This window comes from Geobacter sp., from assembly GCA_009684525.1.
Classification (GTDB): Bacteria; Desulfobacterota; Desulfuromonadia; order Geobacterales; family DSM-12255; genus Geoanaerobacter.
Genome location: WKKR01000001.1, coordinates 749727 through 865069, shown reverse-complemented (window position 1 = coordinate 865069; position 115343 = coordinate 749727). Strand labels below are relative to the sequence as shown.

Here is a 115343-nt window from a genome sequence, read left to right as displayed (position 1 = left end):
ACACGGATATTGGGGCCGCGAATTGTGCGGAGTATCCCATGATTGCGGCAGTAGATGTCTCTTTTGTCATCCTTACTTGGAACTCGGAAAGCTACATCTCTAGATGTCTTGATTCACTTTTGGTAAGTTTGGAGGGGACTGGACTTTCATTCGAGATTTTTGTCGTCGACAATGGTTCCCGCGATACTACAGCCGATATTTTGAAGGTATACGAGAAGACAATGCAAGGGGTAGTCATTCCAATTTTCTTCAAAACGAATCTTGGAACGACAGTTTCTCGCAACGCTGCCCTGCGGATGGTTCGGGGTGTGTATATATGTGTTATGGATTCGGATGTTGAGGCAATTCCTGGGGTGTTCCCAAAGCTGATAGAAGTTCTATGCGAGGAACCTAAGGTTGGGATGGTTGTCCCGCAAATTCTCTATCCGAGCGGTCGCTGGCAAAAATCTACGGATCGTTTTCCAACCTTGATGCATAAGATCAACCGATATTTTCGCCTTCGGCAGATTGAGGCAGCTGAGGAGAGTGCGGCCATAGATAACACGGAAAAACGCGATGTTGATTACGCAATATCTGCACTTTGGCTGTTTCGGAGTGAGGTGTTGGAAACAGTGGGATTACTCGATGAAAAGATCTTCTATGCTCCTGAGGATGTAGATTATTGTCTGCGAATTTGGGAAAAAGGATACCGTATTCTTTACTTTCCTGCAGTACATGTTATCCATCATACGCAAGAAATTTCACGTGGTTTTAAGTTTAATAAAGCAAAAATTGAACATGTAAAAGGGCTTATATATTTATTCATTAAACATCGCTATGTGTTCGTTGGACCAAAGTTTAAAGCTCCATAAGGTTTTGATGCAAATGGATTTTACAATAATTATACCAGCCAAAAATGAAGAGAAATATATTAGCATGTGTCTTGATTCCATAAATGCTATGGATACTGAAGGTTTAACTTTTGAAGTTATTGTTGTTGATAATGGTTCAACTGATAAGACAGTCTCTATTGCAAAAGCCAAAGGTGCCACAGTTTTTGAGAAGCCTGATTTAACCATTTCGGCTCTTCGAAATTTTGGAGCTACTCAAGCTGCTGGAGATATTCTCGCCTTTTTGGATGCGGATTGCACAGTTGACAATAAATGGCTCAAAAACGCCTTAGTTTATAAAGATCAAAATGAAGTTGTATCTTTTGGCAGTCCTGCAGTTATTCCCGAAAATGCAACATGGGTGCAAACAAGTTGGTTTGCGATAAGAGAGAAAAAGTGCCAGATTCAAGAGGTAAATTGGCATGAATCTGCGAATGTTTTTGTGTTAAAGAAGGCTTTTGAAGAGGTAGGAGGGTTTGACGAGACGTTGATTACTTGTGAAGATTATGACCTTTCTGCAAGACTAAAAAAGATAGGTCGATTGCTCTGTGATAATAGGATAGTTGCTGTTCACCACCGAGAACCTGCGACTGTAGGAGATTTTTTTAGGAAAGAAAAATGGCGTGGCAAAAGCAATTTATCAGGTGTGATGAGCCACGGACTTCAATGGAATGAAATGCCAAGTTTAATCTTGCCTTTTATTCACTGTCTTTTTGCATTATCTTTTATGTTATGTGTCATTGCATTATTTGTTAATGGTAAAGAATGCCTGCATTATGCAATTATTATATTCTTGATATGGCAATCACCTTTTATGGTGCTTGCTTGCTATAAGAATAGGAGTGTCAGGCCTGTTTATGTATTTCAATTGTATTTATTGATTAATGTGTACTTCTTTGCCCGTGGATTGGCTGTTTTTCGATTATAATAGTCTTGAGAGTGTATTTTTGTTCTATTACAGAAACATTCCTCATGCAGGAATTTTTATCGCTATCATCAGTGCGTGAAGTGACTGAATAGAATAAGTTGATCGCAATTGATACTGATTCCAGTGGATAAGCAGGCTATTAAAGTGAAACAGATTAAAGTCCTTCAGCTGGGAGCTTCAACGGGGCTATATGGCGCTGAGCGATGGATCTTAGCTCTAATAAGAAGTTTGCCCCTTGATCATCTTGACTTATGGGTTGGTGCGATTAAGGATTCACCTCTGCAGCAAGTAGATCTTTGCCAAGAGGCTGAGGTGTCGGGATTTAAAACCGTCATTTTTGAAGGTTTTGGCAGGTTTAATTTGCATGCAGTTGGACTTGTCAGGCAGTTTATCAAAAGTAACAGTATTGATATTCTTCATACCCATGGATATAAATCTGATCTTATAGGTATTATTGCGACCAAGGGAACAGCCTGTAAGGTAATATCCACCCCGCATGGCTGGACAAAAAAACCGGATTTAAAGTTGTTCTGCTATGAAATCATTGATCGATTAATATTTCCGTTCTGCGATGCGGTTGTCCCCTTATCAAAGACAATGGCGGAGCCACTTCGTAAAATTCCTAGATTAGCAAAAAAGCTTTACTTGATTCCCAATGGTGTTGATATTCTTGAAATCGAAACCATCGATTCGGTTGCCGAAGAAATGAGACGTTGGAAAGAAGAAGGGACTTTAATTGCTGGATATATTGGACGACTTATCTCTGGAAAGGGAATCGAAACTCTTTTGACGTCTCTTTTAGAGCCGGGTATGGACAATTGGCGCCTTGCTATAATCGGCGATGGTGAGCAAGGTGATGAATTTAAGTCACTGTCTCAACGCTTGGGGCTTTGTGAAAGGGTTAAATTTTTTGGGTTTCGCCCTGATCGGTTAAACTTTTTAAGAGGGTTTGATGCGTTTGTTCTCCCCTCAGAATCAGAGGGGATACCGAGGTGTCTAATGGAGGCTATGGCGGCAAGGGTGCCGGTAGTGGCCTCCGATATTCCGGGGTGTCGTTATTTGGTAGATCACAAATGTACTGGTTTGCTATTTGAGACCAATAATGCCAGTGACCTAGCTCAGGCGCTACTTAGTTTGGTATCTGAACCGCAATTGACTCAAAAGTTAGTTAATGCCGCATATGATCATGTGAATACTTATTATTCTGCAAGCAGGATGGCCAGGGAGTATGGTCTTCTCTATGAGCGTTTATTGACGGATTCCATAATTTAATAAGGGTGAGGCAAAAATGGTAATTCTAACATGCGCGAATGCTGCCAAGGAAACCCATGAAGGTAAAGCTTTTAAAAATTTCAGTTTCAGAAGACTCATTGAAGACACCATCAAAAGGTCAGAATATTTTGGGTACAAGATGGATGTTTACGATCTAGGGAATTTAGGTATCGGTGAGTTGTATAGTATTGAAGACGAGAGTTTTGTAGCGACAGGTTATTATGAAAAAGAAGTGAAAAGCGGTTATAAGACTAAATCTCTTTTTAAACCAGAAATTGTAAAACTGTCAATGGCAAAGCATGATGAACTGATAGTCTATCTTGACGGTGACGCCCAACTTTGTGGATGCATCGACGAGGTCGACACAGATGATTATGACATTGGTGTTACCCTTCGGGATGTCGAGGAATTGGATAATGATTGGCATCGGGAGCATATGGATATTGTAAAATATGTCAATGCGGGTGTGATCTTTTTTCGACCCACTCCGAAGGCTCGCGAGTTTGTTGAGAATTGGGCTTGTATGACAGAGCAGTTGGGGAATGACCAGATGGCACTCAATAGGCTGTCGTGTCCTGATGAATACCCGAAGGCTTGGACTGTACATATCTTGAATGGAGTTAGAGTTAAGTATTTTCCTGGGAAGGTCTATAATTTCTACTACTTTATGGAAGCGACAGCTCTTGGTGCTAAGATTTATCATTTTAAAGGATCAGTACGACATTTTTATCCCTTCGACTTGAAGAAACGGCTGTTTTGCTTATGTATCGTACCAATTATCAATTTGGTATCAAAGGTGAGAAAAAAGCCCGTTGCTCGGTAATTGACAGCACTTGGGGTCTCAAGTCTACGAATAAAGTTAGGTGCTATGCTTAAAATTTGTAAAAATTTTTTCGGATACCTAAACAGTAATGGAGTTCAATACTGTCACTGGAAGAGCAATCTGAACTTAGATAAGTCTCTGACTGGTACTACCGATTTGGACATCCTCGTAGCACTTTCATCTCAGAAACTATTTAATCAGGCAATTGATATTTTTGGTTTTAAAAAAATCCTCTCTCCTCCAGGAAAGCAATTCCCTAATCTGGAAGATTATCTTGGGTTTGATCTGACGACCGGAACCTTGATCCATTTGCATGTGCACTATGCCCTTGTTTTGGGTGAGAAGTTTATAAAAAACCACCATCTTCCCTTGGAATCTCTTTTTTTCCGACACTTGATTCCTTCTTCGCAGGGGTTATGGATCCCCTGTCCTGAGTTGGAGCTTATTGTTCTCGTTTTGCGTGCCCATATGAAAACCGATCTGGTTTCACTTGCCAAGCATCAAATTAAAGATTTTCTTGGGCATAGCTATATCCCGTTTCCCGACAATATCAAGGAAGAGTTTGATGAACTGATAAAATGCTCCGACTTGGATAAGGCAAGATTAATCTACCGTGAAAGTAGGTTGCCTCTCCATGAAGATATAGTTTTCGGTTTTATTCGTGAACTGTCTGAGGGTAGTTTGAGAGCGAGATCAGTTGCTTTAAGAAAAATACAGATTTTGCACGGCTTAAGGGGTTACCAGAGACAAAACAATTTTGCCGCGTATGGAAAATACATTGGTCAATATATTCAGCGGCTTCCACTGCTAGCTAGATTTATCGTCTCAAAGAAAAAAACTTTTTGTGATGGGGGAAAGGTATTTGCTGTAGTAGGTGCGGATGGGGCGGGGAAGTCTACACTCATAGGTGACTTGGAGGCGTGGCTCTCATGGAAGGTCATTGTTAAGCGAACATATTATGGTATCCCCAAGTCATCAGTTATTCAAATGGGATTTTGGATCGTGCAGAAGCTTGAGAAGCTAAGCCTCAATCACCTTTCCAAAGAACTAAATGCACTTTTATGGTTAATCATTGCTCACAAAAGGTTCGTAACTGCTGTTAAGGCTCAAGCGCTTGCCGCAAAAGGAATATTGGTTCTGTCGGACAGATTCCCCATGAAGGATTTTCATAAAATGACTAATCCTATGGATGGTCCTCGCTTGTTTGGATCCAATAGTTGGTTTTCTCAAAGAGAATCCCTTTATTACCAAAATCTTGTCTATCCTAATCGCATCTTTGTTCTCAAGGTAGCTTTTGATGAATTGAGGAAGCGAAAGACCGACCTCCCTCTTGATATTCACATGCTGAAGGCTGAGGCGGTCAATAGCATTACTGAACGAGAAGGTATAATTATTGTTGACGCTAACCGCAGTTATGAAGAAGTTTTACTCCAGATCAAGACTTTGATATGGCAAGAATTAGTTAAGGCGACATACGAGAGAGGAAAGTAATTGTGCGATTTGAAATGCCCAATGATCTTATTGCTTTTCCCGAAATTGGTATTTCTGCCATTTGGGCGAAAACACATTTGATATAATGATGGCTTTCCTTTTTATATTCATAAACTGCCTGGGGTACTTTCTTGCTTTAACCCGCGGACCATTTTGGGGGCTCCTTGTTTACGCGCATATCTATTTTAATGCGCCTGACCCTTCCATAAATTGGTGGGCAGATATGCTTCCGTTTCAAAACTGGAGTTATGTCACTACATTAGTACTGTTCACGTCAATGTTGCTTCATAAAGATCGTCTTTCATCCAGGCCCATCAAAACAATTTATCTAGTTTTTTTCTTTTTGGGACTCACTTCAATTATCACGTTTACAATTTCTGGGTTTCAAGATGTTTCGCGTACATTTCTTGTGCAATTAGCTTCTTACACCATAATCTGCATAGCAATAATAAAAATTATTAAGTATGAATGGCAATTAAGGCTATTGTGGTTATGGATCATATTGCTTTCAACCTATCTTTCAATCAACGCATATTTAAATGGCAAAAGAATTCACGGACGGCTTGAAAATATTGGAGCTGCAGATTCTATAAGTTCAAATTTATTTGGACTATTGCTTGCTGGTATTATTCCATTACTGATACCTTTTCTTTGTAATGGTAAAAGATATGAACGCATACTATGTTTAATATGTATACCTTTCATATTCAATGCGATAGTTCTTTGTAACAGTCGTGGATCATTTGTTGCTCTTGCTGGTGGATTTGTAGCTGCATTTTTATTTCTTGCTGATAATAAGTTGAGAAAACGGATGATGATTGTCGGTGTTGGGCTTATCGGTATTTTCATTTACTTGGCCGATCAGGAAATGATTGATCGTATATCAAGTTTGTTACAGGCTAAAGAAGCTGTAGAAGATGACCAGCAGGCGAACACTTTATCTAGCGGAAGGCTTGAGATTTGGCGTTATGGTCTTCAAATGGTTGGTGATCACCCATTTGGGGCAGGTCCAGGAGGCTTCAAGCAATTGGCTAAGGATTATCTACCGGCTGAAATATTGACTGTCCATGCTGAGGGGGAATCCGGAGTACGGGGAGCCCATAATTCCTATCTTCTTGTATTGGTGGAGCAAGGGCCACTTGGATTGCTGCTTTGGTTATGTTTATGTCTTAGTACTTGGCTGAAAGTCTATAAATCATCAGTAGTATTAAAAGGTAGTGCTGATTGTAACTCCTTTCTGAGTTATGCGGTTTTAGCAATGGGGATTTCATTTTCCGCATCAGTACTCGGAGGTTTGTTTACTTCCAGGGTTTATTATGAGTTCTTTTGGTGGCAAATTGCGATGGTTATTGTACTTTTTCATTTCGTCCACTTCGGTGATGGACGCGAGTTTTCAATCACCGAGCCGGTTTCTGGCTTAAAGTGAGCTCATGTCAAAAGATCATGTCTTCAAAAAACTGTTGAAAAACTCCGGAACCATTTTTTTGGGAAACTCGGCAGCATCAGCGTTGAACATGGTCTCGTTTTCTCTGATGGCGAAAGCGGTTGGTGCTGAGTTTCTTGCAGTTTACGCTCTTTCTCAAACATATGCCAATTTGGTAAACGACATCTTCAACGTTCAGACATGGGAAGGGCTAATAAAATTCGGGTCGACAAAATTAAGCGATGACGAGATGGCGAGTTTGATTAAAACCAATATTGTGATCGATTCCATAAGCGCCTTGGTAGCCTTTGTTTTTGCACTGCTCTTGGCCCTGCCAGTAACGATTCTCGCAGGATGGGATCGCGCTAATATCCCAATAATCTCTTTGTACTCTATTTCAATCCTGTTTAACAGTACAACTTTGACGATCGGAATTCCCAGGCTTATGAGGGAATTCTCAGGTGTTGCAAAAATCCAAATAGGTGTTTCCGTTATCAGGCTGCTATCTGTAGGACTCTGTTATTTCTTGGGGGGGGCCTCCCGCTTGTTCATAAGTATTTACCTTTGTATGGATATACTCACCAATATTGGGTTAATATGCTTCAGTGTGCATCTCGTTAAGCAGAAGCTTGGCAGTGGATGGTGGTCGAAAAAGCTAATATTTAATAGAGAGCAAATAAGCTTCATTTGGTGGTCCAACCTTAGGACTATAATCAGGATACCTGTCAGGCACTTCGATGTAATTGTAATTAGCTCGGTTATATCAATGGAAGCATTGGGAGCCTATAAGGTCTATAAGGAAATTACCAAGGTGATATCTAACGTTTCAGATCCCGTAAGTCAAGCTATTTTCCCAGAGTTTACCAAGTTGATAGGTACTGAAAATCACAATGAGTCTGTAGCTCTTGCAAGAAAGTCAATGTTTGCTATGTCTATAGTTGCTATTGCACTTTCAGTGTTCCTTTGTCTTATCTCTGAAATAGTTGTAAAAACATTTTTTGGACATGAGTTTTTAATACATATGAATATACTGTATTTAATGATAGTTATTACCGCATTCGCATTTTCTACAACACCTATAAATTCATTGTTTATCGCAGCTGGTTTTGCTAAGGCAAGTTTTTATGTAGTCCTTATTACAAACAGTGTGTACCTTTTGATGGCATTTTGGTGTGGTTCTGTATGGGGACTTTTGGGGATAGTATTAGCCAATGCAGTTCAGTTTGTACTAAACAAAGAGTTAAAGGTATTTATTCTAAAAAGGGCTGGGAGGTGGACGGTTAAAGCTTAACGCTAAGCCGGAACCGACTGCTCATTATGAATCGGTAGCGTATCAATGGTTTCTATAGTAAAAACCATGGATTGAATGCTTTAGGTTTAGTTGAAATGTGCTTGTTTATGATGTTTTTATTTAGTATGTACAAGGGTGAGTTGATAAATGAATAATGTACAAAATATAAAACAGATCATAAAGAAGAGTATTTCTATGATCTGTTTGAAGGATAATGGGGATAAGCAATTATTGCTAACATTCGATGATGGGCCGGCGGATGAAATAACTTTACATGTATTAAATAAATTATCACATTACGATGTAAAAGCTGTATTTTTTCTAGTGGGGAAGTATATCGAAAATAGACAAGATATTTTAAAATCAATAATTAATAATGGGCACGAAATTGGTAATCATAGCTATTATCATCACAATGATATAGAACCTCCTTTTGTGGAGTACTTTAAAGAAGTTAGAAAATGCCAAAATATTGTAAAATCGATAACTGGGCACAGCCCAAGATATTTCAGGCCACCGAGGGGCATTTTATCATATAAATCCATTATCATAGCTAGAATGCTCAGGCTTAAGATATTATTGTGGTCACTAGATTTCGATGATTGGAAATGTAATGATGTTTGCGATGCTGATTTAGTTGCTAGTCAAATCATAAATAACATTAGTAATAATGATATATTGCTTTTGCATGATAACAATAAAAATATACTTCATATATTAGATGTTATTTTGCCGATACTTTCAGAATATAGTATGATGCCAGATATAAATAGTGTGTAATATTGTGAAATTCAGTCAAATTAGCATATTTAAAATATAATTGCTGTTATTGGGTGTAGTATGGAAGAGAAAACAAATACACTATTTAAAATTTTCATGAATATGGCTATTAGCATTTTACACCATTTACCTGGTCAACCTATAAAAGTTTATTTCTATTACGCTCTAAGGGCATCAGCTATTGACTTTAGTCTTTCAAAAAAAGATATGACTGTTGTCATACGTGAAGGTAGTAAAGACGATATCGATGCTCTAGTGAGTTGCACTGACAAAAGAGGCCGATTTCTGGATCGTTTTACTATGGGCGATCATTGCCTTATTGCTATGGACATGGATGTAGTGGTTGGGTATTTGTGGTTCAGTGATCGTGATGTTTTTAGAGAAGAACAATCAAAGTACACCTTTCGGATTCAGAATGATACGGTGTATTCTTATGATGTATATGTAAGGCCGCAATATCGCCAGCATGGGGTTCTCAGTCAGTTCTTTGCTGTTATTTATGACTGGATGAAGCAATATTCTAAAAACACAATTACTATATTGATCGACTTTAATAACGATATATCTATAAAGGCTCATGTTAAGAAGGGGTTTGTGCCATTCAAGAAAATATTGTGCATAAGCATTTATGGGAAAAGTTTATTTATAGAGCAAAAGATACCTGAAAGTTAGGTCATGACAATGCTGTTACAACAAATAAAAACTTATATCAAACAATATACTTCGATACTGATGTTGAAATCAGGCTTCATTACTATGCAACTCAATGGCAATGGCGGGCGTATTGTTCTTCTTATGTATCACAGGGTCACTCATGAGCGAGATGCCCTTGGGTTGTCAATATCACCAGTGTTTTTTGAGCAACAATTGAAATTCTTGAAATCACGCTTCAAAATGATCAGTCTTACTGAAGTTGTCTCAATGCTGGCCAGCGGCACACTCTCCGGAGAATATGCATGTCTGACGTTTGACGATGGGTACCGGGACAATTATGACCACGCATACCAGCTACTCAGGAAATATAACGTTCCGGCCACAATCTTCGTCACGGTTGATAGCCTCGAAACTGGTAATTTCGGTTGGCATACATTTGATAAAGCAATTCTTGGCTCCGAGTGTGAAACCATAGATCTGACGGAATTCGCTCTTGGTATTATTGATTTAAGGACAAGTGACAAGAAGAAGCAAGCGATCTGCCATTTCCACCATGTATTGAAAAAATGCGCCCACGAGAAGCGTGAAGCGGTGGTACGGAAAGTCATTACTGAATTGGCTGCTGACGCAAACTTCGACCGTATCATGCTTACGTGGCATGAGGCAAAGGAGATGCAAGCTAGCGGTCTTGTTACAATTGGAGCTCACACTTTGACTCATCCGATTCTAACGCGGGTGAATCATGCCAGAGCCTGTTTTGAAATCACCAAGAGCAAGACAATTATTGAGGAAAAACTCGGCTCTCCCGTAGAATTCTTTGCATATCCGAATGGGCGGGAAGAGGACTTTGATGACGGAATTGTATGTATGCTAAAAAATGCCGGGTATTTAGCTGCCTGTACAACTATACCAGGTTCGATAATGGGTGTGCAGAATCTCTACAGGCTGCCACGAATTGCTGTTAATTACAGTATGTGCGAAGGGACCAGGGGTAGGTTTTCATCTGAAATGTTTGAGGTAGCTGTAACCGGTCCATTTTCCCTTGAAAGGTAGCTGATCAGGATGAAAATTCAGGCAATATCAAATATTAAAGACCTTGCTGCCTTGAAAAATCAATGGAATGATCTCCTTGCTGCTTCTGCATCTGATAGTGTCTTTCTTACCCATGAGTGGCTTTACACATGGTGGGAGGTCTTTGGTAATGAATATGAGCTCTTTGTCTTGACATGCAGAAATGAGCCGGAAGGCCATCTTGTTGGGATTTTCCCGGCCTATCTAAAGACGGCGGGATTCCCTATTAGAACAAGATCAGTCAGATTGCTTGGTAGTGAGCATGTGACGTCTGATTTTCTTGAGTGTATTGCCTTGAAAGGTTTGGAAGAGGAGGTCTATGGAGCACTTTTTGTGTATCTGGTGCAAAAAAGCGATTTGTGGGATTTGATCGAAATTACTGATGTACCTGAACAATCTGTTTTTGCGGGATTTTTGAGAAGACAGGGTATTCTTCCGGCATTCACTCAACTCGACAATGAAAAGTTTTGCCCATATTTGCCACTACCTTCAAATTGGGATGAATTCCTATCAGGTCTTTCGTCTAAGACACGACGTAATGTTAGATATTATCGGAACAACCTGGGGAGACACGCAATTGTTGACATTGAGGAAGTGACAACGCTGAAACAACTGCATGAGGTGATGCCGGACATGGTTAGGTTGCATCAGGAGCGGAAGCAACAGGTTGGATATTCTGGCCGATTTTCATCGCAGAGTTACAAAAGGTTTCATGACGCGATTTGTGAGAGTTTTCTAAATGTCGGAAGGCTTTTATTGGTTTTCCTAAAAGTTGATGGTAAGCGAGTGGCCTTTTATTATAATTTCACTTTCCAGGGCAGAGTCAATGTTTATCAATCCGGTTTCGACATTGAGTGGAGTAAGTTTAGTGTTGGCGCACTGCTTTTAGGGCATATTATTGAAATGTCTATAACTGGTGGGAATAAATATATTGACTTCCTTCGGGGGCATGAACAGTATAAGTATCATTGGACCGAACAAGAACGAAAATTAATGGATTATGTTTCATACAACAATTCGCTTCGTGGAAGCATTTTGAAAATTACTAATCGATCTTTGTCCGCTGCCAAAAGTGGGTTGAAAAAAGTATTGCCTGAAATAATTCAGAATAACGCTCGTAGAGTTATGGCATTACTCAAATGATAGAAATATTTATTATCAGTATTATTCTTGCGAGGTATTATGAGCCTTATTTGTGACGATCAGTATAACATTGGCCATATTTGTACCCGGCAGCAATGTGATTTAGGGTTTGGCAATAAGGTGGCCTTTCGTTGGATTTCAGCCCGCATGGAAAAATCCAACTATACCTTCAATGATCTTGACCGCGAATCAAATTGTTTTGCAAATGCACTGAAATCTCTTGGTTTTAATTCTGGTGAAATACTGTTTACTTTTTTACCTAAATCTCCTGAGCAATTCTTCGCATTTCTTGGTGCTTTAAAGCTCCAAGTAATTTGCGGTACCCTCTTTTCAAATTTTGGTGATGACGCAATACTCGATCGATTAGGTGACGCCAAAGCAAAAGGTGTAGTAACAACAAAAAGCCTCCTGAAGAAAATCATGCGTGTACGTGATCAGTTGCCTGCTTTGGAATATATCATAGTTACTGATATTGATGAACATACAACTGACGACATATTAAGTTACACAGCATTAATGCGGATGTCTTTAAATACGTTCGAAACGCCAATAACACAACCTGATACTCCATCTGTTGTGCATTATACCTCCGGATCAACAGGTAAGCCAAAAGGTGTGTTACATGTTCATAAGAGTATTATTCATCATCATAGAACTTCAAGTGAGGTTTTGAACCTCACTAACACAGATATATTTTGGTGTACTGCTGATCAAGGGTGGGTAACAGGTACTTCTTACGGCATAATTGGTCCTTGGAGCCTGGGGATTACACAAATTCATTATGGTGGAGGTTATAATGCTAAGATTTGGTTTGATCTTTTACAAAATGAGGCAGTGACAGTATGGTACTCTGCACCTACAGCTCTACGTATGCTATTAAGAGAGGATGCAACTCTCTATAATTATTATGACTTATGTAACCTTAGATATATATTTAGTGTTGGTGAGCCACTTAATCCAGAAGTAATAAATTGGTCACGGACTGTATTAAAGAAAGATATATACGATACGTGGTTTCAAACAGAAACTGGCGGTATTATGATAACGAACCGACCAGGTATCGAGATTAGACCTGGTTCCATGGGAAAACCATTGGACGGTATTGTGCCAGCTATTTTGGCTGATAATGGAGAGCTGCTTCCCAATAATAATCAAGGCAACCTCTGTCTCAAAAGTGATTGGCCTTCGATGTTTGTAACATATTTGAATAATGATTCAGCCTATCAATCGAAATTCAAGAATGGATGGTATTATACTGGGGATACGGCTCTTTCCGACGACGATGGATACTATTGGTTTAAGGGACGAAGCGATGATGTTATCAACACTGCTGGTCATTTGATTAGCCCTTTTGAGGTTGAAAGTGCCTTACTCGAAATTGAAGAGGTTGCTGAATCTGGAGTGATTGGTGTTCCAGACGATTTGTTGTATGAAAAGGTTGTTGCATTTGTTCAATTACACAAGCAGTTTAGTTGGTCCCAAGATTTAGAATTAAAGATCAGGATTCATGTTAGCAACAGGGCATCATCCATTGCGACACCTCAAGAAATATTTATTGTTGACAACGTTCCCAAAAATAAGAGTGGTAAAATAATGCGCAGAGTACTTAAAGCTCGCTATCTAGGAATGGATGCTGGCGATATCTCAACATTGGAGGATTGAATGGAGTTACAAAATAAATTAAATCGAATTTTTTGCGAGGTTTTTGATGACGAGGATATAAAAATTAGTCGAGAGATGACAGCTAATGATATTGATGGGTGGGATTCCTTATCGCATGTCAATCTAATAGTGGCAATTGAGGCTAATTTTAAGATAAGGTTTTCTCAAAAAGAACTCCTAACATTTAAAAATATTGGAAATTTGATAGATAATATAAGTGATAAAATAACAAAAGCATAAAATAATGCAATTTAATTCAGTAAAATATCTGATTTATTTAGGTATCGTATATCTAGTATTTAATTTAGTGAGTGAGCGCATGCGTTGGTGCGTTCTTCTCTTTGCAAGCCTATTGTTTTATGCTGAATTAAATGCACCATATTTGTTAGTAGTTTTAATATTGGTTGCATTTATAACCTATGGGTTTGGTATATGGTTGGATCAAGTAGAAACTGAAAAAGCTAGGAAGAATATATTATGGATTGGAATTGCATCTAACTTAGTAATATTAATTGTAATGAAGTATCAGACATTAGTTGTGGAAAGTATAATACAGCTAATTACATTCAACTCTATAAAATACCAGATTCAACCAATAAAAACTCTAGTAACTATTGGAATATCCTATTATGTTTTTCAAGCCATATCTTACCTTATAGATGTTTATCTCGAGATAGAAAAACCAGAGCGCCACATTGGCTATTTTGTGCTCTATCTATCATTTTTCCCCAAATTACTTCAAGGCCCTATAGAGCGATCTAGTGAGCTACTGCCTCAACTTAGAGAGAAATATAAGTTTGATTATAATAATACAAGATATGGTATGTTGTTATTTGCTTGGGGGCTATTCAAAAAGATCGTAATTGCTGATAGGGTTGGTATATATGTAGATACAGTATATAACAATATCACTTATTTCAGTGGCACTCCATTGCTATATGCTACATACTTGTATGCTATACAGATATATATGGACTTCTCTGGTTATACTGATATGGCATTGGGGTCTGCCTATCTATTTAACATTAAGTTAACACAGAACTTCAATTCCCCATATTTTGCTACGTCAGTTGCAGATTTCTGGCGTCGTTGGCATATTTCATTCTCTCGATGGATACTTGATTATATTTTTAAACCACTTCAGATGAAATGGCGATATTTAAATAAATTTGGAACTGCATCTGCGCTTATTGTAACCTTTCTGATTTCCGGAATTTGGCATGGCGCAAGTGCAGGTTTCATTATATGGGGTGTATTACACGGCATTTTTTTGGCAAGTTCTGTTTATTACAAACCCTTTCAGAAAAAAATTCATAAAGCATTAGGTCTTGAGCGAACTAATACACTCAAATATTGGCAAATGTTTGCCACATTTAACTTTATATGTTTCGCATGGATCTTTTTTAGATCTAATACAACTTCTGATGCGCTTTATTTGATTACGCACGTAGCTGATAACTCGAAGGGTCTGGGTGAGCTATTGAGTGCCCAAGGGAGCACAGAACTTATATTAACTTTTGTTTTTGTAGCTGCAGCAATTATTGTTGAGTCTATTGGGAGCATATCTACTGTTGCTGAAAAAATTTATGAAAAACCAATTTGGGTTAGGTGGACAGTATATTATACGCTGATGATTATAATTATTCTGTTTCATGTAGAGACTGGTAAATCATTTGCTTATTTTCAATTTTGAATTGATATAACGCTTTGGGAAGCTGATGAAAAGGCTCATTTTTAAAATAGTCATTTTTTGCATAATATTTATCGTGGTCGATAATGGGATAGCATTTCTCTTAAAAATCGGACTAAATCGCTATTATGGATTTGACCGTAATGCAAGTATATTAATTGTCGGTCACTCACGTGCTGCCCATGGAATTGATGGGGCTATGTTGCAAAAAATTACTAATAGATCAGTTGCAAAATATTCAGTTCAGGGGACTACACTTGCCGATCATATAATGATGTATAAACATTACATCAGTGAACATCCTGGTTCAGTAAAAACTGCCGTTTATATTGTTGACGATTATTTATTCTGTAAGGGTTTTGGATCTAATCAGTATCGACTATTTTATCCATTTATGGACAACAAGATAGTTGATAGATATATATACGAATATGCTGGATCATCTGAAGATTATATCACTCACAAGCTGATAAAGCTATATCGGTACTGTGAGGGCTCTGTTCAAGGTACAGTCAGGATGGGATTTGCTGGACGTACTGAGAAGTCTATAAACGATAGAATTGATATCAACAAAATAAAGAAAAATATTGCTAAAGTAAATATATCTGAAAGAAGCAAAGTATCGGATGTAAACATAGTGCATTTCAAGAACTTAATAACTTATTTACGAAGCAATAATATACAAGTATATTTGTTTTATATGCCATTTGTTGATTTATTGAGCGAAGTTAATTCTGAAAGCCAGAAACTAACAATGGGATTATTGAGGGAATTGGCAAAGCGAGATAGTGGCATAATACTTATTGATGATTGTGTGTCAGGCTCATCAAGATATGACCTTTTTATTGATGCTACGCATCCAAATAGAGCAGGTCAAAAACTGTATACTAATATAATTGCGCAAAAAATATTATCTAATAGTTATTGAGTGAAATATATCATAAATAATAATCACTAACTGTCATGAGTGAAAAATCACAATTATGTTTATTGGCATTTTAAACAAATAAGGGTACAGAGTTATTTATGCATTCTATTGAATTTGTGGGAATACCTGGTGTCGGGAAATCTACACTTTCTCAGGGGGTTGTGAAATATATTTATGGGAAGTCCCGCAATTCGATACTTACTTCTGAAAAGGCTTTATTTTATGCAGCTAAAGAAAATTGTGATATATCATTGAGAAGAATACTTCGAATATTACCTCAAGCTATTGGTTATCGTTTATTTAATACTGTGGGAGGCCGGACTTATTGGCAGCAAGAATACATTCTTGACTTCATATTAGAGAATCATTGTTTGTTGAAAACTATATTGGATTCATCGATAAAAAATATCCTTTCTTATGCAGAGCAAAAAGCCGTTATTAATGCTTTTTTACATGCTGGTGGTCTTCAGTTATGTTTAGAAAAGAGTTCTAGGCTTGATGATTGGATACTATTTGATGAGGGTATTTTACAAAAATCAATGATGTTTGTTTCTCCAAATGGATTAGTAAATAAAGAAGAACTCGTTCAATATCTCTCGTTGCTTACATTACCAGATGTAGTAGTCTGTCTACATATTGATAGCGATAAATGTCTACAGCGAATGAATGGGAGGACTAAAGGGTATACCAGTCGGCTGAAAAATCAATCGAAGGAACAAGTCGATGCTTTTTTGAATTATTCATTAGACCATTGGGAATTTGTTACCTCATGGTTAATGAAAAATACTAATAAACATATTCTTGTTGTTAACACAGACCAAGAACAGTCATATTTAATATCAAAGTTAGGCGATGATCTGAACGCAATTATCAAAGATATTTGCGGTAGTATCTAAGGGGTATATATAAAATTTAGTACTATAGAGCTCAAAACATTATTAAACATTTTGATACCATGAATAAAAAGGGGACTAGATAGTCCCCTTTCAATTTTATATAAATAATAAATTAATTTGTTCTTTTAGGGTTTTGTGGCGCTGCTGGTCTTGCAATCTGTAAGTTATCAGCAAGGGAATTGATATATTCCTCGATATTGGTATAGCCATCTCCATCACGGTCAGCTGCTGAATCATTAATACTGTTATTTAGCCCGTGGGCTGTCTCCCATGTATCAGGCATACCATCATTATCACTATCTACGGGTGCTGCTATCTGTTGATAGGTCGGCCAATCATTTGGGTAGGATGCCGTATCTTTGAGAAGTGATGTCCCCGCATTGAAAGAGTTTACAATTGCCGTGTCCACAGAGTCTCTTATTGGTACTGTAGCTCCTGATGCTGCTACAATTGATGAGGCAAGAGAATCAGTCATAGTGTCGTATGGTAATGGATTGGTCATAACCCAACGAGTAGATTTTTGATACGCAGTTGAGAGTAGATTAACAGTGTAATATTGCGATACTCGCCAGTCGCTTGTGGATGTCGTCCCAGAATCTTTGTTGCCGGATACATATAGTAATTGCTCTGGTGTAGCTAATGCTCCTCCGTCTTCTTGCTGCATGAAATACGTTGACGCTGTAGAGTAAGGTCCTTCTTTTGCGTAATTTGCTATCCAGTTAACATGGGCATCACCACCAAATGATGGCCTTAATCCGCCTTTCCAATTATAACTGACATTGTTTGTCCCATCGACATAGAAATTTGTGTTGTCTGCAGCAGGATTATACATTAATGGGTTTCTGTCGGTATTATGAGCAATATAGTTTCGATACAAGGAAACCTCTGTATCGTAGTCATTTTTGCCACTTACCATAAGTCCCTTGCTATGGTCTGATGACCCTCCCAGTTTTGCATATCTGAGGCCTTGAGCAATTAGGTTATTTTGCAGTGTAGTCTTGGTTACTCCTCCGGTAATAGAGAAGGTTTCATCAACACCCCACGTCATAGAGCAATGATCGATCATGACATTATAAACATCGTTGCCACCCCATTTTTTTCCCCAAAGGCTAAAGCTGTCACCGTCACTATCATCGCCAGTGTATAGATGTCCTCCAGCGCGAAAACGCATATGACGGATAATAACATCATGTGTAGCGACATTAAATTGCTTGCCGGATACCGATATGCCACCAGGAGAGGTTTGACCAGCTATTGTTACATAAGGCTGTGTAATATATAGTAATGAAGTTAGGTTTATATTTCCTGAAACCGTAAAAACAATAATGCGTGGACCAGATGTGGCAAGTGCTTCTCGAAGACTGCCAGCACCACTGTCATTTAAATTTGTAACTTTTATTACCTTTCCGCCTCTGCCACCTAGAGTATTTGCTCCCACCCCCACTGCTCCAGGAAATGCAGTAATGCCGAAAGCAACGGAGTGAATTGATACAATGGCTATGAATGTAATAATAGAAACTTTCATGCGCTGCCTCTCTTTGTTGGGCAGATAATTTCTGCCCGGCTTAACCTATCCACAGGTTTACTGGCAATAGGTCGTAATGAAACTAACTAACGTCATGATCCAATTTAACAATTCCTTTCCCATCAACAAAAAATATAGACTGAAGGATTTATTATAAATTAATCATTTGATGTAAGGGGGGAGGGGGCAACACGAATCACCATATTCTCCAAATCAATAGATGTATCATCATATTCATTTAAGTATCGTAATTGGGATTGTAATGGTTCCTCTTTTGAGAAATTATATCATGTGATGATGGTTTTAATTTCGCCTAAACTGGATTGTATGTTTGTGATTATGGTCACTATATGTTTATAGAACTATAAAATATTGACGATACGAAGGAGTGAAATGAAATTGGCAAGTCAAAGTAATCTGTGGGCTACTTAAATTATAGATATTAAAAAATATAGAAACTGTTAGTCTCGCTTGGTAATAATTGAAAATAAGTTATAGTGATCATGTATAGACATATGTTAACTCATTATAAAAACACTATGATTATAAATAAAATAAAAAGTAAAGAACTATAGATTGAGGATTCCTGGATAGTGATAAACTGATTATAAATAAAATATAGATTACAAAATCAATGGTTAGATATCTTGTTAGCTATGCTGCCCTTTGGAATAGCATATTCCGCAAAGGGTGTATGTATCCAATAATAGAAAGAGTCTGTTGATTTAAAGCCAATTTTTAATGCCGTTTTGACCATGGGTAAATTGTGTGTTGCAATGTCAGTTAGGCATGAGGTAACCCCTTCTGTTTGCAGTATGGGAAATAGATAATTTACACCGAATATGAAAAAACCATGACCGCGATATTCTTTTCTTGTAAATCCTATTTCGATAGCAACTTGATTTACCTCTAAATCAAGAGTTTTGTTCATTAGTCCTTTCTTGCCTGCAACTGCCCATAAATAGAAGACGATTTCGTCATTATGTTTACCCAGTAATAACTTGTGTCCAGCTTGTAGTTTTTTGTGGAAAGCTGTTTCATTATTTAATGCTTCATGCAAATGAGGGTTAGTGGTTAAGTTGGATATATCATTTTCGTCACCAAGCACGAATGTAGCATTCAAGCGCATTTTAGGTAAGGTAGGTGGTTCCCAATTTGTCAGGTCGAGTGTGTGAAATATTACTTTTTGCACCCAAAATATCCTAGATATCTGTTTCAAGAATATAGCGCCATTTTTTGATTTATGTCGGTTTAAGCTATTGATCAAATCCACTTGTGGTCATCCTCTCATTAAAAAAGCCGATTTCTTAAGCAGATAAAATGAGCATTCTTTGTGGGTCTAAGTTGCCGATACCTTCTTTATGGCATGCTGCTAAAAATTTAAAAAATGGGCCATGTTTCTCTGTGACGTCATTTATTTCATTGAGCCATTTATTATTTGGTTCTTTAAGCTTGGTTAGTGGGGATAGAACATCTCTACCAGCGATATAATCTAGCGCAACAGGGTCTCTGCTTGCTAGCAAAGTCCTTGGATATCCACTCATATTTTTATCTGTTCTAGACCCATAACCGACCCAATCTGCGGTAATAAAATTAAAATCTGCCATTCTGACATCCCGCATGAATGAGCCAATTACGCTGGCAGTATGGTAAACATATTTATATTTGTATAAGCTGTCTATTTTAGCTCGAACTCTCCATGGCATATATTTCATCATAGGTACAGTAAGATCGTTTCGGATTCCAATATAATGAGTGTTCCAGTATCCTTTAGGTGTTGTCCCTTGAAAACCGCAGGTCATATCAAGTATTCCCATATAATTTTTAATCGATGCAGTAACTCCACAAAAGTTACTATGGTGGTTCAATGCTGAAAAATTTATGAATTTTACTGGCTGACCAGTATATTTGTGTTTTTCCCACGCACCATTTTTGAAATCAATTGTTACTCCACTGTAGGCTGAAGTGAAAATTGGATAAGAAAGGATGCATTTACGACCTAAGGAGCTTGTGTAGGAAAGGTCGTGATTCCAAACATATCCATCTCCGTCCCATGGTCCAGAGACTATTTTTGAGCCTGAAGATTCGTTGCCCTGTAAAGGAGTTGGATTTGGTCCCGCACATCGCCAGTGATATTTGGTGATGTTGCCAAGTCCTATAGAATTAAAATAAGCAACGAGTTCATTGAGATTAAAGCGGCCATTTCGCTTATCAGTATTCCATCCGCGGGAGTTTGGATCAGCATATTGATGGTTTTCAGCAATGATTACCTCGCCTCGAAAAGCAGGAATGCTAAAAATTGCCTTGATGAATGCATACATGGCGTCGGTATTTGTTGTCCCTTGGTTCCACCACTGGGCATTAGGTTTAAGGACTACAATGTCATCTTTGCCGACGATAGAAGAAATACCTCCATGCATATTGATGATGTTATTGATATTCTGTTCTGGGGATCCACCTCGAGATAAGTAGACATCAGATAGTCCTTTGTTTGATACCCCTAGATTTATTTTGGCTAATGGCGGCTTCTTGGGGAAGCCAGAACTCACTGCGTCTAAAGGGCAGCTTTCTTTGCGAGGAATAATTTTATCAGGCACATGTTGCTCCTTGCTATGGCTATGTCGTTTGAACGTAGCCAATAATACAACAGAGAACATAAATGCTAAAAAATTACGCCTATTTTTGTCGGTGTGATTTAATAACTGATTAAAACGATATTTATGACTGATCATGTCAAATACCTATTGACTAAACAGTAATTGCCTATCTATTTTACCGCTACTATTTTTGGGAAGCATATTAACGAAAGTAATTTCACTAGGTACTTTGTAACGTGGAAGAAACATAATACATTTAGCAATTACATCCATCTCAGTTATTTCATTATTGATTGGAACAGCGATAGCAACGAGTTTCTGTCCATAAAGGTGGTCTGTAATCCCCATCACAGCTACTTCAATTAATAGTCCTGTAGCGATGAGAGCATCTTCTACTTCTTGAGGATTAATTCTGTGACCGCCAACCTTCAGTTGATTATCTTTGCGTCCAACCAAATAAAAATATCCATCAGCATCTTTGTATCCTAGGTCTCCGGTATGGTATCCTATATGTGATATGGCTGCTAATGTACTTTCTGGGTCATTCCAGTAACCTTTCATGATATTGGCGCCTGAGGCAATGAGTTCACCGGTTTTCCCGACTGGGAGTTCATTGCCATATGGGTCGACAATCCTCATTGTCACGCCAGGGATTGGGACCCCAATAGAATCTATCTTCAAGCGTAAACGGGCTGGTTCAACATAGGATAGTCTAGCGGATGCCTCTGTCGCTCCGTACATAACATATAATTTAGTATGATCAGGTAGAGCTTCTAATAGCTCTTCTTTTATTTTCCGGGCCATATGGCCACCAGCCTGGGAACAATATCGAAGAAATGGAAGTTTGTTTTTGTAGGATTTAAGCGGAGAGCGGTGAAGCAGATACGCATAGGTTGAGGGGACTCCTGAGAATCCGGTGACATTTTCATCAACCATCTGCTTCAAAACCGATGCTGGATAGGCGAAGGTGTTATTTATTACAAGGCTGCCAGATACTGCAATATGGGTGTTAAGTAGTGATTTCCCCATAACGTAAAAAAGGGGAAGCACAACCATCTGTCGATCGCCTTCGGTCAGATTGAGATACTGAATAATTGAGTGTGTGTTTGCCACAATATTGGCGTGAGTTAACATTACACCTTTTGGCTTGCCTGTTGAGCCTGAAGTAAATATTATGCTAGCAAGCGATGAGTTATCAAATGCCAACTTTGGCGAGCTAACCTCTCCGTCAAGAAGCGAATTGAATAGAAGGGTTGAAAAGGGTCTATGTTGCCAGGAAAGCTTCGGGTTGATGAAAATGACTGTTTTGAGTGATGAAATGGGATCGGTGATTTCATGAAATGCCTTCTCTGCCTTTGGTGATACAATAACAACCTTCGGATTTATTGTGGATAAAATATTATATAAAGCATCAGAGCGAGTCTCGGTACTTATCGGGGCTACAACTAATCCTGCTTTAAGAGCCGCATAATAAGATATCACATACTCTTCGCCATTTTCGAGAAGAAAAAGTACTCGGTCTCCTAGCTGCATCCCTGATTTGATAAACCAGTTTGCAAAGATGTCCGCAGATCTATTTAGTTGGGAATATGTTATTTTTTTCCCACTCAATATGAGTGCGACTTTTTCAGGAAATCGCGTGGCAGAGTTTTCAAGAAAATTATGGATAAGCATCGGGTTTCTTATCTTGTTGACATCGCTCCAGTTTTTATCGATATGAATCTTAAAAGATTAGTGATTGAGTCGAGATTTTCAGGAATAAGTTCGTCATCGTTGACCCTCAATGAAAAAGCATCTTCTATAAACGCTATCAACTCAAGGATGCCGGTCGAATCGATAATGCCGGATTCAAGGAATGAAGTGGAGTCATTCAATCCTTTATCATCTCCGAAAAGGAAATTTTCTACAATATATTCTTTAATTTTATCACGTATTTCTGACATTGAGTAACCTCTCTATCAATTAATGATTATGCCTGAATCTCAGGGATCTTTTCAATGGTAAGGGCGTTGAGATGGAGGTATCGCGTTGTAGATCTCTTGGTATCTATATCATCGAATACTCTTTGTACTTGTGCAGAAGAAATATTTAGTAATGATGCTACTGAAGATATTGGGACTCCATTGTTTTTGGCATATAGGCAAAGATCCATTTGTTGGTAGGGGAGTGAAAAATAGAATTCGTCTTGCCCTTGCGGTAGCGAGTAAGTGTCGGTTGTTGGTGGGCGTTTACATATTTCTGCGGGAACTCCAAGGAATTGCGCCATTTGATAAACTTGTGATTTGTAAAGGTGGGCAATCGGTTTTATGTCAGCAGCACCGTCTCCCAACTTGACGAAAAACCCCTGGTCGTATTCGAGACGGTTCGGTGTGCCTGCAACTGCGTAGTTATGCCGATCAGCATAGTAATATTCCAGCATCTTGCGGGTTCTCTGCTTGCAGTTGGTGGCAGCTACAATTTCGAGATACGGTTTCAGGGGGAGGCGCTCCTTGTGAATCGTCCCGTCAGGTTCCTGGACAACGATGGAGTTGAGGCTGAACCCCTTGTTGTCGAAGATGCTGGAGATGACAATTTTTGATTTCCACTCGGTCCCGTAGTCAGGAATTACCATTCTGATGGCATTATCATAATTGGCATAAAAACCGACCGCTCGAAGGATGGGGGAGATATCTATCCGCTCTGATTCAATGCCGAGGTGTCGTATCAGAGCGCTGCTCAATTCCGGTGTCTCCTTGGATGAGTGAAGTTCCGGCATTTCCAGACCGAATACCCGCTCCTTGCCAATCGCCTTCACCACTAAAGCTGCAGTTACACTGCTGTCGATCCCGCCTGAGAGACCGATGACGATTCCTCGCCGTTTGAGATCTTTTTTCAGTATCTCTCGTATCCCGGCAGTGATTTTATCTGCTTCCTTCTCGCAATCGATGGAAAGAACAGCGGGGGAGAAATTGGTCATGTATGCCTCCTGGAAGTTCAGGTTACTTGACTATCCGTTTTGTAATGGCTATCGGCAGGTAGTGTCGGTGGCTGAAGTTATCGATGAACTGCTGATGTAGAATTTGTGTAGTAAGAATCCCAATGATCGCCATGTTCTGTGTTTCACTTGCGATAAATCGCTCAGTTTTCCTGTACTTGTCGATCAGGTTGCATGTCTTTGATACATTGAAATAGCCGGTTTTTTCAAGATAATTCTTCGAGAGAAGATCCTTGGCATAGTCAGAGGTACCAGAAAGGAAGAGTTCCCGGATGGGAGCACGGTATGGCTGTTTTGGCCTTTTGATTATCTGGTCGGGGATCAGGTTCCCGAACGTCCTTTTTAATATGTATTTTTCGTTCAACCCCCGGATTTTCCACTGTGGTGGTAACTTCATTCCGAAATCAATCACGCGGTAATCAAGAAACGGCACTCGCAGTTCAATAGAGTTTCCCATTGCAACGCGGTCTCCTTGTGAGGAGAGAAGGTAGTTTGTTAGGAAAATATCTATCTCTAGGAATTGCGATCTGGCCAACTGGTCTCGCGTGTCAAACTTTGAAGGAAAGCTGGCGGCAAGTTCGTCCTCAGGGGTGTAGCCAGCAAGTTGGTTCAACATATCGTCCGAAAAAAACATCATGTTCTTGCTGGTGTTGTTCCATCTGATCCTGTGGGAAAAACAAGGGTCATTCAGGTTAGCGTCTGACACACCATAAAACTTTTGCAGAATCATCCTGCTACGGGCAGGGTCCTTGAATATGTAAGGGTGAAGTTTTTCAAGCAGTCGCGGTCGTGAAGCCGATTCGGGGAACCTGCTCCAGAAATGGCGGATCTTTGCCTCCTTGAAGATATCGTATCCTCCGAACACTTCATCAGCCCCTTCACCAGTGAGGACGACCTTGAAGTTATTTTCTCTCACCAGTCTGGCTAAGAGGAACATTGGTACTGGTGCAGTGCGAAGCAGAGGCTTCTCTGCATGCCACACCACCTTAGGAAGCGTATCTCTGATATCTTGGTTGGAAATAAGGAGCTCGCTGTGGTCCGTTCCGAGGTGTTTTACGAGGTCGCGTTGGTATGGTGTTTCATCGAAATCCGCCTCTTGGAAGCCGATGGAAAAGGTTCGTAACTTGTTGTTAAAATTTTTTGTTATCAAGGAGGTGATGATAGAGGAGTCGAGGCCGCCGCTGAGATATGCGCCAACGGGGACATCAGCCCGTAACCTGATTTTAATGGCGTCGTTCAGCAAGGAGCTGGTTTCATCGACGGCGTCATCCAGTGACCCTTGGAAACGAGACTCCGGTGGGTAATAAGGGAGTTCCCAGAATGGTGACTGCTCGATTATTCGACCATCCCTGACAATCTGATAGTGGCCAGGCGGGAGCTCAAAAATATCCTTGAAAGCAGTCCTTGGTGTCAGTGTGGTCCAATAGGTAAAAATCTGCTGGAGGGCAGGGGGGGCGATTGTGCGCGGGACGGAACTGTCGGTGAATAATGCCTTGATCTCCGACGCAAATATATATCTGTCCGCGCATTGGTAATATAATAATGGGCGAATGCCGACCCTATCACGTGCCAGGAACAGTTCCTTCTTGACCGAGTCCCAGATGGCAAAGGCGAACTGCCCATTCAGTAATGCCAGGAACTCCTTGCCGTATTCTTCATAAAGGTGAACAAGGACTTCAGTGTCTGTAGTCGTTGAGAAAATGTGACCTTTTTGCTGGAGTTCTGTTTTTAATTCTGGATAGTTGAAGACTTCACCGTTGTAAACAACCCATATTGTTCCATTTTCGTTAGAAATTGGTTGCGCCCCGTCGTTTAAGCCAACTATGCTAAGACGACAATGTCCCAATGCGACAGAGGAATCAACATAGATCCCAGCTTCATCGGGACCTCTGTATTGGATCGATGACAACATTCCAGTTATTAAATTTTCCGGAGCAGAACGATAATTATAAACACCGACTATTCCACACATAGCGATCCTTACACTAAAATATTATACAAATATCTAATATGTAATTAAAATTTGTCAACAAAAATGCGCGATTGTATTTCTTAATCCTCAGTTTAACGATGTTATTGTAACGTATCCGGTGCGTTGGACAACATGCGGCAATCTTCCCAGGCGCAACAGACGCAGGGTGAGCACGCCTCGCTTTCTCCAGAGGCAACTCATTTTCATGGTGATTTCGCCGATGCCTTTAATGGCTGCATTGAGTTCAGCAGTGAGAGGATCCCTTTCATGAGCTTTGAAGGCCGATTTTTCCCCTGGAACGCTTTCTGAATCACCCATCCAGGTGATAGGCCCAGGTGCCCAACTCACAGGACAATGCATCGACAGATTCACCGCATATCAGTACACACATCAACTGCAGAACAACTCCTATCTTGCGGTTGGCGCTCCAACGTTTGATTTTCAGTACAGCGCAAATATCGCTACGCTCTTCTTCCGCTGCAACGGGCTGGTTATCTTCTTAACTATTTACGGCCTCATTGAACACGAGTTTTATATCATTTCCGCCATTTTCGCGTCAAAAAATCGGGGATTACATAAAATCTGCATTGTTTTTATGGTTGAGTCGAGCCGTTTAACTGTAATGAGTTCTGTTTCGGATTTTTATTTATTAATAAATACAGGTTGTTGAGCGAGGCGTTCGTTTTCGTGATACCAATCACCAAGATTCATACCTGTTCGTGCGATAAAGCAAATAACTTAATTTAGAAGCTGTTTCCGAAGGGGTAAACCCAGGGTAACCTGGGGGCACAAAGCTACGGGTCCTGATAATCAGGATAGCCGGGTTGGCGAGAAACAGATCCTCCAATGAACTACAAACTTGGCGGACTGTTTCTTTTTTTTTGGGGCAAAAAGTAAGTGAAGCAAGAGATGACAAAGAGATGGGGAAAGGAGCACGGCATGAAGACTAAGTTGCTCTCGACAGTCGTGATATTTGTGGTGTTGATGTTGGGGGCGTTTAGTCCCAGTTGGGCTCTGGATGTTGATTTGCAGTGGGATGCAAATACAGAAGCTGATTTGGCAGGATATAAGGTCTACTATAAAACCGATTCATCGACACTATCATATGATGGGGTAGGAGCAGTCGAGGGGGTTTCTCCCATTGATGTGCACAACCTGACAACTGCAACCATCAGCGGGCTGGATCCGAGCCTAAGTTATACCTTTGCAGTGACCGCTTACAATACCAACGGGGTTGAGAGCGTCTATTCGGATACGGTTTATGTGCCTGAATCACAGGCCCCAACAGTATCCATAACCTCACCGACGAATAGCAGCAACGTAAGTGGAACGATCTCTGTCAGTATTAGCGCTGCCGATAATGTAGGCGTAACACGGGTAGAGTATTACGTAAATAACGTATTGCAGGCAACCGACACAGTAAGCCCTTATGTATTTTCCTGGGACACCCTATCGGTATCTCCTGGCGTCTACACGTTATCTGCCAGGGCTTATGACACCGCGGGCAACATAGGTCAATCGGGGAATATATCTGTAACGGTTATGAATGATGTGACGGCACCGGCGGTAGCGATCAGTTCACCGTCAACCGGTGCAACCGTCAGTGGGGCGGTGACGGTAACAGCTAGTGCAACGGATAATGTTGGAGTGAGCCGAGTAGAATTTTACGAAAGTGGCATATTGCGAGCCGCCGTGAACAGCGCACCATACAGCTATAGTTGGAATACGACGGCAGTGAGCAACGGCACTTATACTCTGTATGCCAAGGCGTATGATAATACGGGGAATAGTGCTCAGTCAGCCAACGTCAGCGTAACGGTCAACAATGCCGACACCACCGTACCGACGGTAGCGATCAGCTCACCGTCCGCCAGTGCGACGGTCAGCGGCACGGTAGCCGTATCCGCCACCGCCGCCGACAACATCGGCGTCAGCCGGGTCGAATTCTACGTCAACAACGTGCTGCAGGCGACCGATACGAGCTCGCCGTACAGCTTCAGCTGGAACACCACGGCAGTAACCAACGGCAGCTATACTCTGTCCGCCAGAGCCTATGACGCCGCCGGCAACGTCGGCCAGTCAGCCAACGTCAGCGTAACGGTCAACAATGCCGACACCACCGTACCGACGGTAGCGATCAGCTCACCGTCCGCCAGTGCGACGGTCAGCGGCACGGTAGCCGTATCCGCCACAGCCGCCGACAACATCGGCGTCAGCCGGGTCGAATTCTACGTCAACAACGTGCTGCAGACGACTGATACGAGTTCGCCGTACAGCTTCAGCTGGAACACCACGGCAGTAACCAACGGCAGCTATACCCTGTCCGCCAGAGCCTATGACGCCGCCGGGAATTCATCTCAATTCACTGTAATAGTTACCGTGTTTAATGATACAGTAGCTCCAATACTTACCGTGAACCAAGTTAGCACTCCTACTACGTCTACGACACAATTGCTTTCTGGTACTGTAAGTGATAACAATGCCGTTGCCAGTGTGACTGTGCAGGTTGGTACAAAAGTGCCCGTATCTGCTGTAATGTCAGGCAATACATGGAGTTATACGTTAACTGGCTTGGTTACTGGCACGAATACCATAATAATTCGAGCCACAGATCCCGTAGGCAATAGTACTGCCATAACCAAAAATATTATTGTGGAGACCACAAGTGCAGCACTGACCATAGCCGATGCAATGCTTGCACTCCAAAATGCTGTTGGAAAAGTAACTCTCAGCAGTGATCAATTGATAAGGCTTGATGTGGCACCGATTATAAATGGCGTTTCAGTGCCGAATGGGAAAGTTGATACTGGTGATGCCATCGTGATTCTTTCGAAAGTTGTAGGTAAGATCGCTCTGTAGAACACGGACAAATTAAGGGGAACTTACTAATATTTAACAGAATATCATTTGAAGCCGTGCACCAAGGTCCATGTAAATATCTTGGTGCCCGGCTTTTTCTATTGGTATTGTGATTGTAATCACAAACGTTGGGCCTGAAATGGGCGATTTTCCAAACAAAAGTAAATATGTCCTGTTTCCGAAGGGGTAAACCCAGGGTAACCTGGGGGCACAAAGCTACGGGTCCTGATAATCAGGATAGCCGGGTTGGCGAGAAACAGATCCTCCAATGAACTACAAACTTGGCGGACTGTTTCTTTTTTTTTGCGGTGAAACAACAAAGGAAGAATGTGATGGCAAAGGAATGGAGAAAGGAGCACGGTATGAATACCAAACTACTTTCGACAGTCGTGATATTGATTGCGGTGATGTTGGGTGTGCATGGTTCCAGCTGGGCATTGAACGTTGGTTTGCAGTGGGATGCAAATACAGAAGCTGATTTGGCAGGATATAAGGTCTACTATAAAACCGATTCATCGACACTATCATATGATGGGGTAGGAGCAGTCGAGGGGGTTTCTCCCATTGATGTGCACAACCTGACAACTGCAACCATCAGCGGGCTGGATCCGAGCCTAAGTTATACCTTTGCAGTGACCGCTTACAATACCAACGGGGTTGAGAGCGTCTATTCGGATACGGTTTATGTGCCTGAATCACAGGCCCCAACAGTATCCATAACCTCACCGACGAATAGCAGCAACGTAAGTGGAACGATCTCTGTCAGTATTAGCGCTGCCGATAATGTAGGCGTAACACGGGTAGAGTATTACGTAAATAACGTATTGCAGGCAACCGACACAGTAAGCCCTTATGTATTTTCCTGGGACACCCTATCGGTATCTCCTGGCGTCTACACGTTATCTGCCAGGGCTTATGACACCGCGGGCAACATAGGTCAATCGGGGAATATATCTGTAACGGTTATGAATGATGTGACGGCACCGGCGGTAGCGATCAGTTCACCGTCAACCGGTGCAACCGTCAGTGGGGCGGTGACGGTAACAGCTAGTGCAACGGATAATGTTGGAGTGAGCCGAGTAGAATTTTACGAAAGTGGCATATTGCGAGCCGCCGTGAACAGCGCACCATACAGCTATAGTTGGAATACGACGGCAGTGAGCAACGGCACTTATACTCTGTATGCCAAGGCGTATGATAATACGGGGAATAGTGCTCAGTCAGCCAACGTCAGCGTAACGGTCAACAATGCCGACACCACTGTACCGACGGTGACCATTAATCCGGTGACGAGTCCAACTACCGCTACATCCCAGATTCTTTCTGGGACTGCGAACGACAACACTGCACTTGCAAGTGTCACTGTGCAGATAGGAACAGGCACTCCTGTTGCCGCTGAACGTTATGGAACTGTCTGGAGTTACACGGTAAGTGGTTTGGTTATGGGAACAAATAACATTACGATTAAGGCAACTGACTCTTCAGGCAACAGTTCAACGACAACAACGGCAATAATTGTCGAAAATATTCAGTCTACTTCACTTACGGTCAGTGATGCCCTGCTGGCGCTTCAGATCGCAGTTGGAACGGTTACGATGACAAACGACCAGAAATCTCGACTTGATGTGGCACCAGTGATCAATGGGGTATCCGTTCCTAATGGCAAGGTTGATACGGGAGATGCGATCGTAATTCTCTCGAATGTTGTAGGAAAGATTGCCTTGTAAATTGGTGCAGTTGTTGTATTATTAGCACAAAATGAGAAGGCGACGTTCATGTACGTCGCCTTTTTTTCAATTGATTTAGGGAAATAGAGATTATTCTTTGGGAGGGGAGATTATGCAATTTATCAATAGATCTTGGATAATATTGGCGATAATTGCATTTTTTATATCTGGATGTGGAGGTGGTGGAGGAAGTAGTACTCCACCACCAACTACTAAACAAGCAACGATTGTGTTATCATCTCAGGGTACGCCATCACAGATCGGTGGGTTTGAACTGTCCTTGACATTACCTCCAGGAGCAACAATGCTGACGGACGTCGGGGGGACTCCTCTGTCGTCAGAAGTGTTTTTGTCCGGTCAATTTGCTGCATATACTTTGCTACCAGGTACAGTTTCTTATGACGTTGCCACGAGAACTTTGACTGTAGCATTTGCAACTTCAAACAGTGTTCCGCTGGGTGAATTTCTGACAGTCAGGTGTACTGTTCCTATTGCATATACTCCTGACCCAAATGATCTCAGTTATACGACATTATTTTTTGCACCAATCACTGCAGCTGAATTACCTTCAGTTACCGCTACTGTAACTTTTAATTAATACGTATGATTTACACTTTGGTCAAGTAGAGAGGTTTTGATTGACTGTAGCTGAATTCTTACGTTCATACCGGCTCCAATTCATTGGAGTCTTGCTGTCTTTGGCCGTCCTCTATTCACCCATCGTTCCTTCCATGGTCCAGTGGTGGTACCAGGATGACAACTATTCCCATGGTTTCATCGTTCCACTGATTGCCGGCTATTTTCTCTATTGCCGCCGTGAAGAGCTTCTGAATGCCAAGGTGGAACCGTGGTGGCCAGGTCTACTTGTCTTGCTGGCCGGGCTTTTCCAACTCCTTGCCGGGTGGTTGGCGTGGGAATACTTTACCATGCGTTCCTCCCTCATCACGGTAATTGCTGGGATTCTACTGTTCGTGCTGGGCCGTCGTCCGTTTTTGATTTTGCTGCTGCCGGTGGCCTATCTCCTGTTCATGGTGCCGATTCCCTACATTGTGTATGATGCATTTGCCTTTCCTTTAAAGATGTTCGTCACAAAGGTATCCGTTGATTTTTTGCAATCCATCGGCGTGATTGTGATGCGGGAAGGGAATATCCTGATGTTTCCTTCAACAACACTTGAGGTCGCCGATGCCTGTAGCGGTATCAGATCGATCATGTCGCTTCTGGCGCTCTCTGTCGCTTACGGCTTCTTCCTCAAGGTTTCTCCACTGAAACGATTGATCATCGCACTTTCTGCGTTGCCCATTGCCATAGTTACCAATGCGCTAAGGGTCATCATCACCGGAATCTTGGCCCAGTGGTGGGGGGCTAAGGCCGCTGAAGGGTTCTTTCATGAGTTTGCCGGGCTTGCCGTGTTCGGTGTGGCGATCGTGCTCCTGGTGGGTCTCGGTGCCCTGCTTGGTAGAGAAAGAAAGGAGTCGTAATGTCCGGTAATAATGGCATGAATCAGCGGCTCATTGTTGTTTCTCTGCTGCTGCTGCTTGTAGCTTCTTATCTTTACCTGCATCGAGACATGGCGGTAGCCATGAACCGTCCGTTCTCGACATTCCCTGCGCAACTCGGTACGTGGAGGATGAGCGGTGAATCCTTCATGACGGAAACGGTGCTGGATAAACTGCGACCAACGGATTACCTTTCCAGAAACTATGTCAATCAGGATGGCAAACGTGTAACCCTGTATATCGGGTACCATGGGGGAGGGGAGCAAAGCGGGGAAATCCATTCTCCCAAGCACTGTCTTCCTGGCAGTGGCTGGCATGAAATCTACAGCGGCAAGCATCGGCTTGAATCTGATGGGAAGGCGTTTAATATGGTCAAGTCGGTTTATCAGAAGGATGATAGCAAGGAGCTTTTCCTCTACTGGTTCCAGGTGAAAGGCAAGACGTTGAACAACGAGTACTCTTTGAAGCTTGCCGAAATCGTCAATTCATTATTGTATAAACGTAGAGACGCAGCATTCATAAGGATTTCGGTACCGTTCGAGGGGGATGAAAAAGAGGCAGCCCGCCTGGGTGAGGCATTTGCAAAGGATGTCTGCCCCGTAATCAAGGAGTATTTACCAGGATAGCCGAAGAATCGGTATCTATCTCATTGCGGTATCATCTTCACCTCCTGACTCCATCCAGTAAATCCAGGCAAGGATCTCGGCTACGGCCCTGTAAAGTTCGGGAGGGATATCCCTGTCGATGTCGACCCGCAGAAGGAGGTCGACGAGTTCGGGTGATTCGTGGACATAGACCCCTGATTCCCGTGCTAGGGCAATGATCGCCTCTGCTACGACCCCTTTCCCCTTTGCTACAACCTTTGGTGCATAGTCTCCGCGTTTATAGGAGAGCGCCGCAGCCTTTTTGTCGTCGTCATGCCGATTCGTCACTGCGTATCTCCAGGCCGGTAACCAGTAGTCCCGCCTTGTTCAACCCATCCCTCAGACGATCTTCTTCTTTGTGCATCAGCTCTTTGGATTCGTCCCGATTGGTCTTGAATGCTATCTGTACCTGGGTCCCTAGCAGCCGCACATCTGCCGAAATTGCTCCCATTCGTGGGAGATCCAGGCGCAGGCTTGTTTCCCAACTGTTCGGCGCGTGCGCTTCCTGTCGAGACCCTTCCTTGTTGATTGACCATTTGAACTGTTGCCCCTGCCAGGCTTCACCCTGAATGACAAACTGACCGCTGTAGAGTGTTGTCAATTGCTGCCTGAGCAGGGGGAGCGTTTGCGATTCGGGAGTCTCGAAACGCGGCGTTGCTGATTCGCTGCCAGCGGCGGCGGTGTTCCCACCCGCTTCGTTGACAGTGCCAATCGCATACGATTCCTGGAGGAGGGCGGTGAGAGACGGCATCGGAACCTTGCCTGCTGGCTGCTGTGTACTTTTTGCCGCCAGATTCTGAAGGGCTGGCTCTTCCCGGAACAGGGCGAGGTCATTTTTTTCAGGCACTTTTTGTGGATTGGCTTGTGAGGCTTTTGACTGGCTTGATTTATCATGCGCCAACGGAAGAGGTCTTGAGAGTTCCTCGGGGATGATCGGGAAGGAAGAAATGATTTTCGAAAGAGCTGGTTGTGCTTTGTTCGGTTGGATCAGTTCTGGATGCGGTTGTTCAACCTGGGCACGTTCCTGCTGATCGGTTCTGGTGCCAGCAGATGTCTGTGGATGTGTCCGGGGGGCCTGATCTCCGTCAGACTGGGAAGCAGACGGCATAGTGACATGTGGGGTCGTAGGGGATTTACCTGCCTCTTCCGCGTGGGAGTTGGCGGAGGGGGTTTGAGCGAAATCTGATTCCCGGGTTGTTTGAGGCCGACCTGATGCGCCGGGGGGCGAAGGTGCCGGAGGGGCATTTGCCTCCTGGTCGGCTTTCTCCGGAATGGGAGTGGAAGGGGCGCTTGTCTTCTGCCCAGATTCCAGGGCAGGTTGCATATTCTGAGTATTGGCAGCTGGAAAAGTCTGGCCGGGTACCTGTTTTGGGGTCTGGGGAGAAGTCGCAGGAGTGGGGGGCGGATCGGAACGCTTTGTGCTGTCAGGAGAAGTCCCGGAATTTTCCCCATCTGCTGTTTGTCCAACTGTCGGCGGGAGAACTCCTGGGTGTTTCTGTTGTGGTGGCGTGGATGGCGCGGGAGCATTCTCTTGTAACCGCGGAGAAAGCTGCCCTTGGGGTTCGCTGAGAACCTCGTCCAAACCGAGCGAGCCCTCAGACCACTTTGCCAGATGAGACTCATAAAAGATGCCGCTCTTCACGACAGCCTCGCGAAGCTTTTCGGCGATGACCTTCGTGTCGGTGGGAAGGGCCGTAAAGAGGCGCACCGGACGACTGTTGATCATTGAAGTCGAGGCTGATTCCCCTTGCGCGGCTGACATGCGACCGAGCCAGCGGCCTGCATCGCTGAGATTGACCTTGGACCCTTTGTCGGCAGGGGAGGGGAGCGCAAAGGTCAGGCGCGGCTGATCGGTCACGAATGTCAGTTGAACGGTCGTGGCAGGGCGCGTTGTCGGTGGAAGCCCCATGTCGAGAACTGTCCCGGCGAGGTTGACGAGAAATCTGCCATTCGGGCGTTGTTCAAGCACTTCGCCACGGACTTCCTGGCCAGGGGTCAGCGATAATTCCCGATCAGTGCTTGCGAGTGCATCGATCAGGGTAAAGGTGCTCTCTTTCACCGCTGCGAGCAGATTTTTCAGTACCTCGGTCGGGATGTTCATCGGCTTGACAGCCTTTCCTCGCCCAGAATATTCATGCTTTTGCTATCATAGCCCGACCAGCAATTTCATTGCAAGGCATATGGCCGGGATGTGCGGCATTGAATCCGTCCGACCTTATGGACTATACTGATGATTATGAACAATAATGTTACTGTATTTGACAGCTCAGGTCCGGCTTGTGTCGATGCGACCGGTGACCTCCCCCGGGAATTCCCTTTGAAATTGATTGTAAACGGGAAAGAACTGGCCACACTCGTAGCGTCCCCCCATGATCCTCGTTTCCTTGTTGCAGGTTTTTTGCGACTGCAGGGATATGTTGCCGATGTGAGTGATTTTGAGATGTTGAGCGTCTGCGAGGATTATGGAATAGCCAACGTCCGGATCAAAAGAGAGGTGAAAGATCTGCCTGCACCGATCATCACCAGCGGTTGTGGCGGTGGTATTTCTTTTCGTCTCCCCGGTTTGTCACTCAAGGCGACTCCATCCACAACGCGAATCGATGGGCGGCGGTTCACGCCAGTGGAGGTTTTCCAGCTGTTTGAGGCGTTGCATCGCTTTGCCGAGCGGTATCGCCGGCACGGAGGGATTCACTCTGCTGCGGTTGGGGATGGAGATACGGTACTTCTCCATGCGGAGGACCTGGGCAGGCACAATACGATTGACAGGCTTGCCGGAGAGGCGCTGTTACGAGGGCTCGACCTGAAGGATACAATGTTGATCACCTCCGGCCGCATTTCCAGTGAAATGGCGGCCAAAGCTGCTCTCTTGGGGGTGTCCCTGGTGGCTTCACGCACCTCTCCGACGGATCTGGCGGTAAAAATCTGCGATTCAGCAGGCATAACCCTCATCGGGTATGTTCGCGGCGGGCGGTTCAATGTCTACTGCCATGAGGGACGTTTATGTGCGGCCAAGTGAACGGAGTGTCCGGGATTATTCTGGCCGGGGGGGAGTCGCGGCGAATGGGGCGTGACAAGGCCCTTCTTGAACTCAACGGCAGTTGTTTCATCGAAAGTGTCTACCGTGTCTTGTCCGAACTGTTTCCTGAAGTCATCATAGTCACCAACAATCCTGAACGCTATGCGTTTCTCTCCTGCCGGCTGGTTCCGGACCTCTATCCCGGGAAAGGTGCATTGGCGGGAATCCATGCCGGTTTACTGGCTTGTAAAAACGACCGGGCGTTTGTGACCGCGTGCGACATGCCTTTTCTGCATGCCGGTCTCATAAGGTACCTGGCTCAGTGCGCTGCAGATGTCGACGCGATAGTCCCACGCACCCCGGATGGACTCCAGCCGCTCCATGCGATCTATCACTTCAGTTCGCTGCCGATTGTTGAGCAGCACTTACGCTCTGGCGATGTGTCCATTCTGAAGGTGCTGGCAGCGATCAGAACGTTGCAGGTGCCTGCGGAAGAACTGCAGCGTTTCGATCCGGATTTGAAGTCATTCAGCAATATCAACACCCCCGGGGATTTCAGCAGTATCGTTCCCGCAAGGACTCCCCGGTAGATTGTAGGTTGCCAGAAGGAGTTCTGCGTATTATTATTCTCTCTGCAGATCTTACGCGCCCGTAGCTCAGCTGGATAGAGTACCTGGCTTCGAACCAGGTTGTCGGGAGTTCGAATCTCTCCGGGCGCGCCAATTAAAACAAGGGGTTACAGTTAGTACTGTAGGCCGTTGTTGCTTTATAGATGAAATTTGTTGCCGTTTTGTTGCCGTTTATCTCTTTGGTTGACCATTCCAATCCTCGATAAACACGCCCCCCATGAATACCAACATCACAACCAAGTCCATATATTGCAGTTCATCCTAGGTGAACCAATTGGACATTCTTCTAAGAATAATACTCAAGGACTTCGACCATTTTATCTACATGTTCTTCCGCCGCTTCCAAACCGTCATTCAAGGCGATCCTGTAAGCCCTAGTCAGAAGCTTCGACCGCTTCACCTCGGATACATCCTCTTTGCCGCGAGTGGCAACGAAAACCTTATAAGCAAGCTGCTGCAATAACTGATCGTCGGGCAACAAGATATACATCGATCCCTTCCCCGTTAATATCCAATTTACGTTAATACCTTTTTCCACCAACTTTGCCAGCGCAAGGCCTCCTGGAACCGATTCGTTCAGCTCGTATTTTTGCAGTGAAGGTGCAGAAATATCGAGTTCCTGAGCAAATTCCTTTTGCGTTTTCCCTCCCCTGACTATTTTGAGTCTTCCACCTATCGTCTGGCTATCTTCTTCCACGGTGTCTCCAGAACTCCCTCAAAATCATATGATAGTATAAAAAAGCAATTGAAATACATAAAATATTATGTATAATAGTTGTAGAACATAATATACTATGGTTGCATTGAAACGCAAGGAATAAATCAGAAATGTCCTGAAACATCTGAAATCTGATTATTCAACTCTGTCGAATGGAGACATACATGACCCAGATGAAACTAATCCCTGAAAAAAAGTTCCGAGTCGAAACCCTTGGTTTGTCTGCAACCGGATTTTGGCGATTGAAGAAGGCAGGGGACCTGCCGGTACCTATCGTCATCGGCCGGCGGAATTACTACACCATTGAATCAATCATGGAGTGGCTGGCGAACAAAAAATCCAAAATGATCCCGGAAGTAATCGGATGAGGCAAGAGGCTGCGAAATGAATGAGGTTTTTTGGGTCCGACTGTTTTGCGCCGAATTTGATGATCCTCGCTGGCTTGCAATTGAACAGATGCCGGATGCCGATGCCGTCCAGATAATCTACATCAGGATGTTGATGCTGGCGGGCCGGTCCAACGCCAATGGTCTGCTCCTGCTGCATGAGTCGCTGCCTTACGATGTTACAACTTTATCGGCGGTGCTGAGACGTACAGTCCCGGTCGTCCAATTTGCCCTGGCAACACTGGAAAGATTCAAATTCATCGAGGTGATTGACAACGTGATTGCCATTACCGCCTGGGACCGTCTCCAACCAACCGACGAACTTGCCAGACTCGCCGCACGACGTGACAAGGACAAGTTGCGGAAACGCTCACAACGGGAGGAGACACGGAGTCAGTTACTCTTACCGTCCAAGGACGCGTCCGCGGACATGTCCGTGGACAGTCCACGGATGTCTAGGACAACAAAGACAAAGACATATTCAGATTTAGATAAAACAACAACACCACAGCAAGACCATGAGGAAGATGTTGTTTTTGAGAAAGGTGAACTAGCAGATATTCTTGGGCTGGTCCCGCCTTCGGAAAAAAACAAGCGTCTCATGGCAGTGATTGCCGGGGCGGTATCGGGAGTTGGCGGAGCCGTCACATTAAGCAATATCCGGTATGCCCTGGCCAATCATGACCCCAAAAAGGGGAGACTTGGCGGGATGATCTGTGCAGCCATTGAGCATGATTTCGCCCGCACTGAGCGGGAAGCGGAAACTGCGGAGGAAGAAGCCCAGGCTGCAGCTCGTTGCCGGCGAGAGAGCGAAGAGGCGACAAGGAAAGAGCTGGAGGAACGGGAGCGCAGAGAAGCTCTGGCTCAGCAGGCAATCTGGCTCTCATTGTCATCTGAAGAGAGGGCCGAGCTGGCACTACAGGCGCGGGAGAAATATCCATGCCTGCCGGAGCCGACGGCGCCACTGGAAACGGTACTGAACAACACGGCTGTACCGATCACCAAAATCCTTGCAGCCATGTATGCCAGAGGGGAGCTTTCGCGACCTTCTGCCGGGTGTTAATCATGGGACGGCAATCTGTTCACAAACGAACACTTGCTGTGAAAGATCAAATATCAAACACCCTGATTTTCCGAGAGAAAAGAGCATTAAGTGAACAAACAAAACAGTTAAACCATCTTACCCCAGCAAACATACAGCATCACTGCCCGGTGTACCCTGAGCCGTCGCGCCACTTGGTCCGGCCGGACACCACCAACGGGATTGGCCAACCTCAGCAAGGCCCTTTCATGATCGAGGAACACGGCACCTCAACCTCGCATGATCGTACGTTGCACCGGAAACCACTATGTGGCGGACCAGGAAACACCCTCTGAGTCCCGACGCCCTGGAAAGGCGCATTCCCAGCAGCACAAACGAGGACCTGTCTGACGTGAATCACCGTCGAGTCTCGGTTCACAACAGGCAACGGACAGCCGGCAGATATCTTGACCATGTCGGAATATTTCCCTGATCCGGATATAAGAGACCCGAAAGAAAGCAGGAAGGCGGAGCTGCTACCGCCGGCATGGCAATGCCGAACAAAGAGTATGTCATCTCAACATGCGGGCCGGAGACGGCCAGAGGAACCAGGAAACATGAAACACAGATGGCCACGGTCACTGCATTCCCAATTGGAGGCGATATTTCATGCCATCCGCTCAATCCGGTCGGCAAAAACGGACACAGCCATGGGACTCCGATCCTTCGGCTCCTGGAAGGTATACAAGTACGAAGGCCATCGCTTCATAGAATTTATGCGGACTATCGGCATTATCACTCTTCTTGACACCCTGTCGGTACGAAACGCCATGGCGGATTATCTGGAAGAAAGGCTGGCCCACTATGTCACAAAGAAACGGTCTCGCCAGACCATGGAAACCCTGCTCGCAGCCCTGGGGAAATTCGAATATGCCGTCAATAACTATATCGAGCTGCATGGACTCGATGTCCCGCGTATGGATACGGAAGTGCTTCGCCTTGAGTTCTATGCCCGGAGCAGGAAGCTGCTAAAGAAATCGAGCAGGGTATTCGACAACCGGGCCTATCCCGACCCGGTCCGGCTCATTGAAGCAATCCATGACGGTACCTACCAATTACAGGCATCGCTGCAATACGAAGGCGGCTTGCGGACCGAAGGGGTGGGAGCGCCAAGTAACCGGCGATTGAAGAATCCCCTGACAAGCGAAGGATTGCACGGCATCGGCACTGATCCGGTTACCGGAAAACCCATGGGAATCGTTGCCACCGTGGAAAAAGGCGGAAAGGAAACGGAGCATTACGTTTCCGTCGAAACTTTCCGGCGGTTGGAAAGGTACATTCAGACCAATGACAAGCTGGAGAGCGACTACATCGACTACGTAGCAGCGATCAACAGGGCGGCACAAGAAACCGGTCAATATGCGCCGGGTCGCGGCAGTCACGGACTCAAGCACAACTTTGCCCAGGAACGTTACCTGGAATGCATCAGCCACGGCCTGAGCCACGAGCAGGCCCTGCAGCAGACCTCCCTGGAAACATCCCATTTCCGGTTGCGCGAGACCCTGACCTACACACGAGGATGATTCATGGATGACCTGCTTAACCAGATAACCGGCCTGACCAACCGGGATCGAAAACAGGTGCTCTCGTGGGTGGCATCGCTGCCGGAGGAGAAGATCATCGAGATCTTTCAGGATGGCGTGAAAAAGGCCTACCAGATCAAGGAGGAACGGCCCGACCTGCCCGGCAGGATCGGCAAGTACTGCGCCTTTATTGTCGCGGCCCGCAAATCCGGCTGGGACACGCTCAAAGGGAAAGGTTACCGGGTGGCGGAAAATGAGCAGTACGACGACTTCTCCCACCTGCGCAAAGCGAAAGCGGCCGCATTGATCCAGCGGGGCCGGACACCGGTTCTTCGGAGGAAAATCCTGGCTTATTGGGGCGAGGTGAAGGAACTGAAGGCGGAAGGGATGGGATTTCGGCCTATTGCCGACTATTTGACAAAAACACGCAAGGTCAAGACCTCGGCATCTTACCTGGTCAAGCTGTGGAAGGAGATGGAAACTGATGATTGAGTACGATTATAAGGGGATCAAAGTCAAAGCTACTGTCGAAATGGAGCAGCATGACTATGTGGATGCAGGCGGACATTGCCGGGCACGGTTCGACAGGAACGCCAAAGTCGTTGTCCAGTTCTGGAGTTTCTCTATTGACGGCAGTCTTACCGAACTTGCCTATATCAAGTCTACATTGAACTACTTCATGCAGTGTTACTGGAAACGGACCAGCAAGGAAGGGAGCCGGATTGAACTGGCGAAGATGATTCACCACGGCCACGAAAGCCACTTCATTAATCCGCTGACGCTCAATCTCATGGCACGACAGAAGAACAAGAAGCATTACCTGGAAATTAGTCTGTTTGAAAACGGTATGCCTGCCGGCATAGTCTACCTGGACGGCCAGGAAGTGATCATGCTGGACATCGCCCTTGGCAAGGCAATAAGTCTTCTGACGCCAAAAGTTGCAGAAGACGAAGAAGAGAGCCAAGACGATTCATCAGACTCAAAAAAGAAGAGCGCCGGTGTCACTTTGGTCACCAGTTTTGATTGATATATTGGCGGCTTAAATGGACAAGAATTTGTCACCATCATAGGCGCCAAGTCAGGGACCATTGAAGGAAACGTTTTGGTATCCAAGTAAGCGACCAAGATCATGGGCACCAAAATAGCGTCACAAAAGGTAGCCAAAAAGGCAACCACCATGGAGTGGAGGAAATAGTGATAAAAATATTCCCCAACAAATTTCAACGATTCAAAAAAACTGTCATCGCCTTGACGATCATTTACATTTCCCTGCTTAGTTTTATGATCAAAATGATCGGCATGGGCGCTACGGCCTCTTTCTTTCTTTTCCTTGGTATCTGTTCCTTGCCAGCATTACTTGCCCGGGCATTAGGTGACAAGAGTCAGGTGGCTAACGACAATGATCTCGGTGGGTATCGTTACATTTATTCATATCGTTACGGGTCACGATTCGGAAACCAAAATAGATAGGAAGTGAAAGGGGCTGAGCATGACGATCAAACATTATGATGCGCAATCTTGGCTGAAGGAAAAGGAAGCCCGCAGACTGAAACTTCCTGCGTTCCTCTTCGCCTTGTTCGGAATCGTACTCACCTGCCTCCTTGCCGGGTGCCTCGTCGGTGTATTTTTCCGGAACATCTTCTGGTTCTGCGCCATTGGCATTGCCGTCATCTCACTGCCGTACGTTCTTATGGACCGGGTTCATCTGCGCTTCTATCACGGCTATGCGGAAGGGAAGAAACTCTGGGCATTGGCGAAGTATGCATACACCAGCACAGATTATTGGCCGAGTTATCCATTTTTCTGGGGCGGTTGGTGGTATCGGTGGTGGTACTGGTGGTAAAATTTATCAAAATGGAGTATGTCATTTGATGTCATCATCTTTCCGAAACTCTTGTCGGACTCTCGCCACTATACAAATTTGTACCATTCCAGTTGGCGTAATAATTCTGCAATAGGACTTTGCCATGATCGCAAACTGTAAAGGTTTTTTACGCGATGTCGCCATATACTTTCGCGACTTTCTTGAAACCGACTTCCACAAGCGTCGGCTACCGAAAAGAAGCGTCAAGCTGCGGAATCAGGACAACCTTCTGGTCGGTATCAAACTGGGCAAGTATCCAACATTCGTAGAGACGGTTTGGAAGCTGGTTCGAGGGGGATTCGGCAGTACAATCCTGAAGCAGATCGCCAAAGGCAGTTACCGGGCAACGATACCCCTATCTCTGATTGCTTTGGTTGATGCCCAGCTAAAGGGGATTCGTACCGAAACTCTGGATTCAGTCGCTACAACCCTTGCCAGGGATGCAAGGCGCCTCGGGAAGGCGCACAAAGGCCAATACGACCGGGCTGTTGAAGCTCTCAATACAGTTGCAGGAACCGTTGTCAAAACACAGATCGTCAAGCCTTTCATAAACAGCCTTGCCAAGCCGCTTGCAAATCTCGCAGTTAGTGACGAGAACCTTGTCTATCTGATGGAAGAAGAGTTGACAGCCATCCTCGTCAGACCGCTCGAAGAGATTATGGCAGCCCTCGTGCAGGAGGTCATCGCAGGGGAAGAGGTTGATGCAGAGAGCCGCCTTATCGGGCAACTTCAGCTCGAAGAGGTCAAGGGCGCTATCAGGAGCTTTTTTGAAACATACCAGGCAGCGGATCTATATCTGGAGTTGTTCGAGCTTGTCCGTAACAAGAGCATGCTTGAAGGGCAGGAGGTCTATCTATATTTCGGGGAGATCAGCTACAGCAATGCTCGTTTTCCGATATTCTACATCCCGGTAGAGTTGCGCCGGGAAGGCGAGGCTTTGGCTGTCGAGTTCGATCCGCATGTGTTCATCAACAAGAAGGCTCTCGACTTCATTTCCCAAGAGTACTGCCGGGAGACGGAGAAAAAGGGGAGCCTTTCGAGCATAAGCGAACGAATCATCTATCTGGCAAATCAGGGCGATGGATTCCGGGATCTGGTACAGGAAGTTTTCAACGAACTGGCTAGTTTTTTCGCCACAGATGGGGCAATTGACATTGGATCTGCCAAGCCGCAGATAACAAGAAGCAAGCATGTTCAGATCAACAACACGACCAGCTTTGCTCTTTTCGAAAAAACAGATGAAGCGGTGGTAAACGACTACGAAGAGATTCTCCGCCAGCTTGCGCTTGATGATAGTGAACTCGGTGGTGCATTCGAGCGGATAATCCAGGATTTCATCGAGAAGGAACCAGTTTCCTTTCTCTCTGAGGTTCACGACGAGTGGGATGGTACAAGCACCGACGAGAAGCTTGTCGCATCCTCGCCGATAGCACTGAATGAAGAGCAGCGCCAGATTCTCATGGCGGTTAAGCGGGAAGGCTGCAATTACATAACTGTCCAGGGTCCCCCCGGAACAGGGAAAAGCCATACCATTACTGCGATCGTCTGTGATGCCGTGCTGAACAACCAGTCCGTGCTGGTCTTGTCAGACAAAAAAGAAGCCCTCGACGTTGTTGAGGACAAGATCGCAGAGACGTTGAACCGGGTGCGGCATGACAAAAACTTCCAGAATCCCATCCTGCGTCTTGGCAAAACAGGAAGCACTTATGCCCAGATTCTTTCCAGCGCGTCAATCTCGAGTATCAATGATGCCTACCGGGCTCTCAAAAGCAAACACGGCGAATTGGAAAAAAACATCGCCAGCTCCATCGCATCTCTCAAGGAGGACATCGAAGCCGAAGTTCTTGGCGGCGCCAACATAAGCCTCGAAGAAATTCGCGAACTGCTCGCGTATGAGGCCCGCTTGTCAGGAAAAGCGATCCCTGTAGGTGTCGATGAGTTGGTCCGCCATGTTTCGGCTCCGGGAGACCTTGATGAGTTGCGCCGAATTGCCCTTGACATATGTGAGACTTTTGGCCCGGAGGGAGGTTCTACCACCAATTCTTTCCCAAGACTTTGCACTGTTCTTGGACTTAAACCAATCGGTGATGTTAAGGCGCTTATCCGGTTTGGCGACCACTGTGGTGAATTCCTGACGTTATTGTCGACACTGAGAGGGCGTTTCGGAACGTTCCACTCAATCGAGGCTCTAGGCGACCTTGCGGACAACAAGATCGACCCGCTCAAAGCGCTCCGTGCCGACATTGTGGCGCTGAACGCCGAATTTCTCGGCAGTCTGAAATGGTGGAGGAAAAGCGCAATCAACAATCGGTTTAGGGCGCTTTTTCCTGATTCAACGCTGGCTACGGCATATGAATCTTTGCCTGTCATCAACTCAGCTTTGGAAATTATCAATGCCGCAATGCAGCGTAAGGACTCATTACCGGCAGTCGGCCAGCAATACGATTTTGCCGCGACTCTCATGCGCTTGATACGAGACGAAGAAATATGCCGTGAAATGTTGCATCTCGGTAAACTCGCCGACGAGTTGCGCTACCTGGAAGAACGCATCGGAATCTACCCGGCAACTATGAAACAGCTTGGGATAAAGGATGTATCGCTTCCATCCTTGTGCCGCAACAAGCTTGTTGCCATGGCTCAGGATGAATTTGATGGTCTGGTTGCCTATCTTTCGCTGTATCAGCTCCTTGAACAAAAATTTCGGGGGCTTGGCTCAATCGGATTTTCAGCCAGAAAACGACAGATTGAAGAACTCATCACGATGGAGATGACATTCTGTCTCGACGGGCGAGTCATCGAGTTCTATCAGAACAACCTGGCGACAGCCAAGTCGCTACGGACTATCATTCAAAAGAAGCGTCGCTTCCCGAAAGACGAATTCCAGAAGCTCAAAGGCGCCTTCCCCTGTATCCTCGCCGGCATCAGGGACTATGCGGAATACATCCCGCTCCAGGCGGACATCTTTGACCTGGTCATCATCGACGAAGCATCACAGGTCAGTATATCCCAGGCGTTCCCGGCGTTACTGCGTGCCCGCAAGGTGCTGGTCCTCGGCGACAAGAAACAGTTTTCCAATGTCAAGGCCGCCCACGCCCGTTCCGAAACCAATAATGAATATGTGAACCGGCTGCGGGCAAGTTTCCTTGCCTGTGTGTCGAGCGATGAGGCAAAGCTGACGCGGATTGAGAACTTCAACATCCGCACTTCGATACTCGAATTTTTCGAATACATAAACAACTTTACGATCCAACTGAACAAGTACTTCAGAGGTTACCGGGAGATCATTTCCTACTCAAACCGGCATTTTTACCAGAACAGCCTGCAGGTGATGAAGATCCGCGGGGATGCCATTGATGAGGTGCTATCCTTTTCTTTCATCGACCATGATGGGAAAAATGAGCCGGTAGCGAATACTAACCGCCTGGAGATTGATGCAATAATCGCTGAGCTGCTCCGCCTGAAAACTGATGGTTTTACCGGAACCGCTGGAATCATCACTCCGCATACCAATCAGCAGAAACTGATTATCGAATCCATCAACCGCCTTCCCGAGCGAGACTGGCTTTACGACAATCTGCGGCTCAAGATCATGACCTTCGATACCTGCCAGGGAGAAGAGCGGGATATCATATACTATTCGATGGTCGCTAATCCGGCTATTGATCGTCTCTGGGGCATTTTCGTCAAGGATCTTGCCAACGTCGATGTCGAAGAGGATGGTAAAATCAAGGCTCAACGTCTCAATGTCGGCTTCAGCCGGGCCAAGGAGCGGATGCATTTTGTCCTCAGTAAACCGCTCGATCAATACAGCGGCTCTATCGGCGATGCTCTTCGCCATTATTGGGAAGAGCGTCGGGTAGCCCGGCAGGAACCGACAGTTAACGATGTCGATCCAAAATCGCCTATGGAACGTGAAGTTCTTGGATGGATTCTCAACACTCCTTTGTGGCAGGAAAACCGTGACAATGGCCATATCTCATTGGTCCCCCAGTTCAACATCGGAAGTTATTTGAACCAACTCGATCGGACGCACACGTACAGGCATCCGGCATACAAAGTGGACTTCCTGCTGACATTCCTTGATCTTTCAGGCAAGAAGCACCGCATCATCATTGAGTACGATGGTTTTCAGGAACATTTCGTCAATCTTGAGGCCGTAACGGCTCTTAACTATGATCAGTATTACTGTGAAGAGGATCTTTACCGACAGAAGACAATCGAAGGATATGGCTACAAGTTCCTACGTATCAACAGGTTCAACAGTGGGAAGAACCCGGTGGCAACGCTTGACAGGCGTCTTCGGGCTCAGATAGAAGAAAGGCCGGAAACCAATGGTGTCCTTGACGGAGTGCTCGATACCATAGATGGGCTCCGCACCAATGAAGTGAAAGAGTGTCCTAAATGCAAGAAACTGCGTGAGATAGAAGATTTTCGCGACTTGACACTGGTGAGGGGTGTGGGAAGGATTTGTAATACCTGCAAGGGGGTGAGGAAAGAACCCTCCCAGAAGCATGCAGGCTCAGTCGCGCAGCCTTCAAGAACCAAGTGCCCCAAATGCGGAGCAAGCATGGTGCTACGGCGTGGCAAATATGGACAGTTTTATGGCTGTAGCAGGTTTCCTCGGTGCAAAGAGACAGCCAAAGTCTAATATTCGGTTCTGATATACATCCCGGTTCTGCCGGGACAGGGAAATCCCTGCTTGTTTTTGTGAGGGTTTAGGGTGGCGTCGTAGGACTTCCGAATAAACTGTTTTCCGCAGGCAGTACATTTGAAAATGTACTTCGGACCACCGCCGGCGGCCTTTACTCTTCCGATTTTGCCGATGCCTCTTGGGGTAGCAAGTCGAGATACAGATGACCCTGCTCGCTCAGTCAATGGGACATGGAGTGGCCCTGACGGGGTTAGTTCCACAAGGTATTTCGGGATAAAGGAGACTGTGCTGACCTCAACCCCTTCGATTCGATCAACACGATATGATCTTGGTTCCCCGGTTTCATGCTTGATCGTACACAGAAGCAGGTTGCCGTCTTTCGTGCGCCGCAATGAATAGGGTTCGATGAGCCGCCAGCTTCCCTGATATCGAAGGTTGACACAGAGCCGGTTGGCAGCAGCAAAGCGAACCGACTCCAACGGGACGGGGGCATGCCAGGCGTGCACCATCGAGGGTGGGAGCCACGCTTCGTCGATTGCCTCTCTTATACGGATGCCGGGGAGTTCCGGCTTTTCGGCAACCCCATGCAACCAGTCGATTACTTTCGGCAACTCCGTCCAGAACTGGTCGAACGGCGGGAGTACCGGCAGTTGGTGGGCGAGCATGTCCTCCCATTCGGCCAACAGTTTTTCCCGTGCGCTTGCGGTCAGCAGCGAATCCTTGGTCGGGACAGGGATGTTCTTGAAGTCGCACTTTTCCCGAAGCGTCTGCATCACCACCGACCGTTCAGGATGGATCTCGTCGTGACGGTAGAGATGCACCACATCGTACAGGTCGCGCGGGCGTTCCCGTTCCGCCAGGGCTCGCACTTTTTCCGCGAAAACTTCCTCAAAGCAGTAACAGAGGGCATGAATTCCCGCTGTCGGCCGGTCCGAATAGGGATGATGGACTTCCCGCTCTTCCGGTGCCAGCACCAGTTTTTCCTTCGTGGTCAGATCAAACTTGATGCGCGCTAGGTTACGCCGCTGTTGGAGGGGACCAACATAGTATACCCGTCCTTCCGCATAGGCTCCGCCCTGGAATTGGGAAACTTTGAACCTGATCTGATCGGCGGGAATCTCAATACCGCTCTCTTCATAGATCCATTCGGAAATTTCTCGGAACGTTCGGAGAAGGAAATCCTGATTGAGGTGCGCCTCTTCGGTGATGGTGAAATCGAGGTCTTCCGAGAAACGATAGGTTTCAAACCAGCATTTCTTTAGGCAGGTTCCCCCCTTGAAGATCCAGTGCCCCGTAAGTGCCTCGTTGGCAGCTATGCCGGCCAGAAGCCAGCCGAGAACGTAATCCTTCTCCACCACGTTGAGGGCGAGAGAAAGTTCCCTCGCCAGTTCCGTCAGTTCCTGGCGGTCGATCATGCCGTCTCCTTCAGCCAGTTCTCCGGCAGCCAGAGCCGCCAGCGAGAAATCAGTCGCACGGCCTTAAGTTTCGGGTCAATCCTGGCGTTTCCTTTGGTGAGACGCTGTGTGCATTTCTCAATGGCGGCGATTTCGTCGGGGGCGTTCTGTTCCAGCAGAAAACCCAGACGCTTGAACGCGGCGCCGTTCCCGAGCCGGTCGGCATATTCGATCAGCAAGTCAAGGTTCTTTGTTTCTGACCGGAGATAATTTACCAGCATGTCTTGAACCGACCTGATTCCTCCGCCCAGTCGCGGTTCTGACAGCATGTCCAGAATTGTGCGGGTGGGATCGGATACTGAAACCTTTACCTGGCCGCGCCAGACGGATTTCAGGCCGAACATCTTCTTTTCGTTGATGGAGCAGAGGAGAAATGTCGTGCTCTTCATGACCGGATTGCGGTCGCGAGGTGTCAGCTGAGTCATGACCACCGTGGTCCGGAATATCTGTTCCGTAAGATCCCAATATTCGGCTGCGCTCCAGCCGCCGATGTAGCAGGGGGCATAGAGGCTCGCGGCGACCAACCATGGATCATCAAGGGGAACATCGCTTGAAGTCGCCTCAAGGGGGACAGGCACGTATAAACCGCGCTTCACCCGCGACAGCCAACCCTTCTTGTGCCACCGCGACAGCATCTTGGCTGCATCGGTCTGAGTGACACCCAGGATTGCCCCAGCCTGTTCGACTGAGACCGTACCCTTGGTCCCCCGTAGCAATGCTGCCAGTCGTTCACGGTCGAGTTTTCCAATTCCGGTCAGCTTTTCCATGATAGTCCAGTTGCGCAGCAAATCGTCTTATCGTTGAATAAGTGCATAAACAATATATAACATGTATTCGGTGTATACAATATAAAAGCATTAGTTCATGTGATAGCTGAAATAATACACTTAAGATATATTACGCGAAGCTAAACCGGCTGGTTTTTACGAGGATCAAGTTGCAGCGCATTATCCTTTTCCTTCCAAGAAATCACGGATCAAATCCCATCGTTGGAAGTAATGCTGCAAATTTTCAATACTTCTAAACGAAATTTTCCCCCAGCCTTCGGTTCTGGGAAGTCCTTTTACAATATCCACGGGAAGGACATAGAATTGAGGTGCTTGAATTTCTTGCTTGCCGTCCTTGGAGCCACGATTAAGTTTGACGATTACTACAAAGTCACAATCAAAGTTATTGATAATGAAACCTTCTGCCTTAGTTTTCCTTCGGCTCTTGACCTGAATACGAGCCGATCGGTTCATTTCCGGGCTGGATGCAATGAGATCATAGCCAGGTATATTGGTGTAGGTTTTGTGGGTAGTGATACCTTCAATCAGGAGGTTACCGAGGACAAGAAATTCCGCTCCCTCCGCTTCAAGACGAGTATTCTGTCTTTGGGATTTTTCCATTTCGTTCATTCACAGCTCATTTCATCGTAAAGTGTAACCAGCTATTCAGCCGGCCAGAAAACCTTGACGAGTGGTATCAGCGTACACCCTTCAATATCGAACTTTTCGTAGTTGTCTATTACCAAGCTCGCCAGTTCATCAAGGTCGATAAGCGTGCATGGAACGTTTGAACGTTCGGCCTCATACTTGGCCTCTTTTGAAAAGCCGCCCGTACTCACGTAAAGGCCACGATTTCCTTCACGTAGGCCGCCAAGGAAGCTTCTGGTATCCTGGGCTCCTATCTGAGTTTTCGGCCGATGTTTCACTTCACAGCGAATACGCGGCTGTTCCAATCCAAGTCCGTCTGGCGATGCAAGGACGTCCACTCCGCGGTCAGGGCCGATTGGTGTAACGCGGGACTTGTATCCCATTGCTCGTAAGATGGCTGCTACAAGTTGTTCCATCTCCCGGTCGTCGAGCTTTAGAATCTTGTCCTTGATAAGTTCGCGGGCTTTACCGATTGTATCTTCCTTGATCTGTTGAAGTTCTTTCTTTTCCTCTTCAATGCTCTCTTCCGAAGCAACTTCAGTCTTACCTTTCAAGGCAGACTGGATATCGCTCCAGACATCCTCATTAATCGAAAAAATGCACAACGTGCTTCCGAGGGAATTACGGGAACTAGCCGATAGATGATCGCGGCTAACTGTGCCCTCCCATTTGACTTTGCGCACGTGAGGATAGTCCTGAACCTCACCGGGTTTGTAGTAGTAATCACTGACGATCGTTCCGACAAGGTACTCACGTTTATTAGGATCGTAAGTGATGACCTTCTCGTTGACCTTGAAAACTGTTCGGAACTTGTAGAACATGGCAACTTGGTTGCCGATTTCTCCGGGCTTTGCTTGAGGATATGCAGTTAGATACTTCTTCCGGATCGGCTCGAGATCTGTGATGCCACTCATATCGCCAAGTTCCTGATAGCCGACTGCTACAAACCCTTTCGCAAAATCCTTAATCAGATAGCCTCCCTCACCGGCACGGACCATCCAGACATTTTCCATTACTATTCCTCCTTAGAACAGACTCCACATCTCGGACAAATCATGGCGTTGGTATTTTTGCGTTTGATCTTCCATTAGGAGATTTCTTTTCCCCCTGTGTAATAACTGATTTCGACGGCAATTGTGACGGCCGGCTCACGATCACAACATCTTCAATTCCTGGAACTTCAAGTAATGCGCGTCGAGTGATGTCGTGTTCCTGGACGCTTGCAGAGTCATCATAGATGAATACAATCAACGACTCGTAGCGCAAGTCGCGGAGATAAGGAATACAATCTTCCTGAATTTCCTTTTCGATCTTCTTAAAGTCATCCTTGCTCGTAGCAAATTTTGCCTCAATGATAAGTTTCAGCGATGGAATTCCAAAATCAGCTTTATAGGTGGAGTGACCAAGTTTTGGCAAAGCATCTTCATCGACAACATCCAGAAAATAGGAACGGAGAATCAGCCAAAGTATATCTTGCACTTCACGCTCTTGTGTAACTTGCCACCGAATTGGCTTCTGGAGTTCGTCTCCATCCCAACGCCAGCGCTTCATTGAAGCTTCAAAATTTTGAAGCACTGCAGATACATGAAAAGGCTGAGATAGCTCAGCTCCCAATGCGTGAAAAAGATTGGAAGTTACACTGGACCAGATGAATGCCGCTTGGGAGGCAGACTCAAAATGAAGATCGGTCGCCGTCCTGTACAAGATACTTTGACGCCTTTCATATAATTGCTGTTGCGAAAGCTCATTCACGTTTATTTGATGGTGTATTGCCCATTCACTGAAAGCCAGTTGGTACAGGCTACTTGAGGAATGTGGCGCGATAGGTATCTTCGTGCCGGATGCTCGATAAAACAGATATGACAGTAATGGATCGAAGTTCGACATGTTCTTCTGATTCATTTTCTCCAACACATCTCTGCACCAGAGGAGAGTCTCTGAGGCGGCGTCACCCATAGCAAGGCAACCCAAAATAATACCGAGTAACCGCGTTGGGTTACGCGCGAGGCTCAGGTGGTCACCTTTAAAGGCATCTCGTTCTCGAACGCGGCTGAGGCCGTCAAGAAGCTGATGCGTGAACTTGGAAACAGGCTGTGCCCACTGGAAATAGCCCAGAGCAGAGACGTGGTCGAGGTTTGTTGGTTTGAATTCCATATCAATCCACACCTGAGTGCATCCTACCTGCCAATCAATGCTGATAAAGGGATTGTCTTTGAGAATGTGATGAGCAAGTAGACCGTCCACTGAACCTGGCCGGTTTTGCTCAAGAACTGCATCACTTAGGCGGTCTAAACTCGGCTGAAGATAGAGGTTCTCACTCACAGAAACCACCTTCTTTCCTTCAGAGCCGTTGCAAGTGTCTCAGGGTTCCAATTTTTCACGTGGCGTAGATGGCCGAGCAGGTCTACGATCATATTAGAGTAGGAAATGGAAACTGGCAAAGTTGAAGGGTTGAATCCGCGCCATGACATGAAACTTAGATTGAAGACTTGCCGGGCGAGATAGTCCAGGCTCTTGAATGTCGAATCCTCGTGAATACTGACAAGAATAGGGTGTGGGCAGCCATGAAGGGCCGTCTTAACCTGGTAGGGACCGGAAAGCGTTAGAAGTGCAGTATTAGGACCGAGGGGCACACATTGCCCTCTTTGCGGCACCATTTTCCCCTTTGTCCCTTTGCCAAATTTTACACCGTCCGCGGAAGGCTCGAAGAGCATCCAATTATGCGAGTCACTCACATGCACGAAAGCGTATTGAACGTCGAACTCTGTGAGTGACGCTGCGAACGTTTTTACCGCCTCAGCTTCTACGTCCTTGTATTTCTTAAAACTTTGATGAAATATGAACCGTACCCGATCTTTCGCTCTCCATCCGAACCGACTACGCAACTCAGTGACCGTTTCTCGCAGGGATCGAGTAAGAGCTTCGAGGTATTCCTCTGAAGAAACTTCCTTAGTGTTATTCGAGAGAAGATACTGGCCGTCTCCACTGAAGACCGTTGTTATACCAATCACCCTCTCTCCGGCACCTCGCCTGCTGCTGGATAAACGAGCACTGCCGATTCCCATGATAATTTCGTGAGCCATATCACTGTTCGGCGCCAAGGTCCAAGGAATTCCACCAAGTTTTGCGTACATTGCGAGGCTGACATTATTCAAAACATATTCGACATCTCTCCGGCGAATTGTTTCAATTTCAATAATCTGGACGGGTACTCCCTGTGCCATCATTCTGGCTTTTGTTGTGTAGTATGGATTTGCAGAATCCGACAGAGATCGATGTTGCTCGCGAATTACAACGACAGCAAGATCCGGTTTCTCCATTAACGCTTCCAGCGAGGCATCCTTGTACGCATCCTCCAAAGCAGCCGACGTTCGTTTCACTGCATGAAACGTAAAAGCACAGCCATTTAAGTGATATTTGCGTTCGAAGCCTTTCCTGAAAGGTGCTTTCTCGTTAGTCGAGTTGATGCCCTCCTTAAGTTTTCGAAGAAACTGCCCAGTTTCTCCGACAAATTCTTCAGGGCACACCACCGCAATTTTGGCATGTTTGTGGGGGAAAGATTCAGCATCGTAGGGGCCATGAAGATCAATCTGCTTGTCAACTGGCCAGGGGACAGTGATCGAGCCACCAGGTCGAAGAACGCAATTAGGCGTATTGAAAGTATGAGAAAATCCAGCGTCTGCGCCCTTTTTGCATTCATGGGGCTTCCCAAGGATATGAATATTCAGGTCTGCACAGCAGGTAATGGGAGACTTCTGCTCCAACTAAGTGCCCAGTTTGTTCAGTCGCTGAACTTGGTGCTCTGCGCCCATTACTTTGAATGTTTCCTCAAGTAGCGCGCCATTGAAAGCGTTGTACCCATCGCCAAGAACGGCTCTGCCAACGACTTCGACATTTGTTCGGCTTCCTTCGAGATAGCAGCTGTCCAGCGGAGCTTCATCAACATCCGAATCAGAAAGGATCGCAACCCCGTTTCTAATCTGTTCGATACGTCCGAGATATCTGCGATCAAACGACGTGAGGATCTCCCCATCGTTTCGCATTTGTACTGCATAGAGGCCCGTCAGAGGAATTCCCTCGGAATTGAGTTCTGCCATAGTTTTAAGAAAAGTGTATCTGATTCCGAACCCAACCAGGACGCCGCTCGTGATGTTGCCTTCATGGGGGGCAAGTGGACGAATGTCGAGGGAGTATTCTGGAAAGATGCCGAAAATGTCTTTTCGGGAACTGGAAAGGTTATGCTTCTCAAGTAGCAACGTTACAGGCCGAAAACCGATCACCGTTCCATAACCGGTTAAGGTAAAGAACCGGAAAAGAGCCGTACGCGCAAGTGCATTGGCAAGTTGGAAGTCGTCCAGGATATTGAACTGTTTTTTCTCGCCAATTAGAGAAGCGTCTTGGTTAAGCCCGATACAGGCTATGGCGTTTTCAATAGGGTGAAAAAAATGGGTTGCTCCATACTGTTGGCGAAGCTCACGAAGTTTTATTGAGAGCGTACTATCCTTCGCAGTGTGTTCTTTCCGGTTGCCAGGAAATGAAAGGATGCCGCCACTGAATTTGTCTGATGAAAAGTGAAGTGGCAAATAATTTAAATTCACAGTAGCGTCTCCTTAATCACATTCGGCTTACTTCTCAGACAAAAAATCAAACAGCTTTCCCTGAAATGCCTTATCCAAAATCGACGGCAGCATGGCATCAAGTTCGGCGGAGGTTTCAGCCTGAAACTGCTTAAGAGAATTGACCTTTAGCATAACCTGACGCAGGCGAAGCTGCGTCTGCATTGATGGCAATGGCATTTTGTAGGCAAGAAAATCTTTAGGATTGAGCCGTCGTCTTCGAACGTTAGTACCGGTACTTTCGCCCGCAACCTTCGGCCAGACAGAAGGTGTCCGGAAATATACATCCAGAATTTCCGGCAATACCCGTTCTTCGATTACCTCAAAAATCGGGAATTCGGGAGAGACAAAAAGACCATCACACTCTGTTGGAACTACACCAAACGCCCCTTCCCACGCCATCAATTTGGGATATACAAAATTCCCAACCTTCAACTGACCGAGCTGTTTATACGCGAAATCCGTTCCCGATTTCATTTGGCCGCGGAAAACTCCTCTACCAAAGCAGTAAACACCGGCGAAGTGGTACGTCTGGTCAGCTTTCACCTGCACATCGTGTCCCCTTTGTTTTACAAGCTCGTACATGGGGGTAGGAACTGCTGTTGAATCTCCGAACACGATTGAACGACAAAGAGCTTCCGCCTCCTCAACCGCCTGTCGCCTGAGCCCCCGCGCCTCCTTGATCTTCGCTGACAATTCCTCAATCCTCGCAACAATCCACTGCTGTTCGGCCAACGGGGGAAGAGGTATTTTTATGCTAAGTAATTTTGCTTCCTTCATTCTATTACGGCTTGTGGGTGTTGCACCTGAGCTTAACCCAAGAGATTCATTCCAGGATTTTTCTAGATTGAAGTATCGCTGCAAAAATCCAGGTTCTAACTGACTCCTGTCAATTTCAAAACATGGGAATTCATTTGAAACAAAACACCCATGCTCAAGTTTGCTGGCAATTGCAAATGATCCTTTCCAGGCAAATAATCGATTATAAACAAAGTCGCCAGCTTCTACTCTGTAAAGATTGGAGGCTTTTATCTGATTACCCATTTTGCGGTCTTTGATGTATAGACCGAGAGAATACCATCTCGCGCCAAGCAGACTATATTCAGTAGTGGCGTCAACCTTGACTTCACGCCGAACTTGTCTAAGAACCTTCCCCAACGGCATTAACGGCCATGACTTGCTCACTGAACCCCTCCTGCCAGTACTTGCCGGATTTCGCCCATAATCTCCAGTATCCGCTGTTCTTTCCGGGCAATATCCTCCACCAACCGCTCCGGCGGCAGATGCTCGAAGTCTTCTTTGCCATTGGGATTCTTGATGTCCAGGTTGTAGCCGTTTTCGATGATCCGCTCCACCGGCACCCGCCAGGCCCGCTCGTTCTCATCTCTGCTGTTCCACCACGACAGGCAATCGCCAAACTCTTCGAACTGGACTGGCTGGGTCTTGGTGTAATTTTTCCGTCCCTCCGGTAGTGGCTGCTCGTAATACCAGACTTCCCTGGTCGTACCGGAACGATCAAAGAAAAGGAGATTGGTGGGGATGCCGGTGTAGGGGGCAAAGACCCCGTTGGGGAGGCGGACGATGGTGTGGAGGTTGAACTCCTTGAGGAGCCTCTCCTTGACTCGACCGCAGATACCGTCACCGAAGAGTACACCGTTGGGAACAACCACCCCGGCCCGGCCCGGTTTCGGCTGCCGCCTGAGCTTGCGCATTATGAGCTGGAGGAAGAGGAGCGTCGTTTCCGAGGTTTGCATCTCAGCCGGGAAGTTGTTGAGGATTCCTTTTTCTTCCTCGCCGCCAAAAGGGGGATTAGTAAGGATGACGTCCACACGGTCCCGGTCGCCGATCTCATTCAAAGGAAAGCGGAGGCTGTTGTCTGGATCAATGCGGGGGTATTCCAGTCCGTGGAGCAGCAGGTTCATTTGCACCAAGAGGTAGGGGAGCGGTTTGGCCTCGCCACCATAGATACTGCTTCCCTGGAGGGTCTTGCGCTCCTCCACGGTTCGGCACTGCCTTTCCAGGTGAGAGTACGCCTCCACCAGGAAGCCGCCGGTGCCGCAAGCCGGGTCAAGGATGGTTTCACCCAATTGAGGATTGAGCACGTCTACCATGAAACGGACCACCGGCCGGGGAGTATAGAATTCACCCGCGTCGCCGGCAGCGTCGCGCATTTCCTTGAGCATGGATTCGTAGAGGTGGCTCAGGGTGTGAATCTCGTCCGATGAGGTGAAGTGGATGCCGTTCACCTTGTTGATCACGTCCCGCAACAAGTAGCCGTTGATCATCCGGTTGATGGTTCCCTTGAAGACCGTAGCCACCACATCGCGCCGGTCGCCGCCGTTGGCACCCTGGAGCCCGCGCAGATAGGCGAACAGCCCCGAACCCCGTGTTCCATCGGGACGGACAGCTTCATCGTTGTTGACAAAGGCGATCAATTCGTCGCCGGTGATGCCGTCCTCCCTAAATGCCCAGTCCCGCCAGCGGTAGGGTGAATCAATAGCCGGCCTAAATTTTTCACCGGAAAGGATTGCTTCCTCCTCCCTAATACGTTCCATGTCATCAAGGAACTTGAGGAACATAATCCAGGTGAGCATAGGCAACCGGTCGATGTCGCCGGAAAGCCCCTTGTCCTTGCGCATGATGTCGCGGGATGACTTGACGATGGAGCCCAATTGTTGGGCGGTGGTTTGCGGTTGGGTAGTTTTTGCGGTGCGGGTAGTTTTTGCGGTGCGGGTCATTGGAATCCTTTTTTGTATTGAAACGGTTTCAGGAAGTATTGATCGATAAAAGCAAAAAGCTCGCGTCTGGTTTAACTTCCCATCACGGACAAATCTGGGCACTGGCAAGAGCTAGTTTTCAGTTACGCCACCCAAGTGTAACGGGGTGCCCCCACGACCCGTCTGCCCAGGTTTTTTGGTCGGCGTCCATGGGGCTGATTAGGTCATCAGGGTAATGATGTACTGACAGTCTTTTTCAGGTACCCACTCAATAGGAACCTCTTGATTTGGCATTATGCTGCTAATGTCACCTATAAGGCGGGGTTTAACCTTTGTGAAAGTATGAATAAGGGGCGGCATGGCAATCTTTTGCCCAAAAATATCTATTTCCCGTGTAATATGTTGCTCAATTTTAATTGGCACCGCCTCTGTGACATTGGATAAATAGCTAATATTTGTTAATTGCTCGTCAGCTATTAGTACACACCTAGGATTATCATTAATATCGTCTACACTGTAAACGTTTTGACCTGTTGCCACTTTATAGATTTCCCACAACAAATCATGTACTTCTTCAGAATATTCAAAATTTGAGTTGAATTGCAGTTCAATCCCCATGTATTTCAACACCTCTTTAGCAAGGTAAATGTATCTAAAGGTGACATAAAGGTTTCTCAACCCGTCTCCAAAATTAGGGCTTTTCCCAGTAAATATCTCTCTGCCCTCGATTTCAAATTTAGTTAAGAGTTGCCATTCTTGGACTATGAGCAATTCAAAGAATTTATAGATTTTATCAAAGTATTGCATTGAACTAACTTGTTGTCCGTTCCAGCAATTGAAATCGACTATGATTGAAAAATTGAGATCTTTTAAATTGATGTCGCTATGGAGATGTGTAAACGAAAACTCTAATAAACGATTGAAAGCATAGCCCTTAAAAGAAAACGAATCTTCCCCAAGGGTTATTTCACCGACTAGATCATCTAAAATGAAAATATCGCTTTTGTCGTTGCTTACAAGCCATAACTTTTGACTGGCTGGCTTTCTCAGAGAGGGAATGATTTGAAAAACTCCTTTTTTTGCTTCTGTGAAAATTTCTTCGAGTAATTTCGAGCCGGTAATTTTGATTGCACGTGAGTCAATCTCTAACGTTTTACCATGTGCAATAAGGTCCTTGTATTTATCGGTGAACTCTTGTCCGAACTCACTATTAATGACAAGGTTGCCTTTAACATTTTCTTTCGCATAAATCGAAAAAGCCGTGTGACCCTTCTCGTATGAAGCCTTAACTTGAAATCTAGGATCAAGATTTTCGAGTGCACGAGATGATGCCACGCAAACATTTTCGATAGCATTGGGGATGAATGAAGTAGGGAGGCCGGTTAAGGCTGCTGCGACTGTGTTTATAGCATCATTTTTGTCTGGAAGTTTTTTCCCCATTTCCTCGCGAGCTAATCTTTCAGTCTCAGCCTTCCACTGATGAAGAACATCTTCTTTGTAAAGGACGGGGTCTCTATCAATGTCTGTCGAGCAGCTGGAACATAGCCATATCCCATTTTCAATATCTTTTCTTTGCTCTGACGTCATTGAAGTATTATATCTTGGACCGCCTGGAGCGGCTGCACAGATGTGCGCAGCAACTCCAATGTTATTAACCTTTTGCGGATCGGATGTCGGGCCTGTTGTTGGGACTCTACAGGCAGGATTGGAACATCTGCCAGCAACTCTTAACCGTAGTCGTGCAATGGTGTCTTGTGTGAAATCGTCTCTGTTATCGTTTGAACTCATTTTACTTCACCCTCATTAGCACTTTTATATTTTCTGACCTAACGTGGTGGGAGATCACCACCGGGCGGTTTTTGGCCCGGTGAATTTTCCGATTATACCTTGTTATCATGAACTAGTTCAGCTATCGCGGACTCAAGCACATGTATTTCTCCACGTCTCTCAAACAACAGAATGAGTTCCCTGACGCGAGCAGACTTTCTATCACCAGGCAAATCGTCGAAGTCTACACCAATAAGGAAACAGAAGTTTTTGAATTCTTCTTGATCAACAGCATGTTTTAATGTCTCAAAAAGGCGTCGTCGAGTTTCAACTGAATCAATTAGAGGTATCGAAACAGCTATTTCTGGCCAACTTCCTTCAGATGGACTTACAGGACGGCTTTCTAAAAATGCCCGGAGGCAGGATGCGGCTGCTTGTGCCGCATAGTGATGCCAATTATCATGTTTTTTTTCGTCAGCGAAATCACAAATTGCGCGGATGGTTAGAAAGCCAATTCGCTTTATTGCACTAAACGCGGCTGATGCAACACCTGCACTCTCCATCTCCACAGCTATCAGTTTCCCATGTGTTGAGCGAAGTCGATCAGCTTCTACTGAAGATGCAATTACCTTTTCACCTGACGCAATTGGTCCAAAATGGAGTTGTGGCAAAGAGTGACTTGACGTTTTTCCATCAGGTCTAGAAGGCAGTCGCATTTTCCAAGTCGAATCTCGAAGGCTCAACAAACCATCAAGTAGGCTAGGGTCTGCTTGAAACTGTTTGTTGCGGGTCGCAACACCCGTCCTGGATATTTTCCCTGGCTCATAATAGATTATGGAGTCTGAGACGACCACATCTCCGAAAAATTGTGCTTCGGGATTCAGCCCACCAGCAATTCCGTTTACAATTACAAACCGCGGACTCCAGTCTCGAATCAGATCAGCTGTCGCATGGGCTGCATCAAGGTTCCCCATCGAATGTAATAGCGTAGCAACTATTCGATACTGTCCACCTAATGCGGTTGGGATCGTCGCTGTATAGTAGGTTCTCACATCACACCCAGGCACCAATGTCCGTTTAAGTTCAGGGAAAAAATGCATGAGTGCTGCGAATTCCTTGTCCAAGGCTACTACAATTGCAAAATCAACGGATGATTCACGAACCTGTCGTGCAAAGTCCGTAGCCTGCTGGTCGTCGATTATCACTGCTGACTGAGTTAAGCGGTCAGAGACCCATGCTTCGTGCGCTGTTTTAATTTCTATAAGTTTACTTACCGTGTAGTTAACTGGATCTTGATCTATCAGGCTATGGTGAGTTGGACATAAAAGAAGAAGATTTTCATCTGCGTTGCGTTCTTCATCGTCTTGATCTGGTTGAAATCGGGGGCCACCTGGAGATGCGGCCCGAATATGACACATCTCGCCCAACAAGGCACCTGAAGCTAAATTAATAAGATGTGTTCTGCACCCAGGAAAAGCACAAATGCCACCTGACATTGCGAACAATCTTTTCACCGTCTTTTGCGATGGTTGGGTTCTATTTATCCTCATTTCAATATTTCCTTGTTAGAACTGTGTGGAGGCGCATCAGCTCGTCAGCGGCTGTGTGCCGCCGCCTTGTTGGCCATGTCCACTTTCAGATTGCAGGCATTCAAGAGCACTCTTCTCATCTGTCGATGAGTTCTCGCGTGATCAGTAGCAATCATTATCAAGCCTGGATAATTCTTTGCTTCTTGACCAAGTACGAGTATCAATGACTCGACCAAAGAGAAATCTTTAGTTTTATCAACCAGCTCCAAACAGGAGGTTAGCCATTCGTTTCTTATGTTGCTTTGCTTAGGAAGGCATTTGACTATTTTATAAAGGACGTAATCATGCCTGGACTGCTTCAAATTTCTAGGTTATCCTGCACTGCCCCTTCCAACTCCGCTATCTCCCCATTCCGCCGTCCATACCCGGTCTCCTCGATCAATCTCCGTGCTTCCCGCACATGTGTTTTCAATTTGGTTTGCAGGTCTGTTTTTAGCTTGGGGGTGCCCTCTTTTGCCAACCTGTCCCATGCCAACCGCGCCGATTCCAGGTGAAAGTCGGCAAGAAGCAGTTTCATTTCGCCCCATTCTGCAAGTTCCCGCACCTCTTCCAGATCGGTATGGGCCTTGGCAAAGTCGTGTATGACCCGATGCAGGTGGGCACGTGCCAGAAGGCCATGGGGTAAATTGTCCAACTGTCCGGCCGCCCGCAACCCCTCGATGGCCCGGTCCAGGTATTTCCCGGCTACGTTCAATATGTCATCATCGGTTTTTTCCTTGACCGCCTGGAGCAGGAAGGATCTGCCGATAGAGATGTTGTCAAGGGCAAGTGCGAGCAGACTCAACCCACCCTGTCTCGCCCATCCCAATGTCTTTTCCGAGCGCTTCCTCACCTCCCCATACCGCCCCCGTCTTAGCAGCAGGTCGCAGTAGCGATATCCCAGCCGCCCATAGATATAGAAATATTCCGGTTGCCTTTCCTTCAAATGGGTTTCGGCTTCGATGAACAGACTTTCGGCTTCCGAAAGACTGCCTTGTTGGTAAAGGGCATTGGCAAGGGTGGCGAGGCTTACTTCTTTCAGAGCCCCGTCACCGCTCCGTTCGGCAAATTCCACGCTCTGCCGGCCGTATTCCACGGCCCTTACCACTTCTCCCAGGGAGAGCAGGATTTCGCTGAGATTGTTAGCGTCTTTTGTAGTTTCTTCCCAATTCTTTTGCTTTACATGCGATTCCAAAGCCGCCTGCATGGGCTGGACCGACTCCCGCAGTCGGCCGACGGCAAATAGGGCATAGCCTGCGTTGTTCAAAATTTCCGCGGCCGTGCTATCATTAAGTTCCGTTACCGTGGAACGCCAAGGTTCATTGAAAAAATTGGAAAGCACGGATATCCAGGATCCAATAGCCCCGAGATGTTTCCTAATATAATAGGCATCTCCCCTTCTGATCCGTTTGGCGATAACCTCATCATGCACCTCCTGAAACCTCCCCGCCAAACACCCATGCGCCACGGCCGCAAACAGTGGCTCCATCTCTTCCAGGGTGTCCGGCAGGGTCTTTTCCGGCAGTACCCTGAAATAGTCATACAGCCGGGAATGGGCCTGCTTCCATGCTTCGGGTTTTTCATGCCTCAGCTTTTCCCCGAAATGCTCTCGCACCAGGGGATGGCAGTCCAGGGTGTCGGGGCGGTGTTCATCCTTATTGGCAAGCAGGCGCAGGTCTCTCAGATGTTGCAGGGCGAATTGCCATTGGGTGTCGGACAGGTTTTCCAGTTTGTCCGTCAGTCCTGGAATGGCCGGTGGTTCCCGGAGAACCCGGATTGCCCCACTCACGGCCGGGCGGTCGAACAGGCCCATGAGATGCAGGATACCGAGTTCCGGCGTGCCCGCAAGCCAGATGTCGTATGATGCCATCACCCGCCGGGCATGGCCGCCGTGTTTGACTTCCTCGGTCAAATCCCCAATGATGTCTCGTTTGCGGATGTCCCCCTCGTACACCACGGAAATAAACCTCCCCAGCAGGTTCAGGGCCAGGGCATGGCCGCCGAATTCCCTCACAGCGGCTTTCCGTTCATCCGGGCTTCTTTTTACGCCCAGTTTTTCCAGCAACTGGGCGCCTGCGCCTTCGGATAGGTTTTCCAGGTCAATCAGTTTCACTGTGCCGACGTCGGCGATGTCTTCCACCGCAACCCGTGTGGTGATGACGAGCAGCCCCGGATTATATTGCCGCAGTTCCCGTGTCAAGGCCTGAAGCCCCTGGTCCTTGAGCCGCCCCTGCATGGGGCCGGTGGGATACTGGATCGGTTCCAGGCCGTCCAGGATGAGCAGCGTACGGGATTCCCGGACCAGTCCGGCCAGCCGGAGGCCCCTTTCCCAGGGCGAGCCTTGAGCAGGGTTCGGGTCGCCGAACCATTCCAATGTCTGGGCGAAAAACTCGTCCGCCGACGCCTGGGTCCCTTCTTTTGCGCCCTGGCTGTAAAACGACCACCCGTACACCCGGCCGGCTCCCCGGAAATTGTCCCGGCCCATACGGTTGAGCCAGTGGTTTACCAGAGAGGTTTTGCCTACGCCGCCGAAGGCGACTAGGGTTAGGATGGTGGTGTTTGGATTTTGCCAGGCTTCATCCAGGGCTTTTAATTCCTTTTCCCGGCCGAAGAGATCTTCGCCGGTGACAGGGAGTTTGGCGAGCTGGATTTTCGGAAGCGCCGGGGGTCTTGGTGGTTCCGGCTCCGGCGTTTCCGGTTCGGATTCTTCCGTCGGACGAATGTACTTTTCGGGCTGGGTTAGCGACTCAAAAGCGTCTAATGTATGCTTTGCATTTGCAAGCGTGTTATCTTTAGGAATTTCAATCTTCCAGTATTTCCCGGTGCTCTCGACATTTTCTCTGCTTACGTGTTGCCAATGAGCTGTTTTAGTTTGAGTGTTGTAGATGACAAGCACTACAGGCATTGAATGTCCGACCCAATATGCCACATGCTTATCGTCCGTCCTGAAAATGTACGAGTCGTCTGTCTCCTCTTTAAAGAAACTGGCGCCGCTCTTGATTTGTAGAGCAATCAGTTTTCCAGTGGGGCGTTCATTCTCCACGATCTCAACGTGTGCGTCGATCCCATAGTCGTGTGTCGGTTGCTCCCGGAAAAGCCAACCTTGTTCTGAGAAGAAATGGTCTAAGGCTGATACTCCTAGGCGTTCTGTTTTCGGCAATGGCATATCTAAATCTCACTACATGGTTCGGGTTTGAATCTTAAGGAGTCCCCCTATGCCTCAGGCATGGCCCCATTGTCTACCACGTTTCCCGGTTTTACTATGTGAACGCGCGCGCATGAAACGGTGATCTTCCCAAATAGGATAATTAGCATGTGACCATTAAAAATAACTTGTACTTCAATGCAGGTATCCCATTTTAGAGCACGGGAGCTACGAAACAGATCACAATACCACAGCTCTCGTATTAAAAACCTGAGTAGAGCAGAGTTTGCAGTTCATTCACCGCTTCTCGCATCATCTCCGCCCCGCCGAAATACCCGACAATCTCTATCACGTTCCCACGCTCAGAAATAGGCGGCACCTTCAGGATATCCGGCACAACAAATTGCGCAGTACCATGCTGGGCATATTTCTCCAGAAGTTCTTCAAGAATAGATTGAGCCTCCGGGCTATAGTGATCGAAGAAGTCTTTCCTGTCTCGCTTCAGGCGTTCGGCCCGCTCACGACGGGTGCGGAGCGGTGCATTGAAGGCAAGATGGCAAAGAAGGTCGAAGGGGTCGGCCTCTGGTTGTCCAACTGCGTCAGCCAGTTCATTGAAGTTGATTCCGCGTTCCTCAAGCTGACGGATCACCTCGGCTCGCTCTTTCGGGTTGGCCCACTGCTCCCGCATCCGGATGGCGCCGGGGAAGAGGGTGCGCACCTTGTCGGCGGCATAGTCGCTGTACTTGACAACCCGCAATTGTTTGCCGTCCGCATCGAGTTCGTAGACCAGATGAGCAGCGATCTCCACTTGGCCGCCCTCGTAGTAGTACTTGCGCCGCTCCCGCTCGCCATCGTCAATGACAACCCCGGTCGGTCCGTATTCATCTTGGACGCCGCCATCTTCCACGACCGGCGCCTCTTCCGTGACCGTTGTCTCATAGGTGATGCCGGCTTCGTCGATCTTCTCCTCACTGACCAAAGCCGGATCACCGTCGAAGTCGGGGTCTGCGAAGAGCCGGGTGGCGCTGCCGGTGTAGTCAAGGATACTGAACCACAGCTTGCCGTAATCATCCCTGACCCGAGTCCCCCGGCCGATGATCTGCTTGAATTCGGACATGGTGCCGATCACCCGAGCCAAGGCGATGTTTTTGCAGGTGGGAGCATCGACGCCGGTGGTCAGCATCTGCGAAGTGGTGAGGATAACCGGGGTCTCGGTTTCCAGCTCCTGGAACCTCCCCAGGTGGCCACGGCCGATGTCCCCTTCAATGGATGTCACCCGGCAGACGTAATCCGGGTATCGGCTTACCAGATCCTTGTTGAGATTACCGAGAGCCCGGCGCATTTCGTCGGCATGTTCCTGGTCCACACAGAACACGATGGTCTTGGCAAAACGATCGCTCTTCGACAGGAAGTCAGAGAGGTGGCGAGCAATGGCCTCGGTGCGGGCCTTCAGAGCGACAACACGCTCGAAGTCCTTGGTCTGGTACTCATCGTCAGGAATCTCCCGGCCGTATCGGTCAAGGTCCCCCTTGCTGGGGCGCCACCCGGCTGCATCATAGTCGGTGATGACCCGGTGGACCCGGTAAGGAGCGAGAAAGCCGTCGTCGATCCCTTGGCGCAAGCTGTATTGATAGATCGGATTGCCGAAATAGAGGTAGGTATCCCGGTTGTCTTCACGCAACGGGGTGGCGGTCATGCCGATCTGGAAGGCCGGGGTGAAGTAGTTCAGAATCTCTCGCCAGTTGCTATCATCTCTGGCGCTTCCCCGGTGACATTCATCGACGATGATCAGGTCGAAGAAGTCCGGCTTGTACTCCTTGTAGAGTCCTGGCCGGTTTTCGTCCTTGGCCAGGGACTGATAGATGGCAAAGTACATCTCCCGGCTCTTGTTGGCCTCACCATTCTCGATCTTCCAGCGGGCGTCGCCAAAAGGGGCGAAGATCTTGTCCTTGGGGTCGTCCACCAGGATGTTCCGGTCGGCCAGGTAAAGGATCTTCGGGCGCCGGTGCTCGCCGGTGACGTTCCACCGGGCGCTCCAGAGTTTCCAGCAGATCTGGAAAGCGACCACGGTCTTGCCGGTGCCGGTCGCCATGGTGAGGAGAATCCGTTTCTTCCCTTGCAGGATAGACTGCACGGCCCGGTTGATAGCAATTTCCTGATAGTAGCGGGGGCTCTTGCCACTGTGATGATAATAGGGAGAGAGGAGACTCTTGGCTGCCTCGGGGGTGACGGCCTGGGCAATCTGAAGGCGCTGCCAGAGTTCATCAGGATTGGGAAAGGAGCCAATCTGCCGTTCCAGGCCGGTGAGATAGTCGAATTCGATGATCTCCTTGCCGTTGGTGGCATAGGCAAACTTGAGCCCAAGGATCTCGGCATATTCCTTGGCCTGCTGCAGGCCGTCGCCGGCGCACTTGTACTCGGGCTTGGCTTCCACCACCGCGAGCAGGTAATCGCGGGTATAGCGGAGCAGATAGTCGGCTCGCTTTTGTGGACGCCTCCTCACCTTGTTCCCGGCCAGCACGATCCGGCCATCGGTGAAGGTCACCTGCTCGTTGAACCGATGCGGCTCATTGTCCCAACCGGAGTCAATCAGTTTGGGGAGCACGTATTTGCGGCAGGTATCGGCTTCGTTGCTCATAATTTCCGGTTCCTTGGTGCCATTCGGTTATGGAATCACGGCAGATTAGGCGTCAGCACTTTATTGGAAAATCCTGGATTTGAGTTTGGTAACGGATTAAGTTTCAACTCGCAGAACATAACAGATTTCTTATGGTTTTGCCAGTCGTTTGACATGCATTCCTTCATTGTTTCGTCTGGATTGAACGAGAAAATATGAGGTCGGTTGCGGTGCGACAAGATAATCAACATGATTTTCAATACTGTTCGATCTTTCCTAATTTAAAGACTGCACCCACTTATCAGCATTGAGCATGACATTAAAAGCAAACCGGCCTTAGAATAATTGACATTAGCGATGTATGTGTGCGATAAGATAGCGATATTTTTATGTTTTGCGTCCATTGTTCTCATTAAAGGCAAGCGGGCAACTAAAGTTGTGTGTTGCACGGCTTCTGGAGGGATCAAATGTATTCCTGGAGTAATGCCATATAATATATGAAAGCCGCTTGGATCAGCGTTTAAGCTGATTGAGCGGCTTTTTTAGTTTTTGGAAAGGCATCACTTTTTATTTTAATAGGAGGAGATGATGGACGAATTACACGCAACCGTTACTCTGATCATCGAAGGCAAGAGAAATTCAAACCAAACTTCGCTCCCCTCGCCAGAATTGCAAAAAATCATAGGAACTCCGCGAACGCTAGCAGCATTCGACCTGCATGCACCTATCCGTGGTGCAGAGGCACCCGAGATAACCATCGAGGCCAAGGACAACGATCTGATTGAGCTGCAACTGGAGGGGGGCTTCAAGCTGTTAATGACCGTGGCCGACTACCGGACACAGTTTGGCGACAAAACAAGCCGTGGTCCTGAGGACGCGGGCAGATTAAGGATCAGAGCTACTCTGCCAGGCAAGTCGCGGGATCGCGGCATCTTCCAATGGATCGTAAAGGGATTGCAGGTCATCGGCATCGATCTGGTAGAAATGGCGGCGGAAAAACTTGCCGATTATATCGACACGAAAAAAGGATTGAATGGCCTGTATACCTGCCCACTCTCGTCAGGAGACTTCAAACTTGAACCGGCCCCGAGCTTTCCGGCGGGCGATGCTCCACTGCTGGTTTTCATCCATGGAACCATGTCCAGCACCGAAGGGAGTTTTGGAGGTCTCTGGACGGATCAACAGGATGTTCGCAAGCGCTTGAACCAACAGTACCCAAGATGCTGTTATGCTTTTGAACACAAGACTTTTACCGAAAGCCCGATCACCAATGCCTTGGCTTTGGCAAACGCCCTACCAATCGGGGCACGGCTTCATCTGGTTAGCCATTCACGCGGCGGCATGATCGGTGAACTGCTCTGCCGTGCCTCCCGCATCGATGCCAAGGGCGAGTCGCTGTTGCCATTCGAAGACGCAGACTTCGATATATTATCGACTTCGAACCAACGAATCAGCCTTAACGACTTGCGTCAACTAGCCGACGTGCTGAAGAAAAAACAGCTTAATGTGGAGCGTTTCGTCCGGGTAGCGTGTCCGGCTCGCGGCACTACCCTGGCCTCGGGCCGTCTTGATCGTTATCTGTCGGTCCTGAATATGGGACTTTCGTCCTTAACTGTTTTGGAATGGGTCAGTGATATCACCTGGTTTGTAGCGGCGGTGGCCAAGGAACGGACTGACCCAACTGTCATGCCTGGTTTGGAGGCGATGATGCCCGGATCAGCCACGGTCAGGCTGCTGAATCGTCCCGGAGTAGTAGTCGCTTCAGATTTGAGGGTGATCGCCGGTGATTACGACGGCGATGGCATTCTTGGAACGGTGGCGGACTGGGCTATGGAGGGATTTTACGGTTGCGAGAACGATGTGGTGGTCAATACCCCTTCCATGTACGGCGGTGCGATTCGCAATAACAAGAAGCAGGAACCCTGTGGATGGTTCTTTTATACCCAGGGAGCGCAGGTTTATCACTTCAGCTACTTCAAACAGCCGATCACCGCCGCTCAACTGGCCAATGGCCTGTTGCAAGATGACGCACGCGGTGCCGGATTTAAGCCACTGGCACAGGCACCGCACAAGGATGATTCAATTGCCCGCGGCATCGCTATTGATTTCATTAGTGAGGGATTTGGTGACCCGCTTGTGCGCAAAGACCTTTCAATCGGCGGTAAAATGCCGATTTTGGTCCTGGTACCGGGGATTATGGGTACGCACCTGAAGGTGGGTAAGAATCGGATCTGGCTTGATTTCAGCGAGATTGCCGGGGGGGAATTCTCCAAACTTACCGAGGATGCGTCTGGCGTCGACACCGATGGAGTGATGAAGATGTCCTATAAAAAACTGGGCGATTTCCTCTCATCTAGCCATGAGGTGCTCTATTTCCCCTATGACTGGCGCAGATCATTGCGAGAAAAAGGGAAAGAGTTTGCCACCTATATGGATCAAGTGCTGAACATCGCCAGGACAAACAATCGCCCGGTACGGATCATGGCCCACTCAATGGGTGGTCTTCTGGTACGGATGGGGGCTGTTCTCTCAAGCGCCAAGTGGGAAGGCAATGGCTGGTGGGAGCGCTTCAAGGCAGTTACCGGCAATCGTCTGGTCATGGCAGGAACCCCCAACAACGGCTCGTGGACCGTGCCCTATGTGCTGACCGGGCGCGACTCCATCATCGGCATGCTCAAGACCATCGACCTCCATCACAACGAACGTGAAATCCTCAAAATCGCCTCGGGATTCGAGGGCTTTCTTGAGATGCTGCCGAAACCAGGTGAAGTCAATTGCTTCAACTCTGACTGTTGGGAAATGTGGCAAAAGGCCGATGGAAACGGTTGGCCTGTCCCCGATAAGGCAACGCTGGCTAAGTGCCGGGAAAACCGTGAAATGTTGGACGAGTTCGATTTTGACCTGAATAAGGATGTTGTCCGCTATGTGGCTGGCTGCTCCGATTCCACCCCTTCGAATCTGACCATCACGAACGGCAAGCTTATCTTCGACAGCTCGCCCCTGGGTGATGGCCGGGTGCTCTGGGATACCGGCATACCCAGCGGCGTCAAGGTCTGGTATGTGGACGCCAAGCATGGCGACCTGCTCAATTATGACAAGGCTTTCAAGGGATTGGGCGAGATCATCGGCATGGGGGAGACAACCCTCTTGCCGGCAACCCGTCCGACCCAGCGGGCGGAGAGCGCCAAGGCAGGAGTCATGGCCGACGTGATGATTCCCTATTATCCTGATCAGACCATGCTGCTCCAGGCAGCCATGGGGGGAGAGCTCATACCGCTCCGGCAACGAGGGCCGCAAACCGTAGTGAAAGGATTCCGGGTGACGGTCTGTCATGGCGACCTGGCGGCGGCGAAGTACCCGGTGGCGGTGGGTCATTATGTAGGAGATTCCATTAACGGCGGCGAGGCGGTGCTGGATCGTCGCTTGGCGGGGCTTTTGTCACGACGGCACAAACTGGGGGTCTATCCCGGCCCGGAGGGGACGTGCGAGGTCTTTATTCAGGAATCTAACAATAAAACGTTCGCCGCTCTTGTCATCGGTCTTGGACAGGTGGGCGATCTCACACCAGCCCAGCTGTCCAGCGGTTTCGCAAGGGCGTTGCTTGAATTTGCCACCACACCGACGGCACGGAAAACCACCACAGGGAAACTGGAAGGTTTTGCAGTCAGCACCATCCTAATTGGCAGTGGTGCCGGCTGGGGTATGGGGGTGCGGGACAGCGTCCGTGCTCTAATTGAGGGTGCTTGTCGCGCCAACACCATGCTGACCGACCTGGACGGTGATCCGGTTTATCTGAGGGAACTGGAATTCCTGGAGGTGTACGAGGATCGGTCATTGCAAGCACTGCGGGCCGTAAGGGAATTCGCCTCCCTTGGGGTACTGGGGAATATTGACTTCGATACCATGCTTCGTCAGGGTGTCGGTGGACGGTGTCGCGCCATGTGCGAAAATGGGAATGACTGGTGGCAGCGGGTCAAGGTGGACATCAACGATGATGACGAAATGAAATTCACCACACTGACCGGATTGGCACGTATCGAAGAGCGGGTACAACCGACCCAGCGCGCCCTCGTTGACCGGCTGGTGGAACAGTCCGTTACCCAGACCACGGTTTCACAGGATGCCATGGTGGCAATCTATAACCTGATTACCCCCAATGCCCTTAAAGAGCGAGCCCCGGACCAGGGCAACACCCTGATGATGTTGGATGAGCAGGCCGCCGGCTATCCCTGGGAGATGATGCATGTGGGCGAACGCGGGAAAAAGATTCCGCTGGCATTGCGTTCGGGCCTGGTCCGCCAGCTTTCCCTGAAAGAATTCCGCCATCGTCCGGCTCGTACCTATCAGCTACGCGCCCTGGTTATTGCCGATCCACTGTTGCCAAACAATAGCTCACTTCCGCAGTTGCCCGGAGCAAATCAAGAGGGGCGGACCGTGGCGTCAATCCTGGATAAGCACAGCTACAAGGTGAGGTCGCAGATAGGCACAACCCCGCTTGATATTGTCTCGGATCTGTTTGCCGACGATTACCGCATTCTGCATCTGGCCGGGCATGGTATCTACAACTATCCGATTACGCGCAATCAAACGAATTGCCCATTGACAAACCAAAATCAGCCGGATTGCTGGAAGAAAACCCGTTATGTTACCGGGATGGTGTTGGACTGGCCTCAATCGGGGGCATCCCAGAACAAGGAGCCGGTCTTTCTGACTGCGGTTGAGGTTGAACAGATGGCCGTCGTGCCGGAACTGGTCTTCATCAATTGCTGTTTTTTGGGGAAGGTTGAAAAAACCAACGAGAATCGGAACCTCTTCGCAGCCAGCCTTGCAGTACAATTCATCAGCATGGGGGTACGCGCCGTGGTAGCGGCCGGTTGGGCCGTGGATGATGTGGCCGCCAATGCCTTTGCAGATAAATTTTACACCAGCATGCTTGAAGGCTCATCCTTTGGCGAAGCGGTCACTGCGGCCCGTAACGTGGCGAATGAGGCTGCCGGTGAAGATAATAACACCTGGGCCGCTTATCAGTGTTACGGCGATCCTGCCTATCGCCTGAATGGCGCTGACAGCGCGCCGGGGAGTAAATTCTATTTGTCGCCGCGTGAGGTGTTGTGTGATCTCTGGGCGATAAGGGATAAAAAACAAAATGATTTTGGTGAACTGCTGAACAGTGAAACGCTTCGTCAAGAGCTGGAGCAGATGGCTCGCATGATCCCCCATGAGTGGATGGTGAATAACGGAGATGTTCGCAATGCTTTGGGTGATGCCTATTCAGCCCTAGGAAATTTTGGTACAGCTATTGAGCATTACAAGGCCGCGGCTCGTTGTAACGATGGGCAATGCAGCATCAGGGCACTTGAGCAGCTTTTTAATTTGAATGTTCGTTCAACGGCCAAACAGATCTGTACCACTCAGGAGGATCATCGTAAAAAAATAGCCGATATCGATGAAGCAGTGGCTGCCTTTAAGGCTATGCTCTCCTTGATCGGAGAAAGCAAGGAAAGGTGCAGCCTGATTGGGAGCGCTTACAAACGGTTGATAGAACCTAAAACCAAACTTGGTGAGGACCCCATTGCCGATGGCACGGTGCAGTCCATGATTGACTGGTACGGCAAGGCTCTCGATCTTGATCCACTTGATTCCTACGCAGCATTGAACTGGGCGATGGGGTTGGCGGCACATCATATCAATGGAATTGATGTAGATGAGACCAACCTCGTCGCGACAGTCGAGCAGGCAAGAAAAATTGGCATGGAAGAGAATGAGCACAATCCCAATTTCTGGTCAGCGATTCATGTTATTGATGCCGATTTCTTCCTGCTGCTGTTGGAGGATTTGAGTGACAGAAAAGCCCAAAAGAGGATTGATGAGATTATCGTCAGCTACAAGGAGCAGTTTGCTCTCAACGGCAATGCCAATACCATCGATTCGGTCAAATCACAGTTCGATTTTTACCTCTTGTTTGCAAAAGATAGCCATGTCGTAAGGATGTTAAAGAAAGTTAAAAGCAGTTTGCAGGTAAATCAGTAACCACTTCTACTCGCGATTGAAAACGCTCGAATTGCCGTGCTGCTTCTAAATAAAAGGAATTCAATCGATAGGAGGAGTCTGTGTTTACAGAATCTCAACTTAAAGGGTTTGCATCATCGTATACACTCAATAAATCTGCGAGCCAGGTTTTCGAATCTGCTTCGACAGCCAAAACAACAATGTTTCTTTCCCACAGTCACAAAGATAAGGAGCTTGCCAAGGGGCTGAAAAATCATTTGAAGAGCTTTGGTGTCAATATCTATATAGACATTGAAGATTCAGACATGCCGGGAAGTACAAATCGTGAAACTGCTGAGCGCATAAAAGGTGCCATTACCAGGCTGCATTACTTTTTGATTCTGGCCACCAGGAACGCTATGGACTCAAAATGGGTGCCATGGGAGATTGGCGTTGCCGATGGCAAAAAGCCTCATGACAAAATCTTAGTCGTGCCGGTAATTGATCCGACAGGCAAGTTCCATGGGAGTGAATATTTGCAGTTGTACAAGCGAATTGATACTGCAAATGACGGTAATTCGGCAATATTTGAACCGAATAAGACTAGTGGAATCTATGTAAAAAACTGGCTTGCAAGTCTATAGATAGGATGCGTCCATCAATCGCGAGAATATCAAGAGGTAACTAACATGCCGAAACCAAACATTTTCATCAGCCACCGTTGGGACTATCAAAACGATTACCACAGTTTGGTTGACAAACTCAATAAATACGGGCTTCCACATCACAATTATTCTGTGCCAGAGCATAACCCTCTTGATGTAAACCGAAAGAATCAACTCAAGGCAGCTTTGAGGGAACAGGTGAGGCAGTGTAATTATTTCATTATTTTTGCCCGCATGGCGACATATAGCGAATGGTGCCAGTTTGAGGTTCAAGCCGCAAAGGATTTTTGCAAACCGATATTGGCGGTGAAGCCTTTTGGATACGCAGGAGGAATTCCTATTTTTATCACAAATGCAGATAATCAAAGCGGACCGGTTGGCTTCAATGCGCCGCCAATCATCAGAAAGATTTGTACTCAACTCCAGTGGCCTATTCCGCAAGGGCTATAAACTTGTTAAACGTATATTTATTTTAACCCGGGGGATCCGAGGGAATGATTGCCGAATTCATGAAGGTCCATAACTGGAGGATATATGCCGCCGCGTAACGACAGTGTCTTTTTCGTCAGTTATACTGGTGAGGATTTGAAGTGGGCACAGTGGATTGTATGGGAGCTGCAAAACGCCAAGCCACGATATCGTTGCATCGCTCAGTTCAAAGATTTCGCTCCTGGTATGAATTTTATTGAAAAAATGCGTGAAGCTGCAGAAGCGGAATGTACACTTGCATTATTTTCTCAAAAATATTTTAGTTCCAAGTATTGCCAGCAAGAACTCGATGCTGCGCTAACTGGCGACGCAAATCGTCTTCTTGCTGTACGAGTAGCGCCATGTGACCCTGGTATTTTTCTTCAAAATCGGATTTATATTGATTTGGTAGGAAAGTCCATCGATGACGCTAGGAACTCTCTATTGAGTGGGGTGGAAGCATACCTTACATTAACGCGGAAACTTGGGGCTGAACCAACCTTTCGAAAGAGACCTGATTTCCCAGGAGCCGTGCATGACGATATCTCGCACAAACAACCTATCATCTCAACATCCAAGGGGCCTCTTTCAGTCCTCTTCCTGGCACCGCAAGTAGGTGGTCTCTCTCCACGTGCTCAGTTACAGGAAATGGAACGGAGCATAGAGCAGGCGCGCTTCCCAAAATCCGTAAAATTCAAAGGAGTCTTTGAAGCGCATGTAAATTCGCTCTTTCAGGAATTGAACCGCGAGGCTCCGGACGTTTTTCATTTTAGCGGGAAGCAAAACGGCGGCGACATCCTGATGCGCACGGATCATGGTGGTTTGACTACCGTATCAGATATGGCACTTGCCGGAATGTTCCAATCCCTGGATCACGGTTTAAAGCTTGTGGTCATCGATACCTGCTTTTCATTGCGCTGCGCAGCGACCATTGCAAAGGTTGTACCTTGCGCTATCGGTGTAAAAACCGAGATTTATGAAAATGACGCCACGACATTTTATGGCATCTTCTATCAGGCTGTTGCCTCTGGGCGCTCTCTTAAAGATGCCATAGCCCAGGCAAGCACCGCCCTGAAATTTACCAAAGTACCGGAGGAGCAAATTCCCCAATTATGCTGTCGCGAAGACGTTGATCCCTCTCAGATATTCTTGGTTGAGAAGTAAGTCAAAAGGATTGAATGTGATAACTTTGAAATTTGAGAAAGGTTGACTGGCTTTTGGTTACAAAGTTTTTTGTCTGCAGCCGACACGAGCCAGACAGACCTCCAGGGTACGACGGTCAAACATATACTAAGAACCTTTACGAATAGCTCTACACGCATAAATACCGATGCTTTGTCGACTGGATGCAGGCCAACTATTCAAGTGGCAATAAGTCGCGCTCAACAAGGTTTGAAAGGGGCATATTATGGGACTTCCAAGAACTTTCATAGGTTTCAGCAGTACCGACATTCGCAATTACCGGCTGATGCTGGCCTGGAAGGAACATGAGCATATTGATTTCAATTTTTCCGACTTCCAGCTTTCTTCTGAGATCAATTCAGAAGACGAAGTCTACATAAAGCGTAAATGCCGAGAGAGGATCAATATGGCGGGCAAATACGTGATGTTAATTGGTGAGGATACGCGCAACAAATATAAGTACGTTCGATGGGAAGCTGAAATTGCTATTGAAAAGGGATGTACGATAATCGGAGTTAATCTTGATGGAGCACGTCAGGTAGTCGAAAAGACATGCCCACCAGTTATTCGAGATATTGGAGCAATCTTTGTCCCGTATTCACCCAAGATCATTGCCTATGCCTTGGAGAATTACAAAATGAAGGAATCAGGTAATTACCATTACAAAGATGAAGTTTATCGGCAACTTGGTTATTAATATTTGGAAAAGAAACTGGTGGTTATTAATCCTATGCAGCCCGAACAACTGAACTCCAATCGCGTCTACTTCACCGAATTTGATCGGGCAACTTACAGCCAGGTAGCATGGGCGGAGGAAGACGTCGAGGAAATAGTCCGCTCCCTTGAGCGGAAAATGAAGCTTCTCGCCTTGACCAAGGGGCACATGGTGATTGCTACGTCGCATCTTCTGGAATCGGAGCTTGCCAGAGAGCTGCTCCTTCCATATCCGGAGCTGTTTAGCGAACGGATCATTGTGCCGGCGCTCAGAGACGACTATGCTTCGTGCGGCGCATTCCTGGAAGCAAAGCAGCATGCCGAGGAGAATAGTGAGCGCGAGTTGTACCTGGGAGCCGAGCAGCAGGAGATGGCACAGTTGCTTGATGAGTCTGCCCTGCCGGTGCGCTGGCATCCGGGTGATACCAGCGGTTGGCTCAAAAAGCGCCTAATTGGCGATTTGCGCGATGGCAATAGTCTTGTCACCATTCATCTGCAACGCCAGGGTCTGACAGTCCCGGAAATCATCTGCCGTGAACTTGAAAATTTGCCCACTTTAAGCCGCGGGGCGATCTACCTCGCAACCCAGCGGCACGGTAATCTCCACTTCCGTAAAATTGTCAATGCCTATGCCGATTTTCTCTACTATCTTTCCGGCGCCAAGGCTGTTCAATCCGAGGGAGTCTTGCCCCAGGAGAACATTATCGATTTCAGTTTCACCGACTTGGAAGAAAAAACCGTTTCTCTCACGGAGCATGAAATATTCTTCAAGATATTCATAGATACGGTTAAAACCGCGACTTCCACCCATTTTCCCACCGACTTCCTCGATGCGCTGACCATTGTGGATACAATCCACCTGCATCGCATCGCGAACGATGAGCATTTCATCAGGAAATACAACCTGATCCAGCAGCGCACCAAGGATGGTCTGACCCTGAACGATCCCGAACGGCTTGTGTTGCTGATGGATGAACTGCTGGAATACGAGCAGGAGTTGCACAGCGAGTATTTGCGTGCTATCGAGGCAGAACTCCCCAACCGGCTACGCCAGAAGCGGGCGCGGCGTACCGGAAAGGTAATTAATTCATTGGCCTCATTGATTGTCGAAACCTACGGAGTAATCAGCGGGGTCAAGGATCTGATCGTCTCTGGTGTCGGTTCCGCCAAGGCTGATAAGCTTACTTCGCAACTCAATGACCGGATTAGAAAAGGCGTTCATGCGCTTGAATGGTGCATCGGGGAAAAGTTTGAGAATCAGCCGGTTATGCTGCGTTTTGTTGATGAGCTGAAGAAGCGGTATTTGGGGAAGATGGAGGGGATGTTGTGAGCGATTCAGGTGAAATACGCGACGTGGGGTCGGCATCGACATCAATTTTCATCAGTTATCGCAGAAAAGACACAGGCGGCTACACAGGCCGCCTCTACGACCGTCTGACCCAATTGTTTGACGCCGAAGATATCTTCTACGATCAGTCAGGGATTGAGTCTGGAGAGGATTTCCCGATTGCAATTCAAAACGCGCTTGACTCGGCAGAAGTAATCCTTGTGATAATCGGCCCAGATTGGTTGTCAGAGGAAAACCGAAAACGGCTTAATGATGCAAAGGATTTCGTTCGACACGAGGTTATGAGTGCTCTTCATCGAAAAGAAACTGAAATTGTGACGAAACCGCTTGTTGTCCCTGTTCTGGTTGGTGGAGCTGGGCAGTTGTCTGAAGCGGATTTGGGTGAGCTCAGCCAGCTTGCTTTAATCCAGTCTCATGCAGTTCAGGGTAATCTTGCTGAATACAATCTCAAAGTTGAAGAGCTTTGCAAAATCATCAGTAATTATAGTCGTAGCTGGACGGCAAAGCATTCTAACTGGATGCTTGCTTGCCTTGCCAACAAGAAACTTTCCTCAGCCAACTTTGGCCAAGATCTCACTGTCTTGCATCCTGACAGCCACTACATTCAACGTCACGAAGCCAATAAAACCATGGACACCTGGTGGTCTGGATGGAAAGAACATCACCGCCCATTTGTGCTTTTAGGCGAAGAAGGAGATGGGAAAAGTTGGGCACTTACGTCGTGGATTGCAAAGACTATTTCTCTCGCCGGGCAACAAATGCCGGTAATTTTCATATCTGCTACAAAAGTCTCAAATGCAGATGACTTTATAACTGAAATGGCTGAAGCTATGGCAAGGGTAAATGAGTCTGTCTCAGCTATGGAGTGGAAAAACCGTCTAAAATTATTTCTACGGAACTCAGCAGATAATATTCCGCAAATTGTGCTGGTGTTGGATGGTCTCAATGAACGACCATCGATAGATTGGCGTGACCTGTTCGATAACTACCTTATTTCACCATATCGCAAAAACATTGCTCTTCTAATCAGTTGCCGTACCGGTTATTGGCATGAGCATCTCGCAAAGGAATATGACGTGAGCGTATCGGTTTGGAAGTTATCTCCTTTCAGTGATGGTGAATTGGATCAGGCGCTTACCCGTCACCATCTGACAAGAGCCTTTTTTAGTGATCGCGTCCTTAAATTGGTTGCCAAGCCGCGTTATTTTGATATGGCTGTACGTTTGAAAGATCAACTTGAAGAATCAGGAGATGACGTCACTATTGATCGTTTGATTTATGAGGACTGGAAAGATCGGATTGGTCGTAAGCGTCTGCCTTCAGTCAAGATTTCTCATGCTGAATTTCAGGCAATCATTACCGATGTCGTGCAGAAATTCGGAGAACGCGTCAGTATAAAGCAACTTGCCCAAACATTGGCTACATACGGTAATCAAGCCGAAATCCGAAATGAACTTGTCTCTTCAGGCATATTGAAGGAAATAGCGGGGGGGAAATTTGAAGTTGCGGCAAATCCTTTGATATTGGGATTAGGGCTCCTTCTGGCAAGTGAAATTGAAGAGAGCGGTAAAGATGACCTCCTGGAAATTGAAGAAATAATCGCCGAACGTTTAGGGCAACATCCGGATAGTGACCGCCTGGTGCAAATCTGCGCTATGGCGCTGTTTCATTCGCTCTTAACGGAAGGGTTTCCTGATGTAGGGTGTCGCGCCTTATTCCGGAATTGGATATCTGGGCGCAATCTGGATGAGGCGGATTCAGAGCGTGTAAGCGCATATTTCCCCCTGAAACCTCATATCTATTTTCAGATCATGGAAGACCTCTGGGGGAACTTCGGCAATTACCGAGAAGTCGAGGATCACCTGATGAGCGCCTTGCTGCAGCGCCACAATTTTGAGCATGTTAAGGCTGAAATGATTACGACCTTCGAGCGTTGGCTCAGCTTTGTTCACCCTCTTGGATATCGAGGTTGGTTCGAACGTGATGAGTCAAAAAAAGAAGGATTGATCAAAGAAGTTGAGGAGCGCCTTGGCCAGCAAGTCGAGATAGGGGCTATGGAACTTTTCGGCCACCGCATTGAAATAGTTGCCGACCAAAGGTTGCTTCAACTTGCCAAGGTTGCGGAATCGGTAATTTCACATTTCGATCGTGAACCTTTTGTGCAGGGACTTTGTAATGGCGCCATCGCCACTGCCGTCATGGGTGGCTCAAACGTTGATTATAGATGGATAGTACGCACTGCACCTGGCAAAGTCCAAACAGCCCTCTTGATGAATTCAGGAGAGTTCATGGCGACATGCCAGAGCCTTGCCTTCCGCGTTGCCGATTACCTGCTCTTTTGGATATGTAGCGAAGATTCCATCGCTCTGCGTGAAACCATTCCTGAAGAACTGTCTTTTCGGTCATGGCATAAGAAGTTTTGGGAAGAACACCGGAACAACTCTACCAACTACCTTTGGAGTGAGGATAACTATCTCGATTGCCTGCAAAAAGCGCAATTAGCTCCAATTGTCATTGCCGAGAACCTACGGGAAGTAGCAATAAATCCGCTTTGTACGCTTCCGGAAGAATTCGCAACAAAAATTGATACTGCGAGCAGTCAGATTGATTTGACGCAAATACGATCACATCTTGGGCAGACTATAGAGGATATTGCCTTAAGAGATATGGAACCGGCTTTATGTGCATATAAACCGGAACGTTATGCAGAGTTATTCCGAAAATTGACTGAGCAATTGAATGGATCAGATTATTTGTCGTGCAGGCTACTTGCAAGTAAGCTCTACGAACATATGCCTATTTTTACAAACACTGAGCATGAGCAGATTTTGAAGGTTTGGCGTGGATCTTTAGCTGCTGAAGGCAGCGAGACTGAAAGTGCGGAATTGACCCTATTTCCCATGGTGGTTTTTGACAGACCAGCAGACGAACAGTTTTTATTGTTGAGAGAGCGGGGGAGCAAAACAGGATATTTCTCAAAAATGCAAGCGCGTTATCGTAAAATTGAGTCCACAAGTTTGGCACCCATAATTAGGGCGTTGGATATGTACGACGGTTCGCGTCCGGAAGAGTGCTATGCCCAATTGGAGCATTTAGCAAAAGCGATTAACAGCCTGGATGAATCTTTAAGGGAAAGCTTGTTGAAGTTGTTTCAGAGTGATAATTCAATAATCCGCTATTTATGCATTGAAATCATCTGTAATACAAATGACCAGTTGGCAGCCCAAAAAATCATAGGAAGCGGCTGGAAGATCCATGGAGAGAATTGTGATTATGAAAACGGGTGGGGGAGCATCTTGCTGGCCAGGTTTGCCAATGACATTTCATTTGAGGAATTGGCTTGCAGAATTTCTCTGAAATGGTTGGGATATGCGGTAAAGGAGCGTGGCAATCGTCAGGAGGAAGTTGCAGACTATGCGCTTCGACTTCATGTCATATGGACCCGGATTGCAAAACCAACTGAGAGTGCTGAAGATGTATTACGCCATGTCAAAATCAGTCTGGGTAAGTGTTGGGAAGACATTGAAGACGACATGTCCATCAATCTCAATGAAAATATAGGGATTAAGTGGACGAAGTTTACCTGGGGGGGAACTTCCGGAGCGGTGTCAAATAAATCGCTTGATCCGGATGCTGTAGAGGCTGAATGGGATAGGGTATATAAAAAGGTATTGGAGGTCTACGCGGCTGAAAAGAAACGAGGGAATCACTGGATTGACACTTCTTTCTCCAACGGAAATCTTGATGCTGTAGTAGCAAGCGAAGTTCTATGTTGGCGAGAGTGGATCCAGCCGATTTTGGATGGAACAACTGAAGGTCGCCACGTGCTGGCATTTTGCCAAGGGTTGTACGAAAGTCTTTGTGCTACGTTGCTGAACCATGAACCGGAAACAGGAGCGAAACTTTTCGAGGCTATTATGAAGCACAAAACCACCCGTATTGTAGATTCTTTCACGGATATTCAGAATCTACTTTTCTCGCTATTTGATGCTGAGGAATCGCCTCCTGTTTTGGCCCTATGGGATGAGCATCTCACAGACTGTGATTCGGATAAGTCATTGTCGGAACTCGCCTGCCTTGCGCAGTCTTGCGAGAAAGCTGCATGGCTGGACGCAAAAATACAATCTTTGCTGGAGTCCGATCTAGATTACGATAAAGCTCGTGGACTCAGGTTGCTCGGGTTCTCAGTTGAAGACAATCATAGCCAGCAGTTGCGAAAATGGATTGATGCCCATGGGAGATCATGGCTCATGGATGTGGCAAAAGATGCACTTGAAAGCAGTAAGCGCAATTCGTGGGCACGTATTTGGATTGAACGTTTTATTGCCGAAGAAGACCGCGTGAAATCTTGGGCCGCCTTCAGGCTGTTCTTGCGCTGTGTGGACAAGCGATTCTGGATATGGGGTTACAGCCTTATCTATATTGATAAATTGCCGGATTGGAAAACGGACGCGTACAAAGCTAACATCGGGACGATAATGGGTGCAATTAAAGAAAACGAGAAGAAATTAAAGGATACTTTTATCGGGCATGAGGTCAAAGAAAATCAGCTTTGGCCTTGGATGAAAAGATACCTTTAGCCAACCGACATCGCATTCTTTTACAGGGCTTTGAAATCTTATTTATGTCTCAACGTCGGAAGTATTTGGTTTTTGTTGATTTGTTTTGAGCCCCGATTGTTTTGAATGATTTAACGGCCTTCTATCTGCCTTCAACGCCTTGATAATCAATGCCGAATTTTGGGAAGTATCCCTCAACAGAAGGGAGCAACCCGGTTTCTTTTTTCCGACTAACCTTCTGGGGTAACACTATGGCAGACATAAGAAAAATTCGGGTCATGATATCCAGCAGGTCTCTGTCAACGGTTTTTGGTGGAGTACCTCTCCACGAAGTTAGGCAACGGCTCCAGGTGGTTATGGAAAGTATCAGGTGGCAGGGCCTGCCGCACATTCAGGGTGAAGAGCCAGTGGGGCGGTTGGTCGGTCGGGACCAGGCTCTCTTTGATGTCTGGATTCATGAGCTTGGTGTCGGTGCAGCCGCGAATTCATCGACTTTGGAGATGTCGCTCCGTGAAATCAACAGGGCAGATATCATCTTGGTGCTCTACACTGGCGAAGCTGGGTCAGCTCACAGTGATGAAGAAATTGGCATTTGTCACGCTGAACTTCAGGTTGCACTAGCGCGACGGAACGAACTTGTTGTGATCGTTGATTTACTGCCTTTGAGTACAAGCCAGGTTCCACGTGACATAAGCTTCCGCAGTTATGTGGACCGACTAGAAGTCCCGAGAATGCAGGCCCAAGACGAATCAGCCCTTCAGCAATGCGTTGCGGAGATTCTGCAAGAACGGACTGCAGTTTTGGTCAGACGTGGTGGCACTGTTGGAGCCCGGAAACGGGACCGTGGCCAAGCGCTGGATTGGAGCCGACTCGATCTGACGGCACGCCAGAAAGAGATGTGTAGCGCTTTGATCCATAATTTGCCTACTGAAAGGATTGATGAAGCATCCGGTCAGGCAAGTCAGTTGCATCTCATGAAATTACCTAGCGGGCTAGAATTGGCTGTGCGGATCGAAGCAATTCCGGCCGCGCTTTCGGTAGCTGCGGCACGTGAGAGAGTTGGCCAGCCCTTCATGCAGGACCATCTGCATGCTCAAGTGCTTGAAAGTCGTGGAGTGCCAGGTGTGGTTCATTTGATTGCCTGCCATTCAGGTGTTACCGAGACTCAGGCAACCAGAATGCTAGGCACCCCAGATGCAATGAGCGTCGCCAGTGATTTTGGTGTATATGTTGCCGACCACGTTCAGAAGATTCAGATCGTCTTCCTGTCGCAATGTGGAGACGAAACAGCTGTAGCACTTGCAGTGCGGCGTTTTCATGAATGGCTGGTACAGACTGGTGAAGAAACACGCCTGGTGGAACGGGCAAAATCTCGAGCACGAATTCTGAAGGCCGTAGCCGATGAACAGTAAGATGTATGTGGTAAACATGCAATGCAATTCGAAGCCGATTCCAACCAGCTGATTTATTGAGATGTCCATGATCAAGACGGTTTTCCTCTTCATTTCCTCCCCGGGCGATTGCCAACTAGAGCGTGACACAGTCCGCGAAGTAGTTGGTCGGTTTAACAGCAACCCCTTATTGCGTTCGCAATTTAGAATAACCGTCGAAGCATCTGATACCGACTATGGCGTCCCAATGCCATCGTCTCTTCCGCCCCAGGACGGGGTGAATCTTGCCATAAAATCCCCGGAAGAATGTGATCTTTTTGTCTGCATTTTTCGCAGCCGTTTTGGCACCCCGCCATCGAAGCTAAAAGACGATGGCACCCCATTCCTATCCGGTACCGAATATGAGTTCCACTGTTCCAGGACTCAGGCAAAGATTACGGACGGCTTTCAGCCCTACATGTTGACTTATCGCGGGCCGGCCGACGAAACAAACCGGGATGCCGAATCCATGCGGCAAGTGAAATTGATCGATGAATTCTTCGTCGGGCAATATTTTTTCGATCAGAATGGAAATGCAACAGGCGCGTACCATCAGTTCACCACCACTGAAGAGTTCAAAAATCAATTTGAAGGACATGTCCGGCAGTATCTGAGCCAGCGTATCCCCTGGCTCTCTCAATCGTTCTCGTCATGGCTGCATCTGCAACGGGACAAACTGGTTAAGGATGCCGGTCCCCGCTATACCAGAAATGCCCACGTTGAAACGAGAATAATGACCTCGTTTGACTGGCTACTACGAACCGAAACCGCATATAAAAAGCTGGATGACGCCTTGGAGGAGGTTTATAAAAGGCTCCCCCACCGGGAGTCACCGACGGCTGAACTGAAGAAGTCCTTCAAAAATATTGCCGCCAAACTTCGTGAGACCAAATTCTGGCAAGATACCCTTGATTTTGTTAAGATTCACGACGTTATCCAGCGAGTCCTTACGACATTCGGGAAGCTACAAGAGGAAGCAGAAAGAGAACATTACTCACTCTCTAAAGAAGAAAGGGATCGTTACACGGAGCAGGCGAGGAATACACGGGATCGGCTCAGTTCGCTTAACTGGGTTATAGAAAATGCACAACAATGCCTCTCTCTTCTGGAGGAATATACCGGGATCGCCGTAAAGCGAGTGATTTTGATCAATGGTCCTGCCGGCCAGGGGAAGACACATACATTGGTCGAACAGGTTTCCCGGTGCGTGGATCATGGCCAGATTGCCATAGGGATTCTGGGGCATAAACTGATTGCCGGTAGTGAGTTGTGGCCGGAGATATTTGCAAGCCTCGGCTTGCCGGCAACAATCACCCCGAACGATTTTCTGGCTACCATCGACCGTCAGGCACGGGAGCGGCAATCCGTGGCGCTATTGGCATTTGATGCTCTGAATGAAACCTGTCCACGCTCCCGCTGGCAGGCTCAATTGCTCGGCATGCTGGAAGAGGTCAATCGATTCCAGAATATCGCGGTTGCTCTTGCAGTGCGGGATGATTACCTGCCGTACACCATTCCGCGACTGCCTGATAATGCTGACGCTCCTTGGGTTCTTATCAACCACAGCGGTTTTGCAGGTGTGGAGGCGGAGGCCATGGCCAAATATTTTGCTGCCTACGGTCTAGAGGCCCCGGTTTTCCCGCCGATTATCCCTGAATTCACCAACCCGTTATACTTGAAAATACTTTGCCAGAGCCTGCAACAGCACGAAGGGCATGAAGTGCCATCCCTGCTCCCTTCCTGGCTCGATGTACATACCCGGTGGATGGATGCCTTGGAAATCAAGGCAAAGGCTACGTCAGAACTAGGGCTTGATCCCTTGAAAAAGCGGATTGTTCATAAGACCATCGGAAAAATTGCCGATGCAATGCTTGCCATCGGCGCCACCCGGTTGTTACGTGACGCTGCCGAACAGATCGCAAAAGAGGTTGCCGGAACGACACGGTTGGTTAGCTTTCTTCTCTCCGAACAAGTGATGTTCGAAACCATTGGCGGCAATCCCGATGAGGAGCTGGTGCTATTCGGCTACGAGCGTTTTTCAGACACCTTTCTGGCGGAACGGCTCCTGGTACGGTTGGGTAAAGATGAAAAAGGAAGGTCGGACATTGAAGCTATCAGGAATGCATTCGCACCAGATGGCGAGTTACATGGCTATGTCAGCCGTGACAGTGGCTTGCCGTATCGCAATCAAGCCGGCATCCTGCGCTCCCTCATGTTGCTGGTGCCGAAGCTGACCGGCAGAGAACTGCCTGACCTGCTGCCGGAAGGGAAAGTGGTTTCGGATTATCTCATCACCAACGCGTTCAGGGACAGCCTCCTGTGGCGCTCCCGGCGGAACGAGTTCGGCGGGTCCCCTCGTGAACTGTGGGAACTTTTGACCAGGGATAAGAGTAGATTTCCGGAGCTGGCCTATCTCATTCAACTGGCCCTGATACCAGGACATCCCTTCCATATTAAGGCGACACTCCATCATTGGTTGAAGCGATTCAAGTCTTCTGGCGCTCGTGATGCGGCTTGGACTGTGGAGCTGCCGGACTTGTGGGAAGACGAGAATTCCATCATCCATGTGACCGTGTCATGGGCTGCCACGCAAAATCTCACGGGGATACACCGGGACACGGCGGAAACCATCGCCCTGCTCCTCTCATGGTGTTGCACGAGTACGAACAGCGGCCTCAAGGACACGGCCACGAGAGGAGTGTGCCGCCTGTTCCAAGCGTGCCCGGAAATAGTTAAGCCGGTGCTTGCCGAATTCGAATCCGTCGATGACGCCTATATGGCGGAATCGCTGCTCTTGGCAACCTTGGGTGTGGTGCTGGTCAGCACGGATATGGAATGGATAAAGGACATAGCGGGTTTTGTGTTCGCCCAACAGTTTCCAAAGGGTGCCCCGCGCTGGTGTCATCTCTTCATCCGGCACTATGCCCGGCGCATTGTCGAGTGCGGCGTGGAGGTTGGGCTTGAAATCGATGAGGCTGTAATCAAGCCGCCATACACAAGCAGGTTGCCATTGGGAAGAGTGCCAAAACGGCTGAAAACTTTAGAAAAGAAAGATGATTCATCAGGCTACCATAGACTAGTATGGTCTGCATCTGAAAACGATTTCTATCGATATATATTGGATGCAAATTCTGGCCTTTTCCCATTTAAAGAAACGCCTCTTGATCGTTCGGATGAACCTGTGCGCCCATACCGTAAAGGTCGATTGCATTTTGCCGGGATCGCTTCAAGAGGTGATGTCTTTGATATTAACTTGGCTGCCCGTTACATCGTCTGGAATGCACTCAAGCTGGGGTGGACAGCAAAACGTTTCGACCAATTCGACACCGGCTATCAAATCTCCCGAGACCGGATCATCCATGGGGCGAGAACGGAGCGTGTCGGCAAAAAATATCAGTGGATTGGCTGGCGTACCTTGCAGGCGTTCCTGTCGGACCATTATCATCTGAACCATTATTTAAGCGATTCCAAGGGCGATTACGATAATCCAACGCAACTTGATGAAGATCTGCCAGATCCTTTACGCTGGCTGGTGGAAGCGCCGAAATCCGTTGCCCGTATTACCGGGCAGGAATCATCAGAGAGAGAATGCCCACTGAAAGTCCCTGTTTTGACTCCATGGCCGGAGCCTTCAACTGAATCAATTACAAGCTGGATAAATATTCCCGATAAAATGCCACCTTTAGCGACATGTTTACGCTCGGTTCCTGGAAGTGTTGCTGCTTTACAGAAAGGGAGATGGCTCCGTGCCGATTTCGAGTTAACCTGGGAACCGGGATGGCGGCCAGGGCTGTGGGCGCTACCGGAGTCCTATATCAGTATCTGGATGCTTGCGCGAATGATCATTGTCAAGACTTCCGACTTGGCCGCATTGAGAACTGCACTTTGCCAGCAGCACGTTCAGGAGTCGTTGAACGGAATCGGCAGAAACGATCATCCTGGTGTCCACAAGGCAACTCTCGATCAATGGCTGCAATACGAAGACTCCCTAGAGCCGGGGTTTATTGATGCGACGCATAGTGAAAACTCTTATGATGATTATTGGCCGGTGCCGTATTCCCATCCGTTTGCGACACTCGGTTCAACCGATTTTGGCAGGGCCGAACTGCAGATTACCTTACCGACACCTTGGCTGATTCGTCAGTGGAGTCTGACGTTGGATAAAGCAACCGGGACCTATCGAACCGCTGATGGTAGTATTGTCTTCTATAACGAAGGAATCCTCGGCGGAAGCGACAGAGTGTTCATATGCATGACCTCAGCCGAGGCGTTATTAAAGTCCTCCGGCTGGACTCTATTGTGGTTTATTCGAGGGGAAGAGTTTGGTGGGTTCATGCCACTCTACAATTTTGCCAAGAGAGTAAATGTGCATGGTGTGGCTAACTTGAGTGAAAGTGGGTATCCGGAAATATTATGGATGAATCGGGAGCTTGAGTAATTCCGGAGATCAATGGGGATCTCATGTCCAATCAATTTATACACTACATCAGAAGAGAAATTGGCCACTTCAATTCCTTTACCTCTCCGGGAAGAATTTGGCTTGCAGAGGGCCAGCCGGAGATGCCTGCCTTTGAAAGGCCGCAGTATCATATAACCCGCGCAACTGATGGCCCTGCTGCCGAAGTACAAGCTGGTGATACGATCTGGCTTGTCGGACAGCTTTTCTCACCCTGGGGCAACCTGCCACCGGCCATTGATGCACGGATAGAAGTCGCTGAGGTCATTAAACGATATGACGGTAAAGGATACAGGTATACCGCTGGTGATGATTCCCGCTGGTTTCCGCTTGCAGATGCATCACGAGTCCTGCGGTGCAAGTCCCTGGAAACAGTTACGGTGACGGGAAAGAAACAACCTCTCTGGGCGTCATGGCAACATAAGCCGATTGGTCATTCTCTCCAGCGCATGCGCAGACTTTCCTCCGGTCACCTCTTGAATCGATGGGAGAAAGTGCTTGATAGACGCAGTGTTGGCTTCATCAGCTACCGTCTTTGTGATGGTACCTGTGCCGCCTTTCGTGTAGTACGGTCAAAGATTCACAGTGGGGAACCGATGTTTTGGGATCGATGGTCTCTTCCTCGTCGTATTGCGGAAGGACGTGAGTTTGTGAATGACGAAAAGCTTGAGGCATTCCTACGCGAACAGATTGGAAGCGCAACAACCGTATGTGGTATTTGCAGCCCGCTTTACTCCGAGGTAGGAAGCTATTCCCGGCGAGAGAAAGAATATGCCGAGTCTCTGGGAAAGTATGTCGCCTACGCTCAGCCCAACCATTTTCCTGTGGAAGAAGAGTAGCCATTCCCACGCCACCCTTTTGGGGGAAAGAAGGAGGCGGTCTGACGTGAAATCGATTTCGACAATACCCGGTGCACCTGCTTTGGCACAAAGCAATGTGAGCACCGCAGCGGCTTCCCGGCGCTGGGTTCTCGTCGCAGGTACCGGATCGCAGGTCGGTGTTCCACAAGAGGATATACGGGCTGCCAGGGCAGTTGGCGAAGAGTTGGCGCGAAATCGTTATGGCCTTGTAACCGGCGGATGGCACGGTGTCGACTACATGGTTACAGAAGCCTTCGTTAACACACTGAACTGCCTTTCCCTCGATCCGAAGGAGCATCTTATTCAGGTCGTTCAACCGGGCAGGAATGCCTTCCGTGAAGTCGGCCATGTTGTGAGAACGCCATACGGTCCACTGGAGTGGCTTGAACCGCAAAAATATGCAGATGCTCTAGTATTGATAGGGGGACAAGGCGGTACCTTTGATGCTTGGCTAGGGGCTCTGCATGATGGCATGCCGCGATTCCCGATGGGGGGAACGTCTGGCGACGCTGCATCTGCATTTAAGAAAACTTCGGACTTATGGGAATTGATTCCTGTTCCCGGTATCCGCAAGAGCGACTTTGAGATTCTCGGTACTCCAATTCGCTCTGAATCTGACGCGAGAGTGGTAGCTGAGCACCTCGTTGCAAAACTGCTCCCTGCCGCTCTTAACGCCGTCGATGCCGTAGCAAGGAGTGATAGTGACGGGGCAGCATCATTATTCATAAGCTACAGCAGAAAGGACTCCGACTGGGTGAGCCGCATCCGCACACTTCTACGACCAGCGGAAAGACGCGGTCTGGTTTCTACTTGGGCAGATACCGATATCAGGCCTGGAAGCCAATGGGAAGAAGATATCAAGGATAGAATCGAGCGTTCTCAGGCCGCTCTACTCTTGATGAGCAACGATCTCCTCAAGTCGAGTTTTGTAAGGAAAATGGAGATTCCTGCATTCGTCAACAAGGTTAAGAAATCTCCCTCACAATTTCGGCTGTTCTGGCTTTTGTTGGAGACGTGCCCATGGCAGGAGATTCCGGAACTGGGACAATTTCAATCCGTTGGCAGCACGTCCCAAGCGATAAAAGACGCTCCAACTCCAGCAGATGCGCAATGCCGGCTCCTGGAAGCAGTAGAAGAGATTCTTCGGGAGATACCGAGAAATGATCCGCAGCTCGTCTGACTATTAACCACGCGATTGTGAACTAACTGAGTTCTTAGGAGATCACCCATGCCCACCCCCCTCTGCTTCATCCTCATGCCCTTCGGCAAAAAGAAAGACGCCACAGGTCGGGAGATCGACTTTGACGCGGTGTATGAACAGCTGATCGCTCCGGCGGTGCTTGCTGCTGGGATGGAGCCGCTGCGGGCGGACGAGGAAAAGACTGGCGGTATCATCCACAAGCCGATGTTTGAGCGGCTGATCCTCTGCGAGTATGCCGTGGCCGACCTGACTGCAGCCAATGCCAATGTCTTTTACGAACTAGGTGTGCGCCATGCCGCCAAGCCCCATACAACGGTGCTTATGTTCGCTGAAGGGAGCGGACAACTTCCCTTTGACGTGGCCCAACTTCGGGCCATCCCGTACACTGTTTCAGTGGACGGTCAGCCGTCGGATGTTGCCAAATTCCAGGCGCTGCTGACCAAACGCCTCGTTGATGCCCGCAAGCCAACCCATGACAGCCCGATTTATCAGCTTCTGGAAGATTACCCTGACATTGACCACACCAAGACCGACACCTTCCGCGACCGGGTAGAATACTCAAAGGCCATGAAGGAGCGCCTTGCCCAGGCCCGCAAAGCAGGGCTTGATGCATTGAAGACGTTGGAAGACGAGATCAAGAATATCGACGATTGTGAGGCCGGGGTAGTGATAGATCTTTTCCTGTCATACCGGGCCGTGAAAGCGTGGGACGAGATGATCGCCCTAGTGCCGAAGATGTCGCCGGTGCTGACTGCGACGGTGATGGTGCAGGAACAGTTGGGATTTGCCCTGAACCGGGCAGGTCGGGGTGAAGACGCAGAGCGGGTGCTGCTGGAGCTAATCGCTCGGCGCGGGCCGTCCAGCGAAACCTACGGCATTCTCGGCCGGGTCTATAAGGATCGTTGGGAGGCAGCACAGGAGGCTGGCAGCACCATGCTCGCCAAGGGGCTTTTGAACAAAGCCATCGATGCCTACCTGAAAGGGTTCGAAGCAGACTGGCGTGACGCTTATCCGGGGATCAATGCCGTGACGCTGATGGAGCTGAAAGAGCCGCCAGATTCACGCAGATTGGAGATCTTGCCGGTGGTGACCTATGCCGTCAAGCAGCGTGTCCAGCGCTGCACCCCGGATTACTGGGACTTTGCCACCCTGCTGGAACTTGCGATACTGGCGAAGGACGAGCCGGAAGCAATAGACGCTCTTGCACACTCATTGGCCGCTGTACGTGAATCGTGGGAGCCGGAAACAACGGTCCGCAACCTGCGCCTGATCCGCGAGGCCAGGCAGCGCAGAGGAGAAGAGAACCTGGCCTGGGCTGGGCATGTTGAGGAAGAGTTGCTCAAGTATGAATCTCAGCGCTGATCACCATAGGGAGACTTGACTCGATACTTTGTATTTACTTTTTCTGTCCGGTGCGGGACGCTACCGTCTAATTCCGGAGAATGAACGTCTAGCTGTGCTGGCTGAACGAATTGAAGAAAACGTTTCAACAGAGCATGCGAGTTGGTTCAAGGAAGTGGATAGAACCACAAAGGAAAACAGAAAAAAATATGCAAAAGGGCAAAACTGCCCAGTTATAATTCCTTGGAGCAAGTTTAAGAGGCGATCTTAGTTTGCCTGATTTATCGGATGAGAGTGGACGATTTTATTAAGAAATGTGAGTACAGGAGTAACAGTGCAAGACTCTCTTGTTCTAAGAAATATCTATTTAATATCCAGTGGTCTTGGAATTTTATGGTGGTTTGCATGGATGATTTTTAGATTTAAATACATCTTTGACGAACCTTTGCTAACTGTACTTACATTATTGCCAGTTTTTATACTTTTGTTCGTTAGTAAGTGGTCCTCCAGGCGCGCTACTCAAATCGAAATAAAAACACTGAGATCAAATGCAGAGAATGATACTCGGCCTGCGTTGATCATGTTGCGACCATTTAAGGATGAAGGGTTATCGTTTCCTATATCAACTATGACCGGAAAAGGTGGGAAATATCGACGAGCGTCATTTATCAGCGATATTGCAGATGTAGCAAAACAATGCGGTTTCCCTCTATTGGTCATCGGCAGGCCCATGGCTAAACCTGATCTTGAAGAACTTACACGTGCTGTATACTTCCAAGCTAAAGATGATAGCTGGGTCTTCGCCTTCAGGAGGGCTGCTCTTGCTTCCCGCGCAATCATACTGATCCCATCCGATTCAACTGGCGTAGCCGAAGAGATGTTGCATCTCTCAATAAATGAACTGACTTCGAAAACTATCGTATTCATGCCACCTACACCTGTTGAAACCAGGGTTGAAAAATGCTTGGGTCCGAATTTCGACCCAGAGCGCGTAAAGGATGAGTGGAATAAAGTGCGAGACCATTGGAAGAGACAAGGATTCAATCTGCCGCTTTATTGTAAAGACGGCATGCTTTATATCCCCAACAACGACTTTTCTTGCAGGTGCGAAATGCCACTGGCTGGCACGTACTCTTTGGCAGGTGAATTTCTCGCCAACCTATTGCACCCCAGCATTAGTCATTTACTCACCAAAATATATGGCGATTGCATGCCTATCAGTTGCTTGTTGTCAGAAATATCCACATATGAGGATAGTAAACAGGAAAAAGGGGCCAGATTTGAATGGCGCTAGTTTAAGGGTTTTTAGTGTGAATTTGCTCCAAAATTTTCTAAATTATTAAACGGGCATTTGTTCTGGCAGTGATTGTTATTGCTCTCTGGAAGAGCGAGCTACTTAAATCTTGGGGAATTGCTGCCCTGATTTACATGCTTTTGAGCCTATCACTTGTCATTTATGGGTCACAGAAGTTAAAGAAAGGAGTTTACGTTGACCTGAAGCGATGATACAAGAGGAATCTTGTCGGGCGTGTCATGGAACCTTCAAGCTGGTTCCACGAGAGGTTCTACAAAAAGTAAAAGGCCCCTGGTCGGTATCGGGAGCCATTCGCTATCTATCTGGATTTAGATTGCTTTTTACGATTGCTGGTTGATACGACGTTACCCATTATTCCGGTAATGATGCTCTGCATCTTTTTTTCCCAAGATTCAAGTGCCGCCTGCTTCTCCTTGTCGTATCGGTACTGATTGTAAACCCTGATTACCCCCTGCTTGGAGTGGTTCAGGATGGCGTCAATGACTTCATCCATCTCTCCCATTTCTGCCATGAAGGTCGCAGCCGTTCGCCTTAAATCGTGGGGAGTAAACTGGCCAATCCCTAACTTGTTTTCCGTGGCTGGTTTACCGTCTTTGCCATAGAGCGGCTTGCCTTCCTTGTCGGTAATCGGCCATTCCAGATTACGATGAACGGCAATTGCCAGGGCGTGCGGGTCAATAGCCTTTTTCTTCATCTTGTGGGGGCAGGGGAACATAAAATCTTTCTTATCTGTAGAGCCGATCAACTCTTTCGCCATAGTGGTCAAAAAGACCCGTTGTGTTTTCTTGTTTTTCGATCTTTCGACGGGAATAGTCCACCAATTGCCGTCAATCTCGCTGGCATGCATGCCGATAACTTCTCCGGGACGCTGCGCCGTTACTAGTATCAGCTTCAAGGCCCGCTTGATTTCGTCCGATATGGCGGCATTGTCCAGACTGTTCCACAGGGTCTTGATCTCGGCGGCGTTCAGCACCCGATCCCGGGCGATCTTGGGGGAAGGTAGCTTGATGCCGGCGCATGGCGTGTAAGGGAGAATGTCCTTTTCTACGGCATAATTGAACATTTTGCGAATGATCTGGAAGGAATTGTTCGCCATGGCCGGGGAACCCCGATCAACGATCCCATCGAGGAGGTGGATCACATCACGCTTGTTGATGTCGGCAGCCTTCCGGGTCCCCCAGGCGGGCACAACCTCGCGGTTCAGGATGCGTTCATCCTCTTGCCAAGATCGCTTAAATCGTTTAGCATGGCGCTCAATATACTCGGTCACAAGTTCTGTCATGGTGTGGGCCTTGCGCCGCTCTTCCCGATCATCCTTCTTAGACTTCCGATGTTCTACAGGGTCGCTGCCCTCATCACGACCATGCTTCAGTAACTTTACTTTTATCCGAGCCTCTTCGTAATCGTGGCGGGCATCCTTCAACTTGGTAGCCGGATAATCCCCCAGGTTCAGGAACCGGCGTCGCCCGTCAACCCGGTAGAGGTAGAAAAAGGTCTTTTTCCCGCTGGGATGGACACGAATGCCGAAGCCACCTTTTTCCCGCCGGGTATATTCTTTCTCCGCTGGCTTGAGATTGCGGATGAAGAGGTCGGTAAGAATGTCCGACACGCTGGTCTCCTTTTTTGTTGCCGTTTTGTTGCCGTTTATTGGTTGGCAAGAGGGGAAATTTTGAGAAACACTCAAAGACACTCTGATAAGATGATAGTAAATTATCGGTGTATTGTCAACATGTTATGGAGAGAGTTTGAAACATGAGGAACTACTTTTAAACAAGCAGAATATGCAATATACTATTACTTCGAACCAGGGTGTCGGGAGTTCGAATCTCTCCGGGCGCGCCAAATTTTATTGAATCCGTTTACTGTTGGAAGGCCATCCTTTTGTGGATGGCCTTTCGCGTTGGATGTCGATCAAGGATTGATAAACATGTTTCAGCCGAGTGACAATGGTGTTGCAACATTTTGGAGGTATAATAAATGAAATGAGAAGCGCCGGCGGTTCCTGGGCAAAGGGGGAGTTATGCTGGTTATGGTCAGATACATCGACGGCAACTATGACATGGTAGTCGCGCATCGTCTTGAAGGGCTCATCAAGGCTGGCAAGATCCTGGAGTTCCGCAGAGGAAATGGCTGGGCCCGTATTGGCAGGGACTCCACCCGTGGGCCGGAAACTGACTATGAAGGAGAAGAGCGAAGAAAGGGAACATCTTCAGATCATCCCACGTATTGAGAGTTCCTTTGTCTTCCTTCTCCCCAAATCCTTTGTTACGACTCTCCGGTACTTGAACGATATGCCGAGATGGCGTTTGATGTACTTACCATCCTGTCAAAGAGGGTGCGGTAGTTTTCTTCACTGGTACGGAGCGCCTCTTCAGCCTTTTTCCGTTCGGTGACATCCTCCCCGGAAAAGAGCAGTCCGGCAACAGTGCCATCCTTGTTGACCAACAGGGATGCATGTATCGCCAGAACCCGTTCAGTTCCGTTCCTCGTTACGATGGTCCTCTCAAAATATTCCCGGAACTCCCGCTTTCCACGCATCAGTTCATCGTATTCGCTTTGCAGGACAGGGGCCTGTTCCTCTGAGGTGCAGAGAGCGAACCAGTTTTCTCCGAGCATTTCCTTTTGCGAGCAGCCAAGGATCGTGCACCCTTTGGCGTTGATCATGGTTATGGTGCCGTCTCGGTCGAGCGCGACGATGAGAACGCCGGCTACGTCAAGATAGAGTTGGGCCTGATCCCGTTCCTGCTGGAGTTCTTCCTCCATGCGTCGACGGTCGACGGCAGTACGGATGGCATTGATCCCATAGGCGAGATTTTCGGAAAGTTTTGTCAACAGAACAACCTCTTTGCTGTCAAAAGCGTCTGGTTCACGGGCATAGACGTTCAGAACACCTTGGGCAGAAGGGCTGATGGTGAAGGGAATGGCGACAAGTGAGGAGAAACCACGACTGGCAGCGTCGACTTGACGATGCATGTAGCGCCGGTCTGCGAAAATATCCTTCACAATCGCCGGCCGCCCGCTCTGGATGGCTTTGCCCACGGGGCTTTTCGCGACATCTGCCTCGCTCCAGGCTAGACGCATGGCTTCGAGCGCACCTTCCTCGAACCCGCTCTGGGCAACCGGTCGGAAGCGGAGTTCTGCCTTATCTTCGGTAAAACCGATCCAGGCAAGTCGGTAGCCCCCTATTTCGACAATATCCCGGCAGAGGCTTTGCAAAAGCTCGTTTTCGCTGTCAGACCTGGTAAGCGATTGGTTACTTTCGTTGAGGAGTTTCAGTGCCCGGTTGCTGCGGGCCAGTTCCTGTTTCTGCCGCTGCAGATCGTGCATCCTTTCGTTCAGCGTCTGCTGCAGCTCCACGTAACGCCTGCCGACCTGGATACGTGCACGCAGTTCTTCCGTCTCGAAAGGCTTGGTTATGTAGTCATCGGCCCCCGCTTCCAGTCCGGCAACGATATCTTCCTTATGGCCCCGGCAGGTAAGCAGGATTACATACGCGGGAAAAGGTGCCGAGTGTGAGCGCAGGTTGCGGCAGATATCGATGCCATCCATGCCGGGCATCATCCAGTCCAGGATGACAAGTGCGGGTGCATCTGGTTGCTGGAGAAGGTTCCATGCCTCAATGCCATCACTTGCGCTGACCACGGTATAATCCCAGGCCTTCAGCAGGGCTTCGAGCACCCGGTGCACGGAAACATTGTCGTCTGCGATCAGTACTTTCACTCTATTTCCTTTGTCGAAGGGGTAACCCCTGCAGAAGGCAGGTCGCCCCGGATTCTTAACATGCTATTTCCGCAACGCTTTGTTCTGCTTTACCATAGTGCGATCTCCTTTACAAGCGCCGGAGCGTGCGCTATTGTAGCTTCATTTTTCGGACATGAGGTGTTTCGTGGCGACCCGGATCAGGATACTACCTGAACAACTGGCCAACAAGATAGCTGCCGGAGAAGTAGTGGAACGGCCGGCAGCGGTGGTGAAGGAGCTGGTGGAGAATTCCCTTGATGCCGGTGCGCAGGAGATTTCCGTCGAAATCGAAACCGGGGGGAAAAAGTCCATCAGGGTCAGCGATGATGGTTGTGGACTCTCGCGCGAGGAGGCTTTGTTGGCCCTGGAACGTCATGCGACCAGCAAGCTGGCCAGCGATGCCGATCTGGCCGCCATCGCGACGCTCGGGTTCCGCGGCGAGGCGCTCCCCTCCATTGCATCGGTTTCCCGGCTGACCCTGGCGAGTCGTGAACGCGAGAGTGTCGAAGGGTCGGAAATCTATGTCGAAGGTGGGAAGATTGTCTCGGTAAAGGCGCATGGCATGGCAGCAGGGACGGCGATCGAGGTGCGCAATCTCTTTTTCAATACCCCGGCCCGACTCAAATTCATGCGGAGTGCCGAGACAGAGGCGGGTCATGTCGGGGAACTGCTCACCAGGCTGGCCCTCTCTCGTCCCGACGTCAGAATGACCTATATCTCCGATCGACGCAGTCAGTTCAGGGTCCTGCAGGGGAACCTCAGTGATCGGGTTTCATCCCTGCTTGGCAGCGATGTCAGCCAGGGGCTCTGGCCTCTGGAAACCACGGAGGGCTCGATAACGGTTCGCGGGTTCATCAGCCGTCCCGAATTGAGCCGCTCTACCACCACTTATCTCTACACCTATATCAACGGTCGATTCATCCGTGATCGCGTGGTGCAGCATGCAATCCTCCAGGCCTATCGCGGCGTGCTTGAACGTGGGCGCTATCCCGTGGTGGTGCTTTTCATGGATATCCCACCGGAAGAGGTGGATGTCAATGTCCATCCGACAAAGCATGAAGTACGGTTCAGAGAGCAGGGCAGGGTTCACGACGTGATTCAGGCTGCGGTGGAGAATCTTCTGCGGACCTCCCCCTGGACTGTGCGGGCTGCTGCCGCATCCCTGACGGTTGCATCTGCTGACCGGCAACTGCGCGAAGCACGGGACACGGGTGTCCGTGAGGCGCTGGCACGTTATGCGGCTCTACCGGTCAGGGAGCAGCCATCCGTGTTCCCCGTGCCCCCTGCGACGTCCTCCCGGAGCTTTTCCTCTTCGGTGGCACAAGCTGCCGCCCCTGAGAGCATGGCCGGGTTACCGGACAATGGCGGCGGATATTACTCATCCCTGACGGTTCTAGGCCAGTTCAATGCCATGTATATCCTCTGCCAGGACGGTACCGACCTGGTGCTCATCGATCAGCATGCCGCGCATGAGCGCATCGCGTTCCAGCAGTTGAAGGCCCAGTTCGGGCAAACAGGGGTGGAAGTCCAAGGCCTGCTCTTCCCCGAGACCATCGAGCTGACCTTTGCCGAAAGCGCCTGTGTCAAGGAGTTTGCCGATACTCTGGAGAAACTGGGTTTCGAGCTTGAGGCATTCGGCGGGACTACCTCGGTGATCAAAGGGGTGCCGCGGATGTTTGCCCATCTCGATTATCAAAGAATGCTGAGAGATATCGTCGCAGAACTGCTGCAGATCGGACGCAGCCACGCTGCCGTTGAGCTGGCAGACGACCTGATGGCCTGCATGGCATGTCACAGCGTGGTGCGGGGAAGCCGTTCGCTTTCCGTGGAGGAGATCCGCAGCCTGCTCAGGCAGATGGATCAGGCTGAATTTGCCGCTACCTGCCCCCATGGCAGACCCGTCCTCTGCAGGTTTCCCCTGGGCGATATCGAACGGATGTTCAAACGCTCAAAGAGCGGTAATCCGTAAGGTGGAGACGGTCGTGGCAGAGGATTGCGGCGGGAAGGCACGGATCGTCATTATCCAGGGGCCGACGGCCTCGGGGAAGAGCGAGCTGGCAATCCGCCTTGCCGAACAGCTTGACGGCGAGATCATCAATGCGGACTCCATGCAGGTCTACCGCGGCATGGACATCGGCACTGCCAAGCCTTCACCGGCCATGCAGCAGCGCGTGCCGCACCATCTCATCGATATCGTGGACCCTGACGTGAATTTTACCGCTGCCGATTTCCAGCGCCGGGCCAGCGAGGCTATCGACTCGATCCAGAGGCGTGGGAAGCATCCCATCGTCGTAGGTGGGACAGGGCTCTATATTCGGGCACTTCTCAACGGTCTCATGGAATCTCCTGCCGGTGACGAGGAGTATCGCCGGGAATTGAAGGCCCTTGCGGCCCAGGCTGGGAATGAGGCTGTCCACCGTCTGCTTTTGGCTGTTGACCCGGCTACTGCTGCCATGCTCCATCCCAACGACCTGGTGCGGGTCATGCGGGCGCTTGAGGTCTTTCGGCAGACCGGCCGGCCGATATCCGAGTTGCGGCAGGAGCACGGTTTCAGCGGCGATCATTATCGGGCACTCAAGCTCGGCATCAGGGTGGAGCGACAGGAGCTGTATCGGAGGATCGAGCAGCGTGTCGACCGGATGATGGAAGATGGGCTGGAGCATGAGGTCCGTCAGCTGCTTGCCGCCGGCTTCCATGCCGACCTGAAGGCGATGCGGGCCATAGGCTATCGCCAGATCTGCGCGTATCTTGCCGGTTCAGTACCGCTGGAAGAGGCGATTGCGCTGATCAAGCAGGAAACCCGGCACTATGCCAAGCGTCAGGATACCTGGTTCAAGCGGGATGCAGAAATTTCCTGGGTTGATTATCAAAAAAGTTTTGCTAGTATCGTAAACTATGTGATTGATTTCTTGTCTAAAGGAGTGTGTTATGGCAAAAGCACCATTCAACATCCAGGATCAGTATCTGAACCAGTCCCGTAAGGAACGGGTTAAGATTATCGTCAAGCTCATGACCGGAGAAACCATGGAAGGGTATATCAAGTCATTCGATAATTTTTCGGTTCTCATGGAGGTGCAGGGGGATATCCTGATCTACAAGCATGCCATTGCCACCATTACATCGTCTGACGGTACCTTCAAGCTCCATCAGTAGCATCCGGACGCCATGATCGGAATGTGGGAAGGGCGGCCACTGTGGTCGCCCTTCCTTTATGGGATGAAATCTTCTATGCGGAACCGTCAAATCATTACGGCCAGTGCGCTCATTCTCATGGGTGTCGCTTTCGTAGCGCTTTGCTACTGGCTATCGGCAATCGTCCTGCCACTCTTCCTTGCGTTTATCATTGCCTACATCCTTGCTCCTCTCGTTGCCTGGGCAGAAGCAAAAGGGGTGAAGCGCAGTATCGCCGTCCTGGGGATGTTTGCACTGATCTCTTTGATTGCCGGCGGGATTTCATGGTTTTTCCTCGGTTCGCTCAGCCGCGAGTTCCAGGCTATCCAGGCGGCCCTTCCCGACTATGCATCCCGGCTCTATTCACTGATCCCGCAACAGGTCAAGGTCTATCTCGACATCGAGACCCCGGAGAAGGTCTACAGTCACATCAGTACGGCTCTAGCCACCCTGAGGGAGCTCCCCATGGGGGTTTACCGCGATACCTTCCTGGTTGTCCAGAAGGCGTTTGCCACGACCCTCTCGCTTATTCTGACGGTCCTCGGTTACCTGATCATCCCGGTCTATCTCTACTACTTCCTGAAGGATCTGCCGCGGATGTGGGAGGGTACCCTCTACCTGATCCCGCTTCCGTGGCGGCCGTGGTTTGTCGCGCGGGTCGACGAGGTGCAGGATGTCCTTGCTGCATTCATCCGCGGACAGCTTTCGGTCTGCCTGATCCTGGCTGTGCTCTACAGCATCGGTCTTTCCCTGATCGGCATCGACCTGGCCGTGATGATCGGGACCTTGGCCGGGCTTGCCTTCATCATCCCCTATCTCGGCACCCTGATCGGGATCGTGCTGTCGGTATTGATGGCCCTGCTTAAGTTTCAGGACCTCCTGCACCCGCTGCTCTGTCTGGGGTGGTTTGCGCTGGTACAGGCGTTTGAGGGGAGTGTGATCACGCCGAAAATCGTGGGCGACAAGGTGGGGCTGCATCCCCTGATGATCATGATTGCGCTGCTGGTCGGCGGGCAGGTCGCGGGAATCCTCGGAATGCTGCTGGCAGTCCCGCTGACGGCCGTATGCAACGTCTTTGGCCGGTCGATGATTGCCCGTTATCGCGAGTCTGACTTCTTTGCGGGGGATCTATGAAGGGGCTTCTGATCGAAGAGGTCATGAAGGGGAGTGTTGCTGACGAACTCGGCATAGAACCGGGGGATCGCCTGATCGCCATTGACGGCCATCGGTTACGCGACATCATCGATTTCCATTATTGGGCGTCCGGCGACCAACTCATCCTCGATCTGGAGCGGGCTGACGGGAGCCTCTGGGAATGTGAAGTGGAGGATGCCATGGAGCAGCCTCTGGGACTTCGCTTTGCGACACCCAGCCCGGCGCGGTGCCGCAATGCCTGCGTTTTCTGTTTCGTCCACCAACTTCCCCGCGGGCTGCGCCGTCCCCTCTATGTCAAAGACGAGGACTATCGCCTCTCCTTTCTGTACGGCAATTACGTCACGCTTGCGAATGTTCGCAAGTCTGAACTGGTTCGTATCAAGAAACAACGGCTTTCCCCGCTCTACATCTCCGTTCATGCCACTGACTCGGCTCTTCGCGATCGTTTGCTGGGGCGCAGCGGAGCTCCCCCCATCCTAGACATCATGCAGGAACTGGCATCCGCACGGATTGTCATGCATACCCAGGTGGTGCTCTGTCCGGGGCTCAACGATGGCGCGGCCCTGGAAAAGACGGTGCGCGATCTGGTGGAACTCTACCCGCAGGTCGCTTCACTGGCCATCGTGCCTGTTGGGCTTACGAGCCATCGCACCAATCTTCCCCGGCTGTCCCCGGTGACTACCGAGTATGCCACCGCGTTCATCCGGGAATGGCAACCTCTGGCGGAGCGCCTGGAACGGGAGCTCGGCGAACCGTTTCTCTTTCTGGCCGATGAATTCTATCTCAAGGCAGGGCTGCCGTTTCCCGAATTTTCCACCTATGGCGAGTTCCCACAGCTGGAAAACGGGGTGGGCATGGTGCCGCTTTTCCGGAACGAGGCTGCCAAGGTCCTGCGTAAGGCCCGCCAGCTCGGTAATGGCTCTGCAACCGTGGTGACCGGTCTATCTGCGTTGCCGGTCATCAGCGAATTTCTCGACGCCCTGTCGGTCAAGACCGGCGTGACGCTCACCCCGCTTGCGGTTGAGAACCGGCTTTTCGGCCCCAGTGTAACCGTGACCGGCCTTATTGCCGGGGGGGATATCATTGCTGCACTGCAGGGGAGGGACGTGGGGGATCTGCTGTTGATTCCCGATGTCATGCTCAAGGAAGGGGAGGGGATCTTTCTCGACGACCTGACGGTTGTCGATCTGCAAAAGGCGACGAATGCGCGAATGGTTGTTGTGGACACCTCTCCGTCAGGGCTCTACGAAGCCATCAGGAAACGGTTTCGGCCGAAGCGCTGATGGCTGCCCCGTAGTTACGAGAAAGGCGGGTACCCGAGGGTGCCCGCCTTTCTCTCTGCTTTGTATGCAACGTGACGTTACATCTTATGGCACTTTTCGCAGTTTTCCTTGACGCTGAATGCATCTTTGCCGTCATTGTGACACCCGCCGCAGGAAGCGCCTTTTTCCATGTCGCCCATGGTGGCCTTTTTCACGCCAACCTTGAACGGGAAGAGCTTGGTGTGACAATTGGAGCATTTGTACATATTCAGGTGATAGGCGTGGTTAAAGATGACTTCGCCCCCTTCGTTCTTGAAGGTAATGGGTGCCGGTTTAAAAGCGGCATGGCAGCGTTCGCAGTCACCGCTTGAGGAAAAGGCGTCTTTGCCGTTGTGACAGGCTCCGCATGATTTCCCCTGCTCCATTTCACCCATGGTGCGGTGGAGTGTTCCGGCCTTGTACGGGAAGATTGCGGTGTGGCAGTCATTGCACTGGTACATGCCCAAATGGAATTTGTGGCTGAAGGCGGCGTTGGTGATCCCTTTGAGGCTGAAGGTGATATCGCGCGGTTGATAGCCCTTGTGGCATCGCGTGCAGTTGCCGCCAACCGTGAATGCTCCCTTGCCATTATGACAGGCACCGCACGTCCGGCCCTTTTCCATCTCCGCCATGGTGACGTTCTTGTCTTTGCCGGTAATGACCTTGCCGTTGTGGCAGCTGCGGCACTTCCCTTTGGTCTTGTCGATGTGCAGGGAGTGGTTGAACACGACCTCGGTTGCCTTCTTCATCTTGTACGTGATGTTGCGGGTCTTTCCCGTATGGCAGCGGATGCAATCGCTTTCACTTGCGACGCTGAAGGCCTTTACCCCACTATGGCAGCCTCCGCACGACTTGGTCTTCTCCATGTCGGCCATGGTGTAGCGCGTGCGATTCTTGAGATTGAAAATGGCATTATGACAAACCTTGCAGTTGTTGTTATATTTGGAGAGGTGAAGGTCGTGGCTGAATATGACCGGATCGGCATTCTTGAACGTGAAGGAGATGTCTTTGGTCTCCTTGGCATGAACAACGGTGGCAAACAGCATGCAGACGGCAGCGGCTAGAATGGTGCAACATCTTGAATTCATAATGGGCTCCTCTTTTGAGGGGGGGTAAATGTAAGTAAAGCACTATACTAATATATGGTATTCCCGTCAAATTGAAAAATTGTCCAGAGGCAAGAGAGGGGCTGACGTATGAGGAACGATCTGCTGTATCTATGTACGCTGGGGCTCATCGTGGCGGTTGCTGCCGAAGTGCCTGCTGCCACCTATCAATGGGAAGACAGCAAGGGTGGGATGCACTTCACCGACAACCCCGACAACATCCCGAAAAAATACCGGGGAAAGGTGCGTGAACTCGAATCGATTGCCCCGTCGGCAACTTCCATCATCCCGGATACGGCTCCAGTGCAGCCTTCATCATCGGTTACAGCCGGCAGAGCTCAGGATGAAACGGTTTGGCGGCAGCGATATGCTTCGATCAGGGGTGAACTGGCGAGCATCAGGGAGAGAATTGCGACAAAGAAGGAAAAATTGCAGGAACTGCGCCGCCAACGGACCCTCTTCCACAAGGTGAGTGATCGTTTGGCCTATAATGATCTGGAAAGGGAAATCGGGCAGGACGAGGATAGGGTCAGCCAGCTGGAGAAAGAGCTTGCCGACCTGGATGTTGAGGCGGCAAGGGAGGCCGTACCGCTGGAATGGCGCAAGTAGCCGTTGCGAGCGGATCGGTCAGCGCCGGTTTTTCCGTTCCAGTTCGACGTCAAGGTCTTTCAGCTTGTCGATCCGCTCCTTAATCTCCTTGTTTTCCTTGGTGAGCGACTGATTTGTCCCCTGCAGCTGCTGGATGGTGAGGTGCAGTTCCCGGTTATCCTTGCTCAGAGCCGTATTACGCAGCTTTAGCGCGCGAAGATCCCCCCGCACTCCTTCTACGGAGTTCATGTACTCCATGAGCGGCCAAGCCAGCCTTGTCCATTCACTGGTGGGAAACTCCGTCCGGAGCCGCTCCATCCTTTTCTGCACCAGCTGCATTCCCTCAGGCTCCTTGTATTGCCTTAAACCAAGCATGCTCAGGCGGAATAACGCTTCGTCGGTTACCCCGGATACATTTTCGCTGGCGCAGATCTCCTCAAGGAGCTTGGTTGCAGCCAGTTCGTTCCCTTTATCCATGGCGTTGATCGCTTCTGACAGTTTCCCTTTTTGTGTCAAGCCGGAGAACATCTGCATGTTTTTCAACGAGCATCCCCCGAGCAGCAGCATTAGGAGTAGGGCAGTTACAAGTCGTCTCATCGTTTCCCTTTACGCCGGTTTATAAAGTAATTGCTCCCCGGCTGGACTTTGACGTGATCCTTGATCTGGGCGGCTGTTCTGGCAATCTCTACAGCGGAATCGTATTCGTCGCCGTGCTGGCAGATCAGGACGGCAATAGAGACGGTCATAATGGGAAAGGTGCGATGTACGCCATAGCGGTCAACCCCTTCGATCGCACCTCTAGCCACGTCTTCCTGGGTGTAATGTGCCACAATATCACGATCGAAGCGAGCCGTTACCGCCTTACAGACCTCTTCGGCATTGTCCGCCTCAAGAACGATAACGAAATCATCCCCTCCCACATGGCCGACAAAGGCATCGTCGCCTGCAAGTCTCGTGGTTTCTTCATAGATAATTTCGCCGCTCATCTTGATCAGTTCGCTTCCCTTGATATAGCCATAGCGGTCGTTGTATGCCTTGAAATTGTCGAGGTCTACATAGCAGACCGCAAAGGGGAGGCAACTCAGCAGACGCTTGTTGAGGACCCGCTCGATGGCAATATTGCCCGGCAGTCGGGTCAGGGGGCTCGCATCGAGGCTCATCTGTTCGAGCTCTTTCAGCCGGGCCGCCATGTGGGTGAAATCCCTCGCCAGGTCGCCGATTTCGTCGCCGGGCGGGATCTGCGGGTCATAATCGAATTCGCCTTCGGCGATGCGATGAGTGGCTTTTTTCAGTTTTCTGATGGCCGTGGAGATGGAAAAGGTCACATAGGTGGCAACAGCTGTAGCAAGGAGAAAGCCGGTAAAGGAGAGGATGAGGGTCCAGCTGACGGTCCACTGTTGCCGTTGGTCAGCCGATTCCAGCTTGGTGTTGAGCCTGACTTGTTCGTTGGTGGAAATCGTGTCTATGGATGAAATTACCTTGGCAGCCGCGGCCTGGAGGGCAACAGGACTTTTGCTCTCTTTCATGAAAACGGCATCGGCCAAACGACGGTACTGGGCGTAATTGCTCACGAGCGTCGTCAGTTCCGGCAGGGTTTTTTTCCGTTGCATCGATGAGAGGATGCCGATGAATTCGTCTTCCCGTTTGGTGAAGAGTTCTTTGAATTCGTTGCTGCCAAGGATCAGATACTTGCCGGCATAACGCTCCTGTGCGACAATCGATTCCCTGAGCTGCTGGGATTCGTTGATGAAAACCAGGTCGGTTTTCGCAATCTCGCGGGCTGTCCTGTGCAGTGAAAAGAGACCGTAGGTAGCAAAGGTCAGAGCTGCAATCGTGAAGAATGCCATTGCAGAATATCCGGCAATGATCTTTTTCACCAGGGTAAGGCGAGGGGTCTGGCGCTCAGAAGGAGATGTGCCGTGCCTGTTCATAACGGCACATTCTAGTGCAGTAGGGTGGATAAGTCAACAAACGTGGGACAATGACGTTCGGGACATGTGGCAATGCCCCTGACAGTGGGGAATGACGACGGATCCCCCTTCATTAGCGGTTGCGGGGCACTTGATCCTGTGTTATAAGTTGGCTACTTATCCCTTGGAGAATTCTTATGACCGGTGTCGACCGGATCATTGAAAATGCGCTGTTCGAAGATATTCATACTGGTGACATAACCACATTGGCGGTTGTCCCCCAGTCGCGCCAGATTCATGCGCGCCTGATAGCCAAGGAAGAGTTGGTGCTGGCAGGGATTGAGGTTGCCGCACGGGTTTTTGCGCTCCTCGATCCGCAGACGTCCTTTACCCCGTGTTTCCGTGATGGTGACCGGGTGCCGTGCGGAGGCCTCCTGGCCGAGATGGCCGGTGATGCCGCCCTGCTGCTGCAAGGGGAGCGTGTGGCTCTCAACCTGTTGCAGCGGATGTGTGGTGTCGCAACCCTGACTGCCCGCTATGTGGAACAGGTTGCGGGAACCAGGGCACGTATCGTCGATACCCGGAAGACCACGCCTGGTCTCAGGGTGCTGGAGAAATACGCCGTGCGCGTCGGGGGCGGCATCAACCACCGGACCGGCCTTTACGACGGCGTTCTCATCAAGGAAAACCATATAGCCGCTGCAGGTGGCATCACCGAGGCGATCCGGAGAGCACGGGCCTACATCCCCCACACCCTGAAGATAGAGATCGAGACGGAAACCATTGCCCAGGTTGAGGAGGCGCTTGTTGCAGGTGCTGAGATCATCATGCTGGACAATATGGACGTGGCTGCCATGCGAACGGCAGTGGAGCTGGTTGGCGAAAGGGCGCTTCTTGAGGCATCGGGCGGGGTTAACCTCGACACCGTGCGCAGCATTGCTGAAACCGGCGTCAGTATCATATCCGTGGGGGCATTGACCCATTCGGCGCGGGCCATGGACATTTCCATGCTCCTGGAGGAATATTGAGGGGAAAGGCTGGCCAGAGTGTGGACCGGGCGATCGACCGGCAGATTCTGGAACTGTTCCGGGAACGGGGCAGCGTTATTTCCGGCGGGGAATTGAGCCGGGTCCTCAATGTTTCGCGCACTGCCGTCTGGAAACATATCACCGGCCTCAGGGGGCAGGGATACCGGATAGAATCTCTTCATGCCAGCGGCTATAGGCTGGTTGAGTCCCCGGATGTCCTGACGTCTGCTGCCGTTACCGCAGGTCTTGCCACAGATCGTCTGGGCCATCAGGTGATCTGTCTTGCAGGCACCGGTTCCACCAATCTGGAAGCCTATCGCCTCGCCGAACAAGGTGCTCCGGAGGGGACCCTGGTCCTGGCCGATGCCCAGAATCAGGGAAAAGGGAGACTGGGCCGCAGCTGGCATTCGCCACCCGGCGTCAATCTCTACTGCTCATTGATCCTGCGTCCGTCGATCCCCCCTGTTGCAGCTTTCCAGCTCACCTTTCTCTCTGCTGTTGCCGTAGCCCGGGCGATTGAGTCCGAGGCGCGATTGCGACCATTCATCAAATGGCCCAACGATATCCTGGTGAACGGGAAAAAGGTTGCCGGCCTGCTCAATGAAATGAGCGCCGAGGTCGATCGGGTAAATTTCATCGTTCTCGGTATCGGCGTCAATCTGAACATGCGGGCTGACCAGTTTCCCGATGACCTGCGGCATCCGGCCACCTCCCTGTTCCTGGAAACGGGGGAGGCGGTCAACCGGCTCTCGTTCGTGAGAACGCTGATCGAGACCCTGGACGATCTCTATGACCGTTACCTGCGGGACGGCTATGATCCTGTTCGGAAGGAATGGCTGGAGCGCTCCGGGATGGTTGGCCTCAGGGTTGCGGTTGACGGTACGACAGAACGCCTGGAAGGTGTCGTGATGGGCATAGATGACAGCGGTGCCCTGCTGGTAGACCAGGCTGGCGGTCCGGTTGCGCGGGTCCTTGCCGGCGATGTGAGAATACTTTGAAGCTGATGAGAAACGTTGTGCATGAATCCCGACCCGATGCGGCGGACTCGGGGAGTGTTTTGGCTGGCGGAGGTTTTCTGTGCTGCTCGTAATTGATGTGGGTAACAGCAATATCGTTCTTGGCGTCTACGATGACGTGCGTCTGGTCAGAAACTGGCGGATAGCCACCGACAAGGCGAAAACCCACGACGAATACGGCATTTTGCTCCACAACCTCTTCCAGCTGTCAGGGATCAACCAGTCTGATATCTCAGGGATCATCATATCGTCGGTTGTGCCGCCTCTGACCGGGGTCCTGGAACTCCTTGCCCAGCAGTACTTTACCGTGCGGCCGCTGGTGGTGGGGCCGGGTATCAGAACCGGGATGCCGATCCATTACGACAACCCCAAGGAAGTGGGTGCAGACCGGATCGTCAATGCCGTTGCCGGTTATGAATCGTACCAGACTGCCCTGATCATTGTCGACTTTGGCACGGCTACCACCTTTGACTATGTGAACGGCAAGGGGGAGTATTGCGGCGGCGCCATCGCACCTGGGCTGAAGATTTCGCTCGAAGCGCTCTTCCAGCGCGCCAGCAAGCTCCCGCGGGTGGAGATCGCCAAGCCGCCGATGGTCATTGCCAAGAATACCGTCAATTCCATGCAGGCCGGGATCGTGTACGGTTATGTGGGGCTGGTCGACGGCATCGTGACACGGATGAAGGCTGAAGCACGGGATAATCCAAAGGTGATCGCGACCGGGGGGCTTGCACGATTGATTGCTCCTGAATCAAAGACCATCGACCAGGTGGAAGAGTTTTTGACGCTGGAGGGATTGCGTATCATTCACCAGCGTAACCGGGAGGTATGACGACAGGTTATCAACCTGATCCACACACGCAAGGGGGGGAGTTCTATGGCCAAGAACGACACAGCGAAAGTGAGAAACCTCGGCATTGTGGCCCATGGAGGGGCCGGTAAAACGTCGCTTTCAGAGGCGATCCTGTTCGATACAGGGATGAACGACCGCCTGGGGCGCGTTGACGACGGCACTTCCACCATGGACTTCGAACCTGAGGAGATCAAACGCAAGATTTCCATTACCTCGGCGCTGGACCATTGCGAGTGGAACGACCACTCCATCCACTTCGTGGATACCCCGGGCTATGGCGATTTCATCGCCGATACCCGTGCCTGCATGCGTGCGCTGGATTGTGCCGTGGTCATCCTTTCCGCCATTTCCGGGGTCAAGGTGCAGACCGAAGAGGTCTGGAATTGGGCCAATGAATTCGAGATCCCGCGTATCGCCTTTGTCAACAAGATGGATCGCGAGCGGGCAAATTTCCTGCGTGCCATCGACGATATGGAAAAGGCTCTCAAGTCCCGTGGAGTGGCGATCCAGATGCCGCTCGGCGCTGAGGAAAGCTTTGAGGGCGTTGTCGATCTCATCCGGATGAAGGCCTATCGATACGAAAAGGACCTGTCCGGGCAGTTCACGGAAATTGAGATCCCTGCAGATTATCTGGATGAGGCACAACGACTGCGTGAACACATGGTTGAGACGGTGGCCGAAGCCTATGACGCGCTGACCGAGAAGTACCTGGAAACCGGTGAACTGACCGAAGAAGAGATCATGGACGGCCTCAGGGTCGGCACCATGCGCAACACCTTTACGGCTGTCCTGTGCGGTTCGGCTACCCAGAATATCGGGGTGAAACAGCTCCTCGATGCAATCTGCAGCTATCTCCCCTCGCCACTGGACAGGACCAAGGCTGTGGGGACCAATCCCAAGACCGAAGCGGTCGAAGAACGCGCTCCCGACGAGGCAGAACCCTTTTCTGCCCTGGTCTTCAAGACCACCTCGGACCCGTACACCGGCAAGATCACCATTTTCCGGGTCTACTCCGGGGTGCTCAACTCCGATTCGACCATCTTCAACTCCACCAGGGGGGTGGATGAGCGGATCGGTCAGATCTACGAACTGGAAGGGAAGAAGCAGAAGCCGGTCAAGCAGGCCTTTGCCGGCGATATCGTGGCAGTGGCAAAACTGAAGGAAACCATTACCGGCGACACCCTGTGCGATCCCAACAAACCCATCGTGTACGAGCCGGCAAAACTGCTCAAGCCGGTTATTTCCTATGCTATCGAGCCCAAGACCAAGAACGATGAGGACAAGATCCACGGCGCTCTCCACAAGATGATCGAGGAGGAACCGACGCTGGAGTCGCATCGCGACACCCAGACCAAGGAGATGATCATCTCGGGCATGGGGCAGGTGCACCTGGATGTGATCGTCGAGAAAATGAAGCGGAAATTCAACGTGGAAGTTCTGCTCAAGACCCCCAAGGTCCCGTATCTGGAAACCATCCGCGGCACGGCCAAAGTGCAGGGCAAGTACAAGAAGCAGTCGGGCGGCCGGGGGCAGTATGGCGATTGCTGGATAGAGATGGCTCCCACGCCCCGGGGAGAGGGCTACCTCTTCGAGGACAAGATTGTGGGCGGGGTTATCCCGCGTCAGTACATCCCCGCCGTGGACAAGGGGATACAGGAAGCCTGCCAGGAAGGCTTCCTTGCCGGGTACCCGGTGGTGGACTTCAAGGTCGCGCTGTTCGACGGCTCGTTCCATACTGTTGACTCCTCAGAGATGGCATTCAAGGTTGCGGGCTCCATGGCGTTCAAAAAGGCGATGGAATCGTGCAAGCCGGTCATCCTGGAGCCGATCATGAACATGAAGATTACCGTGCCCGACGAGAACATGGGAGATGTCATCGGCGATATCAACTCACGTCGAGGCAAGGTTGTCGGTGTCGAGCCCAAGGCCAATTCTCAGATCATCCGCGCGGTTGTGCCGATGTCCGAAGTGCTGGCCTATTCAAACGATCTTCGCTCTATGACCAGCGACCGTGGCCTCTTTACCATGGAATTCTCCCATTATGAAGAGGTGCCGACCCATCTTGCCCAGAAGGTCATTGCCGAGGCGCAGGCGAACGGTCATTAAGAAGACGATGGATGAATTGCAGCGGGAGGAGGCCTTGTGCCTCCTCTGTTGCTGATACCTATGCCTGGGACTGTATCGGCTTTTGTGCCAGCTTCCCAATAATCCCGTGGAGGTAGGGTCATGATCCCTCACGATGCACACCATGACGAGGAACAGCGGTCGGATTCTTCCCAGAAGGGAAGCAGTCAGAAACTGCTTCTCTGCGTGCTGGCAATCTTGCTGGCGGTGTTTGGCTATCTCTATTTCTTTACCGGGCTGATCAAGCAGCATGGTGGCGAATCTCCGGTTCCTCCACCGCAGGCTCAGCAGATCAAGCAACCGATGCCCCCCCGTCCTGACGAGCAGGCAACGAAGGAACAGGCAGTTGCGGCCAAGGAGACGGCGCCGCCGGTTACTCCTACTCCTGCTGAAAAGGCTGCCCCAGTGGCATCCAAGGCTGCACCGAAGCAGGTCCCCCCGCCAGTGGCAAAGCCGGCAGCCGCTCCGGCAAAACCTGCCGAGGTCAAGCCGAAGGTTGTGGCATCAGCTCCAACGCCGCAGCCAGCCGCAAAGCCCGTGAAGACCGAAAAACAGGCTGTTCCGGCCAAACCGCCTGCAAAGACCGCCACGGAGAAGGTCTCGCCCCAGCCGAAAAAGGTAGCCAAGGCGACTGCCGCCAAGCCGTCCGAAAAGCAAGTCGCTGCCAAGGAGGCGAAGAAGGCGCCCGCAAAGGGTCCGGCAGCAAAGGAATCACAGCCGGGGCTCTTCAGGCTGGAGTCCGGAGAGATCCTTTCGGCACGAAAAGCCGACCAGATTGTGGCTGAGTTGAAAAAGGCGGGATTCACCTCTGTCGAAAAGAAGCTCAGTCATGAGGACCGCACCATGCAGCGGCTCTTTGTGGCCGAGTATGATGACGTTCAGGCAGCGCGCGACGAACAGCAAAAGCTGAGCAAGACGGCAGACGGTGTCTTTGTCCTGCCGCTGAATGGCAAGTATCAGGTCTATGCCGGGTCTTACGAGCTGGAAAAACGCGCTGCATCGGAACGGGACCGCCTGGCTGCAAAAGGGCTGCAGGTAACCGTTCGCAAGGCCTCGGTAAAGGTGCCGGTCTATCGGGTTACTGCCAAGGCCAAGGTGAAGTCGAAAGCGGACGAGATGACTGCACGTCTGAAGAAGGCCGGTATCGGGGCGAGCGTCCAGTCTGCCGGAAAGTGAGTGTGCTGACGTGGCGGAACCGTTACTTCTCGAAGTCTCTCCATCGGCTGCGGCGCTCGTTGCAGCCGATGTGCCGCTGGAAGTGAAGCTGCAGGCCGCTCGTGGCGAGGTCCCCGGTGATAGTGCCGATCTGGCTGCCGTCCTCTATTATCTGTGCCACGATCCTGAGACCGAAGTGAGCACCACGGCACGGATTACCCTGCGGGAGTTGGGAGACGACCGCCTTGCGGGAGTTGTTGTCGCGCCGGGAACCCATCCACGGATTCTCGATATCCTGGCCCGGTTGCACTTTGGCAAACGGGATATTGCCGGGCTGATCGCACAACACCCTGCGGTATACCAGGAGACCCTGGAATTCCTCGCCGTCCATGGCGTGCAGGGGGCTGTGGACATCCTTGCGGTGACCTCGGAGTTGGACGAGATTGCAGAAGAAGCTGAGGATGTGGGTGAACTCCCGGACGAGGAATCTTCGGAAGAGGAGATCGAGCCGGAAGAAGAGGCTGAGGAGAACGAGGAATTCCGGTCCAAGTACCAGTTGGCGCAGACCATGGGCGTGGCAGAGAAGGTAAAGGTCGCCCTGACCGGCGACAAGGAATGGCGATCGATCATGATCAAGGATTCCAATAAGATGGTGTCCGGTTCAGTCATGAAAAATCCCCGTATTACCGATGCCGAAATACTCACCATCGCCAAGTTGACCGGAATGAATGATGAAATCATCCGGGCTATCTGCGTCAATAAGGAGTGGGTCAAAAAATACCCGATCCGCAAGGCCTTGGTGGAGAACAACAAGACGCCGCTTCCCTTTGCCCTCAGATTCATGGCATCGTTGGGTGAAAAGGATGTTGCCGCCCTGGCCAAAAGCAAAAACGTTTCCACTGTCATTGCTACCCAGGCGCGCCGTCTCCTGATGAACAAAAAGAAAGATTAACCGGAGGAGCCCATGGCACTCGTCAATCACGCCAAACGTGAGATCAATGCGAAGATCGTCTACTGCGGCCCTTCTGCAGCAGGGAAAGGGTCAATCCTGAAGGCAATCTGCAGCAAGCTGCCGCCCGGATTGCGCGGACCGCTCCGCAGCATGGCACTGCAGCAGGATCGCATGCTTTTCTTCGATCTGACCCATCCCGAGGGGAGAGAACCTGATGGTTACCGGGTCCGTTTCCATATCTACACCCTGACTGGGGACGTTACCCAGGAGAATGCCTGGAAAATGGTGCTCAAGGGCGTTGATGGACTTGCCATTGCTTTGGACTCCGACCCGGCCCGGCAGTCAGCCAACAGTGATCTCCTGGATGAGGTACAGACTGCACTTCATGGTTACGGCAAGAATCTGGACGAGGTTGCATCTTTGGTCCTCTGTACCAAGCGGGATCTGCCGGATGCCCTGCCGATGGAACAGATGCGGGAGGCGTTGGGAATCGGCCAGCGGCCTCTTGTCCCGGTTAGCGCGACATCGGGGGAAGGGGTGATGGAAGCGATTGGGGAATTAATGGATACCATCCTCAATAACCTGGAAGATCTGGGGTTGCTGCTGCAATCTACGGTATCCTCGCTCAGGGACCTGGCCCCGGCACGTCAACAGGCTCCAATACCGGAGGTGGCCGACTCTCCGGTGGCAGCTATTGTGCCGGCAGTTGAGATGTCGATCGATATGCCTGCCAGGGAAGGGGACGGCGACCAGGATAAACCGTTGATTTCCGTTGCCGGTCCGGCTGAAGTTGACGAATCGGGGGCGCTTCAGGTGCCGCTGGTGCTCAACTGCTGCGACCGGTCTGCAAAGATCGTATTGACTATCTCGTTCAGGTGATTTCTCCCTAGCCTGGATTCACGGGGCAATCTGTATTTGGAAGGTGATTGATGGAAATGGGGTTTTCCTGGGAGATAGCGTTTCAACTGGTGTTGGCCTCCCTGCTCGGAGGATTGATAGGGCTCGAGCGGGAAGTCCACGGGCGCCCGGCCGGTTTTCGCACGCATCTGCTGGTATCTCTCGGTGCGACACTGTTTGTTGTCAGTTCTATCCATTTCTACCATCGGTTCGGTAATTTCTCCGGGCAAGGTCCCGTAGGTGTCGATCCTGGCCGGATTGCCGCTCAGGTTGTGGCGGGGATCGGTTTTCTCGGCGCCGGTGCCATCATCCGCGAAAAGGCTTCGATCAGGGGGCTGACCACTGCGGCCTGTCTGTGGGTTGCCGCAGCAATCGGTGTCGCTGTTGGCGGGGGGCTTTACCTGGCTGCCATTCTGGTGACCGTTTTGGCGGTGGCTAATCTCGTCTTTCTGAAAAAACTGGAAAACCGGCTGAAAAAGGATACCTACCTGCGGATCCTGGTCTGGAGTGACGATCTGGACGGCCAGTTGATGCGGATCGAGATGGTATTGGCGGAGTGCTCCATGGAGGTCGTCAGCATCGGGATCGAAAAGGATATCTTGGCGAGAGATATACGCTTCGAGGTTGATGTGCGAAGTCGTACCCGTGGCGAGTTTCAACGGTTGACCGACCGCATTGCCGTGCTGGAAGGGGTTAAACGGATCAGGCTCGAGTAGGGGGAATATCCGGCCATTCAGCGTGTTATGCCTTGAACGGGCGATAATTCCATGATAGCATCCCCGCTGGTTTTCGGTAGACGGAGAGGTCAGCTTAGAGGAGGTTACGTTCAGATGGCGATTATTACCATTTCCCGCGAAATGGGCACCGGTGCATACAAGATTGCTCAGGATGTTGCCAAGAAGCTCCGTTACTCACTTGTTGACGGGGTAAAACTTGCCGACCATGCTCATAAGTACGGGTTGAGTCAGGAAATCCTCGAACGGGTCGATGAAAAGCCGCCTGTTTACATGACGGCCGAGGATCGTCGCCAAGCTGCTCATCTTGCGACCATCGAGCTGGCACTGCTCGACTTTGCACGTACGGGAAACGTGATCCTGTATGGCAGGGGAGGGCAGGATCTCCTGATCGGCATGTCCAATCTCCTGCGCATCCGCTTCAATGCTCCTTTCGAAGAGCGGGTGGAGAGATTTGCCGAGCGTGAATGGATGGACCCAGAGCTTGCCAGGCACCTGATCCGCAAGTGCGATCATCAGCGGGGTGGATTCATCCATTTCTATTTCAATCGCGACTGGAAAGACCCGCTCGGCTATGATCTGGTTTTCAATACGTCGCAGATGTCTGCCGGGGCGATCGTCGATTGCATCGTTGCAGCGGCCAAAGACCCGCGCCTCAAGGAAGGCGAAACCTCTTCGATGGCAATGCTGGAGGATATCATCCTCAGTAAGCGGGTGGAAACCGAACTCCTGAAGTCGGACCGCCTCGACTACCTCCACTTCAAGATCACCTCGTCAGACAGCGAAGTTACCCTCTCTGGCCACGTACATTCCGAAGAAGAGCGAAAAACAGCCGTGGATATCATTTCGCGGGTCAAGGGTGTCAAGAATGTGCAGGATCATCTTCAGGTAGTCGGTTTTTCCTCGGCTCACCGGGAATAGCCGTTACTTACATGTGGGGTATGGAAAAGGGCTCGTCAGAGCCTTTTTCTATTGGTGGTCATCTTTTGGGGCGGGCTGGACGATGTGGATGCTGATCTGCCGGATCAGCTTCTCGATGGTAGCGAGACGCTCCCGATATTCCTGCAGGTAAAAGGCAGCCCGGTGCGGGGAATGGAACGTGGTCCCCTGCTCAAGCAATTCGAGACGCATCTTTGCGACTTGTCGCATCATTTCGAGGACTTCACGGGCATCGGCCATCTCAGGTTCCCATGGCGGCACGCACCTCGTCGAGCCGCTCCTTGAGTTTCTGTACCAGTTCATAGGTGATGGGACCCCTGTTGCCGCCAATTCCCATGCGGTCATCGTCCTCGTTGCCATGGAAATCAGAGCCTCCGGTAACTGCCAACCGGTAATGACGGGCAATTCCGAGCAGGAAGTCGCGTTCGTCGGCGCTGCAGAGGGTGTTGTATGTCTCCAGTCCGTCCAGGCCAAGACCTGTGAATGCTATCAGCAGCTCCCGCAGCAGGGAACGGTCACGGGTAATGCTTGTCGGGTGTGCCAGAACCGAGAGCCCACCGATGCGCTTGATTTCGGAAATGGCTTCGTGCAGGGGAAAGTACAGTTTGGGGACGTCGCAAGGGATGAGATACCTGTCGAAGGCATCTTCCATGCTGCTCGCGCACCCTTGTGCAACCAGGACCCTGGCAATATGGGGTCGCCCGAGGGCCTCGACCGACTGGCTGAGGACATCCGCATAACTGATGCAGGGTTTCCCTTCCTGTCTCAGCTTCCCGTTGATCCGGTCAATGATTTCTGCTCCCCTCTGCATCCGCCGGACGCGGAATTGCTCCAGCTTTTCCAGGAATGACGTGTCCCTGTGGTCGATGAAGTATCCGAGCAGATGGATATCCCGGTATCCGCCATACTCTACGGATAGTTCCACTGCCGGGATCACCTCGATCCGGTGCCGTTCCCCGGAGGAAATGCATTCGTCTATACCCGATACGGTATCGTGGTCGGCAAGGGCAATGGCCATCAACCCTTGGTCGGCGGCCATGGACGCCACCTGTGCGGGTGTCAGAGTCCCATCGGAATGGCAGGAGTGCAGGTGGAGATCTATGCGGTTCATTGTCTGGGTGCAGGGGGTTGTAAATTTTTGTCCGTTCGCGCTGATTATGCCCGATTGCCTTGGTAATGTCACGCTGATAATGGTTGCGATGACCCTGGACATCGGTTAGAATGCCGCAGTACACGATGGGGGGAGTATGGCAAAACAACA

Annotated in this window: 90 protein-coding genes, 1 tRNA gene, 2 pseudogenes and 2 riboswitches (2 of these 95 cut by a window edge); of the genes and pseudogenes, 63 read left to right on the top strand and 30 right to left on the bottom strand. The window is 49.0% G+C overall.

All coding sequences use genetic code 11. The features are described from left to right. The 17 genes from GJT30_03815 to GJT30_03735 form a co-directional block, all read left to right on the top strand. Positions 1-42: the 3' portion of a FemAB family PEP-CTERM system-associated protein gene (locus GJT30_03815; protein ID MSM38735.1), read on the top strand. It extends 990 nt beyond the left edge of the window; only the last 42 of its 1032 coding nucleotides appear in the window; the start codon falls outside the window, past its left edge; the stop codon is at positions 40-42. After that, on the top strand, positions 39-851 hold the full coding sequence (locus GJT30_03810) for a glycosyltransferase (protein MSM38734.1): 813 nt from the start codon (positions 39-41) through the stop codon (positions 849-851). The genes GJT30_03815 and GJT30_03810 overlap by 4 nt, the downstream gene beginning before the upstream one ends. Positions 852-858: 7 nt before the next feature. After that, the gene (locus tag GJT30_03805; GenBank protein ID MSM38733.1) at positions 859-1797 is read left to right on the top strand and encodes a glycosyltransferase; all 939 of its coding nucleotides are present in this window, start codon (positions 859-861) and stop codon (positions 1795-1797) included. Between the two features lie 108 nt (positions 1798-1905). Further along, positions 1906-3069 (top strand): glycosyltransferase, encoded by a 1164-nt coding sequence (locus GJT30_03800; protein MSM38732.1) that lies wholly within the window; start codon positions 1906-1908, stop codon positions 3067-3069. Between the two features lie 16 nt (positions 3070-3085). Beyond that, a complete protein-coding gene (locus tag GJT30_03795) occupies positions 3086-3892 on the top strand; it encodes a hypothetical protein (GenBank protein MSM38731.1) in 807 nt (268 codons plus the stop codon). Between the two features lie 156 nt (positions 3893-4048). Then, positions 4049-5383, top strand: a complete 1335-nt coding sequence (locus GJT30_03790) for a hypothetical protein (GenBank protein MSM38730.1) — start codon at positions 4049-4051, stop codon at positions 5381-5383. An 85-nt stretch (positions 5384-5468) separates the two neighbouring features. Continuing rightward, positions 5469-6809, top strand: a complete 1341-nt coding sequence (locus GJT30_03785) for a hypothetical protein (protein ID MSM38729.1) — start codon at positions 5469-5471, stop codon at positions 6807-6809. Positions 6810-6813: 4 nt separating this feature from the next. After that, positions 6814-8097, top strand: coding sequence for an oligosaccharide flippase family protein (locus GJT30_03780; GenBank protein ID MSM38728.1), 1284 nt, complete (start codon positions 6814-6816; stop codon positions 8095-8097). Positions 8098-8244: 147 nt separating this feature from the next. Continuing rightward, the gene (locus GJT30_03775) at positions 8245-8877 is read left to right on the top strand and encodes a polysaccharide deacetylase family protein (protein MSM38727.1); all 633 of its coding nucleotides are present in this window, start codon (positions 8245-8247) and stop codon (positions 8875-8877) included. Positions 8878-8937: 60 nt separating this feature from the next. Beyond that, positions 8938-9549 (top strand): GNAT family N-acetyltransferase, encoded by a 612-nt coding sequence (locus GJT30_03770; protein ID MSM38726.1) that lies wholly within the window; start codon positions 8938-8940, stop codon positions 9547-9549. A 3-nt stretch (positions 9550-9552) separates the two neighbouring features. Next, positions 9553-10584 carry a polysaccharide deacetylase family protein gene (locus GJT30_03765; protein ID MSM38725.1) on the top strand — a complete coding sequence of 344 codons (1032 nt, stop codon included), beginning with the start codon at positions 9553-9555 and terminating at the stop codon, positions 10582-10584. A gap of 9 nt (positions 10585-10593) precedes the next feature. Next, a complete protein-coding gene (locus GJT30_03760) occupies positions 10594-11745 on the top strand; it encodes a GNAT family N-acetyltransferase (protein ID MSM38724.1) in 1152 nt (383 codons plus the stop codon). A 39-nt stretch (positions 11746-11784) separates the two neighbouring features. Next, positions 11785-13407: an AMP-binding protein gene (locus tag GJT30_03755; GenBank protein MSM38723.1), complete on the top strand. Its 1623-nt coding sequence runs from the start codon at positions 11785-11787 to the stop codon at positions 13405-13407. Next, entirely contained in the window at positions 13408-13647 is a 240-nt protein-coding gene (locus GJT30_03750; protein ID MSM38722.1) for an acyl carrier protein, read from the top strand. A gap of 4 nt (positions 13648-13651) precedes the next feature. Then, positions 13652-15100, top strand: coding sequence for a hypothetical protein (locus GJT30_03745; GenBank protein MSM38721.1), 1449 nt, complete (start codon positions 13652-13654; stop codon positions 15098-15100). A gap of 25 nt (positions 15101-15125) precedes the next feature. Then, on the top strand, positions 15126-16025 hold the full coding sequence (locus GJT30_03740; GenBank protein ID MSM38720.1) for a hypothetical protein: 900 nt from the start codon (positions 15126-15128) through the stop codon (positions 16023-16025). Between the two features lie 98 nt (positions 16026-16123). Beyond that, positions 16124-16921, top strand: coding sequence for a hypothetical protein (locus GJT30_03735; GenBank protein MSM38719.1), 798 nt, complete (start codon positions 16124-16126; stop codon positions 16919-16921). Positions 16922-17033: 112 nt separating this feature from the next. Here the strand turns inward: GJT30_03735 and GJT30_03730 are convergent, their stop codons facing one another. From GJT30_03730 to asnB, 7 genes are all read right to left on the bottom strand, one after another. After that, entirely contained in the window at positions 17034-18446 is a 1413-nt protein-coding gene (locus GJT30_03730; GenBank protein ID MSM38718.1) for a hypothetical protein, read from the bottom strand. 631 nt (positions 18447-19077) lie between these two features. Next, positions 19078-19719 (bottom strand): hypothetical protein, encoded by a 642-nt coding sequence (locus tag GJT30_03725; GenBank protein ID MSM38717.1) that lies wholly within the window; start codon positions 19717-19719, stop codon positions 19078-19080. A 34-nt stretch (positions 19720-19753) separates the two neighbouring features. Next, entirely contained in the window at positions 19754-21178 is a 1425-nt protein-coding gene (locus GJT30_03720) for a DUF362 domain-containing protein (protein ID MSM38716.1), read from the bottom strand. 9 nt (positions 21179-21187) lie between these two features. Continuing rightward, entirely contained in the window at positions 21188-22717 is a 1530-nt protein-coding gene (locus GJT30_03715) for an AMP-binding protein (protein MSM38715.1), read from the bottom strand. 8 nt (positions 22718-22725) lie between these two features. Next, positions 22726-22986 (bottom strand): acyl carrier protein, encoded by a 261-nt coding sequence (locus tag GJT30_03710; protein ID MSM38714.1) that lies wholly within the window; start codon positions 22984-22986, stop codon positions 22726-22728. A gap of 26 nt (positions 22987-23012) precedes the next feature. Further along, positions 23013-23999 carry an NAD(+) synthase gene (nadE, locus tag GJT30_03705; GenBank protein ID MSM38713.1) on the bottom strand — a complete coding sequence of 329 codons (987 nt, stop codon included), beginning with the start codon at positions 23997-23999 and terminating at the stop codon, positions 23013-23015. Between the two features lie 22 nt (positions 24000-24021). Then, the gene (gene asnB, locus GJT30_03700) at positions 24022-25989 is read right to left on the bottom strand and encodes an asparagine synthase (glutamine-hydrolyzing) (protein MSM38712.1); all 1968 of its coding nucleotides are present in this window, start codon (positions 25987-25989) and stop codon (positions 24022-24024) included. 753 nt (positions 25990-26742) lie between these two features. After that, positions 26743-26821: riboswitch (cyclic di-GMP riboswitch) on the top strand. Positions 26822-26928: 107 nt separating this feature from the next. Between asnB and GJT30_03695 the strand changes: the two genes are divergently transcribed. From GJT30_03695 to epsI, 5 genes are all read left to right on the top strand, one after another. Beyond that, complete coding sequence (locus GJT30_03695; protein ID MSM38711.1) at positions 26929-28848, top strand: hypothetical protein; 1920 nt, start codon at positions 26929-26931, stop codon at positions 28846-28848. A 175-nt stretch (positions 28849-29023) separates the two neighbouring features. Beyond that, a riboswitch (cyclic di-GMP riboswitch) is annotated at positions 29024-29102 on the top strand. A 78-nt stretch (positions 29103-29180) separates the two neighbouring features. Next, positions 29181-30575, top strand: a complete 1395-nt coding sequence (locus tag GJT30_03690) for a hypothetical protein (protein ID MSM38710.1) — start codon at positions 29181-29183, stop codon at positions 30573-30575. Positions 30576-30687: 112 nt separating this feature from the next. After that, entirely contained in the window at positions 30688-31173 is a 486-nt protein-coding gene (locus GJT30_03685) for a hypothetical protein (protein ID MSM38709.1), read from the top strand. A gap of 40 nt (positions 31174-31213) precedes the next feature. Further along, positions 31214-32056 carry an exosortase gene (gene xrt, locus GJT30_03680; protein ID MSM38708.1) on the top strand — a complete coding sequence of 281 codons (843 nt, stop codon included), beginning with the start codon at positions 31214-31216 and terminating at the stop codon, positions 32054-32056. A 17-nt stretch (positions 32057-32073) separates the two neighbouring features. Further along, positions 32074-32700 carry an EpsI family protein gene (epsI, locus tag GJT30_03675; protein ID MSM38707.1) on the top strand — a complete coding sequence of 209 codons (627 nt, stop codon included), beginning with the start codon at positions 32074-32076 and terminating at the stop codon, positions 32698-32700. A 15-nt stretch (positions 32701-32715) separates the two neighbouring features. Here epsI and GJT30_03670 read toward each other — a convergent pair whose 3' ends face one another. Together GJT30_03670 and GJT30_03665 are read right to left on the bottom strand one after the other, a co-directional pair. Then, a complete protein-coding gene (locus GJT30_03670) occupies positions 32716-33006 on the bottom strand; it encodes a flagellar biosynthesis protein FlhB (GenBank protein MSM38706.1) in 291 nt (96 codons plus the stop codon). Continuing rightward, positions 32990-34819 (bottom strand): hypothetical protein, encoded by a 1830-nt coding sequence (locus GJT30_03665; GenBank protein MSM38705.1) that lies wholly within the window; start codon positions 34817-34819, stop codon positions 32990-32992. The genes GJT30_03670 and GJT30_03665 overlap by 17 nt, the downstream gene beginning before the upstream one ends. A gap of 135 nt (positions 34820-34954) precedes the next feature. Between GJT30_03665 and fdhD the strand changes: the two genes are divergently transcribed. The 3 genes from fdhD to GJT30_03650 all read left to right on the top strand — a co-directional run bounded on the left by fdhD (position 34955) and on the right by GJT30_03650 (position 36456). After that, a complete protein-coding gene (gene fdhD / locus GJT30_03660; protein MSM38704.1) occupies positions 34955-35734 on the top strand; it encodes a formate dehydrogenase accessory sulfurtransferase FdhD in 780 nt (259 codons plus the stop codon). Then, positions 35719-36324: an NTP transferase domain-containing protein gene (locus tag GJT30_03655; protein MSM38703.1), complete on the top strand. Its 606-nt coding sequence runs from the start codon at positions 35719-35721 to the stop codon at positions 36322-36324. The genes fdhD and GJT30_03655 overlap by 16 nt, the downstream gene beginning before the upstream one ends. 55 nt (positions 36325-36379) lie before the next feature. After that, positions 36380-36456: transfer RNA gene (locus GJT30_03650), tRNA-Arg, on the top strand. Positions 36457-36649: 193 nt separating this feature from the next. On the opposite strand, the gene GJT30_03645 is transcribed toward GJT30_03650, so the two are convergent. Continuing rightward, positions 36650-37060, bottom strand: a complete 411-nt coding sequence (locus GJT30_03645) for a helix-turn-helix domain-containing protein (GenBank protein MSM38702.1) — start codon at positions 37058-37060, stop codon at positions 36650-36652. A 185-nt stretch (positions 37061-37245) separates the two neighbouring features. On the opposite strand from GJT30_03645, the gene GJT30_03640 reads away from it, so the two are divergent. The 8 genes and pseudogenes from GJT30_03640 to GJT30_03605 all read left to right on the top strand — a co-directional run bounded on the left by GJT30_03640 (position 37246) and on the right by GJT30_03605 (position 46583). Then, a complete protein-coding gene (locus GJT30_03640; protein MSM38701.1) occupies positions 37246-37449 on the top strand; it encodes a hypothetical protein in 204 nt (67 codons plus the stop codon). A 16-nt stretch (positions 37450-37465) separates the two neighbouring features. Then, the gene (locus GJT30_03635) at positions 37466-38530 is read left to right on the top strand and encodes a hypothetical protein (GenBank protein ID MSM38700.1); all 1065 of its coding nucleotides are present in this window, start codon (positions 37466-37468) and stop codon (positions 38528-38530) included. A gap of 575 nt (positions 38531-39105) precedes the next feature. Continuing rightward, on the top strand, positions 39106-40071 hold the full coding sequence (locus tag GJT30_03630; GenBank protein MSM38699.1) for a hypothetical protein: 966 nt from the start codon (positions 39106-39108) through the stop codon (positions 40069-40071). Positions 40072-40074: 3 nt separating this feature from the next. Next, positions 40075-40563 carry a hypothetical protein gene (locus GJT30_03625; GenBank protein ID MSM38698.1) on the top strand — a complete coding sequence of 163 codons (489 nt, stop codon included), beginning with the start codon at positions 40075-40077 and terminating at the stop codon, positions 40561-40563. Further along, a pseudogene (locus tag GJT30_03620) lies at positions 40556-41005 on the top strand (hypothetical protein). Before GJT30_03625 ends, GJT30_03620 begins: the two are co-directional and overlap by 8 nt. A 260-nt stretch (positions 41006-41265) precedes the next feature. Then, positions 41266-41541 carry a hypothetical protein gene (locus GJT30_03615; protein ID MSM38697.1) on the top strand — a complete coding sequence of 92 codons (276 nt, stop codon included), beginning with the start codon at positions 41266-41268 and terminating at the stop codon, positions 41539-41541. A gap of 19 nt (positions 41542-41560) precedes the next feature. Continuing rightward, complete coding sequence (locus tag GJT30_03610; protein ID MSM38696.1) at positions 41561-41914, top strand: hypothetical protein; 354 nt, start codon at positions 41561-41563, stop codon at positions 41912-41914. Between the two features lie 124 nt (positions 41915-42038). Then, positions 42039-46583, top strand: coding sequence for a hypothetical protein (locus tag GJT30_03605; protein MSM38695.1), 4545 nt, complete (start codon positions 42039-42041; stop codon positions 46581-46583). Here the strand turns inward: GJT30_03605 and GJT30_03600 are convergent. From GJT30_03600 to GJT30_03540, 13 genes are all read right to left on the bottom strand, one after another. After that, the gene (locus tag GJT30_03600) at positions 46580-48001 is read right to left on the bottom strand and encodes a WYL domain-containing protein (GenBank protein MSM38694.1); all 1422 of its coding nucleotides are present in this window, start codon (positions 47999-48001) and stop codon (positions 46580-46582) included. The genes GJT30_03605 and GJT30_03600 overlap by 4 nt on opposite strands. Beyond that, on the bottom strand, positions 47998-48807 hold the full coding sequence (locus GJT30_03595) for a hypothetical protein (protein ID MSM38693.1): 810 nt from the start codon (positions 48805-48807) through the stop codon (positions 47998-48000). The genes GJT30_03600 and GJT30_03595 overlap by 4 nt, the downstream gene beginning before the upstream one ends. A gap of 180 nt (positions 48808-48987) precedes the next feature. Then, complete coding sequence (locus GJT30_03590) at positions 48988-49428, bottom strand: hypothetical protein (protein MSM38692.1); 441 nt, start codon at positions 49426-49428, stop codon at positions 48988-48990. A 41-nt stretch (positions 49429-49469) separates the two neighbouring features. After that, positions 49470-50453 carry a restriction endonuclease gene (locus tag GJT30_03585; GenBank protein MSM38691.1) on the bottom strand — a complete coding sequence of 328 codons (984 nt, stop codon included), beginning with the start codon at positions 50451-50453 and terminating at the stop codon, positions 49470-49472. 55 nt (positions 50454-50508) lie between these two features. Continuing rightward, on the bottom strand, positions 50509-51777 hold the full coding sequence (locus tag GJT30_03580; protein ID MSM38690.1) for a hypothetical protein: 1269 nt from the start codon (positions 51775-51777) through the stop codon (positions 50509-50511). Continuing rightward, positions 51774-53219, bottom strand: a complete 1446-nt coding sequence (locus GJT30_03575; GenBank protein MSM38689.1) for a hypothetical protein — start codon at positions 53217-53219, stop codon at positions 51774-51776. The genes GJT30_03580 and GJT30_03575 overlap by 4 nt, the downstream gene beginning before the upstream one ends. Further along, a complete protein-coding gene (locus tag GJT30_03570) occupies positions 53220-54053 on the bottom strand; it encodes a hypothetical protein (protein MSM38688.1) in 834 nt (277 codons plus the stop codon). 27 nt (positions 54054-54080) lie between these two features. Next, a complete protein-coding gene (locus GJT30_03565) occupies positions 54081-55256 on the bottom strand; it encodes a restriction endonuclease subunit S (GenBank protein ID MSM38687.1) in 1176 nt (391 codons plus the stop codon). Beyond that, a complete protein-coding gene (locus GJT30_03560; GenBank protein MSM38686.1) occupies positions 55253-56809 on the bottom strand; it encodes an N-6 DNA methylase in 1557 nt (518 codons plus the stop codon). The genes GJT30_03565 and GJT30_03560 overlap by 4 nt, the downstream gene beginning before the upstream one ends. 198 nt (positions 56810-57007) lie before the next feature. Next, complete coding sequence (locus GJT30_03555; GenBank protein ID MSM38685.1) at positions 57008-58576, bottom strand: hypothetical protein; 1569 nt, start codon at positions 58574-58576, stop codon at positions 57008-57010. 92 nt (positions 58577-58668) lie between these two features. Then, positions 58669-60051 (bottom strand): hypothetical protein, encoded by a 1383-nt coding sequence (locus GJT30_03550; protein ID MSM38684.1) that lies wholly within the window; start codon positions 60049-60051, stop codon positions 58669-58671. Positions 60052-60442: 391 nt separating this feature from the next. Next, on the bottom strand, positions 60443-63289 hold the full coding sequence (locus GJT30_03545; GenBank protein MSM38683.1) for a DUF4365 domain-containing protein: 2847 nt from the start codon (positions 63287-63289) through the stop codon (positions 60443-60445). Positions 63290-63530: 241 nt separating this feature from the next. After that, positions 63531-65909 carry a DEAD/DEAH box helicase gene (locus GJT30_03540; protein ID MSM38682.1) on the bottom strand — a complete coding sequence of 793 codons (2379 nt, stop codon included), beginning with the start codon at positions 65907-65909 and terminating at the stop codon, positions 63531-63533. A 561-nt stretch (positions 65910-66470) separates the two neighbouring features. Here GJT30_03540 and GJT30_03535 point away from each other — a divergent pair. From GJT30_03535 to GJT30_03475, 13 genes and pseudogenes are all read left to right on the top strand, one after another. Beyond that, positions 66471-71915, top strand: coding sequence for a CHAT domain-containing protein (locus GJT30_03535; protein MSM38681.1), 5445 nt, complete (start codon positions 66471-66473; stop codon positions 71913-71915). Positions 71916-71995: 80 nt separating this feature from the next. Further along, positions 71996-72517 (top strand): TIR domain-containing protein, encoded by a 522-nt coding sequence (locus GJT30_03530; protein ID MSM38680.1) that lies wholly within the window; start codon positions 71996-71998, stop codon positions 72515-72517. 45 nt (positions 72518-72562) lie between these two features. Next, complete coding sequence (locus GJT30_03525; protein ID MSM38679.1) at positions 72563-72988, top strand: TIR domain-containing protein; 426 nt, start codon at positions 72563-72565, stop codon at positions 72986-72988. Between the two features lie 84 nt (positions 72989-73072). Then, positions 73073-74170, top strand: coding sequence for a TIR domain-containing protein (locus GJT30_03520; protein ID MSM38678.1), 1098 nt, complete (start codon positions 73073-73075; stop codon positions 74168-74170). Between the two features lie 244 nt (positions 74171-74414). Continuing rightward, a complete protein-coding gene (locus GJT30_03515) occupies positions 74415-74885 on the top strand; it encodes a hypothetical protein (GenBank protein MSM38677.1) in 471 nt (156 codons plus the stop codon). A gap of 3 nt (positions 74886-74888) precedes the next feature. After that, on the top strand, positions 74889-76232 hold the full coding sequence (locus GJT30_03510) for a hypothetical protein (protein MSM38676.1): 1344 nt from the start codon (positions 74889-74891) through the stop codon (positions 76230-76232). Then, positions 76229-80830: a TIR domain-containing protein gene (locus tag GJT30_03505; GenBank protein ID MSM38675.1), complete on the top strand. Its 4602-nt coding sequence runs from the start codon at positions 76229-76231 to the stop codon at positions 80828-80830. Before GJT30_03510 ends, GJT30_03505 begins: the two co-directional genes overlap by 4 nt. Before the next feature lie 335 nt (positions 80831-81165). Next, a complete protein-coding gene (locus GJT30_03500; protein ID MSM38674.1) occupies positions 81166-82221 on the top strand; it encodes a hypothetical protein in 1056 nt (351 codons plus the stop codon). Positions 82222-82282: 61 nt separating this feature from the next. Continuing rightward, the gene (locus tag GJT30_03495; protein MSM38673.1) at positions 82283-86677 is read left to right on the top strand and encodes a DUF4062 domain-containing protein; all 4395 of its coding nucleotides are present in this window, start codon (positions 82283-82285) and stop codon (positions 86675-86677) included. Between the two features lie 203 nt (positions 86678-86880). Then, positions 86881-87459: pseudogene (locus GJT30_03490) on the top strand (hypothetical protein). A 7-nt stretch (positions 87460-87466) separates the two neighbouring features. Continuing rightward, the gene (locus tag GJT30_03485) at positions 87467-88735 is read left to right on the top strand and encodes a TIR domain-containing protein (protein ID MSM38672.1); all 1269 of its coding nucleotides are present in this window, start codon (positions 87467-87469) and stop codon (positions 88733-88735) included. Positions 88736-88783: 48 nt separating this feature from the next. Then, positions 88784-90118 (top strand): DUF4071 domain-containing protein, encoded by a 1335-nt coding sequence (locus GJT30_03480; GenBank protein MSM38671.1) that lies wholly within the window; start codon positions 88784-88786, stop codon positions 90116-90118. 313 nt (positions 90119-90431) lie between these two features. Beyond that, positions 90432-91391 (top strand): hypothetical protein, encoded by a 960-nt coding sequence (locus tag GJT30_03475; protein MSM38670.1) that lies wholly within the window; start codon positions 90432-90434, stop codon positions 91389-91391. Positions 91392-91710: 319 nt separating this feature from the next. On the opposite strand, the gene GJT30_03470 is transcribed toward GJT30_03475, so the two are convergent. Further along, positions 91711-93021, bottom strand: coding sequence for a DUF4102 domain-containing protein (locus tag GJT30_03470; protein ID MSM38669.1), 1311 nt, complete (start codon positions 93019-93021; stop codon positions 91711-91713). Between the two features lie 411 nt (positions 93022-93432). Between GJT30_03470 and GJT30_03465 the strand changes: the two genes are divergently transcribed. Continuing rightward, positions 93433-93642 (top strand): hypothetical protein, encoded by a 210-nt coding sequence (locus GJT30_03465; GenBank protein ID MSM38668.1) that lies wholly within the window; start codon positions 93433-93435, stop codon positions 93640-93642. A 35-nt stretch (positions 93643-93677) separates the two neighbouring features. On the opposite strand, the gene GJT30_03460 is transcribed toward GJT30_03465, so the two are convergent. Beyond that, entirely contained in the window at positions 93678-95132 is a 1455-nt protein-coding gene (locus GJT30_03460) for a response regulator (GenBank protein MSM38667.1), read from the bottom strand. 166 nt (positions 95133-95298) lie between these two features. On the opposite strand from GJT30_03460, the gene mutL reads away from it, so the two are divergent. From mutL to GJT30_03435, 5 genes are all read left to right on the top strand, one after another. After that, positions 95299-97122, top strand: coding sequence for a DNA mismatch repair endonuclease MutL (mutL, locus tag GJT30_03455; GenBank protein MSM38666.1), 1824 nt, complete (start codon positions 95299-95301; stop codon positions 97120-97122). Further along, positions 97043-98134, top strand: a complete 1092-nt coding sequence (gene miaA / locus GJT30_03450) for a tRNA (adenosine(37)-N6)-dimethylallyltransferase MiaA (protein ID MSM38665.1) — start codon at positions 97043-97045, stop codon at positions 98132-98134. Before mutL ends, miaA begins: the two co-directional genes overlap by 80 nt. Continuing rightward, the gene (gene hfq, locus GJT30_03445; GenBank protein MSM38664.1) at positions 98082-98306 is read left to right on the top strand and encodes an RNA chaperone Hfq; all 225 of its coding nucleotides are present in this window, start codon (positions 98082-98084) and stop codon (positions 98304-98306) included. Before miaA ends, hfq begins: the two co-directional genes overlap by 53 nt. Positions 98307-98369: 63 nt before the next feature. Continuing rightward, positions 98370-99458 (top strand): AI-2E family transporter, encoded by a 1089-nt coding sequence (locus GJT30_03440; protein ID MSM38663.1) that lies wholly within the window; start codon positions 98370-98372, stop codon positions 99456-99458. After that, entirely contained in the window at positions 99455-100762 is a 1308-nt protein-coding gene (locus GJT30_03435; GenBank protein ID MSM38662.1) for a DUF512 domain-containing protein, read from the top strand. Before GJT30_03440 ends, GJT30_03435 begins: the two co-directional genes overlap by 4 nt. 77 nt (positions 100763-100839) lie before the next feature. Here GJT30_03435 and GJT30_03430 read toward each other — a convergent pair whose 3' ends face one another. Next, the gene (locus GJT30_03430) at positions 100840-101868 is read right to left on the bottom strand and encodes a cytochrome C (GenBank protein MSM38661.1); all 1029 of its coding nucleotides are present in this window, start codon (positions 101866-101868) and stop codon (positions 100840-100842) included. A 108-nt stretch (positions 101869-101976) separates the two neighbouring features. Here GJT30_03430 and GJT30_03425 point away from each other — a divergent pair, with 108 nt between their 5' ends. Next, on the top strand, positions 101977-102495 hold the full coding sequence (locus GJT30_03425) for a DUF4124 domain-containing protein (protein ID MSM38660.1): 519 nt from the start codon (positions 101977-101979) through the stop codon (positions 102493-102495). A gap of 18 nt (positions 102496-102513) precedes the next feature. Here the strand turns inward: GJT30_03425 and GJT30_03420 are convergent, their stop codons facing one another. Together GJT30_03420 and GJT30_03415 are read right to left on the bottom strand one after the other, a co-directional pair. Then, positions 102514-103071 (bottom strand): hypothetical protein, encoded by a 558-nt coding sequence (locus GJT30_03420; protein ID MSM38659.1) that lies wholly within the window; start codon positions 103069-103071, stop codon positions 102514-102516. Continuing rightward, the gene (locus GJT30_03415) at positions 103068-104405 is read right to left on the bottom strand and encodes a HAMP domain-containing protein (GenBank protein MSM38658.1); all 1338 of its coding nucleotides are present in this window, start codon (positions 104403-104405) and stop codon (positions 103068-103070) included. Before GJT30_03415 ends, GJT30_03420 begins: the two co-directional genes overlap by 4 nt. 176 nt (positions 104406-104581) lie before the next feature. Between GJT30_03415 and nadC the strand changes: the two genes are divergently transcribed. The 9 genes from nadC to GJT30_03370 all read left to right on the top strand — a co-directional run bounded on the left by nadC (position 104582) and on the right by GJT30_03370 (position 114064). After that, positions 104582-105412, top strand: a complete 831-nt coding sequence (nadC, locus tag GJT30_03410; protein MSM38657.1) for a carboxylating nicotinate-nucleotide diphosphorylase — start codon at positions 104582-104584, stop codon at positions 105410-105412. Continuing rightward, entirely contained in the window at positions 105409-106410 is a 1002-nt protein-coding gene (locus GJT30_03405) for a biotin--[acetyl-CoA-carboxylase] ligase (GenBank protein MSM38656.1), read from the top strand. The genes nadC and GJT30_03405 overlap by 4 nt, the downstream gene beginning before the upstream one ends. Positions 106411-106489: 79 nt before the next feature. Then, a complete protein-coding gene (locus tag GJT30_03400) occupies positions 106490-107260 on the top strand; it encodes a type III pantothenate kinase (GenBank protein ID MSM38655.1) in 771 nt (256 codons plus the stop codon). 45 nt (positions 107261-107305) lie between these two features. After that, positions 107306-109387 carry an elongation factor G gene (fusA, locus tag GJT30_03395; protein ID MSM38654.1) on the top strand — a complete coding sequence of 694 codons (2082 nt, stop codon included), beginning with the start codon at positions 107306-107308 and terminating at the stop codon, positions 109385-109387. A 120-nt stretch (positions 109388-109507) separates the two neighbouring features. Continuing rightward, the gene (locus tag GJT30_03390; protein ID MSM38653.1) at positions 109508-110581 is read left to right on the top strand and encodes a hypothetical protein; all 1074 of its coding nucleotides are present in this window, start codon (positions 109508-109510) and stop codon (positions 110579-110581) included. A gap of 10 nt (positions 110582-110591) precedes the next feature. After that, the gene (locus GJT30_03385; protein MSM38652.1) at positions 110592-111512 is read left to right on the top strand and encodes a hypothetical protein; all 921 of its coding nucleotides are present in this window, start codon (positions 110592-110594) and stop codon (positions 111510-111512) included. A 12-nt stretch (positions 111513-111524) separates the two neighbouring features. Beyond that, positions 111525-112391 (top strand): hypothetical protein, encoded by an 867-nt coding sequence (locus GJT30_03380; GenBank protein MSM38651.1) that lies wholly within the window; start codon positions 111525-111527, stop codon positions 112389-112391. A 56-nt stretch (positions 112392-112447) separates the two neighbouring features. After that, positions 112448-113125, top strand: a complete 678-nt coding sequence (locus GJT30_03375) for an MgtC/SapB family protein (GenBank protein MSM38650.1) — start codon at positions 112448-112450, stop codon at positions 113123-113125. Between the two features lie 114 nt (positions 113126-113239). Beyond that, entirely contained in the window at positions 113240-114064 is an 825-nt protein-coding gene (locus GJT30_03370) for a BON domain-containing protein (GenBank protein ID MSM38649.1), read from the top strand. Between the two features lie 48 nt (positions 114065-114112). Here GJT30_03370 and GJT30_03365 read toward each other — a convergent pair whose 3' ends face one another. After that, positions 114113-114322: a hypothetical protein gene (locus tag GJT30_03365; protein MSM38648.1), complete on the bottom strand. Its 210-nt coding sequence runs from the start codon at positions 114320-114322 to the stop codon at positions 114113-114115. A 1-nt stretch (position 114323) separates the two neighbouring features. Further along, entirely contained in the window at positions 114324-115193 is an 870-nt protein-coding gene (locus GJT30_03360; protein MSM38647.1) for a PHP domain-containing protein, read from the bottom strand. Positions 115194-115329: 136 nt separating this feature from the next. Between GJT30_03360 and GJT30_03355 the strand changes: the two genes are divergently transcribed. Further along, positions 115330-115343: the start of a hypothetical protein gene (locus tag GJT30_03355; protein ID MSM38646.1), read on the top strand. 217 nt of this gene lie beyond the right edge of the window; 14 of the gene's 231 nt are visible here — the first part of the coding sequence; its start codon is at positions 115330-115332; the stop codon falls past the right edge of the window.

Excerpts from the sequence above, each read along its gene's own strand:
- fusA (MSM38654.1), top strand. The coding sequence starts at position 107,306 with ATGGCCAAGAACGACACAGCGAAAGTGAGAAACCTCGGCATTGTGGCC.
- GJT30_03785 (MSM38729.1), top strand. The coding sequence starts at position 5,469 with ATGATGGCTTTCCTTTTTATATTCATAAACTGCCTGGGGTACTTTCTT.
- GJT30_03595 (MSM38693.1), bottom strand. The coding sequence starts at position 48,807 with ATGGAAAAGCTGACCGGAATTGGAAAACTCGACCGTGAACGACTGGCA.
- GJT30_03745 (MSM38721.1), top strand. The coding sequence starts at position 13,652 with ATGCAATTTAATTCAGTAAAATATCTGATTTATTTAGGTATCGTATAT.
- GJT30_03720 (MSM38716.1), bottom strand. The coding sequence starts at position 21,178 with ATGATCAGTCATAAATATCGTTTTAATCAGTTATTAAATCACACCGAC.
- miaA (MSM38665.1), top strand. The coding sequence starts at position 97,043 with ATGGCAGACCCGTCCTCTGCAGGTTTCCCCTGGGCGATATCGAACGGA.
- GJT30_03770 (MSM38726.1), top strand. The coding sequence starts at position 8,938 with ATGGAAGAGAAAACAAATACACTATTTAAAATTTTCATGAATATGGCT.
- GJT30_03665 (MSM38705.1), bottom strand. The coding sequence starts at position 34,819 with ATGAACATCCCGACCGAGGTACTGAAAAATCTGCTCGCAGCGGTGAAA.
- GJT30_03440 (MSM38663.1), top strand. The coding sequence starts at position 98,370 with ATGAAATCTTCTATGCGGAACCGTCAAATCATTACGGCCAGTGCGCTC.
- GJT30_03655 (MSM38703.1), top strand. The coding sequence starts at position 35,719 with ATGTGCGGCCAAGTGAACGGAGTGTCCGGGATTATTCTGGCCGGGGGG.
- nadE (MSM38713.1), bottom strand. The coding sequence starts at position 23,999 with ATGACCAATTTCTCCCCCGCTGTTCTTTCCATCGATTGCGAGAAGGAA.
- GJT30_03370 (MSM38649.1), top strand. The coding sequence starts at position 113,240 with ATGGCGATTATTACCATTTCCCGCGAAATGGGCACCGGTGCATACAAG.
- GJT30_03415 (MSM38658.1), bottom strand. The coding sequence starts at position 104,405 with ATGAACAGGCACGGCACATCTCCTTCTGAGCGCCAGACCCCTCGCCTT.
- GJT30_03555 (MSM38685.1), bottom strand. The coding sequence starts at position 58,576 with ATGAGTTCAAACGATAACAGAGACGATTTCACACAAGACACCATTGCA.
- fdhD (MSM38704.1), top strand. The coding sequence starts at position 34,955 with ATGAACAATAATGTTACTGTATTTGACAGCTCAGGTCCGGCTTGTGTC.
- GJT30_03630 (MSM38699.1), top strand. The coding sequence starts at position 39,106 with ATGAAACACAGATGGCCACGGTCACTGCATTCCCAATTGGAGGCGATA.
- GJT30_03810 (MSM38734.1), top strand. The coding sequence starts at position 39 with ATGATTGCGGCAGTAGATGTCTCTTTTGTCATCCTTACTTGGAACTCG.
- GJT30_03755 (MSM38723.1), top strand. The coding sequence starts at position 11,785 with ATGAGCCTTATTTGTGACGATCAGTATAACATTGGCCATATTTGTACC.
- GJT30_03750 (MSM38722.1), top strand. The coding sequence starts at position 13,408 with ATGGAGTTACAAAATAAATTAAATCGAATTTTTTGCGAGGTTTTTGAT.
- hfq (MSM38664.1), top strand. The coding sequence starts at position 98,082 with ATGGCAAAAGCACCATTCAACATCCAGGATCAGTATCTGAACCAGTCC.
- GJT30_03795 (MSM38731.1), top strand. The coding sequence starts at position 3,086 with ATGGTAATTCTAACATGCGCGAATGCTGCCAAGGAAACCCATGAAGGT.
- GJT30_03740 (MSM38720.1), top strand. The coding sequence starts at position 15,126 with ATGAAAAGGCTCATTTTTAAAATAGTCATTTTTTGCATAATATTTATC.
- GJT30_03550 (MSM38684.1), bottom strand. The coding sequence starts at position 60,051 with ATGTCAGGTGGCATTTGTGCTTTTCCTGGGTGCAGAACACATCTTATT.
- GJT30_03775 (MSM38727.1), top strand. The coding sequence starts at position 8,245 with ATGAATAATGTACAAAATATAAAACAGATCATAAAGAAGAGTATTTCT.
- nadC (MSM38657.1), top strand. The coding sequence starts at position 104,582 with ATGACCGGTGTCGACCGGATCATTGAAAATGCGCTGTTCGAAGATATT.
- GJT30_03605 (MSM38695.1), top strand. The coding sequence starts at position 42,039 with ATGATCGCAAACTGTAAAGGTTTTTTACGCGATGTCGCCATATACTTT.
- GJT30_03360 (MSM38647.1), bottom strand. The coding sequence starts at position 115,193 with ATGAACCGCATAGATCTCCACCTGCACTCCTGCCATTCCGATGGGACT.
- GJT30_03730 (MSM38718.1), bottom strand. The coding sequence starts at position 18,446 with ATGAAAGTTTCTATTATTACATTCATAGCCATTGTATCAATTCACTCC.
- GJT30_03500 (MSM38674.1), top strand. The coding sequence starts at position 81,166 with ATGGAAAGTATCAGGTGGCAGGGCCTGCCGCACATTCAGGGTGAAGAG.
- GJT30_03465 (MSM38668.1), top strand. The coding sequence starts at position 93,433 with ATGCTGGTTATGGTCAGATACATCGACGGCAACTATGACATGGTAGTC.
- epsI (MSM38707.1), top strand. The coding sequence starts at position 32,074 with ATGAATCAGCGGCTCATTGTTGTTTCTCTGCTGCTGCTGCTTGTAGCT.
- GJT30_03735 (MSM38719.1), top strand. The coding sequence starts at position 16,124 with ATGCATTCTATTGAATTTGTGGGAATACCTGGTGTCGGGAAATCTACA.
- GJT30_03535 (MSM38681.1), top strand. The coding sequence starts at position 66,471 with ATGATGGACGAATTACACGCAACCGTTACTCTGATCATCGAAGGCAAG.
- GJT30_03760 (MSM38724.1), top strand. The coding sequence starts at position 10,594 with ATGAAAATTCAGGCAATATCAAATATTAAAGACCTTGCTGCCTTGAAA.
- GJT30_03390 (MSM38653.1), top strand. The coding sequence starts at position 109,508 with ATGATCCCTCACGATGCACACCATGACGAGGAACAGCGGTCGGATTCT.
- GJT30_03375 (MSM38650.1), top strand. The coding sequence starts at position 112,448 with ATGGGGTTTTCCTGGGAGATAGCGTTTCAACTGGTGTTGGCCTCCCTG.
- GJT30_03690 (MSM38710.1), top strand. The coding sequence starts at position 29,181 with ATGGCAAAGGAATGGAGAAAGGAGCACGGTATGAATACCAAACTACTT.
- GJT30_03585 (MSM38691.1), bottom strand. The coding sequence starts at position 50,453 with ATGGTCCGTGCCGGTGAGGGAGGCTATCTGATTAAGGATTTTGCGAAA.
- GJT30_03695 (MSM38711.1), top strand. The coding sequence starts at position 26,929 with ATGAAGACTAAGTTGCTCTCGACAGTCGTGATATTTGTGGTGTTGATG.
- GJT30_03610 (MSM38696.1), top strand. The coding sequence starts at position 41,561 with ATGACGATCAAACATTATGATGCGCAATCTTGGCTGAAGGAAAAGGAA.
- asnB (MSM38712.1), bottom strand. The coding sequence starts at position 25,989 with ATGTGTGGAATAGTCGGTGTTTATAATTATCGTTCTGCTCCGGAAAAT.
- GJT30_03520 (MSM38678.1), top strand. The coding sequence starts at position 73,073 with ATGCCGCCGCGTAACGACAGTGTCTTTTTCGTCAGTTATACTGGTGAG.
- GJT30_03420 (MSM38659.1), bottom strand. The coding sequence starts at position 103,071 with ATGAGACGACTTGTAACTGCCCTACTCCTAATGCTGCTGCTCGGGGGA.
- GJT30_03435 (MSM38662.1), top strand. The coding sequence starts at position 99,455 with ATGAAGGGGCTTCTGATCGAAGAGGTCATGAAGGGGAGTGTTGCTGAC.
- GJT30_03485 (MSM38672.1), top strand. The coding sequence starts at position 87,467 with ATGCCGAGTCTCTGGGAAAGTATGTCGCCTACGCTCAGCCCAACCATT.
- GJT30_03380 (MSM38651.1), top strand. The coding sequence starts at position 111,525 with ATGGCACTCGTCAATCACGCCAAACGTGAGATCAATGCGAAGATCGTC.
- GJT30_03625 (MSM38698.1), top strand. The coding sequence starts at position 40,075 with ATGGATGACCTGCTTAACCAGATAACCGGCCTGACCAACCGGGATCGA.
- GJT30_03545 (MSM38683.1), bottom strand. The coding sequence starts at position 63,289 with ATGCCATTGCCGAAAACAGAACGCCTAGGAGTATCAGCCTTAGACCAT.
- GJT30_03560 (MSM38686.1), bottom strand. The coding sequence starts at position 56,809 with ATGACCCGCACCGCAAAAACTACCCGCACCGCAAAAACTACCCAACCG.
- GJT30_03600 (MSM38694.1), bottom strand. The coding sequence starts at position 48,001 with ATGATCGACCGCCAGGAACTGACGGAACTGGCGAGGGAACTTTCTCTC.
- GJT30_03715 (MSM38715.1), bottom strand. The coding sequence starts at position 22,717 with ATGCTTATCCATAATTTTCTTGAAAACTCTGCCACGCGATTTCCTGAA.
- GJT30_03495 (MSM38673.1), top strand. The coding sequence starts at position 82,283 with ATGTCCATGATCAAGACGGTTTTCCTCTTCATTTCCTCCCCGGGCGAT.
- GJT30_03515 (MSM38677.1), top strand. The coding sequence starts at position 74,415 with ATGGGACTTCCAAGAACTTTCATAGGTTTCAGCAGTACCGACATTCGC.
- GJT30_03365 (MSM38648.1), bottom strand. The coding sequence starts at position 114,322 with ATGGCCGATGCCCGTGAAGTCCTCGAAATGATGCGACAAGTCGCAAAG.
- GJT30_03710 (MSM38714.1), bottom strand. The coding sequence starts at position 22,986 with ATGTCAGAAATACGTGATAAAATTAAAGAATATATTGTAGAAAATTTC.
- GJT30_03430 (MSM38661.1), bottom strand. The coding sequence starts at position 101,868 with ATGAATTCAAGATGTTGCACCATTCTAGCCGCTGCCGTCTGCATGCTG.
- GJT30_03685 (MSM38709.1), top strand. The coding sequence starts at position 30,688 with ATGCAATTTATCAATAGATCTTGGATAATATTGGCGATAATTGCATTT.
- GJT30_03525 (MSM38679.1), top strand. The coding sequence starts at position 72,563 with ATGCCGAAACCAAACATTTTCATCAGCCACCGTTGGGACTATCAAAAC.
- GJT30_03805 (MSM38733.1), top strand. The coding sequence starts at position 859 with ATGCAAATGGATTTTACAATAATTATACCAGCCAAAAATGAAGAGAAA.
- GJT30_03780 (MSM38728.1), top strand. The coding sequence starts at position 6,814 with ATGTCAAAAGATCATGTCTTCAAAAAACTGTTGAAAAACTCCGGAACC.
- GJT30_03590 (MSM38692.1), bottom strand. The coding sequence starts at position 49,428 with ATGGAAAAATCCCAAAGACAGAATACTCGTCTTGAAGCGGAGGGAGCG.
- GJT30_03480 (MSM38671.1), top strand. The coding sequence starts at position 88,784 with ATGCCCACCCCCCTCTGCTTCATCCTCATGCCCTTCGGCAAAAAGAAA.
- GJT30_03425 (MSM38660.1), top strand. The coding sequence starts at position 101,977 with ATGAGGAACGATCTGCTGTATCTATGTACGCTGGGGCTCATCGTGGCG.
- GJT30_03640 (MSM38701.1), top strand. The coding sequence starts at position 37,246 with ATGACCCAGATGAAACTAATCCCTGAAAAAAAGTTCCGAGTCGAAACC.
- GJT30_03635 (MSM38700.1), top strand. The coding sequence starts at position 37,466 with ATGAATGAGGTTTTTTGGGTCCGACTGTTTTGCGCCGAATTTGATGAT.
- GJT30_03765 (MSM38725.1), top strand. The coding sequence starts at position 9,553 with ATGACAATGCTGTTACAACAAATAAAAACTTATATCAAACAATATACT.